Origin of the sequence: Streptomyces sp. NPDC046197, from assembly GCF_040646295.1 — a bacterium.
Taxonomy (GTDB): Bacteria; Actinomycetota; Actinomycetes; order Streptomycetales; family Streptomycetaceae; genus Streptomyces.
Genome location: NZ_JBEYZY010000008.1, coordinates 183,453 through 291,796, shown reverse-complemented (window position 1 = coordinate 291,796; position 108,344 = coordinate 183,453). Strand labels below are relative to the sequence as shown.

The following is a 108,344-nucleotide window of genomic DNA, read 5'->3' as shown; positions in this document are numbered from 1 at the left end:
GGAGGGGGGGGCGGTGTGTCGGGTGGCGGGGGGCCGGGCGGGGCCCCGGCGGCCCCCCGCCCCGCCGCGGGCGACGCCGGGAGACGTCGGCCGCGGCGCGCCTGTGGTGGTCAGCCGTCGATGCGGTGCGTGGTCCAGAACGAGGTCAGGTCCGTGGTCGTGGCGGCCTGGGCGGCCGCCTTGAACTCGGCCGTGGTGGAGACTCCGTACCAGTGCGAAGTGGCGTAGTCCTTCAGCAGTTTGGCCATCGCGGTGTCACCGAGGACACGGCGCAGGTCGTGCAGGGCGCACTTGCCGTAGCCGTAGACGACGGTGGAGTACCGGGAGGAGTGGGCGTCCCAGTAGGCCATGGAATTGGTGATCCTCTCCGCCGTCGAGGCCCAGGAGACGCTGTTCCAGCAGTCGCTGCCGGTCCTGTTCAGGGCCAGGTCGGTGGCGTAGTCGGCGAACGCCTCGTCGAGCCACGGGCTGTTGTACTCGTCGTCGCCGACGATCCCGTACCACCACTGGTGGCCGATCTCGTGGGTGAGCGCGGTGGTGCTGACCAGGTCGAGGACGAACCCCGGGTACTCCATGCCGCCGAACCAGAAGTTGTTGTCGATCACCGCGTCCAACTCGCCGTACGGGTAGGCGCCGAATCGCGACGCATGGGTGTCCACGGCGTTCTTGGCGGTGGTGAGCATCGACTGCGCGTCGGCCGTGCCGATGCCCGAGACGGAGTAGACGTTCACCGCGGTGCCGCCGGGCGAGGTGCCGGAGATCTTGGTGAAGGGGCCGGCTGCCCAGGCGAAGTCGCGGACCTTGGCCGCGTTGGCGGTGGTGATGGTGCGTCCGCTGGAGCCGGGGGTGTCGGTCGATGTGCCGGTGGCCGGCACCAGGAGGGCGCTGGGGTGGTCGAGGGTCACCTTGAAGTCGGCGGCCAGTGAGTAGAACGACTCGCCGTTGTCGGTGTACGGATCCAGGTGCCGGCCGGCCCCGTCCTCGACCGCGAGGACGGGCAGGGCGTTGCCGATGAAGCTGTAGGCCCCGTCGTGGCCGAACCGGTCGGCGCCGCTGGGTACGGTGATGCCCAGGTCGAAGCCGACCGTGGCGCTCTGGCCCTGCGTCAGGGGCGTCGGCAGGGCGATCTCGAGGGCGGTGCAGTCGACCGAGAGGGCGCCCGCGGTGCCGCCGGAGACGTTGCTGACCGTGATCGGCATGGCGGAGCAGCTGCCGTGGTAGTTGTCCCACAGCCTGAGGTACACCTCGCCGAGCGCGGTGGCGGAGGCGTTGGTGAAGGCCACGCTCTCGTGGCCGGTCCAGACGGTGCCGTTGGTGTTGCTGCTGAGGCTGACGGTGTACGAGGGTGCGGCCGGTGTGCGTGTGGAGTCGCCCGGCGGGGTCGTGCCGCCGGAGGTGTCGAGGGCGACGTCGTCGAGCACAAAGCTCGTCTGGAGGCTGGAGTCCTCGGTGCCGGTGAAGGCCACGGTCACGGTCTGGCCCGCGAACGCCGAGACGTCGAACGACTTCTGTACGTAGCCGGTGTTCTTGTCCAGGTTGGAGTACGTCGCCAGCGTCGTACTGCCGATCTTCGCCGTCAGCCTGTCGTAGGCGGTGGACGAGGTGGTCTCCGCGGTGTCGATGTGCAGCCAGAAGGTGAGCGTGGCGCGGCTGCACCCGGCCGGGACGGTGACGCTCTGCGAGAGGGTGTCGGTATGCGTCCGGCCGGTACCGTCGAGCCAGGCGAACGCGCTGCCGCCGTGGGCGGTCTGGCCGGCGCGAGTGGTGATGACGCCGGTCGACGACTGACTCCAGGGCGAGGTGCCGCCTTCGAAGCCACCGTTGGCGACCACCTGTGCCGGGGTGCAGGTGACGGCCGAGGGGGCCGCGTACGGAACGGCTGCGGCCGGGTTGCCGGGGAGTGACACGGCGGCCGACGCGGCGACGGCGAGTAAGCCTGCGGCGAGGGCCTTGTGGGGGGTCGGTCTCACACGAAACTCCTTTGCGACGGCCGCGGTTACGGCCTGCTCGATGGCCGTCCGGCCGGTCGGGGTGCGCCGGAGGACGGCCGCGGGCTGCGCGTTTCGGTTGCGTGATCGCTGGGGTCGGATCCCGCTGCGTTCCCCTGGGGTCGGGGCGACGACTGACGGAAGAGTGACAGACCTGACAAGAACATGCCATTAGGTGGGTGGAAACCGTGCCCGATCCCGGCCGACCGCGCGGACCCTCACCGAGGCCGGCGACCGCGCCGCGTGCGCCGTGTCTCCAGCAGCAGAGGCAGGAAGGAGACGACGACGATCGCGGCGACCAGCGGCAGCAGGTAGTCGTCGACGCTCGGAACGGACGCGCCGAGCGTGTATCCCGCCAGGACGAGACTCTGGGACCACAGCAGGCCGCCGACCGCCTGCCAGAGGGTGAAGGTGCGCACGGGCACTCCCAGCGCACCGGCCGCCGGGTGCAGCACCGTCCGCACGATCGGGATGAAGCGGCCGATCACGATCGCCTTGCCGTAGCCGTAGCGGGCCAGCAGCCGCTCCGCGTGCGCCGACCCCCGTTCGAGGCGCTCCAGGCGCCGGTGCGAGGCACGGGCCAGGAGCGCCCGTCCGCCGTGCCGCCCGACCGCGAAACCCACCTGCCCCCCGGCCACGGCGCCGACGGCCGCGCAGACCATCACCTGCCACAACTCCAGCCTCGCCGGCTCCTGACCGCTGCCGGCGCACAGCACACCCGCCGGGAACAGCAGCGCGTCACCGGGCAGGAAGAAACCCACCACCAGCAGGCCCGACTCCGCGAAGATCACCAGCAGGACACCCAACGCGCCGAAGGCGGCCAGCACCGAGGCGCCGCTCGCCGGATTGACGGCGATCACCGTCTGGGTCCGCACCCGCCGGCAGCTGAGCCGACTTCAGTCATGAGGGCGCGGCCAGCGCGCCAGGCTGTCGAGCACCGGAGCGCTCTGCGTCGCCTCCTCCGGGGATTCGAAGATCTCGTAGGCCTCGTGCAGACCGCAGATCCTGAAGACCTTGAGCAGCCGGGGGGAGGGGCAGGCGATGCGCAGGGAGCCCTCGTGGTCGCGGATGCGTTTGGTGATCGCCACGACCGTGCCCAGCCCCATCGAGTCCAGGAAGGGAACGAAGCACAGGTCGAGCACGTAGTGGCGGTGCCCCTCACCGAGCAGCGCGATCACCGCTTCCCGGATCCTGGGAGAGGTGTGGATGTCCACCTCGCCGTCGACCTCGAGGACGGTCCAGCCGTTCACCACGTAGTAGCTGACGGCCATGCGGTCATTGCGGATGATGTTCGTTCGCATTGCCATCCTCTTCATGTCCTAGGACGGGCGAGGAACCCCGTCGTCTCGCCGGCCGTCGCTCGCGGATGGTCTCTGACTCCATACAAGCCGACTGCGCGCTGATCGCAAGCCGGAGCGTGACCGCAGCGCCGCGCGCCGCCCGGCCGTGGTGGGCGACGCGGTGACCGACCGGCCGCGCGGCGGGGCGTTCGCCGCTGTACGTAGGATCGAAGAGCCTGCTTCCCCATCGACGAGGAGCCCAACTACCATGGCCGACCAGCGTGTTGTCGTTGTCACCGGTGGTGGCACCGGCATCGGCTCCGCCACCGCCCGCCTGCTGCGTGCCGACGGACACCACGTGGTCGTCGGCGGACGACGCCCCGAGCCGCTGCGGCGTGTGGCCGACGAAACCGGTGCCCTGGCCCACCCCGTCGACATCACGGAGCCGACCGCCGTCGAGGACCTGGTCGAGACCACGGTGCGCCGCCACGGCAGGCTGGACGGACTGGTCCTGAATGCCGGCATCGGGCGCAGCGGCGCCGTGGGAGACCTGTCGGACGAGACGTGGGACACCGTGATGCGGACCAACGTGACCGGCCCCTTCATGCTGCTGCGCGCCGCTCTTCCGCACCTGCTCAGGACACGGGGATCGGTCGTCGCGGTCGCCTCCGTCTCGGCCCTGCGCAACGGCGCGGGCAATGCCGCGTACGCCGCCTCCAAGGCGGCACTGCTCCAGCTGTGCCGCTCACTGGCCGTCGACTACGGGCGTCAGGGGCTGCGCGCCAACACCGTGTGCCCCAGCTGGGTGCGTACGGAGATGGCCGACCGCCGCATGGCTCGCTTCGCCGAGGAGTCGGGGCTGGGCAGCGGAGTGGACAAGGCCTACGAAGAGGCGACGCAGCTCGTCCCCGCGGGACGCCCCGGCGACCCGTCCGAGGTCGCCGAGGCGATCGTCTGGCTGCTCTCGCCCGCCGCGTCCTTCGTCAACGGGGCGGTCCTCACGGTGGACGGCGGTGTCACGGCACTCGACCCGGGGACGGTGGCGTTCGACTTCGCCCTCAGCCCTCGCGACGGCAACCGGTGAGCGGCTAGAAGTTGATCATGTGGCCGGCGAGTCCGTGGACCGCCTCCTTGACCGCCTCGCCGAGCGTCGGGTGGGCGTGCACGTTGCGGGCGACCTCGTGCACGGTCAGGTCCCACTGCTGGGCCAGGGTCAGCTCGGGCAGCAGTTCGGTGACGTCGGGGCCGATGAGGTGGCCGCCGACGAGCTCGCCGTACTTCGCGTCGCTGATCAGCTTCACGAAGCCGGTGCTGTCGCCGAGCCCGTGCGCCTTGCCGTTCGCGGTGAAGGGGAACTTGGCGACCTTGACGTCGTAGCCCAGCTCACGGGCCTGGGCCTCGGTGTAGCCGAAGCTGGCGATCTGCGGCTGGCAGTAGGTGGCGCGCGGGATCATCACGTACTCCAGCTCCATGGTCTCCGCGTCCGCGATGGTCTCGGCGGCGACCACGCCCATCGCCTCGGCGGCGTGTGCGAGCATCAGCTTCGAGGTCACGTCCCCGATGGCGTAGATGTGCGGCACGGAGGTGCGGCAGCGGCCGTCGACGTCGATGGCACCGCGCTCGTCGACGCGGACGCCGGTGTTCTCCAGGCCGTAGCCGGTGACGTTCGGGGCGAAACCGAGTGCCTGGAGCACCTTGTCGGCCTCCAGGACCCGCTGCGAGCCGTCCCCGCCGGTGACGGTGACGCGCACCTGCGGTCCGGACTCGTCGATCGCGTCGACCCGGGTGGAGGCGAACACGTCGATGCCCAGCCTGCGGTACTGCTTGGCGAGCTCGGCGGACACCTCGGCGTCCTCCAGGGGCGCGATTCGGTCGAGGAACTCCACCACGGTGACCTTCACACCGTAGTTGTGCAGGATGTAGGCGAACTCGATGCCGATCGCGCCGGCGCCCGCGATGAGGATCGACTGCGGCAGGTCCTCCGCGAGGATCTGCTCCTCGTAGGTGACCACCCGGGAGGTGCGGCGGGTGCCGGGCAGCAGCTTCGGGGTGGCCCCGGTGGCGATCACGCAGTGGTCGAAGCCGATGGTGCGGTCGGAACCGTCGTAGCCCGCGACCTGGATCGTGTGCGGGTCGAGGAAGGTGCCGCGGCCGTCGACTTCCGTGATCTTGTTCTTCTTCATCAGGTAGTGGACGCCCTTGACCCGGCCGTCGGCGACCCTGCGGCTGCGCCGGAAGGCCTCGCCGTAGTCGAAGGTGATCTGTCCGTCCACCTTGATGCCGAAGGTCTTCGCCTCGCGGGTGACGATGTGGGCCAGTTCGGCGTTGCGCAGCAGGGCCTTGGTGGGAATGCAGCCCACGTTCAGGCAGACGCCGCCCCAGTACTTCTCCTCCACCACGGCGACGCGTCTGCCCAGCTGAGCGGCTCGGATCGCGGCGACGTAACCGCCGGGGCCCGCGCCGAGTACCACGACGTCGAAGTGCTCGTCCGGCTCGTCCTGCTCGTCCATGGGGAGGTCCTTCGCGTTGAGGCAGGGGACGCGAGGTCAATGCGGCGCCGCGGTCGGTCGGCCGTGATGGTGACCGACCCTCAGTCTTTCCCGGCCGCCGGGAGCCTGCAACGCGCGGGGCCGCCAGGGCCGGTCCGGCCTGCTCCGCCGACAGGCCCTAGCGCTGCACGGACCGGTGCGCGACGGAGGGATGACGGACCCGGTGGCCGGACCGCGGCGACTCCCGGGCCCCGGTGACCGGCTCACGGCGCACCACGACCAGGGCGGCGTCGTCGCCGAAGGTGCCGTCGCAGTACCTGACGATGTCCTTGCGCAGATGATCGATGATCGCGCCCGGGCTGTCCGTGTCCGGCCAGGCGGAGAGGCGGTCCAGGAGGGGGTAGAAACTGCCGTCGTCGGCGCGTGCCTCGGAGACGCCGTCGGTGTAGAGCACCAGCGTGTCCCCCGGCTCGAACGGGAAGGTGTCGACGGCTCCCTGCGGGGCCTGCGGCAGACAGATGCCGAGGGGAGTCGCGTACTGCCGGGGCGACAGGGCGGTCGCCTGCCCGGCGTGCAGCCGGATCGGTGGTGGATGCCCGCAGTTGAGGATGCGCAGCTCGGGCACGTCGGCGGGGATGTCGACCAGGAGGGCCGTGACGAAGGACTCCTCCGAGTCGGTACCCGCCCTGTCGGGCTGGGACAGGCTCCAGCACACGACCGCGCGCAGTTCGGCGCCCAGCTCGGTCAGCGTCGGCTCGCGGTAGGCCGCGCTGCGGAATGCTCCCAGTACCAAGGCCGAGTCCTCGATGGCGGGCAGGCCCTTGCCGCGGACGTCTCCGACCAGCAGACGGGTGCCGTGCCGGGTGGGTACGGCCGCGAAGAGGTCGCCGCCGATGCGGGCCTGGTCCGTGGCGGCCCGGTAGGCGCTGGCGATGCGCAGGGTACCGATGTGCTCGGGCAGGGGGCGCAGGACGACCTGCTGCGCGGCTTCGGCCACCGACCGTACCTGCTGCAGTTCCGCGCTGTGCCGTTCACGCAGCCGGCAGAAGAGCACGGTGAAGGCGGAGATCACGATCAGGGCGATGAGCTGGGACTCGTGGTTGGACGTGAAGAGGCTGTTACGGATCACGGAGATCGCCAGGAGCGCCGACACCGCGAGGCCGCCGATGAGCGCGGTGAGCCTGGAGCCGCCGAAGGAGGCGGTGAGCGCGGGCGCGACCACGAGCAACGGCCCGAGGTGAATGGTCTGTGGTGCAAAGATGTCGGCGACCGTGATCGCCAGGATCAGCACCACCGGGATCACCACGAGCGCCCGGTTGGACTGCCGTGACCAACCGACACCTTTGCCGGAGTGGCGTCGCATACTTACTGGATACACCCAGGCGTCGGCCCGCGCGTACTCCGTCGGCGGCGAAGGCCTCCCCGGCGGAGGGGTGCGGCGCCGGCCCTCCTGAGAGCTCCCCGAGGTGTGCCATGGCCCGTGCCCACCGATTCCACGTGGACCTGCAGGGTCACTCCGTCACGGTGCAGACGCCCGCCGGGCGCGAGACGGAGCTGCTCGTGGACGGAAAGGTGGTGGGCCACCGGCGGACGGCGGCGGGGCACCGCGGGACCAGGGTCGTGCTCTCGGCCGAACTGCCCGGGGACCCGCCCGAGCCCTTCACCGTGGTGTGCGACGCCGCCGGGGGCAAGGGCGGGACCGGCTCGTACGTGCTGGAGGTCGCGGGGCGCACTCACGCGATGCCTCAGACACCTGTCGAGCACCCCGCCGCGGGCCCGGCGCACTGGTTGCCGCCCCGGCTGCGGCGCATCCGCCGACTCCTCTACCGCAGCCTCCTGGCACGCACCGGCCAAGGACGGTGACCGCCGCCGCGGAGCGGCGGACCGGGGGACGGGGGACGGACGGAGACGGAGGACGGGGGCGAGGACGTTCAGCAGGCGTCGGGTGATGGCGGCGGAGCCGATGACGGACGTGGACACCACCACCACCACCACCGACGTCCTCGAGGAGCTCGACGAAACCCTCAACGCCGAAGGCGTCCTGGCGGATGTCCGCCCCGCCCTCGGGGACGGACATCCGCTGATCCGCCGTGAGTGCGGGCGGAGGTCACCCCAGGGGGGTGATGCCCCGCTTCGGTGCGGATGCTGGGATACCCGCGTGACCAGCACCGCGAGAGGCGGTGGACCCATGGATGAGGCGGCAGCCGTCCCCAGGACCCGGACCGGCACCCTGCGGCGGGCGTTGCTGCCGCTCGCCCTCGCACAGTTCATCTGCAGCTTCGCCGGCTCCAACATGAACGTCATGATCAACGACATCAGCAGGGACCTGAACACCACCGCGCACGGCGTGCAGATCGTCATCACGCTCTTCCTCCTGGTGATGGCGGCCCTGATGATCCCCGGCGGCAAGCTCGCCGACCGGTACGGCCGCAAGCGGTGTTTCACGACCGGACTCGCCGTGTACTGCGCCGGGGCCCTGCTGAGCGCCTTCTCCTGGGGGCTCGGGGCACTCATCGTCGGCAACTCGCTGCTCGAGGGCGTCGGTACGGCGCTGCTGATCCCGCCCGTCTACATCCTCACCACGCTCCTGTTCACGCAAGTGACCTCCCGGGCCCGCGCCTTCGGGGTCATCATGGCGTTCGGGGGCGTCGGCGCCGCCGCCGGACCGCTGATCGGCGGGCTCATCACCGCCTTTCTCGGCTGGCGGACGGCCTTCCTCTTCCAGGCGCTGGTGGTCGCCCTGATCGTCGTCCTCGGCCGCCGGATCGAGGACCCGCTGCCGCCCGACGCCTCCCGGTCCTTCGACACCGGCGGTGCGGTGCTCTCGGCCGTGGGCCTCACCCTCGTGGTCATGGGCATCCTCGCGGCGGACAACAACGGCTGGCTGACACTCGCCCTGCTGCTCCTGGGCGCCCTCGTCCTCGCCTGGTTCTTCCGCCACCAGCACGCCAGGGAGCGCTCGGGCCGCGAGCCGCTGCTGTCGACGAGCCTGTTCCGCAACCGCGTCTCCAACCTCGGTCTGGTCACCCAGTGCGCCCAGTGGCTGATGCTCATGGGCGTGTCCTTCACGGTGGCGGCCTACCTCCAGGTGGTGCGGGGATACGACGCGATCGAAACCGGGGTGATCTTCACCGCGGCCACGCTCGGCCTGCTCGTCTCCTCGCTGGCAGCCGAGCGGCTGGTGAAACGGCGCGCCCAACGCACGCTGATCATGGCGGGGTTCGTCGTCACCACGGCCGGGATCGTCATCCTGATCGCCCTGGTGCACGTCATCGGCAGCTCCTGGGCCTTCGTGCCCGGCCTGCTGCTGATCGGGCTGGGCCTGGGCGGGATGCTGACCCCGTCGGTCAACGTCGTGCAGTCGGCGTTCGACGAGGCGCAGCAGGGCGAGATATCGGGCCTGTCGCGCAGCGTGTCCAACCTCGGTTCGTCACTGGGCACCGCCGTGGCGGGCACCATCCTGGTCGCCGGCCTGAGCACCGGCGCCTACGCGGCCGCGCTGCTCGCGCTGGTGGTCGCGGGCTTCCTGGGCCTCATCGCCGCGGCACGCCTTCCCCGGAACCGGCCGCCGCAGAGCCGGGCCGGGTGACGTTCCGCGCCCCGTCCGTTCCTGTGGCGTTCCTCCGCTCCTGTGGCGTTCCGCGTCTCGCCCTGAGCCGTCCCGGGCCGTTCCCGGGCCGTTCCCGAGCCGTCGGCGCCGGAGGCTCAGCGTGCTGCCGCCGTGTGCCGCCGGCCCGGCGGGGTCAGCGCCAGGCGCATCACCCGGGGCCAGTCGGCCGGGGGCCGGTTCGGTGGCGTGCCCGGACGGCGGCGCGGGACCCGGACCCGCAGGGCACCCGGGTCCACCCGGCAGACCACGGGCGCGGGCAGCACGACGGACTCGCCGTCGATGCCGGCCGGGACGGTGGCCCCGTCGGCCTCGACGACCACTTCGCGCGCGGTCAGCCGGGTCACGCCCGAGTCCCTCGGGCCGCGCCGCAGCCGGGCCGGGAGCCGTACGGCCTGCCCGGAGTTGTCCACGCGTACGCACAGCACGCCCAGCTGTCCGGAGTCCAGGCGCTCCCGGAGCCCGGGGCGGGCCGAGTCGACGACGGGCCGGTAGGGGTTGTTGCTGACGAGCAGCGCCTGCAGACCCTCGGCATGCGTCTGTCCGGCCCGCATGCGCAGCCGGGGCGCGTCCGGGCCGGTGAGCAGACCGGGCAGCGCGTGCAGGGTCGTGCGCACCTTCTCGTCCCGGTAGGCGGGATCCCCGACCACGACCGCGTACGTCCCGAACGAGGCGTTGTTGACGAACACCCGGCCCGCGGCGAACCCCAGGTCGACGCGGAGTTCGACACCGTCGGTGAGCGCCTCCAGCGCGGCCGCCGGGTCGTCCCGGTCGAGGCCCAGATCCAGGGCGAAGTGATTGCGGGTACCGGCCGGAATCACCATGAACGGCACGTCGAGGCGGGCCGCGACCTCGGCGACCAGGGCCTGGGTGCCGTCCCCGCCGGCCACGGCCAGCAGATCGGCTCCCTCGTCCACCGCGCGCCGGGCCAGTTCCGCCACGTCCTGGTGCCGGTGCGGATCGAGCAGCACGACCCGGGCCCCGGCCTGCCGGGCCCTGTCCACCAGGTGGAAGCGCGCCACCTTGCCTCCCCCCGAGCGCGGGTTCATCACGATCCACGGGTGCCGCGGGGCCTCGACGGGCCTGTGCTCGCGGCCGCGCGCGGCCGCGCCGGCCCCGGGCGTCAGAGCGATCCGCGCGGCCGCCAGGGCCAGCACCCACAGGCCCAGGGACACACAGGCCGGCCACAGCATCCCGTGCGTGGCGTACAGGGCGAGGACCGCGAGCGGAGCGCACACCACCAGCAGCAGCCCCACGGCCCGGACAAGTCCGGTGTGGGCGAGCGTCCACCACAGCCCGGCGGCGGTCACGGCCACCCCCGCGAGGCCGATCAGCACCCACAGCACGCTCTTCAGCCCGGCGGCTACGAGCAGCACCAGCACGCTGCCGAGCAACGCCAGCAGCGCCAGCCGGGCCCACGTCACCGGATTCCGTACGGCGGCCGCGGGCTCCTCCTGCGGGGCGTGCTCGGCCCGCCCGGTCCGCGGGTTCCGCCCGATCCACCCGTGCCGCACGTCGAGCACCTCCCGGCCCTCTCACGCCACGAGGAAGGTGCGGCGCGACCTGCCCGGGGCACCGCACCTTCCCGCCGTCCGAACCCGGCGCAACGGACTCCCTCGGCCTATGGGGCTCCGGCGATCGTCCCGGGCTTCTCGGTCCGGACCACGCACAGCGCCCAGATGACGAACCCGGAGATCGCGATCGCCACGATGGACCACACCGGGTAGTACGGCATGGAGAGGAAGTTGGCGATGATGATGAACCCGGCGATGACGACACCGGCGACCCGCCCCCACAACGTTCCCTGGAACAGCCCCATGCTGACCACGACGGCGACCGCCCCGAGAATGAGGTGGACCCAGCCCCAGCCGGTGAGGTCGTACTGGAAGACGTAGTTGGGCGTGGCGATGAACACGTTGTCCTGAGCGATGCCCATGATGCCGCGGAAGATGTCGAGCACTCCGAGGATCACCAGCATGACAGCGCCGAACATCATCAGGCCGCTGGCCCATTGCTGCTTCGCCGACTCCGGGCGTGCCTGGGGTGTCGTGGTCATCTTCTGCCTCGTTTCGTCTCGTCCGGCATGCTCAGCGGCCGGGGGTGGAGGGGGCGGAGGTGTCGGAAGTCGTCGGGGCCGAGGTGACGGTGGAGGTGGCCTGGCCCGGGGGGACGTTGTCGGTCAGGAGGAGCTCCTTGGCCCGGCGGAACTCCTCGTCGGTGATGTCGCCACGGGCGCGCATGTCGGACAGCTTGGCGAGTTCGTCGACGTTGCTGGTCCGGCCGCCGCTGCCTGCGGTCTGCCGGATGTAGGCGTCGAACTCCTGCTGCTGCTGACGCGCCTGGGCGATCTCCCGGTGTCCCATGCCCTTGCCCCGGGCGATGACGTAGACCAGGACGCCGAGGAACGGCAACAGGATCACGAAGACCAGCCATCCCGCCTTGGCCCAGCCGCCCAGCTCGTCGTCGCGGAAGATGTCGAAGACGATCCGGAACAGCAGGATGAACCACAGGATCCACAGGAAGAACCAGAGCATGGTCCAGAAGGCGCTCAGCAGCGGATAGTCGTACGCGAGGTGCATCTGCGTGCTCATTTCACTCCTCCGTTCCGGGGCCGCACCCGGCACCGCTCTTTGCCGTCTTCAGCGTGCCCACGGCAAGGACCGGGCGCCTCACCCGAGGCGGGTGAGCGTGTGCGTGTACGCGGCGTCCGGCCATGTTCAGGACGCCACGGGGCGGGAGTCGTCGACGCCCGTGGCCGGGGCCGGTCCCGCGGCCGCCGCCAGGACGGCCAGGACGATCAGCACGACGAGCACGAGGCACAGCACCAGCACCACCACGCCGACCGTCGGGTAGTTCCACAGCAGAAGGGCCACGGCCCCCGCGGCGATGACGACGCCGGTGGTCCACGCCTGGTGGGTGTCCAGCCAGCGTCCGGCCTCGCCGGTGCGCAGGCCGGTGCGCTCCAGCGCCCGGCCGGCCGCGGTCGTACCGCGCCGGGATACTTTTCGAACCGCTCGGGCCGCGCGCCCGGGACCGTACAGATAGGCGGCCAGCGCCGTGATCACCGCGATGACCAGCAGGGTGCGCGTGCTGTCGCGAAGGAAGCGCACCACGGTGTCGTAGATCACCGAGGCGGCGTTGGTGGGCAGGGTCGTCGGCGGGACGGAATCCAGGTAGACCCGCCGGGCCACGGCCAGAGCGACCAGCAGCACCACCATCATCACGCCGACCCCGACGGCCGTGACCAGCAGCATCAACCGGTGTGACGGAGCGGTCCAGACGGTGAGTGCGGCGAGCACGAGGGTCAGCACGGGCAGCCAGGTGCCCACGATTTCCAGCAACCGCATCCCGTTCTGCGCCTTGTTCAGCTTCTCGGTCTTGAACAGCGTGATCGTCCGGTCCGGGGCGGGAATGACGGAGGCCTTCTGGAAGCCGGCGTCCACCAGTTTCTGCTTGACCTGGTCGACGACGGCCCCGATGTCCAGCTGCACGGTGTCGCCCTGAGCGCGCACCGCGCCCTTCTGCTCACCGGTGAGCACGTTCAGCATCGCGGTCTGCGCCCGCCGGTTGGAGGCCACCCATACCTGCTTGAAGGCATCGCTGGTGATGACCCGGCTGACGACGCGGTGCACGACCTCCGTGACGGCGCTGCGCAGGGGGCCCGTCAGAGTGCCGGAGGCGTCCACGACACGGGGTGGGGCGCCGGCGTTCTGGAGCGCCTTGGAGAGCGACGCGGTCACCGCCTGTACGTCGATGTTCTCCACCACGCGGTTGGTCAGCCGGTCGATCACCACGTTCTGCACGGCGGGTTCGGAGGCCAGTGGCGCGACGGTCTGCACGTACCGGTCGGTGTCGGCGATCGTGTTGTGCACCCAGGCCGACACGACGGCCAGCGGGGCGAGGACCAGGGTCAGCACCAGCAGGACCGTCGCGCCCACGCGGCGGATCCACCGGTGTTTCACCCGCGCAGCCCTGCGGAGCCGCTCGTACTCCTCGTACTCCGCGGCGCTCAGCGAGCGCCCGGTCGGGGCACCGCCGGAAGGCTTGTCCGCGTCGCCGCCGGACGACGGAACGGAGGCATCGGTCGGGGCCATGGGATCTCCTTGGTCGTCGCGACCGGCCGCGCGGCGCGGCGTGCGGGTGGGTGTTGTACCTCGGCGGTGCCGGCCGTCAGGTGCCGCTCGGGCTCTTTGGCCGGGCCCCGCGCAGGGCCGACCGCCAGGCGAAGGCGACACCCAGCTCCACCAGGCCGAGCAGCACGAGCCACAGGCCGAGCAGCCGGGTCAGCACCACCGCCGACTGGGTCGGCAGGGCCAGGACCACGATTCCCGCGACGATGCCGAGCGCCGCGGCGGCGAAGACGAATCCGCGGTGGGCCAGGTCCTTCACGGCGATGGCCGTGTAGGCCGTGAGCATGCCGGTCAGGAGCCAGACGATCCCCACGATCAGCGACAGCGCGGCGATGGTCTGCAACGGGTGCCGCAGGCACAGGACGCCGGCCAGGACGAAGAGCACCGCGACGAGCAGCCGCGGGAGCCGCTCGCCCTGGCTCTCCCGGGCGAACGCGGCGACGAACCGGAAGGCGCCCGCCACGAGCAGGTACAGGCCGATGACGACCGCGAGGACGTGCAGGCTCTCGTGCGGCCAGACCAGCACGATGATCCCCGGCACCAGCGTCGCCAGCGCAGAGCACAGGATCCAGGTCCACGAGCCGCCGAGCCCCGCCGACACGTCGGCGGGGTCGCCCGCCGGTCCGGAGCCCGTCCCGCCGGGCATGTGCTCGGGCCCGGTGTGCGGTGCCGAACCACGCGATACGGTCATGGCTCCTCCTCGCGGGATCGATGCAGGTCCGCTGCCGGACCGCCGACGGGACGGTGTGCGGGGACCGCCAGGCCAGGGTCGCGCGCCGGCGCCGCCGCCGGGTCACCCATGGCGGGTGATCCAATCGGCCCCCTGCCGGGGTGAGGTGGATCCGGACCGGTGGGCCCGTCCCGGACAGCGGAACGGAAGAGAGAACAGATGCGCGATCGAGCAGCTCCCCGGACCCGTGAGGCCGCCGGCAGGAGGCGTCCGCGACGGCAGGGCGGGCGGCCGCGCTCCAGCAGGTGGGGGCCCACCGTGGTGCTCCTGCGTGCCGTGATCGTCACGGCCGGACTCGTGGCCGCCTACTACCTGCTGCCCCTGGGCGACAACAGCACGGTCGGCGCGTCGCTGTTCCTCGTGGGCGGACTGCTGGCCGTCCTGCTGGTGTTCGTGTGGGAGGTCAGGGTCATCACGCGCTCGCCCTACCCCCGGCTCAAGGCGGTGGAGGCCCTGGCCGCCACGCTGCCGTTGTTCCTGCTGCTCTTCTCCAGCGCCTACTTCCTCCTCGGGCGGTCCGACCCCAGCGCCTTCACCGAGCCGCTGACCAGGACGGACGCCCTCTACTTCACCCTCACCACGTTCACCACCGTCGGGTACGGCGACATCACCGCCCGCTCCGAGACGGGGCGCGTGCTGACCATGCTCCAGATGACGGGAGGTCTGCTGCTCGTGGGTGTCGCCGCCCGGATACTGACCAGCGCCGTCCAGGCGGGACTGCAGCAGCGGAACCGTGAGCCGCCGGAGGGGCACTAGGGGGTGTCGTTCGGCGCCGGTGCCGGAAACCGACGGGCGAAGCGGGGCAGTTCGGCCTGGTGGGCGGTCAGTTGCGGCTCGGCCGACCGGAGTTGAGAGGGTCGCATGAATCCCGGCCGGGCGCAGGCCTCACTCCGGGAGCCGGCGCATCTCCACGACCTTCAGGCCGAGCGACTGGCAGCGGGCCAGCAGCCCGTACAGATGGGCCTCGTCCATCACGGGACCGAACAGGATCGTCTGGCCCGAGATCACCACGTGCTCAAGCTCCGGGAAGGCTTTTGCCAGCGTCTCCGACATGTGCCCGTCGACGCGGATCTCATAGCGCATGGGCTGCTCTCCCGCGGGTGGCCTGGGACGGGCGAACCACGCCCCTCTGTGTGATGGTCCGCCCCGGCACGGCGCCGGGCCTCACCCGGCGCAGGTGATACGGCCCGCGACCGCCGCGGACGGGCACCGCCCGGACCGGCATCAGTGCGTCACCGCGAGCTTGAAGGCGAGGATCAGCACACCGATCACCAGATTGACCGCGGCGGCCCCGGCCACGAGTCCCCAGGAGGCACCGGCACGCCGTGCCGCGGCCGCCGACCAGCCCACCATCCCGGCCACGGCCACACCGAGCGCCAGCCACGCCGCACCCTGCGGGTCCATGCCCAGCAGCGGGCTGACCGCCAGCGCGACGGCCGGGGGCACGGCCGCCTTGACGATCGGCCACTCGTCGCGGCACACGTGCAGCACCACCCGGCGGTCCAGGTGCCGCTGCGCCAGGTGCGCCCCGAACAGGTGGGCGTGCACGTGCGTCAGCCAGAACGCCACACCGGTGAGCAACAGCAGCATCACCAGTTGCACGCGGGGGAACGAGCCGAGCGCCCCGGCGCCGGCCACGACGGAGGCGGCGAGCATCGATCCGTACACGCCGCCGGTGTAGTCGGTATGGGCCCGCCGCTCGGCGACACGCGCCCGTGCCCGCGCGTCGTGACCAGTCCTGAATCGGGTCCTGAACATGGCCGATTCCCGGGCGGCTCACTGTGCCCGCTCGGACGTGTCGGCCGTCGCGCCGGACGTCGGCCGTGTCCGGCCGCTCGCCCGGCCCGTCGGCAGGTCTCCCGTGACCAGGAAACTGGCAAGGGTGATTCCGCCGGTGGCCAGGATCGCCGACCTTAGGCCCGCCAGCTGCGCCGACGCGTAGGAGTCCGTCACGGCGGCGGCCTCGGACGGGGGCAGACCGGCCCGCTCGGCCGCCGTGTGCACCTGCTCGGTGGTGACGAAGTTGATTCCGGCCTCGAGTGCGACGCCGGTCTGGTGACGTGCCGCGTCCGACAGGCGCGGGTCCTGTGCGACGTGAGCGGCGAAGGCGTGGGCCAGGGCACCGATGAGCACTGACCCGATGAGCGCGGTGCCCAGCGACGATCCCAGGTTCTGGGCCGTGAACTGCAGCCCGCCGACCTCGCTGCGTTCCTCCTCGCCGGCGCTGGACTGCACGACGTTGCCCAGTTGGGAGGCGAGCAGCCCCATCCCCACGCCCAGCAGGGCCATCGCCGCGGCGAACTGTGCGTCGTCGATGACCGGCTTGATGGTGGCCAGCAGCCACACGACGGCAGCCGCCAGGCACGCCAGGGCGAGCCGGACCACGCGGCGCGGCCCCGCCACCCGGCCGAGGCGGGAGGCACATGCGGAGGCCAGCAGCATGGTGACGGAGACGGGCAGCAGACGCAGTCCCGTCTGGAAGGCGTCGAAGCCCTGCACCACCTGCAGATACAGCGGGATGGTGAAGAACAGTCCCAGCAGAATGAGGTTCTGGCTCAGCAGCGCCAGCAGACCTGAGCGCAGTGCGGGCCTGTTCAGCAGGGACAGGTGCACCAGCGGATCCGCGTCGTGCGCGGCGCGCCGCCGCTCCCAGTCGCGAAACCCGAGCAGGACCACGATCCCCGCGGTGACGACGAACAGCGTCGGCGCGAAGCCGAAGACGGTGAACGGGGGGTTCCGGGGCTGCACCCACCCCCAGGTCGTGCTCTGCAACACGCCGAGCACGCAGAGCCCGAGGCCGGCCGCCGAGAGCGCGGCGCCGACGCCGTCCAGGCGGGGGCGCGGGCCGGCGCGCGGCGACTCGGCGACCATCCGATGGCAGCAGAGCACGGCCACGACCACCACGACCTCACCGGCGAACACGAGCCGCCAGGTGAGATAGGTCGTCACCCAGCCGCCCAGCAGCGGGCCGACCGCGATCCCCGCACCGGCGAGGCCGCCGATCACGCCGTACGCGACGGCCCGGTCCGCCCCGCGGTACGACTCCGCGACGAGCGCGGCCATGGCCGGCAGCACCATGGCGGCACCGAGTCCCTCGATCACCGACCAGCCGAGCGTCAGCACCCACAGCGTGGGCGCCGCGGCGGTCAGGGCCGATCCCGTGCCGTAGACGACCAGTCCGAGCACGAACATGCGGCGCCGCCCGAGGATGTCCCCGCACTTGCCGCCGATGATCATGAAGGCCGCCATGACCAGGGCGTACAGCGTGATGACGGCCTGAATGGCCGTGACCTCCGTGTCGAAGTCCTCCACCAGCCGGCTGATGGACACGTTCATGACGGAGGTGTCCAGCACCATCAGGAACTGGGCCGTGCCGAGGACGATCAGAGCCCGCCAGTGTTTCACGACTCCATGGCATCCGAGAAGTGCCGCGGACGCCTCACCCGCCGGGGGCGAGGCGCCGGGGCCCGCGCACCGGCGGTGGCATCCCCGATGTCCTCACAGGAGCTGCAGCTCGCGTGCCCGGCGCACCGCGTCGTTGCGGCGGTTCACGCCGAGCTTGCGGTACACGCTCTTGAGGTGTGTCTTCACCGTGTTCACCGACACGAACAGGTCCGCGGCGATCTCCTCGGTCGACATCATCTGTGCGAGCCGCCGCAGCACATCGCGCTCGCGGCCGCTGAGCTCCTCGACGACCGGCGCCGGGGGCTCGGCGAGGCGGGACGGCCTTCCGGCCCCCGGCCCCGGGCGGTCCACGAGCCAGCCCGCGGCCGGCTCACGGGCCGGGTCCGCGGCCAGCAGGCGGCGGATCCAGGGGCCGGCCTCCAGGAAGGGTCGGCGCAAACGCTCCCGCCGGGCGTCGAGGAGTGCCTGGACGACCAGTCGGCGCGCGGTGGCGTGGTCGCCCACCTGGTCGGCGGCCTGTGCCCGTACCAGCAGGGCGCGGACCGTCACCGCGGGGCCGCTGTGCTCCGTGGCGGGAAGCCGGTCGAGGATCTCCAGTGCCGCGTCCGGGTGCCCGGCCGCGAGCTGGGCGCGGGCGGCGGCGACCGCACAGGCCGCGTCGTGGCCCGCCGCGAACTCCACCACCTTCACGGCGGTTTCCGCGTGGCCCTCCGCCAGGTGCACGGCGGAGGCGACGAGCGCCGCGTGGTCCTCGGCCCACGGGGACGCCTCGACGGCGCGGATGGCCGACTCCGCGGTCTCCAGGGCGGCGCCCGCCTCGCCCCGGGCCAGCTGCAACAGCGCCCTCACGATGATCCGGCCCGCCGCCGTGACCGGATCCTGCGGGACGGGCTCCGCGGCCACCGCCTGGTCCAGGAGGGCCCCGGCCTGGTGCAGCTCGTCACGGTCGACGGCCACCCCGGCCAGCACCACGCGCCCGAGGCCCGAACCCGAGGGTTCGGGCAGGCTGAAGCGTTCCGCGTCGGTGAGCGCGGCCAGCGCCTTGCGCTCCGCCCGCTGCGGCCAGCCGTTCAGGTAGTCGATCAGTGCCAGCCGGCTCAGCGACTCCTCACGGGGCAGTGCCGTCGAGGCCCCGCCGGAACTCGCGGCCGCCGCGGACAGCGCCTCTCGCGCGTCGTCGAAACGCCCCGCCCACAGGCGGGCCGACCCCAGGTGTGTCTGGAGCAGGGCGTCGAGTTCGGGATGCCGGTCCAGGAACTCGGCCGGAATGTCCGGCCGCAGCTCCATTGCCGTCTCCGCCGCCGCCTCGGCAAGCCCCGGCGAACCCGTCAGCCGGGCCGTGAGGGCGTCCAGCAGCGCGCAGCTCAGCCGGCCCGCCGCCCTGCCCTCCCCGTCCCGGTCCAGCTCCTGCCGCGCCTGCTCCAGATGGGCCAGGGCGCGTTCCACATCGCGGTCGGAGAGCCGGCGTGCGGCACGCACGAGGTCGGCCTCGGGGCCGGTGGTGTCGGGCGCCATCCGGGAGAACAGGTCGTCCAGGTCGTCGGAGCGCAGGCCGGTGAAGAACTGCCCGATCGCCAGGTCGTCGACGAGCGCACGGGCGGTGAACTCCCAGTCGCCCGCCGCGGCGCCGTGGGCGAGCGTCTCGGGCAGGCGCCCGCACTGGCGCAGCCATGCGGCGGCCCTGCGGTGCAACTCGGTGTCCAGACCCGGGAACCGCACCCGCAGATGAGCCCCGAGGATCTCCGCGAACAGCGGGTGGAGGCGGTACCAGGAGTGGCCGAGGTGTTCGACGAACGCGTTGGCACGGTGCAGCTCGGCCAGGATGGGTTCGGCGTCGCTGCGCCCGGCGAGCGCGTTCGCCAGGTCGGGAGAGAACCGGTCCAGGACGCTGACGCGCAGCAGCAGGTCCTGCGTCTCGGGCGCCTGCCTCTTGAGCACCTCGGCCAGCAGGAAGTCGGCGACCGCACTCTGCCCGGCCTCGAACTCCTTGAGGTACGTCTCCGGATCGCTGCTCTGCTGCGCGGCCAGGGCACACAGCCTGAGGCCCGCCGCCCAGCCCCGGGTGCGCTCCACCAGTGCGCGGGCGGCGTCGTCGGTCAGCCGCAGGCCGTGCAGGTCCAGCAGAGTCGCCGCCTCCCGCGGGGTGAAGGCGAGTTCCGCGTCCCGGATCTCGGTGAGGGTGCCGTTCGCGCGGTACCGGTGCAGGGGGAGCATCGGCTCGGTACGGGTGACGAGGATCAGCCGCATGCCCCCGCCGGCGTGGTGCAGGACGAACTCCAGTTGGTCCGCGATCTCCGGAGCGGTCACGCGGTCGTACTCGTCGAGGACCACGATCACGGGCCGCTCGCGCCCGTCGAGTTCCGCGGCGAGCCGGGTCAGCAGGGCGTGGTCCACCCGGCCGGCGTCCGCGGGGCAGCCGAAGTCCCTGGTCTCCTGCACACCGCACACCCGCAGTGCCTGCAGGAGGTACGCCCAGAAGACGCCGGGCGCCTGGTCCGAGGCGTCGCAGGTGAGCCAGGCCACCGGCCGTCCCAGGCGGGCGGCCCAGTCGGCGACCAGCAGGGTCTTGCCCGCGCCGGCAGCGCCGTTGACCATCGTCAACGGTGTGTCCAGTGCCTGCCGCAGGTGCTCGACCAGGCGGTCCCGGCGCAGGAACGTGGCCGGCCGCAGGGGCACGGCGAACCGGGTACGCAGGAACGGGTCACCCAGCGGATCAAGTCCCGGAGTCGTCGCCCCCGGACTGTTCTCACCACGTTCGGTCACCGCGCTCACCACCACTGTCCGTCAGGCCATGAGCAGTGCTGCCTCGCTCAGGATCTCAGGATTCGGGCACGCCCGCGCGTTGCACGGGACGGCGCCGTCCCGGGCGGCGGGGCTCAGTGGCGGGAGCCCGGGTCGGAGGCGGAGCGCTCGTGCCGCGGATCGCCGTGGTCGGGCGAGCCGCCCATCATCCGCAGCATCGCCGGTCCGCCGGTGCGCAGGAAGCGGACGACCAGCAGCGCGGCCAGCAGCAGGAAGGCGATGTTGAGCCAGGTCGTGTAGTTCCAGGCGATCCCCGCCTCGGGGATCTCGGCTCCGGCCTGGTCGGGGACCAGGCCGAGGCCCCCGAAGAGCAACTCGACGACGTAGCCGGCGACCACGGCCGAGACGAAGAACGTCGCCGGCAGGAACGCGGCCATCCGTCCCCCGTAGTACTTCCGGTAGATGTTGACGATCGGCAGGATCAGCAGATCCGCGTAAATGAACGCGATCACGCCGCCGAAGCTGATGCCGCCCTTCCACAGCACCACGGCCAGCGGCACGTTGCCGATCGAGCAGACGAAGGTCGCGATCGCCACCAGCGGACCGACCAGCGGACCGATCAGCTTCGCCACCGTCGGATCACCGGCCGCGAAGAACGTGTGCCAGAAGTCGTCCGGCACCCAGGCGGCGATCGCGCCCGCGATGAGCAGACCGGCGACCAGGTCCCGCAGGATGGCCGCCCACTCCATGACGAAGATGTGCGACACGGCGGTGACGCCCTCACCGGAGAACAGGCGACGGGCGAAACGTCCCTGCCTGCGCACCGACATGTCCATCGCCGCATGCCCCTCCATCGAACCGGCCAGCCCCCGCTCGGCCTGCTCCCGGGCCTCGCGCAGCAGCCGCTCGCGCAGCAGGAGGCGGAACAGCAGCGCGAGGACGACGATCATGACCGGTCCGCCCACGAACTCCGCCGCGGTGAACTGCCAGCCCATCAGCAGGGCCAGGATCACCCCCAGTTCGATCACCAGGTTGGTGGAGGCGATCTCGAAGGCCATCGCCGCCGTGAAGTCGGCGCCCTTGCGGAACAGGGACCGGGCCAGCGCGACGGCGGCGTACGAACAGGACGACGAGGCCGCGCCGAGTCCCGCCGCCACCGCGAGCGTCCGCGGCCGGTCGTCCCCGAGCAGCCGGGCGACCGTCGACCGCCGCACCACCGCCTGGACGACGGCGGACAGCGCGAAGCCGAGGATCAGCGCCCAGGTGACCTCCCAGGTCATCGACCCGGCGATGGCCAGCGCGTGCCCGATCGCCCCCATCGTCCGCACCCTTCGCCGTCCACCCGCGTCCCGAGGGGAGTATCCCCCAGGGGGCCGCGCATGCCGGGCCCACCGCGCGGGCCGGCACGGGGGCAAAAGGCACCCTTGCACAGTGCAAGGCCGGGTACCCGGGCGCCGACGGCGGCCGCGGGCCGCTCGCACGGCCAGACGTCCCGAACGGCAGCAGCGGTCCCGGAAGGCGGTTTCCCGATGGCGCGCGCATCCCCCCTCGACTCCTCCACCATGGACGTGGCCGGCCCTGAGGCGGCGCTGCGCGAGGCCGTGGACGCCGAGGTCCGCTTCGACGCGGGCAGCACGGGCGCCTACGCCACGGACGGCTCCAACTACCGCTCTTCGACGGCGTCCTCGACCCCGACGGCGGCAGCGTCACCCCCGGCGCGGACGGCGCGCCCGGACTCGGCCTGACCCTCAACACCGAACGCGCACAGAACTACCGGGTGGCCTGACCGCAGGAGCAGCAGCATGAGCACCACACCCTTCCCGCCGCACGCGCTGCGCGACTACGCGCTGCTGGCCGACGGAGAGCGCGGCGCCCTGATCGGCCCGGACGGCGCCGTCAACTGGCTGTGCGCACCCACCTGGCACGACGACGCGGTGTTCGCCTCCCTCATCGGCGGCCACGGCGTCTACGCCGTCACCCCGCGCGGCAGCTACGTCCCCGGCGGCTACTACGAGGACGGCACCCTGGTCCGGCGCAGCCGATGGGCGACCACCGAGGGCGTCGTCGAGTGCCGCGAGGCCCTCGCCTTCCCCGGCGAGCCGGGCCGCCTGGTCCTGCTGCGGCAACTGGTCGCCGTCGACGGACCGGCCCACGTCCGGGTCGTGCTGGATCCGCATGCCGACTACGGCCGCGCCCCGCTGACCTCCGTACACCGAGGCGACGACGGCGTATGGCACCTGCACTCCGGCCGGCACCGTCTGCGCTGGCAGGGCGCCCCGTTCGCCACCGCCCGCACGGAGGGCCTGACCGCCGATCTGCTGCTCGAACCCGGCGAGCGCCACGACCTGGTCCTGGAGTGCTCCGACTCCCCGCTGCCCCGTACCGCCCCGCGGGCCCAGGAAGCCTGGGCCGGGACCGAACGCGCCTGGCGGGCGGCGGTGCCCCGGCTGGAGCACACCATCGCCGGCCGCGACACCCGCAGCGCCTACGCGCTGCTGCGCGGCCTGACCACGCGCGGCGGCGGCATGGTCGCCGCGGCCACCACCAGCCTCCCCGAACGCGCGGAGGCGGGCCGCAACTACGACTACCGGTACGTGTGGATCCGCGACCAGAGCTACGCCGGGCAGGCCGCGGCCGCCGCCGGCGCGACGGAGCTCCTGGACGCCGCCGTCCGCTTCGTCCGCGAACGGCTGCTGGCCGACGGCCCCCGGCTCGCCCCCGCCTACACCGTCCACGGCACGGCCGTACCCGGGCAGCGAGAGCTCGACCTGCCCGGATATCCCGGCGGCTTCAGCCGCATCGGCAACCACGTCTGCAAGCAGTTCCAACTGGACTGTTTCGGCGAGGCGCTGCTGCTGTTCGCCGCCGCCGAGCGCGCGGACCGCCTGGACGCCGACGCCTTCAAGGCCGCCGACCTCGCGGTGCGGGCCATCGCCGAGCGGTGGCGGGAGCCCGACGCGGGCATCTGGGAGCTGGACCCCCGGCCGTGGACCCACAGTCGGCTGATCTGCGTCGCCGGGCTGCGTGCCCTGGCCGACGCGGCACCGCGCCACCCCCTCGCCGAGACCTGCACCGTGCTCGCCGACACCGTGCTCGCAGAGACCTCGGCCACCTGTGTGCACGCCGACGGCCACTGGCGGCGCACCCCCGAGGACCCCACGGTCGACGCCGCGCTGCTGATGCCCGCCCTGCGCGGTGCCGTGCCCGTCGACGACGTACGCACCCGCGCGACCCTCGCGGCCTGCCGCGAGCAACTGGCCCAGGACCACTTCATCTACCGCTTCCGCCACGACGAACGGCCCCTGGAGGAGGCCGAGGGGGCCTTTCTGCTCTGCGGATTCGTCATGGCCCTCGCCGAACACCAGCAGGGCCGCCTCGTCGAGGCGCACCGCTGGTTCGAACGCAACCGCGGCGCCTGCGGCGCGTCCGGCCTGTACGCGGAGGAGTTCGACATCGCCCAGCGTCAGCTGCGCGGCAACCTCCCGCAGGCCTTCGTGCACGCCCTTCTGCTGGAGACCGGTGCCCGCCTCGCCCGAGATCCCGAGCCCGGCGGCGCGCGCCGCCGGGATAGGAGCTGACTCATGACCCAGACCGTCGTCATCACCGGTGCCAGTGCGGGCATCGGCCGCGCCACCGCCCGCCTCTTCGCCCGGCGTGGCGCGAACGTCGTCCTGATCGCGCGCGGCCGGGCCGGCCTGGACGCCGCCGCCAAGGAGGTCGAGTCGCTCGGCGGCCGGCCCCTGGTGCGGGTGGCCGACGTGGCCGACCGACAGCAGATGGAGGCCGCCGCATCCGCCGCCGAGGCGGAGTTCGGTCCCCTCGACGTGTGGATCAACTGCGCGTTCAGCACCGTGTTCGCCCCCTTCGAGGAGATCACGCCCGAGGAGTACGAGCGGGCCACCGAGGTGACCTACCTCGGTTTCGTCAACGGCACCCGGGCCGCGCTGCGGCGCATGCTGCCCCGGGACCGCGGCACGATCGTGCAGGTGGGTTCGGCGCTGGGGGAGAGGGCCGTGCCCCTGCAGTCGGTCTACTGCGGAGCCAAGCACGCCATCAACGGCTTCACCTCCTCGCTGCGCACCGAGCTGCTGCACCGCGGCAGCAACGTGCACGTCACCATCGCCCAGATGCCGGCCGTGAACACCCCACAGTTCTCCTGGGTCCGCTCCCGTCTGCCCGCCACCCCAGTCCGGTGCCGCCCATCTACCAGCCCGAGGTCGCCGCCCGGGGCGTCGTGCATGCCGCCGACCACTCGCGCCGCAAGCAGTACTACGTCGGTGCCACCACCGTGGCCACCGTCTGGGCCAACCGCCTGGCCCCGGCCCTGCTCGACCGGTATCTGGCCCGTACCGGGTTCGACTCCCAGCAGACCGACCGGCGGCCACCGACCGGCAGGAGCAACCTCTTCGACCCCGTGGACCGGCCGGAGGGCAGCGACCGCGGTGCCCACGGCGTCTTCGACGACTCCTCGCACGGCCGGTCCTTCGAGGCCGCCCTGGCCCGGCACCCCGCCGCGGCCGCCTGCGCGCTCGCCCTCGGGGCCGCCGCCACGGCGAAGGCCGCGCTGGGCCGGCGCGGCCGCGCCCGCACCGCATGAGGAGAACGAACGGCACGGCGGCCCGGACGGTCGTACGGCGTGAGCCCCGCCCGGCTCCGTGCACCGGTCAGGAGGAAGCCGAGGAGAAAGGCGAAGAGAAAGCCGAAGAGAAAGGCGAAGAGAAAGGCGAGGGGGCAGCCGAGGGGGAAGGCGAGGAGGAAAGGGACAGCATGGTACAGCGAGAGTCGGATCCCGCCTGCGGCGCACGGGCCACGCGTCATGAACGGGAGTGCGAGGCCGAGGAGTTGATCGTCGCCGTGATGACCGCGTCCCGGCTGTTCGTGGCGATCTCCGCCCGCGCCCTCGCCTCCACCGCCGAGTCGCTCACGCTGCCGCAGCTCCGGGCGCTGGTCGTGCTCGACACCCGCGGCCCGGTCAAGCTCGCCGCCCTGGCGGCCGCGCTCGGCGTCAACCCGTCCACCGCGCTGCGCATGGTGGAACGCCTCGAAGTGCTCGACCTCGTCGACCGCAGAACCAACCCCGCCAGCCGCCGCGAGGTGGTCCTCAGTCTGACGTCGGCCGGACACGCGCTGGTGACGAGGGTGCTCGCGCACCGCCGCGCGGAGATCCGCAGGCTGGTGCAGCGGTTGCCACAGGCGGAACGCGCGGCGCTGGTGCCCGCCCTGCGCGCGCTGACGGCGGCGGCCGGCGAGATGGCGGTCGAGGCGTACGAGGACACGCGCGCGGCCCGAGGCGTCGTCGACGACCCGCTCGTCCCGGCCCCGCCGTCCGACACGCAGCCCCCGCCCCCCTCTTGACGCTCCCTCAGGGCGCGGGCCGTCACGGCGGGTTGGCCGCCGCCCGGCAGGCACCGGTTGCGGCGCCGCCCGGCGCGCCGACCGCGGTCAGGGCGCTGACACAGCCCCGCAGGTCGTTGTGCACACCCAGGGTGCACGCCTTGGTGACGGCGTCGGAGACTTCGACGCCCGTCTGCTGAACCATCTTCGTGCAGGCCGGGATGTCCGCGTGGGCGGCGGGGGCGGCGAGCGCCACGCCGCCGAGTGCGAGGGTCAGACCGGTGAGGAAACCGGTGGGACGGGCCGACATGAGCATGGAAGGCACCTGCTCTCCGGGGCTGGTCGGGGACGGGCGGATGCACGGCGCCGGGCAGCGGACCCGGCCGTGTACGGCTGTGAACCGGGCCCCCGCACCCGTGGCCCGCGGGACCGCCCTCCTGCGTCCGACGCTAGAGCAGCCCGCCGCCGCGCGCACTCCGGCCAGGCACGCCCAGCGGCCCTCACGCCTCGTGCGCGCCCAGCCGCCCTCACGCCTCCTGCGCGGCGATGCCCTGCTCGGCGTACGCCACCGCACCGGCGTGCCCGAACAGCCCCGGCAGCCCGCCCGTGTGCACGAACACCGTCTTCTCGCCCGGCCGGATGTCACCGTCGGCGACGGCTGCGACCAGGCCGGCCAGGGCCCTGCCCGTGTACGTGGGGTCCAGGATCAGGCCCTCGGTCCGGGCCGCGAGGGTGAGGGCCGACGCCACCGGCTCGGTCAGCGTGCCGTAACCGGCGCCGATCCGGTCCGAGCGGACCCGCAGATCCTGCGGTGCGACCGGGGCCGACGCCGACGGGCCCGCGAACCGGCAGACCGCCGCCGCCGGTTCGGCGAGCGCCCCGACGTCGACGCCCAGCACCGTCCGCGGCCCCAGGGCCGCGACCAGTCCGGCCATCGTCCCCCCGGAGCCGAGCGCGACGACCGTGTGGCGGACCTCCGGCACCTGGTGGCGCAGCTCCTCGCCGCACCGCACGTAGCCCCGCGCCCCGAGAGCACTGGAGCCGCCGAAGGGGACGAGCGCCGGCCGTGCGCCTCTTGAGCGCAGCCGCTCGCAGACCTCGGCCGCCGCCCGGTCGAGCCCCTGCTGGTCCACGTCACCGGCCCAGGCGAGCCGGGCGCCCAGCAGCCCGTCCAGGGCGATGTTCCCGGAATGCGCCGCGCCGGGCGCTCCGCGCAGCACCAGCACCACGTCCAGGCCCAGGCGCGCACCCGCGGCCGCGGTCAGGCGGGCGTGGTTGCTCTGTGCGGCACCCGTGGTCACCAGGGTGTCCGCGCCCTCGGCCAGCGCCGCGCCCACGGTCCACTCCAGCTTCCGGATCTTGTTGCCACCGCCGCCGAGCCCGGTCAGGTCGTCGCGCTTGATCCACGGGTCCTCCGGCCGGAGCCCGATCGCGATGGCCAGCCGGGGAGCGGGCTCCGCGGGGGTGGGGAAGGTGCCGAGTTCCACCGGGGGATGGGTCATGTCCTGCCTCCTCGTCCGGATGCGGTCGGTGCTTCGGAAGTCGATCACGGGGTCCGCCGGGAAAGCGAGCGCCGTCCGCCCTTGCCGGGAGGAAACCGATCGGTTTACTGTGTGCGGGACGAGTAAACCGATCGGTTTCCCACCGCCCGTGCGCCGGGCGTCCGGCATCCGGCATCCCCTACCTGGAGAACACCATGACCGCCATCGAAGGCTCCGTCGCCCTGGTCACCGGCGGCAGCCGCGGCATCGGCCGCGCACTGGTCGCCGCCCTCTACGAGCGGGGCGCCAAGAAGGTCTACGCCACCGCGCGCGACCCGCGGACCGTCACACATCCCGACGCCGTACCCCTGGCCCTGGAAGTGAGCGATCCGGCCTCCGTCGCGGCCGCCGCCGAGCAGGCGCAGGACGTCACGATCGTCATCAACAACGCGGGGCAGGCGCTGGTCGCCAACTTCCTGGACTCGCCCGTCGAGGACGTCCGCCGTGAGTTCGAGACCAACTTCTACGGCCCGTTGAACGTGACCCGTGCCTTCGTGCCGGTCATCGAACGCAACGGCGGCGGCCACATCCTCAACGTGCACTCGGTGCTGTCGTGGATCGGCATCCGGGGCTCCTACAGCGCCTCCAAGGCCGCGCTGTGGTCGCAGACCAACTCGCTGCGCCTGGACCTCAGGCCGCGCGGCATACAGGTCACCGGCCTGCACGTCGGCTACGTCGACACGGACATGACCGCGAACGTCGACGCGCCCAAGTCCACCCCCGACAGCGTGGCCGCCCAGGCCCTGGACGGCATCGAGTCCGACGCCTACGAGGTGCTCGCCGACGACCTGACGCGCCAGGTCAAGGCCGGGCTCTCCGCCGACCTCGCGGTGCTCTACCCGGACCTCGCGGCCTGATCAGACGGGCAGCAGGCGGGAGACGAGGGCGCCGAGCTGACGGGCGTTGCGGCACTCGTACATGCCGACCAGGCCGGCGTAGGCGGGCGCGGCGGAATCGCCCGTGCCCCACTGGGCCCGGGGCTCGGGGTTCAGCCAGTACAGCCGGCGGGCCCGCCGGGCGATCGCACGGACCGCCGCGAGATTCGGATCGCTCATGTTGGTCCGGGCGTCGCCGAGGACGAACACGGTCGTGCGCGGACCCACCGCGTCGCCGTACCGCTCGTCGAACTCGCCCAGCGCGACGCCGTAGTCGCTGCTGCCGTGCCAGCCGGTCAGCCGCGCCTGCTCCTGGATGCGGGCGCCCAGGCCCCCGGGGTCGGCCGTGCCGTGCCCGAGCAGCCCGGTCACCTCGTCGACGCGGTTGACGAAGGCGAACACGCGGACCTTGCTGAACTGGTCGTGCAGCGCCTGCACCAGCAGCATCGTGAAGTCGGAGAAGCCCGAGACGGAGCCGGAGACGTCGCACAGCAGCACCAGTTCGGGCCGCGTGGGGCGGCGCCGGCGCAGCACCGGCCGCATCGGCACGCCACCCGTCGACAGCGAGCCGCGCAGGGTACGGCGCAGGTCGATCGTTCCCCGGGCGGCACGGCGGCGGCGCGCGGCGAGACGGGTCGCCAGCTTCCGGGCCAGCGGCTGCACGGTGCGGCGCAGTTCGGCGAGCCGGTCGCGCCCCGCGTACAGGAAGTCCACCCGGTCCGCGCTCGGCGCCACCGCACGCCGGGCGATCTCGTCCCGCCCGCGCCGTTCGGCGACCCGGCGCCGCGCCTCCGCGCCCACCTGCCGCCGGAACACCTCGATACGGCGCCGGATCTCGTCATCGAGCAGCCGGTCGGTGAAGGGGGCGTCATCGCCGTGCGCACGGACGCCGGCACGGACGCGCGCCAGCAGCGTCTGCGGACGGATCCGCTCCAGCGTCTGGTACGCCGACCAGCCGTCCGCCTCCGGTGAACTCCCGTATCCGCCGAAGCCGTCGACCGCCTCGGCGGCCAGCTGCTCCAGCAGCGCCAGGTCGCCCGCCGCGAGGGCGTCGGCGAGCCGGTCCCGCAGGTCCTCCCGGTCCGCGGCCCCGCCCCGCGGCGCGCCCACCCCGCGCGGGAAGTACAGGTCGAAGACCGGGTCGAACACCGCCCGTTGGCCGTTTCCGTGCAGCAGTGTGGCGGCCAGCCCCTCACGCAGCAGCTCACGGTCCGTCAGGCCCAGCTCCTCGATCGCCCGCCCCGCGTCCACGGTCTCACCGGTGCCGATCCGGATGCCGTGCGCACGAAGCGCCCCGACCAGCCCCGTCAGCCGCTCCGCCACACCGTCTCCGGCAGGCGCGGGGGCGTTCACACGGCGTCCAGGTCGAGCTTGGCGGCCGCCTTCGACACGTCGTCCTGGTGCTTGAGGAGCACGCCGAGGGTGTCGCGGACCACGGTCTCGTCCAGGGCGCTCGCACCGAGCGCGAGGAGTGTGCGGGCCCAGTCGACGGTCTCGGCCACCGACGGCGCCTTGCGCAGGTCCATCGCCCGCAGCGTGCCGACCACCCGCACCACCGACCTGGCCAGCGCCTCGTCCAGCCCCGGCACCTTGAGCCGTACGATCCGGCGCTCCAGCTCCTCGTCCGGGAAACCGATGTGCAGGAACAGGCAGCGGCGGCGCAGCGCCTCCGACAGCTCGCGGGTGGCGTTGGAGGTCAGCACCACGAAGGGGCGGCGCGTCGCGGTCACGGTGCCCAGCTCCGGCACCGTGACCTGGAAGTCGCTCAGCACTTCGAGGAGCAGGCCCTCGATCTCGACGTCGGCCTTGTCGGTCTCGTCGATCAGCAGCACCTTGGGGTCGTCACCGCGGATCGCCGTCAGCAGCGGACGCGCGAGCAGGAACTCCTCGCTGAAGATGTCCATGCGCGTCTCGTCCCACGTCTCGTCCCGGCCCGCGCTGATGCGCAGCAGCTGCTTGGCGTGGTTCCACTCGTACAGTGCCCGGGACTCGTCGACGCCTTCGTAGCACTGCAGGCGGACCAGGCGTGCCCCCGCGACCTGGGCCACGGCCTTGGCCAGCTCCGTCTTGCCGACCCCCGCAGGGCCCTCGACCAGGAGCGGCTTGCCGAGGCGGTCGGCGAGGAAGACGGTCGTGGCGACCGCGGGCGAGGCCAGGTAGCCGGTCTCGGCGAGGCGGGCGGCGACATCGTCGACGGACGTGAACAACAGGGCCTCCAGCACGGTACGGGCACAACGGCGTCCGGGTACCTATCTAAGCGCTTGTTCAGCTCGCCTGTCACGGGCTTCACCGCGGTCCAGCTCCGCGGCCGCCGTCCACCGGGCCGGTACACCGATCGGTTTCCTCCCGGTCCCCGGCGCGGTAACCTCCCCGTATGGCCACCACCGACAAGGCGTCTCCCCGGGACCGGCTGCTCGACGCGGCCGCCGACCTCTTCTACCGCGATGGCGTGTCCATCGGCGTCGAGGCGCTGTGCCGGACCGCCGGGGTCTCCAAGCGGTCCATGTACCAGCTCTTCGACAGCAAGGACGAGGTCCTCGCGGCGAGCCTGGAGCGCCGGCTCCCGGGCTACGAGGCCCGGCTCATCCCCGGCCCGCAGGACGCCGGCACGCCCCGTGAGCGCATCCTGTACGTCTTCGAGCGGCTGGCGAAGGCCTCCGTGGAGCCCGGATACCGCGGCTGTCCCTATCTCGCCGCACTGGTGGAGCTGAAGGACCCCCAGCACGCGGCGAGCAGGGTCGCCCAGGGAGCCAAGGAGCGGCTGAAGGACGTCTTCGGCGAGCAGGCACGGCTGGGCGGGGCGAGCGATCCCGAACTGCTCGCCCGCCGGCTGATGCTGGTCTTCGACGGGGCCAGTGCCCGCAGCGGAGCCGGTGTCGAAACGCTCGACGACGGGCTGGCCACCGCCACCGCGGCCACCCTGCTGGACGCGGCGGGCGTGAGCTGACCGGCCCGCGGCGCGGGGCGGAGCCGAGGGCGCCCCGGACGGATCACCACAACGAGCCGCTCCGGGAGCCACCCGGTGGAATGGACGCGTGACCGCGCCCCCGGACGACTGCCTCGCGCGCAACGAATGGATCTGCGGTGCCTATCTGAGCACGCGTCGCCAGATCCTCCTGGACGCGGTGCTCCAGCATCTCCGGCTGACCGCCCTGTCGGTGCTCATCGCCCTCGTCATCGCCGTCCCGCTGGCCGTGCTGGCCCGCCGCTGGGGCTGGGCGGCGGGCCCGGTCCTGGGCGTCACGACGATCCTGTACACGATCCCGTCCCTGGCGATGTTCTCCCTGCTCCTGCCCGTGTACGGCCTCTCGGCGACCCTGGTGGTCGCCGGGCTCGTGCTGTACTCGCTCACCCTGCTGGTGCGCAACATCCTCGCCGGACTGCGCGCGGTCCCCGAGGAGACCCGGCAGGCGGCGCGCGGCATGGGCTACGGCCCGATCCGGCTGCTGCTCACCGTCGAACTGCCACTCGCCCTGCCCGCCGCGACGGCCGGACTGCGGATCGCCACGGTCTCGGCGGTCTCCCTGGTGACGGTGGGCGCGATCGTCGGTTTCGGTGGGCTCGGCAATCTCATCTACGCCGGGATGAACACCTACTTCAAGGCGCAGGTGCTGACCGCCTCCGTGCTGTGCGTGCTCATCGCCGTCGCCGCCGACCTGCTGCTGCTCGGCGTGCAGCGCCTGATCACACCCTGGACCCGGGACCGCCGGGCATGAAGACCCTCGCCGACGCCTGGAACTGGCTCACGGACCCCGCTCACTGGGCGGGCGACGACGGCATCGGGCACCGCCTCGTGCAGCACTTGGTCCTGACGGTCGTCTGCCTGGTTGTCAGCTGCCTGGTCGCCCTGCCGGTCGCGGTCGTCCTCGGCCACCTGGGCAAGGGCGGTGCTCTCGCCGTCAACATCTCCAACATCGGCCGGGCGGTGCCCACCTTCGCCGTACTGGTGCTGCTGCTCCTGACCCCCGTCGGACAGTGGGGCGAGGGGCCGACGGTGGTCGCGCTGGTGCTGTTCGCCGTGCCACCGCTGCTCACCAACGCATACGTCGGCATGCGGGAGGTCGACCGGAGCGTCGTGCAAGCGGCCCGGGGCATGGGGATGACGGGGTGGCAGACGATGTTTCGCGTGGAGCTTCCCCTTTCGCTCCCGATGCTGCTGAACGGGGTACGGATCGCCGCCGTGCAACTCGTCGCGACCGCCACCATCGCGGCGCTGGCCGGCGGGGGAGGACTGGGCCGGATCATCACCGCGGGCTTCAACCTGGCCAGCACACCGCAGGTGGTGGCCGGGGCCGTCCTCGTCGCCGCGTTCGCGCTGCTCGTCGAGGCCGTCTTCGAGACCGCGGAACGACTTGCCCCGGCCTGGACCAGAGGGCCCAGGTGAGACGCCGGTCCCGCGAGCGGCCGGGCCGGGGCCGGTGGCGGATCGTGGCGCCGGCGGTCCTGGTCCTCCTCACGGGCTGCTCCACCGGGCCGTCCCTGGAGAACCACGGTCGGGTCACCGCGCCACCGGGCGACAGCCGGCACCTGACGGTCGGCTCCGCCGGATTCACCGAGAGCGACCTGCTCGCCCAGATGTACGCGCTGCTGCTGAACCAGGCCGGGTACCAGACCTCGCTGATCACGGTCGCCAACCGCGAACTGTACGCACCGGCCCTCGAATCGGGCCAGATCGACGTGGTGCCCGAGTACGCGGCAACGCTCGCCGACTGGCTGAACGCCAAGACCCACGGCGCCGACGCACCCCCGGTCGGCTCCCCCGACCTCGGCGCCACGATGAGCGCGCTGCGCCGGCTGGCCACGCCCCGCGGTCTGACCGTCCTGGACCCCGGCCGGGCCGTGGACCAGAACGCCTTCGCGGTGCGTGCCTCCTACGCCCGGCAGCACGGCCTGAAGACCCTCGGCGACCTGGGCGCCTCGGGGCTGAAGGTGCGGCTCGCGGCGGGTGACGAATGCGTGCAGCGGCCGTACTGCGAACCGGGGCTGAGGAAGACGTACGGCATCGACATCACCGGCATCGACCCCAAGGGCGTCGGCACCACCCAGGCCAAGCAGGCGGTGCAGAGCGGCCGGGACCAGATGGTGCTGACCACGACCACGGACGCCACCCTCGGCGACTTCGGCCTCGTCCTGCTCGCCGACGACCGGCATCTGCAGAACGCCGACTACATCGTCCCGGTGGTCAACCGCGCCCGGGCGGGCGGCGCGGGCGCCACCAAGGCCCTCGGCCGGCTCAACACCGTACTGACCACGGCCGACCTGGCGTCCCTGAACCAGCAGGTGGACAGCTGGCGCCGGCTGCCCGCGGACGTGGCCAGGTCCTACCTCAGGCGGAAGGGGCTGCTGAAGTGACCGGGCACCGCAGCCACCGCCGTACGCCGGCGGCCGTTCGCTACGCGTCCGCCACGGAGTCGAAGCGCACCTGACCCCGCGCGACGCCGCGCGCGTCCGCGTCCACCGACCGCCGCAGCGCCTCGTGCAGCTTCGCCGGGGTCAGCACACCGAGGAAGCGCGAGCCGTCCAGAACGGCGACCCACCCCGCGTCGTGCTGGAGCATCACGCCGAACGCCTGCTTCAGGGGCGCGCCCACGGCCACCCAGGCACCCATCCGGTGCGCCAGGTCGCCGACGGAGCCGCCCGCGGCGAGTTCGTCGAGGCCGACCCAGCCGTGCAGGTCGCCGGAGGCGTCGAGCACAACGGCCCAGCGGGCACCCCGGGCGCGCATCCGCCCGGCGGCGAGATCGGCGGGCTCCTCCGGACGGGCGACCGGCGGCTGCTCCAGGTCGTCGGGCTCGATCGGGGTCACCGACAGCCTCTTCAGCCCGCGGTCGGCGCCGACGAACTCGGCGACGTACGGCGTGGCCGGGGTGCCGAGCACCGCCCCGGGCGTGTCGAACTGCTCGATGCGCCCCTGCCCGTAGACGGCGATACGGTCGCCCAGCCGCACCGCCTCCTCGATGTCGTGCGTGACCAGCAGCACCGTCTTGCGGACGGCGGCCTGCATCCGCAGGAACTCGTCCTGCAACTGCACGCGCACCACCGGGTCGACCGCGCCGAACGGCTCGTCCATCAGCAGCACCGGCGGGTCCGCGGCCAGCGCCCGCGCCACCCCCACCCGCTGCCGCTGGCCGCCCGACAACTGGTGCGGATAGCGCGGTCCGTAGACCGCCGGGTCCAGGCCCACCAGGTCGAGGAGTTCGGCCGCCCGCGCCCGGGCCCTGGCCTTCTTCCAGCCGATCAGGGCGGGCACGGTGGCCGTGTTGTCGAGCACCGTGCGGTGCGGGAAGAGGCCCGCCTGCTGGATGACGTAACCGATCCGGCGGCGCAGCCGCACCGGGTCGAGCCTCGCGATGTCCTCACCGTCCACGAGGATCCGCCCGGACGTCGGCTCGATGAGCCGGTTGACCATCATCATGGTGGTGGTCTTGCCGCAGCCCGAGGGGCCGACGAGGGTGGCCAGCTCGCCCTCGGCCACCTCGAAGCTGAGGCCGTCCACGGCCGTCGTACCGTCCGGATACCGCTTGGTGACCTGCTCGAACCGGATCATGTCCTCACGCTAGCCGCGCGGATCCCGTCCCGCGTGTTGCCAGCACCACCTCCAGGGTCCGCGGCCCGTGCACCCCCTCCACCCGGTCGAGTTCGATGTCGCTGGTCGCGGAGGGACCGGAGATCCAGGTCAGCGGACGGGTCGGGTCGAGGCGGGCAAGGGCCTCGGGGACGGAGGAGACGACCTGGTCGGGGACCCGGACGACGCAGATGTGGTGGTCGGGGACGAGCGTGATCCGGCGCCGGCCCTGGTCCGGGGCGCCGTCGAGGACGATCGTGCCGGTCTCGGCCACGGCCACCGTGCACCCCGTGACCACACTGTCGACCCGGTCCAGCTCATGCGGTGTGCTGTCCGGGACGTCGGGGACCCGCGCGACCTCGCAGTCCGCCAGCCAGCCCGCGTCGAGTCCGGGCGGGACCAGGACGGACGCCGAGCCCCGTCCGGCGAGCAGCCGGGCGATCACGCCGGGCAGCTCCTCGCCGTCGCACCGGTGCACGACCGCCCGGTAGTCCGCGAGGTTCTCGGCCAGCAGATCGACCGTCCGTGCGGCAGTCCGCTCGCCGTGCTGCCGCAGGTAGTTCCGCTCGACGGCCTGCTCGTACGGCGTGTCGTCCGGTGGCACGTCCGCCAGCGCACGCCGTACCCGGCCCAGGATCCGGTCCCTGCTGCTCACTTCGCGGCTCCCTCGCCGTCGGTCCGGCCGTGCGTGCGCTGCCACCAGTCCCGGAACGGCTCCGCCGGTACCGCGGGCAGGTCCCGCGTGCCGCTCCACGCCCGGCCGGGGCCCGGCAGGGTCCGCGGGTGGAAGCGGCGGGTGCCCGATACCAGGCGCTGGCCGGTGCGGAGCACCCGCGGGTGTGTGAACGCCCACCGCGCCGCCCGCATGGCCGCCCGCTCGGCCGCGTGCCCCCTGGCGGGCCTCAGCACCACCTTGTTGCCCCGGCGGGTCACCGGGCCGCCCTCGGCCACCCGCTCCCGCAGGTGCACCAGTACCTCGGGGATGTCGATGGCGACCGGGCACACCTCGTAGCAGGCGCCGCACAAGGACGACGCGTACGGCAGCGAGGCGTCGATCTCGCTCGCGGTGCCGCGCAGCTGGGGGCTGAGGATCGCGCCGATCGGGCCCGGATAGACCGAGCCGTACGCGTGCCCCCCGGCCCGCTCGTACACCGGGCAGACGTTGAGGCAGGCCGAGCAGCGGATGCAGCGCAGTGCCTGGCGGCCGACCTCGTCGGCGAGCGTGTCGGTGCGGCCGTTGTCCAGCAGCACCAGATGGAAGGTGCGGGGCCCGTCCCCGGCGGTGGTGCCGGTCCACATCGACGTGTACGGGTTCATGCGCTCGGCCGTCGAGGAACGGGGGAGCGTCTGCAGGAACACCTCCAGGTCCCGCCAGGTCGGGACGATCTTCTCGATGCCGACGACCGAGATCAGCGTCTCGGGCAGGGTCAGGCACATCCGCCCGTTGCCCTCGGACTCCACGACCACCAGCGTGCCGGTCTCGGCGACCATGAAGTTGGCGCCCGAGATGCCGACCCTGGCGCGCAGGAACTTCTCCCGCAGGTGCAGCCTGGCCGCCTCGGCGAGTTCGGCCGGTGTGTCGGTGAGACCGTCCGGGGCCGGCCGGCCCCAGCGCTTCATCTCGGAGCGGAAGATGTCCCGGATCTCGCCGCGGTTGCGGTGGATCGCGGGGACCAGGATGTGCGAGGGCCGGTCCTGGCCCAACTGGACGATCAGCTCGGCGAGATCGGTCTCGTAGGCGCGGATGCCCTCCGCCTCCAGCGCCTCGTTGAGCCCGATCTCCTGCGTGGCCATCGACTTGACCTTGACGACCTCCCTCTCCCCGGTCTGCCTGACCAGGCCGGCCACGATCCGGTTGGCCTCCTCTGCGTCGGCCGCCCAGTGCACGGTGCCGCCCGCCGCCGTGACCGCACCCTCCAACTGCACCAGATAGCGGTCCAGATGACGGAGCGTGTGGTCCTTGATCCGCCGGCCGGCCTCCCGCAGGGCCGCCCAGTCGGGCAGTTCGGCGACGGCCTGCGCCCGCTTGGCGCGGATCGTGTGCGTGGCATGGCGCAGGTTGCCGCGCAGGGTCTGGTCGTGCACCGCGTCGCGGGCCGCCTCCGGGAAGGCCGGCATCCCTACGAACGTACCGCTCATGCCGCCGGCTCCTTCTCCGTGCTCGCCAGGATCTCCGCGATGTGCACCGGCCGCATCCCCGAGTCCAGGCGGGCCATCGTGCCGCCGATGTGCATCAGACAGGAGTTGTCGGCCGCGCACAGCACCGGAGCACCCGTCGACTCGGCGTTGCGCACCTTGTCGGCGCCCATCGCCGCCGAGACGTCGGGGTTCTTCACCGCGAAGGTGCCGCCGAAGCCGCAGCACTCGTCTGCCCCCGGCAGCTCGACCAGCTCCAGCCCCCGCACGGCCCGCAGCAGCCGCAGGGGACGGTCGCCCAGACCCAGGCCGCGCAGTCCGTGGCAGGTCGGGTGGTACGTCACCCGGTGCGGGTAGTACGCCCCGACGTCCGTCACCCCGAGCACATCCACCACGAACTCCGTCAGCTCGTACGTCTTGGGGACCACGGGGGCCAGGGCGAGCGCGAGAGCGTCCCCGCGTCCCTCGGCGCGGGCCCGCTCGCCCATCCGCGGATACAGGTCCCGCACCATCGCCCCGCATGATCCGGACGGCGTCACAATGGCCTCATAGCCACCGAATACATCGGAGAAATGACGGGCGAGCGGCTCCGCCTCATGCCGGTAGCCGGTGTTGTAGTGGGCCTGCCCGCAGCAGGTCTGGGCCATCGGGAAGTCCACCTCAACGCCCAGTCTGGTCAGCAGTTTCACCACGGCGCGCCCGGTGTCCGGATAGAGCGTGTCATTGATGCAGGTCAGGAACAGGGCGACACGCATCGCGGCTCCTTGTGCTCGGTCATCGGATGAGTACTGCGGCATCCCCTGGGCGTTCAGCCTAGTGGGGGACCAGCCGGAGGGGCCGTTCCCGGAGAGGGGGAGATGCGGCCGCACGCCGGGACCTCGGTGCTCCACGTCGTCGACTTCTCCCCGCCCGCCCGACCAGTCCGGTGTGCGGTGGGACGACGGTAATGTGAAGGCCCTCCCGCCGCCCCTCTTTCACCTGGAGGTCTCCGCCCGATGACCCAGTCGGTGGGTATCAAGGACGTCGCCCGCGCCGCCGGTGTCTCGGTGGGCACCGTCTCGAACGTCATCAACCGTCCGGAGACCGTCGCCACCGAGACCCGCGCCCGAGTACTGTCCGCGATCGACCGGCTCGGCTACGTCCGCAGCGAGTCGGCGCGCCAGCTGCGGGCGGGCCGCAGCCGGATCATGGGGCTGCTCGTCCTCGACATGGGCAACCCCTTCTTCGTCGACGTCGCCCGCGGCGCCGAGCGGACGGCCCGTGCTGCCGGGCTCGGTGTGATGGTCTGCAACAGCGCCCAGAGTCCCAGCGAGGAGGCCGAGCACCTGTCCCTCTTCGCCGAGCAGCGGGTGCGGGGCGTCCTGCTCACCCCGGCCGACGCGACCGGACGCAACATCGCGCTGTTCCGCCGCCACGGCATCCCCTTCGTCCTGGTCGACCGGGTTGCCGAGGGCACCACCGAGTGCTCGGTGTCCGTGGACGACGTGACCGGCGGCGCCCTCGCCGTGCGGCACCTGGTGGACGCAGACCACCGCTCGATCGCGTACGTCAGTGGCCCGCCCGGCCTCCACCAGGTCCGCGACCGCCGTACCGGCGCCCTCAACGCGCTCGCCGAGGCCGGTCTCGGCCCCGGCGCCCTGCGCGAGCTGCCCACCGAGCGCCCCGATGTGGCGGCGGGGCGGGACGCCGGGGTCCGCCTCCTCGGCCTCGCCGACCGGCCCACGGCCGTCTTCTGCGCCAACGACCTGCTCGCCCTCGGCGTTCTGCAGGCCATGTACGCGGCCGGGGTCGGCGTCCCCGACGACCTCGCCATCGTCGGTTACGGCGACATCGAGTTCGCGGCCGCCGCGGCCGTCCCGCTCACCTCGGTGCGCCAGCCCGCCGTCACCATGGGCGCCCTCGCCGCCGAGCTGCTGCTGGAGGAGACGGACGCGCAGCGGTTGTCCGGGCCGCACCGGCACCGGCGGGTGGTGCTCCAGCCGGAGCTGGTGGTGCGCGGCTCCAGCCTGCCCGCCCACTGAACCCCGATTCAGTAAGATTTCATGATCCCAGGGGTCGGACGGCGGACGGACTTGTGCTGAACTGGGACGCGGCCGTAATCCGTCCGTCCCGGGAGATGCGTTGACCGTCACCTACCGCCAGCCAGGCGTCGCCCTCACCGACCGCCACTTCACGGTGCCCCTCGACCACGACCGCCCCGGTGGGGAGACGATCGAGCTCTACGCCCGTGAGGTGGTCGCCGTCGACAAGGCGCACCAGGACCTGCCGTGGCTGATCTACCTCCAGGGCGGCCCGGGCTTCGGGGCGAACCGTTTCATCGGCCGGCAGGCCTGGCTCGACCGCGCGCTGCAGGACCACCGGGTCCTGCTGCTGGACCAGCGCGGCACCGGCCACTCCACGCCCGCCAACCGCCAGACGCTGCCGCTGCGCGGCGGCCCCGCCGAACAGGCCGCGTACCTGACCCACTTCCGCGCGGACGCGATCGTCCGCGACTGCGAGGCGATCCGCGGCGAGGTCACCGGCGGCGCACCCTGGACGGTGCTCGGCCAGAGCTTCGGCGGCTTCTGCACGGTGAACTACCTGTCCACCCACCCCGAAGGCCTGACCGCCGCCGTGATCACCGGCGGCCTGCCCTCCCTCGACGCGCACGCCGACGACGTCTACCGGGCCGCCTATCCGCGCATCGAGCGCAAGGTCACCGCCCACTACGCGCGCTACCCGCAGGACGTCGAACGCGCCCGCCGCATCGCCGACCACCTCCTCACCCACGACGTGGTGCTGCCGAACGGCTACCGCCTCACCGTCGAGGCCTTCCAGTTCCTCGGCCTCATGCTCGGCGGCGGGGACGGCAGCCACCGCCTGCACCACCTTCTGGAAGGCGCCTTCGTCCGCACCCCGCAGGGCCCTGCCCTGTCCGACGCCTTCCAGGAGCACGTCCAGGGCCTGCTGTCGTTCGCGGGTCACCCCCTGTACGCCCTCGTCCACGAGTCGATCTACGGCCAGGACGCCCGCCCCACCGCCTGGTCGGCCGAGCGGGTGCGCGCCGAGTTCCCCCAGTTCGACGCCGCCAAGGCGCTCGCCGGGGACGGCCCGGTGCTGTTCACCGGAGAGTCCGTGCACCCGTGGATGTTCGACTGCGACCCGGCGCTGCGCCCGCTGCGCGAGACCGCCGACCTGCTGGCCGCCCGCACCGACTGGCGGCCCCTGTACGACCCCGCCCGGCTCTCCGTCAACGAGGTGCCGGTCGCGGCGGCCGTCTACCACGACGACATGTACGTCGACACCGCCCACTCCCTCCGGACCGCGCGCGCGATCCGTGGCCTGCGCACCTGGGTCACCGACGAGTTCGAGCACGACGGTGTGCGGGCCGGCGGCCCCAGGGTGCTGGACCGCCTGCTGGCTCTGGCCCGTGACGAGGTGTGACACCCGGCCCCCCTCCGTCCTGGGGAGGTGACCCGCGGCGGGCCGACGTGTTTTGATCGAACGGCTTTCGCACACTGCGCAGACCGAACGGGGACGGCATGGGGGACGGTACGAACGACGTCGACCGGCTGGCCGGACGATTCGAGGAGCACCGCGGGCACCTGCGTGCCGTGGCCTACCGCATGCTGGGTTCGCTGCCCGAGGCCGAGGACGCGGTACAGGAGACCTGGCTCAAGCTGGGGCGCACCGACGCGAGCGCCATCACCAACCTCGGCGGCTGGCTGACCACCGTCGTCGGCAGGGTGTGCCTCGACATGCTGCGCTCGCGCAGCGCCCGCCGCGAGCAGCCGATCGACGACACCTATGTACCGGACCCGGTGATCCGGCCGCTGCCGCACGTCGACCCGGAGCAGGAGGTGCTCCGGGCGGACTCGGTCGGCCTCGCGCTCCTGGTGGTGCTGGAGACGCTGGAGCCGGCCGAGCGCCTCGCGTTCGTGCTGCACGACATGTTCGCGGTGCCCTTCGACGACATCGCGCCGATCGTGGAGCGCAGCTCGGCCGCGACACGGCAACTGGCCAGCCGGGCGCGGCGCCGGGTCCAGGGCGCCACGCCCTCGGCGGACCCCGATCCCGGCCGGCACCGCGCGGTGCTGGAGGCCTTCATGGCCGCCTCCCGGGCCGGCGACTTCGACGCGCTCCTCACCCTGCTCCACCCGGACGTGGTGCTGCGCGCCGACTCCGGTGCGCTGGTCCGGGGCGCGGCCGCGTCCAAGGTGGTCCACGGGGCCAAGCAGGTCGCCGAACAGGCGCTGCTCTTCCGGCAGTTGGCGCCGCTCGCCCGGCTCGCCCTGGTCAACGGCTCGCCCGGGCTGGTCACGGCGCCGGAGGGGCAGCTGCTGTCGGTGATGGCCGTCGACGTCCGCGACGGCCGGATCACCGGCATGTACATCCTGTCCGACCCCGAGCGGCTCGCCCGCCTCGGCTTCGCCGCTCAGGAGGCCTGAACCCGGCCGTCCGGCCGGTGGGTCAGGCGGCCACCGCCAGCGGGCCGCGCACGCGGTGCGGGTGGATCACCCGTCCGTCGGGCAGGAGTTCACCGGTGTCGTCGAAGACGATGGTGCCGTTGCACAGCAGACTCCAGCCCTGCTCGGGGTGGGCCGACACGGTCACGGCCGTGTGGTGGTCCGGGCCGTCGGCGGTGGGGCACGGTGGCTGGTGGCTGCACATGGCGTCTCTCCTCGATGCGTCGGGCTCCTGCCTCTGCCGGCTGCTCTCCCCAGTGGTAGCCGAGCTTGTTGTCCGTTGTATGAGGAGACCCCCACAACGCAGGAAATTCATCGGTGAGTTCGGCTCGCCCGGCGAGTCGGCCACCGGGTCGTATGCGGGGGACGTGAGCGGCCGGCGCCGGGTGGCTGAGCCGCCGATGCCGCATGGCTGAGCCGCCAAGGCCGGGCGCGTCAGCCGCCAACGCCGTTGGCCGGGCCGGAAATTCGATTGCTGCCGCCGATCACCGCTGGCAGGGGTCGGCACCATGCCGGCCTACTCCGCGCAACGCGGCTCGCCGTCCGGAACGCGTCGGACGGCTCGCGCTGATCCCCCCGAGCGGCATGGCCGTCGGCATCAACGTCCCCGCGGACGTACGGCCGGCAACGGGGCGGCTGCGCGAGGACGAGCCGTGGTTCCCGGCGGGGTTCGCGGCCCTGGAGGAGATCGTGGCGGGCCGGGCTGTTCCCGCACGCCGAACCGACCGTGCGGCCGGGGGCGGGGCACTTCCCGCGGCTCGACGACCCGGCCCGCTTCGCGGCGGCCGTCGCCGCCTTCCTTGCCTGACCGGCCGGTGCGGGGGACCGTCCGTGGGTTTGTAGGGTAAACGTCATGCCAGATGAGACTGCCGGCCGCACGGACCTGCGCGGCGACTGCGCGCGCTGCTTCGGACTGTGCTGTGTGGCGCTGCCCTTCGCCAGGTCCGCGGACTTCGCGCACGACAAGCCCGCCGGGAAGCCCTGCCCGAATCTGGGCGCCGACCACCGGTGCGGCATCCACGCGCAGTTGCGGCACAAGGGCTTCACCGGCTGTACGGTCTACGACTGCTTCGGCGCCGGGCAGAAGGTCTCGCAGGTCACCTTCGGCGGCCAGGACTGGCGCACCGGATCCCCGGAGCACACCCGGCGCACGTTCGAGGTCTTCCCGGTGGTCCGGCAGCTCCACGAACTGCTCTGGTACCTCACCGAGGCGCTCACCCTGCCCGCCGCGCGGCCGGTCCACGCCGACCTGCGCCGGGCCCTGGAGGAGACCGAGCGGCTGACGCTCGGCTCGCCCGGGGAGCTGGCCGTGCTGGATGTCGGCGCGCACCGGCAGCGGGTCAACACGCTCCTGCTGCGCACGAGCGAGCTGGCGCGGGCCGGAGTGCGCGGCAGGAAGAAGGACCGGCGGGGCGCCGACCTGATCGGGGCCCGGCTCCGGGGCGCCGACCTGCGCGGGGCCAGTCTGCGCGGTGCCTATCTGATCGCGGCCGACCTCACCGGCGCCGACCTGCGCGGCGCGGACCTGATCGGCGCCGACCTGCGCGACGCCGACCTCGCGGACGCCGATCTGACCGGCGCGTTCTTCCTGACCCAGCCGCAGCTCAACGCCGCGCGGGGCACTGCCGGCACCCGACTGCCGGGATCAGTCGCCCGCCCGGTGCACTGGACGGCGCGGGGCTGAGACACCGCCGTCGTCCGGGACCGTCAGCGGCGCGGGGGGAGCGACGGCCGGGCGGCGTTTTAGGCGCAACCGCAGCCCCTCACAGGCCCATGCGCACGGTTCCGCGCCTTCCACCGTGCCGACGCGGCGGGGGACCAGGCCGTGCGCCGCGTCTACCAGCGCGCCCTCGCCGCCCAGGAGCAGCAGATCCTGGCGGCCCTCGCCGCCGACCCGGAGTTCGGGCCGCTCACCGCTCAGCGCCCGGAGGCCGGGGTCGCCGTCCGCGGCTGGCTCGCCTTCACCACCGCCGTCTGTCTGGAGTGGCTCCGCGGCTCGGACCTGGCGCGGGAACAGGTGCGAGACCTCTGCGCCCGGGCCCTTCCGGGTGTCCTCGCGCCCTGAGCGCCGCCCGGTCGGGTCACCGGGATTCTCCTCGCGACGGCGCCCGGTTGGCGTGCGCGCCGATCTCCGATAAGTTAGGCGAGCCTTACCTAAGGAGGTTTCGGATGGGTGACAGCCGGACGTGGGCGGCCGGGCCCGGGGCGGCCGAGCGGGCGCGGTCGTTGCTCGCCACCGCATGGTCGTGCGCGGTGATCGCGCAGGGCGCGCGGGAGGAACTCGTCGGCGCGCACGCGGTCGCCGAGGACGGTCGCGTACTCCTGCACGTGCCAGACGACAGTGCCCTGCTCGCCGCCGCGATCTTCGCGCCGCGCGGTGAGCCGTCCGCGGTGCTGGAGTTCGCCGACGTGGCGCCCGTCCCCATGCGGCACCGGATCCGGGCCCGGCTCTGGCTCGCCGGGCGGCTCGTCCCCGCCACGGAGCACCTGGCGTTCCACCCCGCCCGCGTGGTGCTGCGCCGGCCGTCCGGCGCGGTCGTGGTCGACCCCGGGGAGCTCGCCGCCGCGGCGCCCGACCCGCTGGCCGCGGCCGAGGCCCGGCTGCTCACCCATCTGGCCGACGCCCATCCCGACGCGGTGGAACGGCTCACCCGGCTCGTGGGCCCCGACGGCCTGTACGGCGCGGTGCGCGTCCGGCCGCTCGCCGTCGACCGGCACGGCCTGACCCTGCGCATCGAACGCGCCCGCACCCACGGCGACGTCCGCCTGCCGTTCCACGCGCCCGCCGACAGCGTCGCCCAGCTCACCGAACGCATGCACGTGCTGCTCGTCCGGGCGAGCGCCGCCTCCTGCCGCCGCGCCCTACAGCGGCAGCGCGCAGACGGCGACGGGTGAGGCGAACGGCTCGCCCGCGAGCCGCAGCGCGCCGCTGGTGCGCTCCACGTGGAAGACGGTGACCGTGCTCGACTTCTGATTCGCCGCGAACAGCAGCCCGCCGTCCGGCGAGAAGGCGATCTGCCGCGGGAAGTCACCCTCGACCGGCACCGTGTCCAGCAGCCTGAGCCGTGCCCCGCCGGCCTCGACGGCGTAGCGCGCGAGGCTGTTGTGCCCCCGGTTGGCGAGGTAGGCGTATCCGCCGTCGGCCGTCACCAGGATCTGCGCCGGGTAGTTGACGCCCCCGCCCGAGCCCGTGGACTGCGGGCTGCCGACGGTCAGCCTTCCGGTCGGCGGGTCGTAGGCGCAGACCGCCACGGTGTCGTCCACCTCGTTGGCCAGATAGGCGTACCGGCCGCCGGGGTGGAAGGTCAGATGGCGGGGGCCCGCGCCGGGCCTCGTGTGCGCCTGGGCCACCTCGGTGAGCGTGCCCGTGCGGGTGTCCAGACGGTACGTGTAGACCGTGTCGGTACCGAGGTCGACCGCGAGGACGTGACCGCCGTCCGGGCTGGTGACGACCTGATGGGCGTGCGGGCCCTGCTGGCCCGGGCCGGGCGGCGGGCTGGAATGAGTGACGAGGTCCGTGCGCTCGCCGAGCGCGCCGGAGGCATCGACCGGATGCACCGCCACGCTTCCGGACTGGTAGTTCGCGCTGAGCAGCCAGCGGCCGGTGGGGTGCACGGAGAGGTGACAGGGCCCCGCCCCGCCCGTACTGCGCATGCCCAGCGTCTTCCGGTCGGCCAGGCGTACGGCGGTCACACCGCCCTCCGGCCGCTCGTCGACCGCGTACAGCGTGCGGCCGTCCGGGTGCAGCGCGAGATACGACGGGTCGCCGATCCCGCCGATCGCGCCGCGGCCGGTGACGGCGCCCGTCAGGGGGTCGTACACGGCCGTCCCGATGCCCGTGCCACCACCTTCGACGGAGGTGTAGGTGCCGAGGTACAGCGGACGCGGGCCGGGCGGCCGGGCCGCCGGCCGCCTGCCGCTCGCCGACGCCCGGGCAGTGGCCGGGGCGCGCGAGCCGGGTTCGCCGCCGGGCGACGCGGGTGCCGGAACCGCCGCCACTGCGGCCACTCCCGTCAGGGCCCCGACGAACCGGCGCCGGCTCCAGCCGCCCCGCGACGCTTCCGCACCACTGCCCATGCCCGCACCCCAGGTCGTCGACTGCCTCGGCCGTGACAGCCACCTTGGCGTGGACCACCGGACAAGGGCAAGTGCGGCAACATGCGTTGCGCGAGGTGCAACGCCCCGGGGGGCCTACCAGTCCCCGTCCTCCACCGGCTTCCCCGGCGCGTCCTTCAGGGGCGTCACCTGCCCGGACGCCGGCTCCTGCCACGGCTCGTGGTCGTCGCCCAGCCAGTCGCCGACGGGCCGCACCGCCGACAGGGTGTCGGACGGCACGAGATCCTCCGCGTCCTCGTCGTAGTAGTCGAACCAGGGAAGTCCCGCCCTCGTGTACGCCGCGCGGTCCACGGGCGACGGCGGCGGAGCCTCACCCGTGATGCGCCGCCACTCCGGTGGCGTCACCAGGTGCACGAACACCCGCCCGGCGGGTTTCCCGGCCCAGTCGCCCAGCGGCCGCTCGTCCCGGTACACCTCCTGGCGCATCGAGCCACCCACGCCCAGCCCCATCGCTGCGGCCGACCGCCGGCGGGCCGGGGCGGCCGCCGGAACCGCCCCGGGTGCCCCGCCGGGCGCCGGGGCCGCGCCGGGGGCGGGCGGTGCCGCCATCGGCATGGCGGCTCCGTAGCCCCCGGCCGCCGAGCGGGTCCGCCACGCCGACCGGCGTCGCTCCTCCTCGCGCCACCGGGCCAGCTCCACGTCGTTCAGCGGGAACGACTGCAACTGGACGCCGCCCCAGACCTCCTCGCCCGTGACCTGCCCCTCGACCGTCGCGCCGAGTCCCAGCGGCACCGCGACGAACTGGCGGACTGTGCCCTTGCCGGAGTTGATGCCGTCGAGCCAGGGCTGGCGCGGCAGCACCACGTAGTTCTGCGGATGGCGCCAATCGCGGTGGAGCCGGTCGCTCCAGGGCCTGCCCGACACCGCGCACACCTTGCCCACGCCGACCTGCAGGGCGGCGGGCTCCGTGGTCCCCGCGAAGCTCAGCCACATGGCCTCGCGCAGATACACCGGCAGCATCACGCCGCCGCGGGCCCGCCACTGCTCGGGCACCGTGTCCGGGTAGTCGGCGACCCGTCGGACGGGGAACTCTCCCAGTCCCGGCGGCAGCGGATGCGTGCCCGTCTCGGGCAGCCGCAGGGTGCGCACGAACCGCACCGCGACACCGCCCGGCAGCCGCAGTGTGTTCCCGTCGATCCGCACCGTCGTATCGGTCATGCGCACCATCCCTCCGTCGTGTGGCAGCGCCCCGCACGAGCGGCGCCCGCCCCGCCCCGGTGACGTCGTCCCGGGCCGCCGCCCGGCGACCGGGGCGACGACCTCCGTCACAGAGAACGCCGCGCGGCGTCCTGGCGGTTCCGGCGCATCCCCTCCGGCACCCCCAGCCGCTCCCGCAGCCGGGTCAGCCGCGATATGCGCTCGCGCCGCTCCCGGGTCTGGCGGTCCAGCTCCTCCAGGAGCCTGCGCGAGCGGTGCTCGGTGTCCATCTCGTCGATGATGCGGTTGACCTCGGTCAGCACCGCGCCGTACAGCTGCCAGTGGCGCGCGTCCCGCTCGACCTCCTCCAGCAGCAGCTGGGCCAGCTTGTCGCGGGTGGCCGCCGCCTGCCGCAGTTCGGCCGCGAGCCGGGACTCCGCCGACTCGGCGCTGACGCTGACGTCGGTCGTGACCAGCACCGCGAAGCTGACCACGGCGTCACCGAGCTCGGACAGCAGCTGCTCCACAACGGCGCCGGTCTGCGGCGAGAACAGCGGCTCGGGATCCCGCGCCTTCGCCAGGTCGGTGAAGGTGCGCGCGAGCACCCGCAGCACCACCGTGCAGATCTCCACGGTGTCCAGTCCGGTGCGCAGCACGACCCGGTGCAGCAGCCCCTCGCGTACCCGCGGGTTCAGCCGGAGGCTGTCCTCGGCCTGCCGGAGGGCCGCGTCCACGTCGGCGATCTCGTGGTCCAGGCGGCGCGCCTCGTGCAGGCGTGCCGCAGCGTCCTCGACGGTGATGCGGCCGGCCACCTCCTCGCCCATCCGCAGCATCAGCTGCCGCACCCGGCGTGCCAGGTCCTCGATCGACTCGCCCGCCTCTTCGGTCCACACCGGGGGAGGGAGCAGCAGATTGCAGCCGAGCCCGACGAACGCGCCGATCAGGGTCTCCACGATCCGTGCCCAGGCCGAACTGCTCACGGACGTGACCCCGAGGATCAGCATCGCGCTGATCGCGACCTCGGGAACGAACTCGTCGACGCGCACCAGGTGCCCGACGGCCAGCGCGACCAGGATCACCAGGGCCAGGCTCCACCAGGTCAGACCGACCAGCAGGGAGAAGGCGATGGCGACGAGGACGCCGGCCACCACGGAGTTCACCCGGCGGATGCCCGTGGTCAGCGTGGCGTAGAGCGTGACCTGGACGACGAGCAGGGCGGTCAGGGGGGCGGTCAGCGGCGCGGGCTCCGGACTCAGGTGCAGCGCGATCACGTAGGCGACCGTCGCCGCCGCCGTGGACCGGAACGCCTGGACGACCACGGGGTCCCGGTACCGCTTCACCAGCCGCACGAGGAGGGAGCTCCACTCACGTACATCTTGCATCTCTTGCGCTGTTCCCCTTCCCCCCGCGTCACGAACGTTCCCCCCGTGCATCGAACGCTCGCCCGTGCCTCGAACGTCCTCGGGCCGGGGCCGGAACCGGGGCCTGCGCGTCAGGCGTCCAGCTTGTCGAGGAAGGCGGCCAGGTTGCCCGTGGTGCGGGCGATCTGCTCCTCCAGTGTGAGACTCTCCTCGAAGCGGACCCCGGAGTCGGGCACCTTCTTGCCGCGCACATACAGGGAACAGGCCAGGTCGGTGCACATGTACAGGCCCACCGAGTTGCCCTCGCGGCCGGCCACGCCCGCTTTGCGGGCCGTCATCAGGGACACGCCTCCTCCCCGATGGGTTGTCAGGCACAGCGAGCACATGCTGCGGTGCAGGAAGCCACGCTGCGACGAGGGGAAGCGCAACGCCACCCCGGCCAGCCGGCCTCCCCGCTCGGTGACGAGGTAGCTGCGGTCCGGGGCGCCGGGATCCCGCCAGCCGAGGAAGTCCAGGTCGTCCCAGGGGCGTTCGCCGAGATCGCGGGGGAGTGGCAGCCTCTTCGACTCTCCCTTCGAGCAGTTGACGAACGAGTTGCGGATGTCCTGCTCGGTGAGTGATCTCATGACAGCCTCCTGGGAGTCGCGTCAAGCGGGTGGTCGTGAACCTAGGGGTACTAGGTTCGTGGCTAGGGTAGGCAGGCCACTGGAGGTGGTCCAAATGGATTTCGACGGTGTACGTGCACGGCCGGCGCGGACCACGCTGATCCTGTCGTGGCGGTCTCCCCGGGTGGATCCACCCTGAAATCCTCATCACGTCTTAATTTATTACGTAGACTAAGCGTCCTGAGAAGTCGCGCCAGGTTGCCTGCGGGGGTATGTTGCAGGTCGGGCAGGGCCGAAGGGAGCCACATGGCGGGGCGGAACGGGCGCACGGTGCGCGATCTCAGGCGGGGCAACCGCACGGCCGTGCTGCAACGGCTGTACTTCGACGGTCCGCTCAGCCGCTTCGAACTCGGCCCGGCGACCGGCCTGAGCTCCGGCTCGGTCAGCAACGTCGTCGCCGACCTGGTCGCGGACGGGCTGGTGGAGGAGGCGGGCAGTGTCGACTCCGACGGCGGCCGGCCGCGCACGCTGCTGCGCGTCGCCCCGGGCAGTGGCCACATGATCGGCGTCGACGTCGGAGAGACCCGGGTGCGCGTCGAGCTGTTCGACCTCACCCTCACCGAACTGGCGCGCACCGAGCGGCCGCTGGAGGCGCAGCGCTACGACGTCGAGGTCATCACGGGGCACATCCGGGACGGGATCTCCGAGGTTCTGGCCGCGGCGGGGCCGGCGCCGCAGCGGCTCCTCGGCGTCGGCATCGGCGTCCCCGGCATCGTGGAGCACACACCGGACCGCGGCGCCGTCGTGCACGGCCAGACCATCGGCTGGGACGCGGTGCCGCTCGAGGCGCTGCTTCGCGCGGGCTCCCAACTGCCCGACTTCGTGCCGTACTTCATCGACAACGGGGCCAAGACGCTGGGCCAGGCCGAGATGTGGTTCGGCGCCGGACGCGGCGCCGGGAACGCCGTGGTCGTGCTCTTCGGCTCCGGCGTCGGCGCCTGCCTCGTCACGCCCGAGGTCGAGCACGGCCGGGCGGTGGAGTGGGGACACCTGACGGTACGGGTCCGGGGCCGCCGGTGCCGGTGCGGTGCGCTCGGCTGCCTGGAGGCGTACGCCGGGGCGGAGTCGCTGCTGGCCCGCTGGCGCGAGGAGGGCGGGCGGCCGCCGCGCGACACCGACGAGGAGACCGCGCTGACCGCCATGCTGGCCTCCGCCTATCCGCCCGAGGGCACCGCCGCAGACCCCGTGGCGCTCGCCGTGCTGGAGGAGACCGCCGAGTACCTGGGCGCCGGCCTGTCCGACCTGATCAACCTCTTCCAGCCCGAGCGGATCCTCATCGGCGGCTGGGCCGGCCTCCAGCTCGGTGCCCGCTTCCTGCCCGCCGTACGCCGGCACGCCACGGCGTACGCGCTGCGCCACCCGGCGCAGAAGGTGACCATCGACCTGGGCCGGCTCGGGCCGGACGCGGTCACCGTCGGCGCCGCGATCCTCCCGCTCGCCGACTTCTTCGCCCGCGGCGGCCGCCGTACGGATCCGGTTCCCGAGACCCACCTTCCGGCCTGGCAGACGGCGTTGGAGGAGCGGAGGTCCTAGTAGGGCGCCGCGGCTTCCCCGCTACGCGGGCATCGCCCCCCCGGGTCGCACCCCGGCGTGTCGTGGCGGGGATCATGGATGCGTCACCCCCTACCGGGCCGTTCGAAGGAGCCTTCCGTGAGCCACGACATCGCCGGCGTCCGCGCGCAGTTCCCCGCTCTGAAGGCCGGATGGGCGCTCTTCGACGGGCCCGGCGGCAGCCAGACGCCGCAGCCGGTGATCGACGCCATCGCCGAGGCGCTGGCCGCCCCGCTGGCCAACCGCGGCCGCGAGACCGCGGGCGAGCACAACGCCGAGGCCTGCGTCGTCGCCGCCCGGCAGGCCATGGCGGACCTGCTGGGCGCCGAACCGTCCGGCATCGTCTTCGGGCGCAGCGCCACCCAGCTGACGTACGACTTCTCCCGCACCCTGGCCAGGACCTGGGCGCCGGGCGACGAGGTCGTCGTGACGCGGCTGGACCACGACGCCAACATCCGGCCCTGGGTGCAGGCCGCGCAGGCCGTCGGAGCCGTCGTGCGGTGGGCCGACTTCGACCCGGCCACCGGTGAGCTGACCGTGGAGGACATCCGGGCCCAGCTGTCCGACCGCACCCGGCTGGTCGCGGTCACCGCCGCGTCCAACCTGATCGGCACGCGTCCCGACGTGCCCGCGATCGCCGACCTCGCCCACAGCAGGGGTGCGCTGCTCTACGTCGACGGTGTGCACCACACCGCGCACGGCCCGGTCGACCTCGCACGCCTGGGCGCGGACTTCTTCGTGTGCTCCCCGTACAAGTTCCTCGGCCCGCACCTCGGCGTCGTGGCGAGCCGCCCCGGTCTCCTGGACACCCTGCACCCCGACAAGCTGCTGCCGTCGACGGACGCCGTGCCCGAGCGTTTCGAACTGGGCACGCTGCCCTACGAACTGCTGGCCGGCACCCGCGCCGCCGTGGACTTCCTCGCCCGGCTCGACCCGGACGCGCGCGGCACCCGGCGGGAACGGCTGCTCGTCTCCCTGGCCTCGCTGGAACGCCATGAGGACGGCCTGCGCCGCCGCATCGAGGCGGGGCTGGCCGCCTTCCCGGAGATCACCGTGCACTCGCGGGCGGCCCGGCGCACCCCCACCCTGCTGCTGACCATCGACGGCCGCAGCACCGCCGACGCCTATCACCACCTGGCCGAACGCGCCATCGCCGCACCGGCGGGCTCCTTCTACGCCGTGGAGGCCTCCCGTCACCTCGGGCTGGGCGACACCGGAGGGCTGCGCGTGGGCCTGGCTCCCTACAGCTGTGAGGAGGACGTCGAACGGCTGCTGGAGGGCCTGGCGGACTTCCTGCGGGCGCCGCGGTAGAGCGGCCGCCGCGGTGCGGAGCCTGCCCCGCGGGCGGTGGGCCCGGCGGGCGGTGGGCCCCGCGGGCGTCGGCTGCCGGCCCGCCGCCGCGGCGTCAGGGCTTGCGGGCCACGCCGCCGTAGATGTCCGTGGGGTCGGGCTCGACGCCCGGCTCCGGACGCCACAGCGGGCAGGACACGATGCCCGGCTCCAGCAGTTCCAGGCCCCCGTAGTAGGCGGCCAGTTGCTCCGGGCTGCGCAGTACGTAGGGGACCGCGCCGGTGTCGTCGTAGCCCTGCTGGGCCTGCTTGAGGGCCTGGTCGGTATCGGTACTGTCGTAGTGCACGAAGTAGCTGCCGGAGGGCAGGGCGGCCTGGAGGCGGCGGACGATCGACTTGGCCTCCTCGTAGTCCTGGACGTGACCGAGGATGCCCATCAGCATCAGGGCGACCGGCCGGCCGAAGTCCAGGATCCCGGACGCCCGCTCGATGATCTTCTCGGGCTCGTGCAGGTCCGCGTCGATGTACTCGGTGATCCCCTCGCGGGTGCTCGTGAGGAGCGCCTGGGCGTGGCGGAGCACCAGCGGGTCGTTGTCGACGTAGACGATGCGCGCCTCGGGGGCGATGCGCTGGGCGACCTGGTGGGTGTTGTCGTAGGTCGGCAGCCCGGTGCCGATGTCGAGGAACTGGCGGATGCCGAGTTCGCCGGCCACCAGGGTCACGGCACGGATCAGGTACTGCCGCGAGGCGCGGGCCATCGTCTCGATGTTCGGCGCGACCTCGCGGTAGGCGTCGCCCGCGATCCGGTCGACCTCGTAGTTGTCCCTGCCGCCCATCCAGTAGTTCCAGATGCGGGCCGAGTGCGGCACCCTGGTGTCGATCTTGGACAGCGCGTCCTGGTCGGGGGCGCTGGACTGGCCGTCTGCCATGGGGTGTCTCCTGCCGTGCGTCACGCGGTCTGGGTCAAACCTATCGCCAACGTCCTTCTGCCAGGCCCGAGTTCGGTATGTCCGCGGGATGCGGAGGGAGCCGGCCCACCATGCGGCGGCCGGCCTCCTCCCTGCCCGGCTCAGGCGATCAGGAAGTCCGCCAGTCCGGCCTTGGCGCCCTCCAGGAACGAGATCATCTCGGCCCGGGTGTAGACCAGTGCGGGCCCTTCGGGGTCCGTGGACTGGCGGAAGGCGACGCTGCCGTCGGGCAGGCGCTTGGCCTCGACGCAGGAGCCGCCGTTGGTGCCGCTCCAGGGCTTGTGCCAGCCCTCGGTGCCGAGTTCGGCGGCGGGCATGCCGTTGTGGACGGTGTGGTTCGATGCCTTGGATCCCATGGGTCACAACTCCTTACGCAGTTCAGCCAGGATGTCCCCGGTTCGTGCGACCGGTTCCGCCTGGACGGACATCCGGTCCAGTACTTCGAGATAGGTGACGACGTCCTCCGGGCGGTCGTAGTAGACCGACCCGGCGAGGTTCTCGGTGTAGACGACGTCGGGCAGTTCGGAGAACCCGAAGCGGAAGTGGTGGAAGGGGCCGTAGGCGCCCGGGTGGGCGCCCACGGAGTAGCGCATGACCTGGATGCGGACCTTCGGAAGTTCCAGGACCTCGAGGAGCCGGTCCATCTGGGCCCGCATCACCTCGACGCCGCCGACGGGGCGGCGCAGCACCGTCTCGTCCAGGATGGCCCAGACGACCGGGGCGTCCGGCTTGGCGATCAGGTCCTGACGCTTGAGGCGCAGGGCCACCCGGCGGGCCGTCTCCTCCGTCGACTCGTTGGGAAAGCCGATCCGCATGAGCGCGGTGGCGTACTCGGACGTCTGCAACAGGCCGGGGACGTAGTGGGGTTCGTACAGACGGATGACGCTGGCTTCGCTCTCCAGGCTCACGTAGGCGCGGAACCAGTCGGGCAGCACGTCGCGGAACTTGTACCACCACCCGGGCCGGTTGGCCTCCCTGGCCAGGGTGACGAAGTCGTCGATCTCCGCCTGCGGGACCCCGTAGGCGCGCAGCAACTCCTTGACGTACGGGATGCGCAGGCCGACCTCGGCCTTCTCGATCCGGCGGACCGTCAAGGGGGTGACCTCGATGGCCCGGGCGGCTTCCTCGAAGGAGACTCCGGCCCGTTCCCGCAGCTGTCGCAGGCGCTTGCCGAGAACCATTCGCAGGACGGTGGGTGCACTGCCGCCAGAGCGGTTCTCACTCACGTCCTGCCTCCCGGAGTGGCCGTCACAGCGTGCAGTGTGCCACGGCGTCGACGACACAGACAGGGTGGTGCGGCTCCTTCTGAAATTATCAGGACGCAGGTTGCGAGGTGAGTGTGCCGGAGACCATAGTGATCCGGGGAGCTGCCGTACCGCCGCCGCGTCGGCGGTCAACTGGGCACGGTGGCAACGGAACTGATGTTCCGACAGGTGCGGCCCGTCCGCACCGGACCGCGAGGCGAGACCGGGATGGCCACCGTGACCGACGGACAGTCGAGGAGCCCGAGAAAGGGCCCAGCCGTGGGCGAAAGCGACTTAGCGGCTGCGGGCGAGAGGGCCTTGGCGGTTGCGCTCGCCCGGCCGGTCCCAACGGAGTCGGCCCCCTTCCGGGGCGGAGCAATGGATCACTCGGATCCGGCTCTCGTCCGGGGCGGAGCCACCCATCGCCCGGAGCCTGCGCCGGTCGCTCGTCGTCGCCGAAGCGTTTCGCCGGTGCCGCATGCCCCCGCCGTGCCCGCATCCGGACACTCCCGACATCCCTTGGTGCGGTGCCGCGCGGGACGATCGGCCGCCGGAGCCGCCGGCCGCGCGTCCACCACCGTGCCGCACACGAAGGAGGACCGATGACGGCATCCAGGGCCCAGCGCCGCGGGCCGTCGCGCTCACTCGCGGACAGCGGGGACGGGCGGGAGGGCCATGGGGCGAGCCTTCGTGCCGGACCCGAGGAGGTGCCGGTGGGCGAACCCCTGCGCCTGTGCTCCACCGTGCCCGCGCATCCCTCCTGGGGGTCCGCCGTGCGCCTGCTGCTCACCCGGCACCTTGCCGGAACGCGGCTGCCGGCCGGCCAACTGGACGACGCCGTCCTGGCGGTGGGAGAGCTGTTCGCCAACGCGGTCAAGCACGCGAGTACCGACCCCCGGGACACGGTCACCGTCACCCTGGAGTCGAGCGCCCGCACCCTGCGCGTGACAGTCGCCGACCACTCGCCCGCACTGCCGCAGCCGTGCGCGGTGGACGAGGTGGCCGAGTCGGGACGCGGGCCGGCCATCGTGGCCGCGCCGGCCGACGACTGGGGCATCGCACCGCCCGAGCCCGGCAGCCCGGGCAAGAGAGTGTGGTTCGTCCTGCACCGGCGAGGGGCGGCGCCATGAGGGACACCACGAGGCGCCCGGACCGGAACCCGGAGGGTTCCGCGTCGGAGGAGGACGTGTTCCCCGCGACGGGTTCCGTCTCCGGGGGCCGGGGGCCCGCGGCGAGGGGGGCTGTGTCCGCTGCTCGTGGGTCCGGCGCGCGGGGTTCCGTGTCTGCGGTCCGTGGGTCGGGGGCGGGTGGCGGTTCCGTGTCTGCGGTCCGTGGGTCGGGGGCGGGTGGCGGTTCCGTGTCTGCGGTCCGTGGGTCCGGGGCGAGCGGCGATTGCGTGTCCGCGTCCCACGAGTACGGGGCGACCGGTTCCGTCTCCCCGGTCGGTGCGTCACGAGAGACGGAGGCTCCGCCCGCGGTCGGCGTGTCCCCCGTCGTGGATCGTGCGTCTGCGTCTGCATCCGGCGGGTCCGGGGCCGACGCGGCGGCGGCCGGCTCCGGGGAGGTGCCGCTGTCGCCCGCGCTCGCCTCCGCCGTGGCGGCCGAATTGGTACGGAGGGCCGAGGCGGACCGGGAGCTGACGCGGCAGGCCGCGGCCGGTCCCACGCCGCAGCGTCGGCGCCGTGTCGTCGAGTGCCGTCGGGACAACGCCGAGGCGCTCGCGGCAATCGTCCGCCGGCACGGGTGGCCGAGCGCCGATGTGGTGGGCGCGGCCGCGTCGACGGCGGCGTTGATGATCCTGCTGCACGCTCCCGACCTCGACTTCCGGCTGCGCTGCCGGGACCTGATCGCCCAGGCCACGGCCGACGGCCACTGCCCCGCGGTCCACCTGGCGTACATCGCCGACCACTGCGCCGTGGAACTGGGCGAACCGCAGTTCTACGGGACGCGGGTCAACCCCGTGACGCTGCGCCCGTACCCGGTGCGGCGGCCGCAGAGCGTGGACGAGCGCCGCCGGGACGTAGGACTCGGTCCCCTGGAGGAGCAGATGCGGGCGCTGCGGCTCCATGGCTGAGGCGGGTTTCGCCGGTCAGCGTGGAGGTACTCGCGCGTCGCTCCGACGACCGGAAGGGAGTACGCCGTGGTCGACCATCGCGACGAGGCGCCCGGCGAGAATGGCGCGCCCGTGCCCCGGGACATGCCGGATCAGCAGTCCGGCGCCGGTGAGGACCCCTGGGAGGTGACACCCGAAGGCGAAGGGGCCGAGGCCGAGGAGGAGGATCACGGGAGCGCCGGACCCGCGGACGACGTCCCCGACACCGATGTGGCGGGCACGGGCCGGAAGGGTGCCGCGCACTCGGGCGCCGTGCACCCGGAACACCCCGTGCCGGACGAACCGTCCGACTGACCCCGCCCCAGGCCCCTGCCCCTGGACCCCACACCCCGACCCCTGCCCCGTCGCCTGGTCCCTCCCGCGTCAGGTGGCGGGGCGTGGGGACGCTCGCGGCGCCGTGACCATCCCGGCGCCGCGAGCGCCGTGACACCCTTTTCCCGCTTTCCCGCTTTCCCGCTTTCCCGCTTTCCCGCTTTCCCGCACCGCTCCCCAGCGGCCGTCGGTTCCGCCGTGTACGTACGGGGCGGGTCAGCCGACCTTGCGGCCCCGCATCGGTTCCGTGGCCGCCCCGTCGCCCTGTTGCAGGCCCTGCAGGAACTCCTGCAGCACCTCGGTCGCCGTCCGCTCGGGTCGCCATCCCAGTTCGGTGTGGGCGCGGGTGCAGTCCATCAGGGGGAGGCGGAGCACGGCGTCGAAGAGGTGCGGAGAGGCGGGGAGCAGATGCAGGCCCCAGGCGGCGGCGATCGCCGAGCGGGCCGCGGTGCGCGGCAGGCGCACGGGGCGGGCGCCGAGCAGTTCGCCCAGCATCTGCGCGTCGATCGGCGGCTCGGCGGCCAGGTTGAAGGCGCCCCGGACCCGGTGCCGCAGGGCCAGCTGGTAGGCCCGGGCGGCGTCGTCCGTGTGCAGGGCCTGCACCCGCAGCCCGGGAATGTCCGGCAGGAACGGCAGCAGCTCGGGCCGGGCCAGTGGACCCGGAAGGAAGCGGCCGGCGAAGATCCGGCGCTGCTCGCCCGCCGACTCCCGCTTGAACAGGAAGGCCGGACGCATACGGACCACCCTGGTACTCGGGTGATCACGTTCGAAGGTGTCCAGAGCGCGCTCCAGATAGGCCTTCTCCCGGCAGTACGCGGCGTCGGGCCACCCGTGGGTCGGCCACGACTCGTCCACCGCGCGGTCCTTCGGCCCCGGAGAGTAGGCACCGACCGACGACGCGTGCACGAGCAGCGGGACCCGGGCGGCGGCCACCGCCTCGAAGACCCGGATGCCGCCCAGTACGTTGGTGCGCCAGGTCGTCGCCGGGTCGTGTGTCGGCTGGAACGCCCACGCCAGATGGATCACGGCGTCGGCGCCCGCGAACTCCCCGGCCAGACCGGCCTGTTCGGACGCGACGTCGACCGCCGACCACTCCGTCTTCGGCGGCGACCACTGGGGGATCCGGCGGGCCAGACCCCGTACCGACCCGACCTCCGGGTCCTCGGCGAGAAGTCGCACCACGCTCGTGCCGACATTGCCGGTGGCGCCCGTGACGACGATCCTGCTGCCCGACGCGTTGCTCACCCTCGGCTCCTCTCGGCGACGGCGGACACTGCCGCCCTCGAGTACCCGATCCCCGGCGATGCACGCGACGGCCGCCCGGCAGGCCTGACGTGCGGGTGGGCGGCGCATGACCTCGGAGGTAATCGACCCGTCCGGCTCCGCCCGGAACCATTCGAGGCGTACCCGGGAAGCCCGCCACCACCGGAATCCGAAAGGACCCGCCATGCCGTACTTCACCAGCCCCGCCGACGGCACCCGCCTGCACTACGTCGACTACGGGCCGTCCGAGGGACCCGTGGTGGTCTTCGTGAACAGTGCCTATCTCGGCACCGAGATGTGGGAGTTCCAGATGCTGCCGCTGGCCGAGGAGGGCTACCGCTGCGTCGGGCTGGACCGGCGGGGGCACGGGCGGTCCGAGGACGTCTGGCACGGATACGACCTCGACACCCTCGCCGACGACCTGCACGGGCTGCTGGACCACCTGGACCTGCACTCGGTGAGCCTCGTGGGCCACTCGATGGGCAGCGTCGAGATCGTGCGCTGCCTGACCAGGCACGGTGCCGCCCGCGTCGCCCGGATCGCCCTCGTCGCCGGTATCGCGCCGAGTGTGGTCCGCTCGCCCGACAACCCGGGCGGCGCGGACCCTGCCGTCGTACGGGCCGGCAACGAGGCCTCCCGCCGTGACCGGGCGGCCTTCTTCGAGCGCGGGGTCGACGCCTTTTTCGCCCTCGACCGGCCCGGCAACGACGTCTCCCCGGCCTATGTGCGCTACCTCGTCGGCCGGTGCCTGGGCGCCACCGCTCGCGCCACCGCGGCCGTCCAGGAGCTGGTCGCGGCCGTGGATGTCGCCCCTGAGCTGCCCAAGCTCGACCTGCCGGTCCTCGTCCTGCACGGCACGCACGACACCTCGGCCCCCCTGGACGTCACGGGCCGCCGCGCCGCCCGGCTGTTGCCCGACGCCGACCTGAAGATCTACGACAACGCGGGCCACGGCCTGTTCATCACCCACGCCGAACAACTCAATGCGGACCTCCGCGAGTTCATGACAGCGCGCTGACACCCTGGCCACGGCCCCCGCTTCCAGGGAATGATCAGCAACCATGAGCGAGATCATCCTCATGTCCGACGCCCGGGTCGCCGCCGTTCCGGTGGAAGAGTGCGGTGAACCACTCGTCGACGTGCGCGGCGCACTGCGGGTCGACGACCGCAAGCACAAGGACTCCCATGGCGCCGAGGTCCTGCTGCGCCAGGGAGTCCTGGACCGCCTCCTCGCCGCGCAGGCCCTGCTCCCCGAAGGCCTGCACCTGCTGTTCGTGGAGGGCTACCGGCCACCGCCCCTGCAACGGTTCTACTTCGAGCGGTACGCGGACGAACTGCGCGCCCGGAATCCGCGGTGGCCCTCCGACCGGGTGCGGGCGGCCGCCAGCCGGTATGTGTCGCCGCCCGAGATCGCCCCGCACTCCGCCGGGGCGGCAGTCGACCTCACCCTCACCGGCCCCGACGGCCGCGAACTCGACCTGGGCACCGCGATGAACGCGAGTCCCGAGCAGAGCGACGGGGCCTGCTACACCGGCGCCCGGAACATCTCCGACGAGGCCCGGGCCAACCGCGAGGCGCTGGGCGCGGCACTGACCGCGGCCGGCCTGGTCAACTACCCCACCGAGTGGTGGCACTGGTCGTACGGAGACCGCTACTGGGCCCTGGCCGCGGGCGCGCCCGCGGCCCTCTACGGCCCCAAGCAGCTCGACACCCCCCAGCCCTAGGCGCGCCCGCGAGCGCCCTCGAAGTCGGCCCGGGCCAGGCCGGACATGAGAAAGCCCCGACCGGACGGGGGAATCTCGGTCGGGGCCGTCGGGGCCGTCGGGGCCGTCGGGGCCGTCGGGGCCGTCGGGGCCGTCGGGGCGGTCGGCGTGGGCGCGTATGGCGGTCGCCTCTCGGCGAGACGCTCCACAGGGCTTAAGCCGAACGGTGTTCCGGTGTCTGCCACGTTTTGTGGTGATCCGTGTCACTCTCGCGCGATGCCCGGTACGGCCTCCGCCCAGAGGTTCTCGGCCTGGAGCAGCATCGAGCCGAGCACCGCGGTGCGTGCCGCCTCCCGCCCCGCGTGCTCCCGCAGCCGGGCCTGGAGCTGCGCGTGCAGGTCCCGCCTCGTCTCCTCGGCTTCGTCGTCGGCCGGGCGCCGGGCCCTCCGACCGTCGAGCAGGCGCCCGGCCTCCGCATGGCAGGCCTCGGCGATCAACGACAGCAGACGCGCGTACGGGCGCAGTACCGCCGGGTCCGGCGGGGCGGGCGCGCGGCGGTCGTCGGCCGCGACCGCGAGTGTCCGGGTGAGGGTCCGGACATGGCCGGTGATCCGGCTCCAGCGTTCGTCCTCCTCCTCGGACGGCACGTCCGAGGGGACCCGGCGCAGGGCACGCAGGGGGCGATCCGTCAGGCGCAGACTCTCCCGGCTCCAGGCCCGGGCGGCCCGCAGGGTTTCCAGGCGGTGCTCCAGCCGGTCGGCGCCGTGCGACCAGTCGGCCGGCGCCTCCCGGTCCCCGTCCTCCCGGCCCAGACCGGCCGCGATGGCGTCCAGCACCTCACCCGCCTCCCGGGCGAGCGCCGCGAGGTTGTGCCGGACGTCGCGCAGATGGACCGGCGGCAGGACGAAGGCGTTGACGGCGACACCGATCACCGCGCCGAGCGCCGCCTGGCCCAGCCGGTGCCCCACCGCCGAGGCCGAGACACTGCCCGAAGCCAGTACGAACACCGCCGTGGTCGCTCCGTAGACCCCCTGGTCGCCGAAGCGGGGCCAGTTCGCCAGCAGCATCAGAACCGGAACGCACAGGGCGAGCGCCCCCGTGGTGTCACCGGTGACCGCCTGTGCCGCCGAGCCGAACAACGCCCCGGCGCAGATGGCGGTGAACTGCTGCGCCGCCTGCATCAGTGAGCTGTACACCGTCGCCTGGACCAGGACCAGCGCCACCCAGGGCGCCATCAGGGCCATCGGGTCGTCCAGCCAGACTCTCGCCACACACCAGGCCAGCAGTGCGGCGGCCGCGGCCTTGAGCGACTGCACGACCATGTCCCGCTCCCGGCCCGGGCCACGCCAGGCCTTCCGGGCCGCCCGGGCGACCGCGCGTGCCTCCGCGCACACCAGCCCGACCGGCCGGGCGCCGGCCGAGCGGCCCATGGCTGCCACGTCCTTTCGCAGAGCCTCCGTCCCTCGTGTCATGCCGTGCGGGTATCCCCAGGCCGGCCGGTCCTAAGCGGCGGGTGACCGAAGGCACGGGCCGGCGGCGTGCGAATCGTCCCGGTCGGCAGGTGACGCCGTCAGCCCAGCGGGCCGTCCGCCAGGGACGCCAGCAGCTGCGCGGGATCGTCGTAGATCACCTGTGCGCCGGCCTGCTCGAGGTCGGCGCGGGGGATCCCGCCGCACAGGAGGCCCACGCAGGTCACCCCGGCCCGGCTGCCGGCCCGCATGTCCCAGACCGTGTCGCCCACGAACACCGCACGCCCCGAAGGCACCCCGGCCAGCTCCAGCGCGTGCTCGACGGGCTCCGGCGACGGCTTTCCCGACTCCACGTCGTCGGCGCTCGCCGTCGCGGTGATGGCGTCGTCCGCGTCGATCGCGCGGCGCAGCGCGCTCAGCTCCGGGCCGCTCGCCGAGGTGGCGAGCACCACCTTCCAGCCGTCGCGGTGCAGGCGCCGCAGCAGCCGGCCGGCGTCCTGCAGGGCGGGCAGATGATCGAAGTACTGGGCGTACAGCACCTTGTGGGCGGTGCTGAGAGCGGCGTCCTGCTCCTCGTCGCGGTCCTCGCCGAGCAGGTGCGCGATCAGATCGGTCGAGCGGAGCCCCACGGAGCGGTGGATGGCGTGCATGGGCACCCGGTGACCGGCCTGGCGGAAGGCCTCCCACCAGGTGGTGACGTGGAGGTGATTGGTGTCCACGAGCGTTCCGTCGACGTCGAACAGCGCGGCACGGTCCATCCGTAGGTCCTTTCTCTCGTCTCGCACGGGTACCACGCCGGGCTCACGCCACCCGTGACGGCGTGCGGCGCTCCCGGGTCCAGGCCAGCAGCTCCGCCCGGGACCAGGTGGTCACCACGCGCTCGGGCGGCACCCCGCACTCCTCGGCCCGCGCGCAGCCGAGGATCTGCCAGTCCAGCTGGCCGGGGGCATGCGCGTCGGTGTCGACGGAGAACAGCACGCCGGCCTCGACGGCCCGGCGCAGCAGCCGACGCGGCGGATCCAGCCGCTCCGGGCGGCTGTTGATCTCCAGTGCCGTACCGGTCTCGGCGCAGGCGGCGAACACCTCGTCCGCGTCGAACTCCGACTCCGGCCGCCCCCGCCCGGTCACCAGCCGTCCGGTGCAGTGCCCGAGGACGTCGGAGTGCGGATCGCGTACGGCGGCCACCATGCGGCGGGTCATCGAGCGGGCGTCCATCCGCAGCTTGGAGTGCACCGACACGACCACGACGTCGAGTTGCTCCAGCAGGTCCGGCTCCTGGTCCAGGGAGCCGTCGTCGAGGATGTCGCACTCGATGCCGGTGAGCAGCCGGAACGGGGACCAGATCGCGTTGAGCTCCGCCACCACCCGCACCTGCTCGCGCAGCCGCTCGGCGGACAGCCCGCGGGCCACCGTCAGCCGCGGCGAGTGGTCCGTCAGCGCGGCCCACTCGTGCCCGAGGCGCGCGGCGGTCCGGCCCATCTCCTCGATGGGGCTGCCTCCGTCGGACCAGTCGGAGTGCAGGTGGCAGTCCCCGCGCAGCAGCGACCGCAGCCGCCCGCCGGCCTGTGCCGGCCGTTCCCGCTCCGCCTCCGCCTGCAGTTTCCGCAGATAGCCGGGCACCTGCCCGGCCAGCGCCTCGCGGACCACCTGCGCGGTCTTCGGGCCGACGCCCTTGAGCGTCTCGAGCGTTCCGTCGGACGCCCGCTCGGCCACCTCCGACGCGGGCAGCCGGGACAGCACCCCGGCGGCCGTACGGAAGGCGCGCACACGGTAGGTCGGTGCCAGGGACCGCTCCAGCAGGAAGGCGATCCGGTCCAGTGCCTCGACGGGGTCCATCGCCACCTCCACCACTCCGAGTTCCCCCGCACTTCCGGACCGCACCAGGGCGGTCCTGGCCGACCGGGACGGCGGACCCACCGGTTTGCCGTTCCCGCCCCCGGGTACTGCGATGCCTCGTCCGCGAGGGTCCCGCGATGATTCCGCGAGGAGTCCCCGAGGAGTCCCCGAGGATTACGTGAGGAACCGCCCAGCAGGAGGCCTGCGATGTCCGCCCCCACGCCGTTCGCACCCGAGGTGGCCCTGATCACCGGCGCCGACTCCGGCATCGGCCGCGCCACCGCCGTCCGCCTGGCCGAAGCGGGGATGGACATCGGCATCACCTGGCACAGCGACGAGAAGGGCGCCGAGGAGACCGCCGAGGAGGTTCGCGGCCAGGGCCGCCGGGCCGCGGTCGCGCAGATGGACCTCACCGTGCTGCCCGCGGCCGCCGACGCGGTCGACGAGCTGTGCCGGGAGCTCGGCCGCATCGACGTCCTGGTCAACAACGCGGGTACGGGCACCATGACGCCCTTCCTCGACCTCGGCCTCGACGACGTGCGCCAGGTCCTCGACGTCGACCTGGTCGGCCCCTTCCTGTGCGGGCAGAAGGCCGCCCGGCAGATGATCCGGCAGGGCCACGGCGGCCGGATCGTCAACGTGACCTCCGTGCACGAGCACCAGCCGCGGGTGGGCGCGGCCCCGTACTGCGCGGCCAAGGGCGGTCTGGGCCTGCTCACCCAGGTCATGGCCCTGGAGCTGGCCGAGCACGGCATCACCGTCAACGCGGTGGCACCCGGCGAGATCGCCACCCCGATGACCGGCCAGGAGGACACGGACGTGCACACCGAGCAGCGCCACGGCGTCCCGCTGGGCCGCCCGGGTGACGCCCGGGAGGTCGCCGCCGTGATCGCCTTCCTCGCCGGTCCCGAGGCCTCCTACGTCACCGGGGCGTCCTGGGTCGTGGACGGCGGCATGCTCCGGATGGGCCCGCAGGCCGGGTCGCACCTGACCAGCGACGACTGGCGGCGTCCCTGAGCGAGCCGTGGTGAGACTGCGTACCAGTTCCTGCGACCGGCCCGGCTTCACCCCGGTCCGCCGCGGCCGGGGCTCCTGCTACGAGGACATCGACGGCGAGCCGCTCACCGGCCCCACACCGCCCGCATCCGTGCCCCGACCGAGCAGGCCAAGCACGAGCACGTGCGCCAGGTGGCCCGCGCCCTGCCCGAGCCGCGCGCCCGGGTCGCCCTCGAACTGACCGGCCGGGGCCTGAGCCGGGCCCGGGTCACCGCCTGCGCGGTGCGTCTGCTGGACCTGGGCTTCTTCCGCATCGGCGCGCCGACCTCAACGAGGCACCGCGGCGGCTGTCCGGCACCGACATCACCGCCAAGGACTTCCGCACCTGGCACGCCACGGTCCTCGCCGTCGTGGGGGTCGCCGTCCCCACCAGGCAGGCCTAGGCGACGGCCGCGGCACGGCGTCGGCAGGTGGCCCGGGCGGTCCGCGAGGTCAGTCACCACCTGGGGCAGCACGCCGGCGGTGTGCCGGTCCTTCTGCATCGACCCGAAGGTCTTCGAACTGTTCGAGGCTGGGCAGACGATCGCCCCCGCGCTCACCCGGCTGGGTGAACACGGGGATTTCGGCCGTCCGGCCACGCAGGGGGCCGTGGAGGCGGCGGTGCTCGAACTGCTGGACGGATGACGTGCAGGGCGTCGCGGGGGATTCGCCGACACGCGTGGCGATTTACCCTTTATGACATGACCGAAGTCGCGAGTCCCCGCATCTCCCAGCCGCGGATCCTGGTGCACGGAGTGCAGCCGGGCCGGCCACCCTTCCGTGTCGTGGAGATCGACGGTCAGGTGGTCGGGGAGGCGAAGACTGTCACGGACGTCCTGCTGGCAGCGGCAGCGTTCGGCATCGTGGTCCACGACCTGGACGACCCGGACGTGGTCCGCTGGGTCGGCGGCGACAAGTTCACCTGGACGCTGCACTAGGGACTGTCTGCGGTTGTGATCAGTGGGCTTTCAGGAGGCTGCGGATCCAAATGGTCGCTGCGCGGAGATGGAGTCCGGCGAGGTAGCTCTCGGGCGACTTGTCGTGGCGGGTGGCGATGCCTCGCCAGTCCTTCATCTTGTTGATGGCCCGCTCGACCGTGTTGCGGTCGCGGTAGAGGCCCGGGGCATGGGTGACGGGCCTGCCGCCCCGGCTGCCCTTCTTCCTGCGGTTGGCGGCCTGGTCCTTCTTCTCCGGGATGACCGCCTTGATGCGGCGTTTGCGCAGGTGAGCGCGGTTTGCGCGGGAGGAGTAGGCCTTGTCGCCGGCCACTGCTGCGGGCCGGGTGCGGGGACGGCCGACCGGCAGGCGAACCCGCACCTTGTTCAGCACCGGAATGAACTGAGGGCTGTCGGCGGCCTGTCCGGCGGTCAGAAGGATCGCCATCGGCCGACAGCGCCGGTCGGCGGCCAGGTGAATCTTGCTCGTCAGCCCGCCGCGGGAACGGCCGAGCAGGGCGGCCTTCAGCCTAGCCTGCCGCCTGCGGCGGATGCCCCGTCGCTCGGCTTGAAGAGGGCCGTTTCCACCGTCCCGTCCGCCTTGTTCCTCGCGCGTTCCCCCTTTGAGGAGGCCGCTTCCCCGAGTGCGGCCAGGGTGTCCTCGCTGACCCGCATGCCGGCTGCGTCGTGATGAGCCCGGGCCGTGGTGGAGTCCACGCTGACCAGGGACATGTCGATCTCGTCCCTGCGGGCGGCCTCGGCGATCGCCTCTTCCAGCAGGGCCTGGAACACGCCCGCATCCCGCCATCGCATGAAGCGGTTGTAGACCGTCTGCCAGGCGCCGAACCGCTCGGGCATCTCCCGCCACTGACTGCCGGTGCGGAACCCCCAGATCACCCCCTCGAACTGCTCACGCAGCCGCTCGGGGTACGGTCCGAACCTGCCGACCGGCAGGAACGGTCCGATGAACTCCCACTCCTCGTCCGTGAGTTGCGCACGTGTCACACCGAAGTCCTACCGCACCGGCACCCCAGCCAGGACCCAAAGCCCAGTTTTGATCACAACCGCAGACAGTCCCTAGTGCCCCAACAGGCAATGTTCGCCCCGTCGCGACGCCGCCCTTTCACGGGTAAACATGCCTGCCGGGGCACTGGGCTCGCGCCCCGCCCGTCGCTGCCGGTCACCGGGCCGACCGTCGGCACACGGCCGCCTCAGCCGACCGTCCACTTCTGGTTGGCGCCGCCGGTGCAGGTCCAGATCTGCAGCCGGGTGCCGTTGGCCGAGTTGTTGCCGGTGACGTCCAGGCACTTGTCGGCCTGCGGATTCACGATGTCGTCGGCCGAGGAGACCACCCACTTCTGGTTCGGGCCACCGGTGCAGTCCCACAGCTGGACGGTCGAGCCGTCGGCGGTGCCGTTGCCTGTCACGTCGAGGCACTTGCCCAGTGCGCGCAGCGTGCCGTCCGCGCCGGCCGTCCACTGCTGGGCCGCGGTGCCGTTGCAGTCGTAGAGCTGCACCGGGGTGCCGTTGGCGGAGTTCGCGCCGGCCGCGTCCACGCACTTGCCGGCCAGGCCCCGGATCGCGCCGCCGGTGGGGGTGTTGCTCGTGGTCACCGACACCGAGTCGACCACCAGCTGCTGAGGGAACCGGGTGGAACCGTCGGGGTCCCCCGGCCAGTAGCCGCCCACCGCCAGGTTCAGGATGAGGAAGAAGGGCTTGTTGAACACCCAGGTCTTCCCGCCCAGGTCGGCCGGCGTGCGGCGCTGGTAGACGTTGCCGTCGACCGACCAGGTGATCGAGTCGGGCGCCCAGTCCACCGCGAACGTGTGGAAGGCGTCCGCGAAAGCCTGCCCGTTGGGCAGTGTGTAGGGGGCGCCTATGCCGCCGGAGCCGGAGTAGCCGGGGCCGTGGATGGTGCCGTGCACGGTCGAGGGCTCGTAGCCGACGTTCTCCATGACGTCGATCTCGCCCGAGTCCGGCCAGTTGACCGGCGTGCCGAGCATCCAGAAGGCCGGCCACATGCCCTGCCCGCGCGGAATCTTCATGCGGGCCTCGACATGGCCGTACTGCGCGGCGAACTTCCCGGAGGTGTTCAGCCGGGCCGAGGTGTACTGACAGGTGCCGTACCAGCACTGGTAGTTGTCCGGGTTCTCGCGGCGGGCGGTGATCACCAGGTGGCCCTGGCCGTCCAGGGCGGCGTTCTTGTTGCCCGACGTGTAGTACTGCCGTTCGTGGTTGTTGACGTTGTCGCCGGTCTCCGTCTGCCACTTGGCGGAGTCGGCGGCCGCGCCCGCGGGCCCGTCGAAGGTGTCGGAGAACTCCGAGAACTGCGAGGCCGTCACCGCCGCGACGGATGCGCTCGGCGTGTCCGCCCGCGCGGGGCCGATCGCGGCCGAGCCGGCCAGCACGGCGGACAGGGCCGCGACGAGACATCTGCGGAGCAGGCGTGGAGAAGCCACGACTCTCCCTTCCCGCGGCGGCCCGGGGCGCGGGCGCGCCGCACCGTTGTGGGGGGTGAAGGCGATGCCTCTTGATTTAAGGAGTGAACTAAGGCCTCGTCAAGAGTTTGGTACGGACCAGCCGCCCGTTCATGCCCGCTGCTTGCGCGCGTGCACCGCGCGGAAGAGCCGGCGCCCCAGGAGCAAGTAACCGACCAGCGCGCCAGAGGTGTTGAGGATGACGTCGTCGATGTCGAAGGCACGGCCGGTGATCAGGGCGCCCTGGGCGAACTCCACCAGAAGCATGACGGTCGCGGTCAGCAGCAGCACGCGCAGCGCCCCGCGCGCCCGCGGCGCCACGATCGGCACCAGCACCCCGAACGGAACACCGAGCAGCAGGTTCCCCCCGATCTGCTTGACCGCGTCCCGCAGCCCCGGCTCCTGAAGATAGGCCCGTAGCGAGCGGCCCGGATGAAGGTTGGTGTGGGCGATGGACGCCGAGGCCGGCGACGGCTCCAGCGTCAGCCGGGCCAGCACGACGGCGAAAGCCACCATGAAGACGAAGGCGCACAGCATCGCGAGCACGCGCAGCGGCCAGGCGAGCGGCCGGCGTTCTCCGGGGGACGGCCGGCGCGCGCCGGAAGCCGGCCGTCGTGCGCTTTCGGTCCGGGGTTTGCGGGGGCGGAATCTCCTGCGCGGGCGGAAGACGGTGTGCGAGCGCAGCGCCATGCGGGCCATGGGGTTCTCCATTCGTCAACCTGACTGAGTGCCAAGGCGGTTACCCGCGAACCGGCCGAGGATGCCGCGGCCCGGGGCCGGGCGGGCGCGGCCCGGGCGGTTTCCATTGCTGCTGTCGGGGCAACCGGGCTGTGACCCGCGCGCCGTCGCCCTCCCCGTCCCCGGGGCGGTGCTTGGATGCCGGGAAGCGGTGCACGGGGCGTGCGCCGGACATCAGAGAACCAGCCCGCGGAGGTGGCGTTGTGAACCGGCATACGGCGCTTCTCGCCGTGGGCGAGTTCCTGGCCTGGTGGGGCGCGCTCCTCGTGCTGTGGCTGGTCCTCATCAGCCCGGTGTACCCCCTCGAACTGGCCGTCGGCGCGGGCGCCGCAGGGGTGGGGGCGCTCGTGGCGCGGGCCGGACGGCGGGCGGTGGCGGGACGGTGAACGGCTGGATCCTGGCGGCGACGGTGGTGCTGGCCGGCGGCCTCGGAGCGGCCCTGTGGGGAGTCGCCACCGGTCCGCTGTCGCGCAGGGTCGTCGCCCAGAACCTGTCCACCGCCGTCGCCTGCCCCGGAGTCCTGCTGCTCGCCCAGGGCTACAGCCGCACGTCCTACGTCGATGTGGCGCTGGTCCTCGCCCTCCTCGGCCCGGTCGGCACCCTCGTCTTCGCCCGCCTGCTCGCCGGCGAACTCGCCGACGACCGGCCCAGCGCCTGGGGTCTGACCTGGGCGGCCGCCGCGCTCGGCGCGGTGGTGGTGCTGGTGCTGTGCGCCGTCACCGGACCCGGCCGGGCGATGGTGAAACTGCTGGTGATCGGAACGCTGCTGATCGGGGGCAACCTCATCGGCTCCCGAGCGCTGTCCGGCGGCTTCGCGGGGGTCCGCCGTGGCTGACGTGGTCATCGTCGTCGCGCTGCTGCTCGTGGCCGCCTCCGCGACCGCGGCCGTCGCCAACCGTGACCCCGCTCGCCAGGCCCTCGTACTCTCCCTCCTCGGCGTGTCCCTCGCGGTGCTGTTCACCGTGCTCCAGGCCCCGGACGTCGGGCTCTCGCAGCTGGCCGTGGGTTCGGCCCTGACACCGCTGCTCATCATGCTCTCGGTCCGCAAGGTCAGACGGCGGGCCGCCCGCACCCGGGACGGCGAGCGGTGACCCCGCGCACGAGGCTGTGGCTGGTGGCCGTGGGCGGCGCGGGGCTCGCCGCGCTGCTGGTCGCCGCCTGCCTGCAACTTCCCCCCTTCGGCGGCTCGCGGCACCCCTACGGCGACCGCGCCGTGCACGCCTCGCTGTCCCGGCACATCGCCAACACCATCGCATCCGTCAACTTCGACCAGCGCGCCTACGACACGCTGGGCGAGATGACGATCCTCTTCACGGCCGTCCTCGGCTGCGTCGTCCTGCTGCGACAGACCCGCGACGAACACCGCGCCCGGCCCGAACCCGCCCAGGTCGCCCGGCCCGTACGCCGCTACGCCCTGATCGTGCTGCCCGTCGCCCTGCTCAGCGGCCTCTACGTGGTCGCGCACGGGCAGCTCAGCCCCGGTGGCGGCTTCCAGGGCGGAGTCGTCGCCGCCACCGCACTGCACCTGATGTACGTGGGTGCGGACTACCGCGCCCTGGAACGCATCCGCCCGGTCGCCCTGTACGAGGTCGGCGACGCGCTGTCCGCCTCGTCCTACCTCGTGCTGGGCCTCGCGGGCCTTCTGGCGGGCACCGCCTTCCTGGCCAACACGTTCCTGCCGTACGGCACGTTCAACACGCTGTCCTCCGGCGGCACCGTCCCCCTGCTGAACGCGGCCATCGGCATGGAGGTCGCCTGCGCGGTCGTCGTACTGCTCGCCCGCTTCCTGGACCAGGCCGTCGAGATCGAGGAGGAGAGCGGGGAGTGAGAGCGCCGTGACCGCCGTCATGCACGTCTTTCCGTACCTGGTCGCCGTGTGGGTGTTCCTGACGGGCTGTTACGGCCTGGCCACCAGCAGGAACCTGATCCACGCCGTCGGCTGTCTGGCGGTGTGCCAGTCCTCCACGTACGTCCTGCTGCTGGCCGTCGGATACCGCGAGGGCGGCACCGCACCCGTCTTCTCCGACATCGCACCCGGCTCGCGGCCCCTTGTCGACCCCGTGGTGCAGGCGCTCGCCCTCACCGACGTCGTCGTCGGCGCCACCGTCACCGCCCTGCTGCTCGCGCTGGTCATTCAGGTGGCCAAGCGGCACGGCACGGTCGATCCGGACGAGCTGAGGGAGCTGCGCGGCTGATGCACCACCTGCTGCCGCTGCTGGTCGTCATCCCGCTGCTCGGGGCTTCGCTCCTTGTCGCCGGAGGCCGCCGGATGCCCCGCGCCGTCGCCGAGACGGTCGGCTGCGCGGTGTCCGGCGGCACCGCCGCGCTGGCCGTCGTCCTGCTGCTCAACTCCTCGCCGCCGCTCGTGGAATGGGTCGGCGGCTGGCTCCCGCAGGGCGGCGAGAGCGTCGGCATCGTCCTGACCGGGGACGGGGCCGGCCTCGGCATGGCTGCCCTCGCCTCGCTGCTGACGCTGTCGGCGCTGGCGTACTCCTGGCGCTACTTCGACGAGCCGCCCCGCGGCCACGCGGGGTCCTTCCCGGCCCTCATGCTGCTCTTCCAGGGCGGCATGTGCGGCTTCGCGATCGCGGGCGACCTGTTCAACCTGTTCGTGTTCTTCGAGCTGATGAGCGTCGTCGCCTACGCGCTGACCGGATACCGCATCGACGAGGCCAAGGCGGTACAGGGCGCGCTCACCTTCGGCGTCGTCAACTCCCTGGGCGCGTACGGCCTGCTCCTGGGCATCGGCCTGCTCTACGCCCGCACCGGCGAGCTGGCCATGGCGAAGATCGGGCGGGGGCTGGACACGGCGGCCGTCCCCGGCGGGCCCGACGCACTCGTCCTGGCCGGATTCGTCCTCGTCATGACCGGCCTGCTGGTGAAGGCGGCCGCGGTGCCCTTCCAGTTCTGGCTGCCGGACGCGCACGCCGTCGCCCCCACGCCCGTATGCATGCTGCTGTCCGGCGTCATGGTGGAACTCGGCGTGTACGGCGTCTGGCGCGTGTACGGGACCGTCTTCTCCGGGCCGGGCGGGATCCCGGCGGCCGACTTCACGCGGGCCATGGTGGTGCTCGGCGTGCTGACGGCGGCGGCGGGCGCGGTCATGTGCTGGTTCCAGCGGCACATCAAGCGGCTGCTCGCCTTCTCGACCATCGCCCACACGGGCCTGTTCGTGGTCGGCATCGGTGTCCTCAGGCCCGAGGCCGACGACGGCATCGCCCTCTACGTCCTCGGGCACGCGGGTGTGAAGGCCGCCCTGTTCGCCTGCGCCGGCATCCTGCTGGACCGCTACGGCAGCGTCGACGAGCTCGTCCTGCACGGCCGGGGCCGGCGGCTGCCGGGCGTCGCCGTCATGTTCGCCGTCGGCGGTCTCGCCCTGGCCGGACTGCCGCCGTTCGGAACGGGCCTGGGCAAGGCGGTCGCCGAGGAGGCCGTGGGTGGCCCGCTGACCGTGCTGTACGTCGCCGCGTCGGCCGTGACCGGGGGAGCGGTGCTGAGGGTCGCCGCCCGGGTGTTCCTCGGGCTCGGCCCCAGGCCCGAGGAACACCGGGAGTACGAGACGACGGGCTCCGGCGAGGAGCCGGAGACCGGGCACCGGATCACCCGGGTGCCCGACACCATGATGTGGGTGCCCGCGCTGCTGCTCGCCGCGGCGTTCGCCGTCGGCGTGGTGCCCGGCTTCGCCCGTCTGGTGGCGCACGCCGTCAACGAGGCCGGATCCGGGGGCGTCGTCACCTCCGTGCACTGGACGCCGGTCGGTGTCCTCCTGGGTCTGCTGTCGGCCGTCCTGGCCGTGGGGCTGGCGGGCGCGGCCGTCACCCGCCCGGCGCTGCTGACCGCACCCGGCTGGGTCCGGCCGCTCAGACGCCTGCAGTCCGGGCACGTCGGCGACTACGTCGCCTGGATGCTGCTGGGCACGGCACTGATCGGGGCGCTCGCCCTGCCGGGCGTGCTGGGCGCCTGATCAGGAGCCGTAGACGACATGCACCTCCTTGAAACCGAGGGACTTCAGCAGGCCTTCGAGCATGCCGGTGGTGTTGGTCTCGGCGCGCGCGGTCAGCCCGCTGTCCCTGGCCGCGTCGGCGATGTGCCGCACCGCGAGCTGCTGCACGGCGTGCTCGCTGTCGGGGTTGTCCGAGAACAGGTCGCCCAGACGGTCGAGCAGGCCGCGCTGCTTGGAGACGGCGTAGGAGTGGTCGGCGTCGAGGGCCGGCCTGCCCAGCCGCGCGTGCGGCAGCCGGAGCGTGGCCGAGGTGCGCTCGCCGTTGACCGTCACATCCTTGCCACCGACCCTGCCGAGGTCGACGTAGGCGTCCACGCTCCCCGCCCCGACGTACAGGGTGCGGGTGCCACGGATCGCGTCGGGCAGGTACTTGGAGTCCTTCTCCAGGTCCACGACGACCTGGAAGTCGCCGGACGCGGCCTCGTACCGGCTGAGGTCCTGGATGGACCTCAGCAGCGCGGGGCCCGTCCGGTCGTGCGTCTCGGTGCCGAACAGGTCCTTGATACCGGGGAGTACGGCCAGCCGGATGCCGGCGAACAGCACCGCCAGCACCACCACGAGGGCGCTCACCGCCTTCGCCCAGCCGGGCATGCGCCGGGGCAGTCGCCCGAGGGAAGTCGTCATGCGACGGTTCCTCCTTCCTCTCTTGGCCTCTCTTGGCGCATGCCCGCCAAAGCCCTTGCCAGACAGCCCCGTTGGCCGACGATGCCCTCCGCGCGACGGCCGCCCTCCGGCGCCGCAGGGCGCCGCGTGTTCCGGTCCGTCGTGGCGCGTCCGTGGCGGCGTGCCGGGAAGGGACCGGGCCTGGTCAGTAGCATGAGCCCGGCAGGCGGAGTGATCATGCGAGGAGCGGATCGTGCGAGACATCGCCGTGTTCAGCGGTAGCGCCCACCCCGAGCTGGCGGCGGAGGTCTGTGCGCACCTGGGCGTGCCACTGAGCCCCACCCGGGTGAGCCGGTTCGCCAACGACTGCCTGGAGGTGCAGCTTCAGGCCAACTGCCGTGAGCGGGACGTCTTCCTGATCCAGCCGCTGGTCAAACCGGTGCAGGAGCATCTCGTCGAGCTGCTGCTGATGTGCGATGCGGCCCGTGGTGCCTCCGCCGGGCGGATCACCGTCGTCATGCCGCACTACTCCTACGCCCGCTCCGACAAGAAGGACGCCCCGCGCATCTCGCTCGGCGGACGTCTCGTGGCGGACCTGCTGGTGGCCGCGGGCGCGGGCCGGGTCCTTGCCATGACCCTGCACGCGCCGCAGGTGCACGGCTTCTTCTCGGTGCCCGTCGACCACCTGCACGCCCTGCGTGAGCTCGCCGCGCACTTCCGGCAGTACGACCTGTCGCGCACCACCGTGGTCTCCCCGGACCTCGGCAACGCCAAGGAGGCGGCCGCGTTCGCCCGGATGATCGGGGCGCAGGTGGCCGCCGGGGCCAAGCAGCGGTACGCCGACGACCGGGTGACCATCAGCTCCGTGATCGGTGATGTGTCCGGGCGTGATGTCATCGTGCTGGACGACGAGATCGCCAAGGGCAGCACGGTCCTCGAGCTCCTGGACCGGTTGCGGGAGTCGGAGCCGCGCTCGATCCGCATCGCCTGCACCCACGGGCTGTTCGCCGAGGGCGCGCTCAAGCGGTTGGCCGAGCAGCCCGACGTCCTGGAGATCGTGTGCACCAACACCGTGCCGGTGCCGGTCGAGGAGCACTACCGGGACACCGGGGACACCGGGGACACCGGGGACACCGGGAACACCGGGAACACCGCGGACCGCTCGGACCCCGCGGACAAGGCCAGGCTGCGGGTGCTGTCCATCGCCCCGGCGCTCGCCGAGGCGGTGCGGCGCATCCACAACGGCGAGTCCGTCAGCGCCCTGTTCGACGCGCCGCGGAGCAAGCCGGCCCGGGGCGGTGAGTGACAGGGGGGCCGTGCGGGAGCGTCACACGGAGCCGGACGTGGCCTCGGGCTGGCCCAGGGCCGCGTCCAGCGTGGGGCGCGGCGGCAGCAGCCGGGCCAGGCCGGTGGCCTTGAGGATGCGCAGGGTGAGCGGATGCGCGCACACCAGCTGCAGCTCTCCGTCCCGGTCGAGCACCCTGCTCCGGGCCCGGTACAGCAGGCGCAGTCCGGAGCAGTCGAAGAAGTCGACCTGGCTGAGGTCGATTACCAGCCGGGCGCCGCGCCGCGCCGTCACCCGGTCCAGATACGGGGCGATCTGGGTCGCCGCGGCGATGTCGATCTCGCCGCGGAACTCCAGCACCGTGTGTCCGCGGTCCCGGTGGATGCGCAGATGCCGGGTGAGGGGCGCGGGTTCTTGCTGCACGACGACATCGCCTCCAACCGGGCGCTGATGCGGCGGGGTTCGGGCCCACCGGGGAGCAAAACCCTTCCCCGCCCTGCAAGTTACCCTCGTTGGAGTGAATTCCAGCATGTTCGGTTGACATATGTCTTCGATTTACGGCCGAGTCTTCCTGTGACTTGCGGGAACAGGCCCCCGAAGAGGCCTGCCACCCTCGGCCCCCGGCCGTCGCCTTCCGGCCTTCCCGGCGGCCGAGGCCACCGACTCCCGGCCTTCCCGGCGGCCGAGGCCACCGACTCCGGACCTTCCGGGCCTCCCCGGTCTCAGTCGACCAGAAGCACCAGCTTGCCCGCGGTGCGGCCGGTCTCCCCGAGCGCGTGTGCCTTGGCGGCCTCGGCCAGCGGGAAGGTCCCGGCGATCGTGGCGCGCAGCTTCCCCGCCTCGACCAGCTCCGCGATCGCCCTCATGCCGTGCTGGTCGGCGTCGACGAGCATCCGGATCGCCCGCACGCCGAGCCGCTCGGCCTCCTCGTGGAACTCCTCGGAGCCCACCGGCAGGATCGAGACCACGAGCCCACCCGGACGCAGCACCCGCAGCGAGCGGACGGAGGTGTCGCCGCCGATCGTGTCCAGCACGACGTCCACGTCCCGCACGGCCTCGGCGAAGTCGGTCGTGCGGTAGTCGATCACCTCGTCGACGCCGATCTCGCGCAGGAAGTCGTGCTTGCCCGCGCTCGCGGTGCCGATCACATGCGCCCCGCGTGCCTTGGCGATCTGCACCGCCACATGGCCGACCCCGCCGGCCGCAGCGTGGATCAGCACCCGCTGCCCCGCTCGCACCTGCGCCCGCTCCACCAGCGCCTGCCACGCGGTCAGGGACACCAGCGGCAGCGCACCCGCCTGTTCGTGGTCGATCCCGGCGGGCTTCAGCGTGAAGGCGCGGGCCGGACCGGTGACGTACTCGGCGTGCGACCCGTGGCCGAACGGGTAGGGCAGCATGCCGAAGACCTCGTCACCGGGCTTGAACAGGGCCACGCCGACACCCGTCGCCTCGACGACGCCGGAGACGTCCCAGCCGAGGACGAAGGGCGGCTCGCCCAGGAAGCCGCCGGTCGCCCGGTGCTTCCAGTCGGTCGGGTTCACCCCGGCGGCGCGCACCCGCACCAGCACCTCGTTCGGCCGCGGCGCGGGCCGCTCCAACCGTACTTCCTCAAGGACCTCGGGACCGCCGAGGACGTCCTGACTGATCGCGCGCATCGTGTTCTCATCGCTCATGGTCACTCAGGCTGCCCGGGCCCGCCCGGCAGGGAAATGGCATGATTGCCAACCTTCGATAGGATCGTGCCATGCGGAAGACGGAACGGGTCGTGGTCCTGGCCCTCGACGGCGCCTACCCCTTCGAACTGGGCATCCCCAGCCGGATCCTCGGCGCGGCCGACGGCCGGTACGAGGTGCTCACCTGCACGGTCGACGGCCAACCGGTGCGAACCAACGCGGACTTCTCCGTCACCGTCGACCACGGTGCGGACATCCTGGCCACCGCGGACACCGTGGTGATCACTTCCGTGCCGCCCGCGCGCCTCCCCGACGAGCTGTCGGGCGAGGTCGCCGCCGCGCTCGCGCGGATCCCCGCCGCCGCGCGGGTGGTCTCCATCTGCACCGGCGCCTTCGTCCTCGCCGCGGCGGGCCTGCTCGACGGTCGCAGGGCCACCACCCACTGGCAGGTCGCCGACCGCTTCCGGCGCACGTTTCCGCGCGTCACCCTCGACCCGGACGTGCTCTTCGTCGAGGACGGCCGCTTCCTCACCTCGGCGGGCGCCGCCTCCGGCGTGGACATCTGTCTGCACCTCGTGCGCTCGGACCACGGCAGCGAACTGGCCAACACGGTCGCCCGCCGCTGCGTCGTCCCGCCGTTCCGGGACGGCGGCCAGGCCCAGTACATCGAGCAGCCCGTGCCCGAGCAGGGCGCCGCGAGCACCGCCGCGACCCGCGCCTGGGTCCTGGAGCGCCTCGGCGAACCGCTCACGCTGGCCGACCTCGCCGGGCACGCCCGGATGAGCCTGCGCACCTTCGCCCGCCGCTTCAACGACGAGGTGGGCCTCAGCCCCGGACGCTGGCTCATCCAGCAGCGCGTGGCCCGGGCCCGCCATCTGCTGGAGTCCAGCGACCTGTCGGTCGACCAGATCGCCGGCCAGGTCGGCTTCGCCACCGGCGCCTCCCTGCGCCAGCACCTGCACTCCGCGATCGGCGTCTCACCGCAGGCCTACCGGCGTACGTTCCAGGCGGCGCGCCAGGCGCACTGACCGCGGCGCGGAGCTCCGCACCCGGGGCACCGACCCCGGCACAGGACTCACCGGCGTGCCGTGTGGCGGGCCCGCTACGCCCGGCTGCCCGCCGACACCCACCCGCACATCGCCGCCACGGCCCGTCATCTGGTCGCGGACATGCGGCACAGCGCCTACCCGGCGGCCCTGGACCTGCTGCTGAACCCGACGGCGGCGCGCCTGCGGGAGATCGGCTCGGGTGGGAGGTCCTGACGGTCACACTGGAGGACGTCCGGCCGTCATGACCGTACGACTGTGTTCCGTACGAAGACTTTCAGGAGGCTGTCCGACGATGACCCCACCCCCCGCACGTCCCGCGAGGCAGCGCAAGCTGGACACCCTGCACCGGCTGGAGCACGACGTCGACGCCTGGGTGGCGACGGCCGGTGACCGGGGCGCGGCCCCGTACCTCGTGCCGCTGTCGTTCCTCTGGGACGGCGCCACCCTGCTGGTGGCCACCCCGGCCGCGAGTACCACCGGCCGCAACCTCCTGGCGACCGGCAGGGCGCGGATCGGCATCGGGCCGACCCGGGACGTGGTCCTGGTGGAGGGTACCGTCGTGGCCGTGCCGCCCGCCGAGCTGCCGGAGGAGGACGCCGAGGTCTTCGCCGGCAAGACCGGTTTCGACCCGCGCCGGCTCGCCACCCCCTACCTGTACTTCCGCATCCTCCCGCAGCGCGTGCAGGCCTGGCGTGAGGCCGACGAGCTGGAGGGGCGTGAACTCATGCGGGACGGACGGTGGTTGGTGGCCGACTGAATCCGCGGGGCCGGGATATCCGCAAGGTACGGGGCGGCGGGGCACGACACCGCCGCCGGATCTCTCGGAGGAGACATGCCACTGGTGACCGCGGGTGTCGTGGTGCTCGACTGCGCCGAGCCCGAGAAACTCGCCGTGTTCTACAAGGAGTTCCTCCAGGCGGAGGAGATCGGGGCGACCGCCAATCTGGTGGAGATCAGGGGCGCCGACGGGATGCGCATGGCCTTTCGCCGCGACGCGAACGCGACCCCGCCGAGCTGGCCGCGCCCCGAGAACTCCCTCCAGGCCCATCTGGACTTCCTGGTGGAGGACTTGGACGCGGCCGAGCGACGGGTCGTCGAACTCGGCGGGCGCCTGCTGGAGGCGAAGGACGCGCCCGGCCCGTACGAGGAGCGCGGCTGCTCCGACCCGGCCGGCCACTCCTTCACCCTCCGCCGCGCCCGCCCGGCCGGCCCCAAACGGGGCTGAGACACGGGCCGTACCGCTCACGTCGTGCGGACGGCTTGGCGTCGAACCGGCGCCTCAGCCCGTTGCGGGTTGAGGCGGCGTCGGTTCACGGGGCTCGGCCCCGGGCGGGACGGGGGGCGTCAGTCCCGGCCGCCCCTGTCCTTGGTGGGCCACACTCCGGTGGAGCGTTCGATGGCCTTGGCGCCCGCGCGGTCCACGGCGCTGCGCACGACGGCGAAGATGGCGCCCTGAACCGCTGCGGCCAGCAGGATCTCGCCCCAGCGACGGTTCTCGTCGAGCGCGTCGGGGGCGTCGTCCTCGTGCCGGATGGCCTTCCACGTGGCGCGGAACGCCATCCCGGCCAGCGCCCCACCGGCCCAGCCCAGCACGAACCCGACGGGCTGGTAGGCGAGCGAGAGCTTGTTCTTCTTCTTGGCCACTTGGTTCTCCTTCGCGTATGTGTGCGGTCGAGTCGGGAGAGCGGGGCGCTGGTCAGGGCCGGCCCCGCGCGGGCACCTCCTCACCGGCCCGTACGGGACCGGGCGGTGTTCCCTCGCCGAAGGGACGGCCGCCGAGTTCCTCGCGGTGATGCGGTGTCAGCCAGCCGGACAGGTCCGGCCCCAGGGGCACGATGCCGGTCGGGTTGATGCCGGTGTGCACCTGGTAGTAGTGCCGCTTGATGTGGTCGAAGTCCACGGTGTCCCCGAATCCGGGCGTCTGGAACAGGTCACGCGCGTACGCCCACAGCACCGGGTTCTCCGTCAGCTTCCAGCGGTTGCACTTGAAGTGTCCGTGATAGACGGGGTCGAAACGGACCAGAGTGGTGAACAGCCGGATGTCCGCCTCGGTGATCGTGTCACCGACGAGATAACGCTGACCGGCCAGGCGCGAAGCGAGCGCCTCCAGCCGGCGGAACACGTCCGCGTACGCGGCCTCGTAGTCCTCCTGGGTGGAGGCGAACCCGGCCCGGTACACGCCGTTGTTCACGTCCCGGTACACCTCCGCCATCACCGCGTCGATCTCGTCGCGCCGGGCCGGCGGGTACAGGTCGGGGGCTCCGGGCCGGTGCAGCCCGGTCCACTCGGTGGCGAGGTCGAGGGTGATCTGCTGGTAGTCGTTGGTGACCAGCCTGCCGCTGGGCACGTCGACGATCGCGGGCACGCTGACGCCGCCCGGGTAGTCCGACTCCCGGCGGTCGTAGGCCTCGCTCAGGAAGCGGATGCCCAGTACGGGGTCGCGGCCGTCGGCGTCGAGGGTGAAACGCCAGCTGCGGTCGTCCTGCAGGGGATCGACGATCGCCAGCGACAGCGCCTCCTCCAGGCCGAGCAGCCGCCGGGACACCACCGCGCGGCTCGCCCATGGACAGGCACGGCTGGCCACCAGACGGTAGCGACCGGCCTCCACCGGCCAGCCGTCCCGGCCGTCCGCGGTGATCCGGTCCGCGAAGTGGCTCCTGGACCGTTTGAAGGGCTTGTGCCCGTAGGCGCTGTTGCCCTCGCGCCCCTCGCTCATGTGTCCTCCCTGCCCCTGTTCTGCCCCAGTTCGTACCTGTTGCCCCGGTGATTCTGTCTTGGGGCACGCCTTCCCCGAATTCCCCGGACGGCACGGTGTGAGCCGCGACGGCGCGGGCATTCGGCGAACGTGAGCGGTACACCCACGGAGCACACGACGGACGGCGGTACGCAGCGGGACACGGAAGGGACCGCGCGGGCGACGGCAGGAGGGACGGCAGGAGGGACGGCAGGGCGGGGATCGGACCACCGGACACGCGTCACGGTGCTGGTGGCGCTCACGGCGAACCTGGTGATCGCCGTCGCCAAGGCCGTCGGGGGCCTCCTCGCGCACTCGCCCGCGCTGCTGTCGGAGGCGGCCCACTCGGTCGCCGACAGCCTGAACGAGGTCTTCCTGCTGGCCGCGCTGCGTCGCAGCCGGCGCCCGGCGGACCGGCGCCACCCCTTCGGTTACGGCAAGGAGCGGTTCTTCTGGTCGCTGCTCGCCGCCGTCGGGATCTTCGTCATGGGTGGCTGCTTCTCCGTCTTCCAGGGGTTCGAGGCCCTGCGCGGCGGTGCCGGGGAGAAGTTCGGCGGCTATGTGGCGGGCCTGATCGTGCTCGGCGTCGCCCTCCTCGCCGAGGGCGTGTCCCTGCTACGGGCGCTCCACCAGGTGCGCCGGCAGGGCGGCGGCCTGCGCGACCCGGCCCTGCGCACGGTCGTCGCCGAGGACGGCACCGCGGTGCTCGGCGTGACCCTCGCCCTGATCGGCATGGCGCTGCACATGGTCACCGGACAGGTCGTGTGGGAGGCCTCCGCGTCGCTGGCGATCGGCGTGCTGCTCGGCTACGTCGCCTACCGGCTGGGCCGCGACGCGCGCGACCAGCTGATCGGGGAGGCGGCCGACCCGGCACTGAGCGGCCGGATCAGGAGCCTTCTGCAGGCGCAGCCCGAGATCGACAGCGTGGAGGCGCTGTTCACGATGAAGATGGGCCTCGACTCCGTGCTGGTCGCCGCCCGCATCGACCTGGCGCCCGGCCTGGACAGCGAGTGGGTCGAGGAGGTCGCCATGCGCATCAAGGGCTCGATCGCCCGCACCGTGCCCGAGGCGGACCAGATCTTCCTGGACGTGACCGACCGGCCGGCCGGGAACGAAGGCGAAAGCCCCGCCGCGACGGGGGAACGCGGCGGGGCCTAGCCGTCGCGTGCCCGGCGGTCGCCGGTTCATGCCTCCTGGGCCCGGACAATTTTTCGGGCCATTTTCCGGACCACTTTCCGGGTTGTTGTCCGGGCCGGCCCGGACCGGCCGGAGAAGCCCGGACCGGGCCGGAGAGGCGGGAACCGGAAGGGATCGATCAGTGCCCGTCGGCCGGTTCCAGCACGAAGACCGGGATCTCCCGCGAGGTCTTCTCCTGGTACTCGGCGTACGGCGGGTAGGCGGCCACGGCTCGCTCCCACCACTCGGCCTTTTCCGCTCCGGTGACCTCGCGGGCCGTCATGTCCTGCTTGGCCGGCCCGTCCTGGAGCTCGGCCCGGGGGTCGGCCTTGAGGTTGAAGTACCAGACCGGGTGCCTGGGCGCGCCGCCCTGGGAAGCCACCACGGCGTAGCGTCCGTCGTGCTCCACGCGCATCAGCGGCGTCTTGCGGATCCTGCCGCTCTTCGCGCCCCGGGTGGTCAGCACGATGACAGGCATCCCCGTGTCCATCAGTGTCGTGCCCTTGGTGCCGCCGGAGCTCTCGTACAACTCGACCTGCTCGCGCACCCACTGGGTCGGGCTGGGCTCGTACTCACCCTGGAGGGGCATGTCGTCCGTCCTCTCGTCGCATGCTGTGACTGATCCGGCACTGCCATTCAACATCGGTCCCGGCCCGTTTCATCCCTGCCGCGTGCACCGGACGGCGGTGCCGGGCGGCCGGACACCGCCTCACGCCGGTGGCACCAGCATCCGCACCGCCAGCACCGTGGTCACACCGCTCGACACGAGTGCCGTGACCAGCCTGCCCCGACGGCCCGTCAGGACTCGTCCGAGCAGCGCGCCGCCCCCGGCGATCAGCAGCTGCCAGCTCGCGGAAGCGGCGAAGGCGGCCAGGACGAACACCCCCTGATCCAGCGGCCGGCCGGCGACCGCACCGCCGGAGCCGAGCACCAGCGCCGCGAAGTAGATCACGGTGGTGGGGTTGAGCAGAGTGATCCCGAGCAGCCCCAGGTACGCCCGGACCGGGTTCGGCGGGGCCGGGTCGGACCGGCTGGCGAGCCGGCGCTCGCGGTACTGCCGCAGGGCGGTCGTGGCGCCCCGCACGGCCAGCGCGGCCAGCACCAGGGCCGAAGCCCAGCGCAGCGGCTCGAGCACCGGCCGCAGCGCGGCGGTCAGGGCGAAGCCCCCGAGCGTGGCCAGCAGGGCGTACACGCCGTCGGCGGTGGCGACGCCGAGCGCGGCGCAGCCGCCGGTCCGCAGGGACGTACGGGCGCTCAGGGAGACGAGGTAGGTCGCGACGGCGCCGACGGGCACGGCGATGCCGTACCCCGCGACGAGTCCCGCGACGAGCGGCGCGGTCACGACCGCGCCGGACCGGGCCTCCACGGGCGGCCGGGCTGCTGCTGCCGTTTTGCCAAGGAGGCGGCGGCGGACACCAGCGGCAGGGACACGTCGATCGTGGGCATGGCCGGATCATGCGCCCCGCAGCGCGCCGGAGGCAACCGGATTACGATGCGGAAGAGGCGCTTCCAAGCCAGATCCCGCAGGTCGCCGATCTGGCCGAACTTCGCGTCGCCCTATAGGTGCCTCGGGCATCTAATGAAGATCGGCAAGCCGAACTCTTCGCCTGCGAGGTCTTCCATGACGGAACTGTCGCAACCCGTCGCCTTCCCCCAGTCGCGCACCTGCCCCTTCCACCCGCCCGCCGGGTACGACCCGCTGCGCGCCACCCGGCCGCTCGCCCGCATCGCCCTGTTCGACGGGCGCCCGGCCTGGCTCGTCACGGGACACACCCTCGCCCGGGACCTGCTCACGGACCCCCGCCTGTCCACCGACCGCACCCGTGACGGCTTCCCCGTGACCACGCCCCGCTTCGCCGCCGTCCGCGACCGCAGGACCGCGCTCCTGGGCGTCGACGACCCCGTGCACCGCACCCAGCGGCGGATGATGATCCCCCGCTTCACGCTCAGGCGCGCGACCGAACTCAGGCCGCGGATCCAGCAGATCGTCGACCGGCTGCTGGACACGATGATCGCCCAGGGGCCGCCCGCCGAGCTGGTGAGCGCCTTCGCGCTGCCCGTGGCCTCCATGGTGATCTGCGCACTGCTCGGCGTCCCGTACGCCGACCACGAGTTCTTCGAGGAGCAGACCCGACGGCTGCTGCGCGGCCCGACGGCCGCCGACACCCAGGACGCGCGGGACCGGCTGGAGGAGTACCTCGGCGCCCTGATCGACACCAAGCACCAGAAGCCCGGCGACGGCCTGCTGGACGAGCTGGTCCAGCAGCAGGGGCGCGACGGCACCCCCGACCGCGCCGAACTGCTCGCCCTGGCGATCATCCTGCTGGTCGCGGGCCACGAGACCACCGCGAACATGATCTCGCTGGGCACCTACACCCTGCTCGAGCACCCCGATCGGCTGGCCGAGCTGCGCGCCGACCCCGCCCTGCTGCCCGCCGCGGTCGAGGAGCTGCTGCGGATGCTGTCCATCGCGGACGGACTGCTGCGGCAGGCCACCGAGGACATCGAGGTGGCCGGAGTGACGATCCGGGCCGGTGACGCCGTGGTCTTCTCGACCTCCGTCATCAACCGCGACGCGGACGTCTACCCGGCGCCGGACACCCTGGACTGGCACCGCCCGGCCCGCCACCATGTCGCCTTCGGCTTCGGCATCCACCAGTGCCTCGGCCAGAACCTCGCCCGCACCGAGCTGGAGATCGCCCTGAGCGCGCTCTTCGACCGGCTGCCCACGCTCCGCCTGGCCGCCCCGGCGGACGAGATCCCGTTCAAACCCGGCGACACGATCCAGGGGATGCTGGAACTCCCCGTGACCTGGTAAGAGGCTGCCGCCATGCGCATCCACATCGACAAGGACCGCTGCATCGGAGCCGGCCAGTGCGCCCTGACCGCCCCGGGCGTGTTCACCCAGGACGACGACGGCTTCAGCACCCAGCTGCCCGGCCGGGAGGACGGCGGCGGCGACCCGATGGTGCGGGAAGCCGCCCGGGCCTGTCCGGTCGGCGCCATCACGGTGTCGGAACCGGCCGAGTGAGGCCGGGTTCCGGGACGTCCAGCATCCCGCCGGAGTCGGCGCAGCCGCTCCGGGGCGGCGACCACCTCGTAGGAGACGATCCGCCCGCCCTCGCAGGGACGCGAGGCCGCGGGGCCGGGCAGCCGCGGGTCCGGACGGGGGGAGTGGCCGGGCGGAGGAGTGGCCGTTCTGGGGGTGCGAGGGGGTTCGAGCCGGTCGGCCCGGCCTCAGGCCCGGCCTCGGTCGGCCCCGAGCAGGAGCCGGGCCGCCTCGCGGGCCTCGCGGGCCGGTTCGCTGCTCGCGGACATGCCCGCGGTGACCATCGCCCCCTCGGCCAGCAGGTACAGCTGCCCGGTCAGCGCGGCAGGCCGGCCCGCCTCCGTCACCAGCCCGGCGAGGTACTCCCGGAACGCCTGCTTGTGCGCCCGGACCTGAGCCGCCACGCGCGCCGAGGTGGCGCCGAGCTCGCCGTAGGAGTTGACAGGCGCAGCCGCGGAAGTCGTCCTCGGCGAACCACCGCTCCAGCCAGTCGAACACGGCCAGGATCCGCTGCACGGGGTCCTCCTGAGGCGACGCCGACGGCCGGTGGTGGCGGTCGTACGGCAACGAGCTGTGGGAGTTCGACGAGCACGGCCTGATGACCCGGCGCGAGGCGAGCATCAACGACGTGCCGATCGAGGAGCGGGAGCGGCGCATCCTCGGACCGCGCCCCGAGGCGGAACACGGGCGGTCCTTCCCACTGCGGTGAGGCCGGCGGCCGTTCAGTAGGGTTCCCGGGTGACCGAACAGGCCGAGAATCCCTTCCTCTACGTCGTCGTATGCGGCGCCGGTGTCGCAGACGACGTGAGCAAGTTGATCACCGCCGCGCAGGAACGGGACTGGGAGGTCGGTGTCATCGCCACTCCGGTCGCGATGGGCGGCTTCTTCGACACCGCCGCCGTCGAGGCGCAGACCGGCCGCCCCGTCCGCTCCGCCTGGCGCGCCCCTGGCGACCCGCGCCCCTTCCCGGCACCCGACGCGGTGGTCGTCGCGCCCGCCACCTTCAACACCGTCAACAAGTGGGCCGCGGGCCTCGCCGACACGCTCGCCGTGGCCACCCTGTGCGAGGCCTGTGGCCTCGGCGTCCCGGTCGCCGCCCTGCCGTGCGTCGCCGATGCGCTGGCCGCCCACCCCGCCTACCGGGAGAGCCTCATACGACTGCGCGGGATGGGCGTCCGGTTCGGGGAACCGTACTCCGGCGAGACCGAAGAGGGCGGTCTCCGTCCGGAGTTCGGCTGGGAACGGGCGCTGGACCTGCTGGACGGGCGTTAGTGCGGCGCACGGGCGTGGCACACGGACCCGCATAGGCTCTTCCTGGTAGCACCGCCGAAGGCAGGAGGAGCAACGATGCAGTACGTGAAGCTCGGTTCCACGGGCCTGGACGTGTCGCGGATCTGTCTGGGCTGCATGACCTACGGTGTGCCCGACCGCGGAGTGCACGAGTGGACCCTCGACGAGGACGCGGCACGCCCGCTGATCCGGCGGGCACTGGAGGCGGGGATCACCTTCTTCGACACCGCCAACGTGTACTCCGACGGCACCAGCGAGGAGATCGTCGGCCGGGCGCTGCGCGACTTCGCCCGCCGGGACGAGATCGTGCTCGCGACGAAGGTGCACGGCCGCATGCGGCCCGGACCCAACGGCGGCGGGCTGTCCCGCAAGGCGATCATGACCGAGATCGACCACAGCCTGAGCCGCCTCGGCACCGACTACGTCGACCTCTACCAGATCCACCGCTGGGACCCCGGCACGCCGGTCGAGGAAACCATGGAGGCGCTGCACGACCTGGTGAAGGCGGGCAAGGTGCGCTACATCGGGGCGAGCTCGATGTACGCCTGGCAGTTCTCCAAGGCCCAGTACACGGCACAACTGCACGGCTGGACCCGCTTCGTCTCCATGCAGAACCACTACAACCTCCTCTACCGCGAGGAGGAGCGGGAGATGCTGCCCCTGTGCGAGGACCAGGGAGTCGGTGTGCTGCCCTGGAGCCCGTTGGCCCGCGGCCGCCTCACCCGGGACTGGGGCACCACCACCGAGCGCAGCGAGCGCGACAACTTCGGCAGCCGGCTCTACCCGGAGGGCGACCGCGCCATCGTCGAGACCGTCACCCGGATCGCCAACGAGCGGGGCGTGCCGCGCGCCCAGGTCGCCCTCGCCTGGCTGCTGCACCAGGAGGCGGTGACGGCGCCCGTCGTCGGCGCGGCCAGGCCGCAGCACATCGAGGACGCCGTGGCCGCCGTCGACCTGCAGCTGAGCGACAAGGAGATCGACGCGCTGGAGGAGCCCTACACCCCGCACCCGGTCAGCGGCCACTGAGCCCGGGCGTGTTCCCGGGAACGTTACGGAATGCCACCCTGTGCCTACCGTGCAGCCCACGGCGCCGTATTGAGCGAGGTCTGAAAAGGTACGGGAGGGCCCGAATCCGCCACCGCAATTGACATACCGATCCAGGCGTAATGGCTTAGGCCCTTCTTATTGACGGATGGTCAATTGGTCGCTCTCGCCCGTGCAAAGCGCGAAAGTGCCGGATGTCTTGTTCCACTCCGCTGACCTGTGCAAAGGTGTGTGTTGTCGGCGCGCAGACCATGGGTGCCCGCTGTGCGCAGCAGGCCGCTCCCCGCCGCCACGCTTCACAAGGGCTTTGGCAGGCGGACGTTCGCGATGCCGCCACCTACCCCCTGGTATGGACTGTTTCCGCGTTGCGTCTGGAGGAATACGGCCGTGAATGCCCCGGGCCTGTCGAATTCTCCGAAGCCGCCTCGCCCGTTCGAGACCACGGACGAGCAGCTGAGCGCCGAGCTCAGGAAGTGGACGGGCGCCACGCCCGCACTCCACCCCGTCGGCGAACTGCTGGACCGGCACTGGGAAGCGGCGTTCGCCTACGCACGGCTGTGCACCGACGGCCCGCGCCCCGCGGGCATGCTCACCACCGCCGCGTTCACGCGCCTGTTCGGCGACTCCCTGCGGCAGTCCGGACCCGGGGCGGCATGGCGGCCGCAGCTGCTGGTGACCGTGCGGCGCATCGCGGCCGAGTGGGGCGCCGACCACCGGCGGGAGATGCTGCACCCGGATCTCGTCTCCGCGGCCGCCGACGGTGACCGCATTGCCGCACGGCTGCTGCCGCCGACCGGCCGGCGCCTGCTGTCCCGCGCGTTCCAGCGACTGCCCCAGACGGGCCGCGCCCTGCTGTGGCACACCGAGGTCGAGGCCGAGCCCCTCGTGACACCGGCCGGGCTGCTCGGCCTGGACGAGGAGGCCGCGCGTGTCGAACTCCGGCGGGCCCGCGAGCGGCTGCGCGAGGAATTGCTCCAGGCCCACCGCGAACTCGCCCCCGAACAGGACTGCCTGCGCTACTTCCGGCTGCTGGACGTGACCTACCGGCGAGGCGGCGTCCACGTCGATCCCGATCTCGACCAGCACCTGGCCGGGTGCGCCCACTGCCGGTACACCGCAGACCAGTTGGGCCAGTTCAACACCGACCTCGGCACCGCACTGGCCGAAGGGATGCTCGGGTGGGGCGCGCGGGCCTACCGGGAGCTCTGCCTGGGCGGCGTGGAGGCGGCCGCACCCGCGACCGACGCGGAGCCGGTGGAGACCGAGCCGGCTCCGGCCCCCACCATCGGCGAGCTCTTCGCGCCCTCGCCGCCCGCCGCGCCGATCGGCGGTGAGTCCTTCACCTCCGCACGGTCCGCCGCGCCCACCGGGGGAGAGGCATTCGCGTCCGCCTGGTCGGACGTGCCGACCGGCGAGGAGATATTCACTTCGGCACGGTCCGGCGCGCCTGCCGGGGAAGAGACATTCGCTTCGGCATGGTCCGGCGCGCCCACCGGGGGAGAGACGTCGGCGTCCGGATGGTCCGCCGCTCCCGCCGGTGGGGAGCCCTTCGCGTCGGTTCCGCTCGCCGAGCCGGTCGGCGGTGAGTCCTTCACCCCCACTCCCTCCGGTGAGGCTTTCGTGCCCGGCCCGCGCGGCGCAGCCGCCGTGGACGAGCAGTTCACCGTCGGCGCCCCCGCCGCGCTCGCCGGGGCGACGGCATCGAGGGTGACGCAGGCCCCGGCGCCCGGGCGGCGCACCGCCGCCCGCAGGTCGGCTCAGCAGGCGGCCCGGCGGGCCGCCCGCCGCAACCTCACCCTCGCCGTGGCAACGGTGAGCGCACTGGTCGTCCTGCCGCTCGTCCTGTGGTCCGCCCTCGGCTCCGGCGACGGCCCCGCCCCGAGTCCCGACGGCCATCCCTCCGGCACACCCGGCTCAGCCTCCGGCACCTCCACCTCCCACCCCTCCCGGGTCGGGGCCGGCAAGGCGGGCCAGGGCACCCTGCGCGGGCGGCTGCACAACGTCGCGTCCGGGCTCTGTGTCGGCATCGTCGGGAAGAAGGCGGTCAAGGGCGCGGAAACCGAGCTCGCGACCTGCTCCTCGACGCCCGGCCAGCAATGGGTGTACGAGACGGACGGCCTGCTCCGCAGCGCCGCCGCTCCCGACCTGTGTCTGGACTCCCACCTCGGCTACTCGGTCCAGCTCGCCCCCTGCACCGGCGCCGCCCAGCCGGGCGGCGCGAACGTCCGCTACGACTTCACGCTCCAGGGCACCCTCGTTCCGCGCTTCGACCAGAACCTGGCGCTGACTCCGGCGGCCACCGACGGCGCCGGCGCCCTCGTACTGAAGAACCGGGCGAAGAGCGACGTCCAGCGCTGGACGATCGACACCTCACAGCCCGACCTCCGGATGGAGATGGTCAACTGGGGTGCGGGCAACGGCACTTCGACGCACCCGGAGCCGCCCGCCCCCGGCCCCTCCCGGTCCGGGCAGCCGTCGGCCCCGGCGACACCCTCTGCCGACGCGACACCGCCCGGCGCGCAGCCGACGTATGCCGCCCCGTACCCCACCGATGCCTGTCCGCCCTACGGCTACCCGTGCTCGTCCGACCCGCGCAGCGGCTGGCGCAGCGGCCATGGATACGGCTCCGGGTACGGCCGTCGCGGCCGCTGAGCGGCATCAGTCGTGCGGCATCAGCCGAGGCATTGTTTGCGGCATCAGCCGAGCGGCATCAGTGGTGCGCCGGTGGCGGAGGGGGCGGCAGCGTGGTGAGGTCCGGTGCGGGCTCCGGCCACACCAGGAGCACGGGGCGCGGCGCGTGGTCCACGGCGAACCGCGCCGCCGGACCCAGGCTCCGCGGGCCCAGCCGGTCGCGGTCGCCGTCACGGGCCAGCACCAGCAGGTCGGCGCTCTCGGCGGCCGCGACCACCTCACGCTCGACGGGTCCGGTGCGCTCCATACGGCTGCACGGACGCCCCAGCCGCGCGGCGGCCGCGCCGAGCAGTTCGGCCGCCGAGGTGCCCGAGAGGTCCGTCAGCCGGTCACCGGGATCGCTGCCCCAGCCTTCGGCCGGGTGGTGCTCCCGGGGGTGCCCCCGGCCGAGCAGCCCGGCGAACGCGCCGTGCGCCACGTCTGGCACCTCCGGCCCGCTCACGTGCAGCAGCACCACCTCCGACGCGTGTGGCGCGTACGTGCGTACGGCGTCGACACAGGCGGGCCAGGTGCCCTCGACGAGCCAGACGATCACGCGCACGGCGGCCTCCCTCTCCCTCCCTCATCCTTCTTCGAGTCTCACAGCACCTGCAGCGAACCCCACAGTGCCACCACGGCCGGGACGAGGGCGGCCGGTACGGCCAGCAGACCCAGCCGGGTGAACTCCTTCAGGTCCACGCCGTGTTCGTGCTGGTGTACGATCCGCCGCCACAGCAGGGTCGCCAGCGACCCGGCGTAGGTGAGGTTGGGGCCGATGTTCACGCCGAGCAGTACGGCCAGGACGGCACCCGGCCCGGCCGGAGCGGTCAGCGGAAGCAGCACCAGCACCGCGGGCAGGTTGTTGATCAGGTTGGCCAGGACCGCGGCCGACGCGGCGATCCCCAGCAGCGCGGGCAGCCCGGTGCCGGTGGGCAGGACGTGCCCCAGCACGTCGGCGAGCCCGTTGTCGACGACGGCGCGGACGACGATGCCGAGCGCCGGCACGAAGGCCAGAAAGGCCGGTGCGGCGGCCCGCACCAGGCTCAGCGGGGCGGCCCGCCGCCGCACGACGGCGCGACCGGCCAGGACGAGCGCCCCCGCCAGCGCGGCCCACACCGGTTCGATGCCCAGCGTCGAGGCCACCACGAACCCCGCCAGCGTGCAGGCCACGGTGACCAGGGCGAACAACGGCAGTTCGGGCGGCTCGGCGGAAGCGGACTGCGGTGCCGAGGCCGCCAGGTCATGCGCGAAGAAACGGCGGAAGACCAGGTACTCGGCACCGATCGCAACCAGCCACGGCAGTGCCATCAGCCCGGCGAACCCGGTGAAACTCAGCCCGCTCGCCGCGAACGCCAGCAGGTTGGTGAGGTTGGAGACCGGCAGCAGCAGCGACGCCGTGTTCGACAGGTGCGTGCACGCGTACACGTGCGGCCTGGGCCGTACGCCGGTCCGCGCAGCGGTGGCGAACACGACCGGCGTCAGCAGCACGACGGTGGCGTCAAGGCTGAGGACGGCGGTGATCGCCGAGGCCAGCGCGAACACCGCCGTCAGCAGCCGCACCGGCCGGCCCGCCGCCCTGCGGGCCATCCACGCCCCGCATGCCTGGAACAGCCCCTCGACGTCGCAGAAGTGGGCGAGCACCAGCACCGCGGCCAGAAACCCGACCACCGGGCCCAGCCGCTCCGCCTCCTGCCGCGCGTGGTCAAGCGGGATCGCGCCGCTCGCGATCACGATCCCGGCGGCCGGTACGGCCATGACGGCCTCCGGCCATCCGAAGGGCCGGACGACGGCCCAGGCCAGCACGGCGACGAGCAGGACGACGGAGAGGGACTCGGCCAGCGGGGTGTTCAGGACTCGGTCCTCCGGACGCGATCAGGTGGTGCACGCCCCAGCAAAGCAAACCGGTGCGGGAGCTCTACGAGGACCGTGTGCCCGCAGTGCCGAGGAACTCCCCCCACCCGCCCGTCGGGGCCTGCCCGGGGGCCAGCGTGCGCAGCTTGCGCAGCACGGCCGGATCCTGCGCGTCCAGCCACTGCACCAGCTGCCGGCGGAGGGCAGCGGTGTTCGCGGTGGGGGCGGGGCGGGGATCGCGATGCGTCCCCGGTGGTTCAGGCTCCGGTGCCGGGGCTGAAGACCGTCAGGAACACCGAGGAGGCGTTGCCGCCCACCGGCACCTGGCCGGCCGTCCACGTCACCGTGAGGTGCGCGCGCTCGTCGGGTGGTGTGACGATCAGGGCCGAGGGTGTGGCCGTCCTCGCCCCGCTGACCTCGGGGTTGGAGAACGTCAGGCCCGCCCAGGCACTGCGGCCCGGCTTGAGCGTCACTGTCGTGGGTGTGCCCGCCGAGCGCTTCGGGTCCGGGCCGAGCTGCTTGCCCGAGGCGTCCACAAACGCGGCCCCGGGATAGCCGCGCACCGTGCAGGTACGGCCGGAGGTGTTGGTCAGGACGACGGGGAAGTTCTCCTGCCCCGCCCCCGGATTGTTGCGGCCCACCGACGCCTTCAGCTCGGAGGTGTGGCAGCGGGTGCTCTTGGCCGCGGTGGTGGTGCCGGTGCCGGTCGTGCTGCCCGCGGAGGAGCCCCTTGCCGTGCCGCTCGGCGCGGCGCCGCCGCCGGACTCGGCGTCACCGGTGGGCATCCCGCCGGAGGAGGTGTCACCGGAGGCGGGCGCGGCGGTGCCCGACACCTTCTGTGGAGTGTTCGCCGTGCCGTCGCCGTTGCCGCAGGCGGTCAGCAGACCCAGCACGGCGACCGCGCTCGCGAGCAGGGCCGCCCGCTGGAGGGACTGGGACGTGTGCGCCATGTTCCACACTCCTGGAGGTCACCGCACGCGATCGGCGCGTGCGTCCGGCGCCTCGTGCGCCGTCATCAGTGTCCGATGCACGGGCCGGGCGAAAGGTTCGCGGGCCGCCCGCCTTTTCCTCGTACGTCTTCCGGCTCTCCGCACGGGACAGCCCACCGCAGGCAGTACTGCCCCGCAGCAGTCCACCGCACGCGGTGCCGCCCCGCACGTGGTGGTGCCCCGCACGTGCGCCCGTCCGTACGTCGGTCAGGTGACCCGCAGGGAGCGGAGTATGCGGTCGGTCGCGTCGTCGCCGCCGTGCTGACGCACTTGCACGTACACCTGGGGCTGCTGGGCGCCGTTGGCCGCAACGAGCGCGGTCTCCGTCAGCCGGCCGCCGCCGGAGCACGCGCTCCAGGCCCGGATCCGCCCGTGCCACTGGGCGCTCGTGTAGGCGCGGCTGCCGTCGTAACGGCAGCCGGCGTGGGCGAGGGACGCGACCCGGGCCGTGACGTCGCCCTGCTCGCTCAGCCCGACGAACACCCCACTGACGTCCGCGCCGAGGTCCTGCCACCGGGCCAGGTCCCCGGCGACGGCCAGCCCCGGCTCGTGCCCCGGGCGAAGCCCCAGTGCCCTGGGATCCCAGCCGGAGTCCCGCAGTTGGCGTGCCCAGCCACCCGGCACGTCGACCACGACCCGGCCGGTCGCGTCCGTGACCCGGACATCGGGCGCCGTAGACGGCCCGTTCACCAGGACCAGGGCCACACCGGCGGCGGCGACCAGGCCCGCGGCGGCGCTCAGGAGCGCGGCCTTCCCGCGCCGTCGAGGCCCCGCGGCGGGCGGCCGGCACACCGTCAGCCGCTCCAGTTCGTCCGCGAACGCCTCCGCCGTCGGCCAGCGCCGCTCGCGGTCCGGTTCCAGCGCACGCATCAGGGCCCGCCTGACCCCGGGATCCAGGCCGGGGCTCAACCGGTCCGGCCGTACGACCTGTCCGGGCGCGGCGGGAACCGTGCCGGTGACGAGCTCGTATCCGACCGCGCCCAGGCTGTACACATCGGCGCGGGCGTCGATGCCCGCCCCCGGTTCGGCCTGCTCCGGCGGCTGGTACCCGGCCGAACCGGCCGCCAGGGTGAGCCCCGACGCCTGCGCCAGGCTCTTGGCCAGGCCGAGGTCGGCGAGCAGCACCCGCCGGGTGCCGTCCGGCGCGGTGCGCAGCAGCACGTTGCTGGGCTTGACGTCCCGGTGCACGATGCCCGCCTCGTGCAGGGCGTGCGCCGACCGGGCGGCCAGCGCGGTCAGCCGCAGCGCCTCGGGCACGGGCAGCGGCCCCTGCTCCGCCAGGTCGGCGAGGGTGCCCCCGTCGGCGTACTCCATGACGAAGTACGGCCTGCCGTCGGGCAGTTCACCGATGTCGTAGACCTGCACCACGCGGGGCGAGTCGGCCTTGCGCAGCAGGCGCGCCTCGGACAGGAACCTCTCCCGGACGTCGAGACGGTGCGACCAGTTCTCGGCGAGGACCTTGACGGCCACCGGGGCGTCGAGCACATCGTCCTGGGCGAGCCACACCGTGCCGAAGGCGCCGGTGCCCAGGCGCCGTTCGAGGCGGTAGCGCCCGATCCGCGAGAGGGACTGCATGCGACTATCAGGCCTGGCCTGAGATCGACTCCAAGGGGGACCTCCGGTGCTGAACACGGCGCTGACCGAAGACCTCGCCCGGCGCGCCGCCGCCGGCGACGGGGCGGCGCTGGAGGAGCTGCTTCAGGAGGTACGGCCGGAGGTGCTCCGGCGCTGCGGGCGCTTCCTGCCCTGCCGCGAGGACGCGGAGGAGGCCGCCCAGGACGTGCTCCTGCAGATCGCGCGGAAGATCTCCACCTTCGAGGGCCGCAGCCGCTTCGGCACCTGGCTCCACACCGTGGTGGCCAACTGCTCCCGGCAGAAGTACCGGGAGCTCAAGCGCCGTGCCGCGGAGCAGCCCGCCACGATCGAGCCCTCGCAGTACGTCGACCCGCGCACCACCAGCGTCATCGCCGGATCCCGAATCGACCTCCTGGAGGCGCTGGACCGGCTGGAGCGGGAGCACCCGCACCTGGTCGCCCCGCTGGTGTACCGGGACATCTGCCAGCTGGAGTACGCCGAGGTCGCCGAGCGGGTCGGCATCCCGCTCGGCACCCTGAAGTCGCGGCTGCACGAGGCGCGCCGCCAGGTCAGGCCCTGGCTGGCCGGCCCCTCCTGAGACGCCGCGGCAGCCTCACTCCTCGTAGGTGAGGCTCAGCTCCGCCCAGATCGTCTTGCCCTCGGTGGTGTGCCTGCTGCCCCAGTGGCGGGTGAGCTGCGCGACCAGCAGCAGACCGCGGCCGCCCTCGTCCCAGGTCTTGGCCCGGCGCAGGTGCGGAGCGGTGTGGCTGGTGTCGGACACCTCGCAGATCAGGTGCGCCTCGTCGTGGATGAGCCGCAGCCGGATGGGCGGGATGCCGTACCGGATCGCGTTGGTGACCAGTTCGCTCACCACCAACTCGGTGGGAAACGCGGCCTCGTCCAGGCCCCACGCCTCGAGCCGCTCCACGACCTGCTTGCGGATCGGGGCGACCAGCGACGGGTCGGCGGGGATGTCCCAGGTGGCCACCTGGGACGGCGCCAGGCCCCGGGTGCGGGCCAGCAGCAGGGCCACGTCGTCCGAGGCGCCGCCCGGCGGCAGCAGGGTGTGCAGGACGCGGTCGCAGCCCTCGTCGAGCGAGCCGGTCAGGTCGGCCAGCGCCTCGCACAGCAGCCTGTTGCTCGCGTCGGCGTCCCGCTCACGGCTCTCCAGCAGCCCGTCGGTGTAGAACGACAGGACGGTGCCCTCGCGCAGGTCGAGTTCGGCGCTCTCGAACGGCAGTCCGCCCCGGCCGAGCGACGGTCCGGACGGCAGCGTCACGCGGTGGGGCCGGCCGTCGGGCGGGCACAGCACAGGCGACGGGTGCCCGGCGCTGGCCAGCGTGCAGCGCCGGGAGACCGGGTCGTACACCGCGTACAGACAGGTCGCGCCGAACTCGCCGGGGTGGTCTTCGCCGCCCGCCTCCGCGGACATCCGGGTGACCAGGTCGTCGAGGTGGGTGAGCAGTTCGTCCGGCGCCAGGTCGATGTCGGCGAGGGTGCGCACGGCGGTGCGCAGCCGGCCCATGCTGGCCGAGGCCTGCAGCCCGTGCCCGAGGACGTCCCCGACGACCATGGCGACCCGCATCCCGGACAGCGGGATCACGTCGAACCAGTCGCCGCCCACGCCGGCCCGCGCCGGGAGATAGCGCGAGGCCGCGTCCACCGCGGCCGTGCGCGGCAGGGTGCGGGGCAGCAGGCTGTGCTGCAGGGCCAGAGCGGTCTCGCGCTCGCGGGAGTAGCGCCGGGCGTTGTCGATGCAGACGGCGGCGCGAGCCGTGACCTCCTCGGCCAGCAGCACGTCGTCGGGGGTGAAGGGCCCCGGCTGCCGGAACCGGGTGAAGACGGCGACCCCGAGGGTCACGCCCCGGGCCAGGATGGGCACCGACATCGTGGCGTGGATGCCGTACTGGGCTATCCGCCTGCTGCGCGTCGGATCCCAGGACAGCCACTTCTCCAGATCGCCCGTCTCCTTGGACACCACGATCGACTGCCCGGCCAGCAGGGAGGCGCCCTGGGGCGAGCTGCCGGGGAAGGCCTCCAGCTGCCCCGGCATGGTCACGGCCTCGGGGCTGCCCGGGGTGACCGACCGGTGGGCGGCGCGGCGCAGGCCGAGCGGCAGGCGCAGCGGGCCGATGTGGCCTTCGCCGCCGAGCTCCGGCGGGTCCAGCAGGTCGACGCTGACGAAGTCGGCGAGCGCCGGGACGCAGACGTCGGCGAGCTCCTGAGCGGTCCGTGCGACGTCGAGGGTGGTGCCGATCCGCACGCTCGCCTCGTTGACCAGCTGCAGCCGTTCCCGGGCCCGGTACTGCTCGGCGAAGTCGTGGACGGCGACGCACACGCCCCGCACCCGGCCCTCGTCGTCGGTGACCGGGGACATGCGGGCCAGCCAGACGTTGCTCCGGCTGTCGCCGCCGATCGGCACGTAGGTGCGCACGTCGTGGCCGCGGCCCGTGCTGAGCACCCGGTGCATGTGCCGTTCGATGTCCTCGCTCTGCGGGCGACCGCCGATCTCGGACATGCGCAGACCCCGCAGGCGCTCCCCGGGCACCCCGATCACCTCGGCCATGGCGGCGTTGATCCCGTGCAGGCGCAGCCGGTCGTCGTAGATGGCGACGGCGCAGGGGGACTGGGTCAGCCCGACCCGGGTCAGCGGGTCGTCCGGCCGTGGCGGACCGCCGCCGTCCAGCGGCGTGACCACAAGCCAGTCGCCGCCCTCCTCGGGTCGCCTGTGGTGGACCAGGACCCAGACGGACACGGTGCGGCCGTCGTGGTGGCGCAGGGTGAGCGTGCCGTTCCAGCGGCGCTCCTCGGGAAGGGTGGTGCGCGGGCCGCCGACCAGCAGATCCGCGGCGGGGCGCCCCACGACCTCCTCCGGTGACCAGCCGAGCAGCCGGCGCGCGCCCTCGTTCCACTCGACGAGGACACCGTGCTCGTCGACGACGGCCCGTGCCGTGGCGGCATCGTCGAACGGATACACCGGGCTCATCGTCGCCACTCCATCGCGCACACTCACGGTAAACAGGCGCGTCACTTGAGTTCCAGCCTAGTGCGTCCCGGCCCGGCGTAAACGGCAACCCCCTGCCGGAGCCGTCGAACCGCCCGAAAGGGGCGATGCGCCCGCCGGCCGACCGCCGATCACCTCTGTGACCGAAGTGCGCGTCGCACTCTTGACGGTCGCGTGTGCCATACCGTCAGAATCTGTTTGTTCGCGGTCAGTTGTGAGTACTTCTGGGCCCCGCTGAGGAGTGTAGGGAGAGCCGCATGACGGTGACGCGCAGATCGGTATTGATCGCCGGCACGGCAGCCCCGGCGGCCGGTGCGCTGATGGGTGCCCCGGCCGCCGAGGCCGCGGGGACCGCGGACGCCGGGAGGCAGGCGCCCGGGCGCAGCACCGTCGCCCTGCGCGACGGCTGGCGCTTCGCGCTGGTGAACCCGGGTGGCATCACCGATCCCAGCGGCGCCTACGCGGACGCCGCCGAACCGGGCTACGACGACTCGGACTGGCGCCGGGTCGCCGTGCCGCACGACTGGAGCGTCGAGCAGACCCCCACCACCGACCACGGGACCACCAGTGGCACCGGCTTCTTCCCCGGCGGCCTGGGCTGGTACCGCCTCGCCTTCACGCTGCCGCCCGCATGTGCCGGAAAGCGGATCTCGGTCGAGTTCGACGGCGTCTACATGGACTCGTACGTCTACTGCAACGGCACCGAGGCCGGCCGGCACCCCTACGGCTACACCGGTTTCGCGTTCGACCTCACCGACCTGCTGCACACCGACGGCACCACCGAGAACGTCCTCGCGGTCAAGGTCCACAACCAGCTTCCCAGCAGCCGCTGGTACTCCGGCAGCGGCATCTACCGTGAGGCCCGCCTGGTGATCACCGAGCCGGTGCACGTGGCGCGCTGGGGCACCTGCGTCACCACGCCCGACGTCACGGCCGAGCGGGCCGTGGTCCGGGTGCAGACCTCCGTCGTCAACGAGTCGGGGGCGACGGCCCAGGTGGAGATCGCGTCGACGGTGGTCGACCCCGACGGCCGGACCGTGGCCCGTACGGCCTCCACCGTCACCGTCACCGTCGACGGCCGGCAGACACAGACCCATGAACTGACCGTGACACGACCGAAGTTGTGGGACTTCGCCGCTCCGCACCGCTACCGGCTCAGGACCGAGCTGCGCGTCGGCGGCCGGACCACCGACACCTGCACCACCATCTTCGGCGTCCGCACCTACCGCTTCGACCTGGACTCGCTCGCGCGTGGCGGTGGCGTCCTCGGCGGGGCGGTGCAAGACCGACGACCACCTGGAGCGGGAAGACCAGTTCGCCGAACACGTCGCGGTGCAGGGCGTTCCAGTCGCCCTCGCCGTAGCGCAGCAGGATCTGCGCCGAGCGGTCCTGCCCGGCCGCGTGGCACCGGGCAAGCCACTCGTCGAGCCGGTCCGGCCAGGGCGCCGGGACCTGGCCGCGCTGTACGACGAGCCGGAGCTGTTCCGGACCACCGTCGACATGGCGCGCCACCGCTTCGGCTCCGGCGAGTACTGCTACTTCACCCACGACCTGCCCGCACCGGTCGCCGCCCTGCGCGCCGCGCTGTACCCGCGCCTGCTGCCCAGGCGACCCGGCGGACGGCCCCGTCGGTGGTGAGGGTCATGACCGGTGTCCTTCGTGTCGGTGGTCTGCTCGAGTCCCGGTCCTCAAGGCCGGTTCCCTTCGAGTCTCGCGCTGTACGGGCGGCGTCCCCGGCGGGAATCGGACCTGGAGTTCGATTCCTGCGGTACCGCATGGAATGGCCCTGACCTGGGGCTATTTACGAGTCAGTACCCGAGCGGTACCGTGAGGGGCATGCCAGCTCTCAATGTCGAGTTCAGTGACCGCGAGCTTGAGGACCTGCGGCAGATCGCCAAGGAACGCGGTACGTCGATGAAGGCACTCGTGCGCGAGGCGGCGGCGGCCGACATAGCCCGGCACCGCGCTCTGCAGGAGGGCGCCGAGGCCTTCCGCCGCTTCTTCACCGCGCACGCCGACGAATTCGCGGCGGCCTTCCCCGAGGACGAGCCGCCCAGCAGGGGCGAGGGGCGGGCCGCCTGACCGATGACCCCAGTCATCCACATCGACGTGCCCTGGTTGCTGCAGCGGCATGAGGAAGTCCTGCCGGACCAGCCCACGATCAACGACTTCTCGGCCCTGGTGGCCGCCGTCGCCCGCCATCGCGTCGACCCGCCCCGCCTGGGCGTGGACTCCGACCCGGCATGGCGGGCCGCCGCGCTGCTGCACACCCTGGCCGTGCTCAAGCCGCTGCCGTCGGCGAACGCCCGCTTCGCCTGCGCGACGGCCGTGGCGTACATGTTCGTCAGCGGTGTCGGCATCGACCCGCCCTACGGTGCCCTCGTCGACCTCGCGCGCTCTTTGACGTCCGGCAAGTCCGACGTCTACGGCGCCGCCGACCGGCTGCGTTCCTGGCAGATCTGAAGCCCGTCCGCGTCGGCCGCGAAGAATGCCGTGCGTCCCGTCCCATATGGGTTCAAGCTGGTCATAGATCTGCACAAGCTGGTCATGGATCTACATACAGCCGGTTGCGCCGCTCAGGGCCGGGCCGCTGGGGCAGGTGGGGGCGATCACCGTGGCACACCGCACCACTGGTGCGCGATCACGGTGGACGCAGGGCAAGGGAGAGAACGATGCGGGTTGGAGTGCTGACCGGAGGCGGTGACTGCCCCGGTCTCAATGCGGTGATCCGCAGTGTCGTACGCAAAGGCGTGCAGGAATACGCCTGGGAGTTCGTCGGGATCGTGGACGGGTGGGGCGGTGCGGTCAAGGACGTCACCAGGCCCCTGGACGTCCGGGCGGTGCGCGGGATCCTGCCCCTCGGTGGCACGATTCTCGGCTCCTCCCGCACCAACCCCCTCCGGCTGGAGAAGGGCATCGAGCGCGTCAAGAACACCCTGGCCGCCCACGGGATCGAGGCCCTCGTCGTCATCGGCGGCGAGGACACCCTCGGCGTCGCGCACACGCTGTCCGAGACCGGGATCGACCTGGTCGGCGTGCCCAAGACCATCGACAACGACGTGGGCGGCACCGACTACACCTTCGGCTTCGACACCGCCGTGGGCATCGCGACCGAGGCCATCGACCGCCTCCACACCACCGCGGAGTCGCACAAACGCACGCTCGTCGTCGAGGTGATGGGGCGGCACTCCGGCTGGATCGCTCTGCACGCGGGCGTCGCCGGGGGCGCGAACGCCATCCTCATCCCGGAAGTGGAGTTCGATCTCGACCGCGTGTGCGCCTGGGTGGAGAGACGCTTCGAGATCAACTACGCGCCGATCGTCGTCGTGGCGGAGGGCGCGGTGCCCAAGGCCGGGCAGATGGTCCTCAAGGACGAGTCGCGCGACGAGTTCGGGCACGTGCGGCTGTCCGGGATCGGCGACTGGCTGGCCCGGGAGATCGAGGGCCGCACCAAGAAGGAGGCCCGCACGACGGTGCTCGGTCACGTCCAGCGCGGCGGTACCCCCAGTGCCTACGACCGATGGCTCGCCACCCGCTTCGGTCTGCACGCCGTGGAGGCGGTCAAGGACGGTGACTTCGGCACGATGGTGGCCCTGCGCGGCACGGACATCGTCCGCATACCGCTCGCGGATGCGAGGACGAACAAACGCGTACCCGCGGAGCTGTATGCCGAGTTCGACGTGTTCTTCGGCACCTGAGTGCCTGAGTGCCTGAGTGCCTGAGTGCCTGAGTGCCTCAGCGCCTTAGCCCCTGGGCCACTGAGCACCCGGCACAGGGTCACGTGTGCGGTACGACGACCACCGGGCAGTGGGCGTGATGCAGGACCGCGTGGGCCACCGGGCCCAGCCGCCGCTCGGCCGTCCGCGGGCTCGAACGGCGGCCGAGGACGAGCAGGTCGGCTCGCTGCGAGGCGCGCACCAGCGCGTCGGCCGGGTGGAGGAGCACGACATCCGGCAGCACCGCGACCGACGGATACCTCTCCCGCCAGCCCTGGAGCACATCGGACAGCCGTTGGACCTCCTCGTCCTCCCACGCCCCTCGGTCCTCTTCCGGCACTCCGAGCACGGGCCCGGGCCAGGCCCCGCACAGCGCCCAAGCGTGCACCGCACGCAGCCGGGCACCCCGGAGCCGGGCGGCGCTGAACGCGAAGCCCAGAGGTGCCTCGGCCGCGCGTCCCACGTCCACACCCACGGACACCTCCGCGACATGGTGTGCGGCGGTGGGCCCGGTGCGCACGACGGCGACGGGACAGGAGGCGGTGCTCGCGGTGGCCAGCGCCGTCGAGCCGACCGCGAGACCGTCGAACCCGCCGTCCCCGCGCGCGCCGACGACGAGGAGCTCGGCCGTCCGGGAGGCCGAGAGCAGGACGGCCGCGGCGGAACCGGAGACCTCCACGCTGTTCATCGCCAGGCCGGGATACCCCGCGGCCAGCTCGACCTCGGCCCGTTGCAGCACTTCCTCCCCCGTCAGGCGCCATGACAGGGTGAGCGGCAGCTCGGTGACGTCACGGTCCAGGGCCGGCGCGACGTTCACGAGACGCAAGGGGAGACGTCGACGGAACGCCTCCTGTGCGCCCCACTCGCCCGCGACAAGGCTGTCCGGGGAACCATCGATGCCGACCACGACGGAGCGGGTCATCCTGTTCTCCTTCGCCGTGGGCAGCGGCCGGTGCGGTGTGAACGGTTCGCAGGCCGGACGACCATTGTCGGTTCGCAACCGTGGCGACACCACCGGAGGCCGCCCGCAGACGGACGGAACGACGACGGGCGTTCCGACGTGAGGCGTGCCGGCGGCGGGCGGCACGAGTGTGCGTGGGGCGCCGGTGTATGCGCGTGCTTCACCCGGGCGCGGGGGAGCACGAAAGCCGAGGCAAGGAATCCTGTGGTGCCGACTTTCTGAATTTCTGTCAACGCTGCGGATGTGGCCCATGCGCCTTGTTGGCCGTCACCGAGTTGTGCAAGGGTGAGCCACCCATGTGCGGTTCAATGGCCGGTTCTCCGTGGGAAGTTGGAGGGGCGAGTCGTTTGCCTGCCGGGTGAATTCGCGCCACTTCGCGCCGCATGAAAAAACAGGTACGCACCAAAGGAATCCGCTCCGTGCTCACCCCCCACCCCCCGCGTCCTCCCTACCCGCCGCCCGGCGGGATTCCGGGAGAATCCGATGAGTTGCTCGCCGGCCGGCTGAGAGGCAGTACGGACGGCGAGGTCGCCCAGTCCGTCGCACTGCTGATCGCGCGGCACTGGCAGCCGGTCCACGACTACGCGGTGATCTGCTCGCCTCCGCGGCGCAGATCGCCGCCATGGCCACCGCGGCCGCCTTCCACCACGTCTTCGACCGCCTGAAGCTGGGCGAACCGGGCGTGGCGCTGCGCCCGCGGCTCCTGGTGACCGTGCGGGACACCGTCCGGCAGTGGGCGGCCGCGGACGGCATGTCCGGTGTTCTCCCGGAGCTGCGCAAACCCGCCGGTGGCCGGGGCATGCGAGCTGCGGTGTCCATGACACCGGAAAATCGCAGGCTCGCCCAGTGGTCTTTCGAGGCTCTTCCCGCAGCCGCCCGTTGTCTGCTGTGGCACACCGAGGCGGAGGCCGAGTCCCTGTCCGTTCCGGCCGATCTGCTCGGCCTGGACGCCGACATCGCGGCGGCGGCTTGCGAAGAGGCGCGGGAGAAATTCCGCCAGGGTTGTGTCCGCGCCCACCGGGAACTCGCGCCGACCGACGACTGCCGCTTCTACAACCGGCTTCTGGACGTTCCCATTCGGCGCGGCGGCGCCCTGCTGCCCGATGTCCGGAATCATCTGGCGCAGTGCCGTTACTGCCGGGACGCAGCCGAACAACTGAGCCATTTCGAAAGCGGGCTGGGCTTGTTGCTGGCCGAGGCCGTGCTCGGCTGGGGAGCCCGCCGCTACCTGGACTCACGCCCGGGCCGCGGGCAGCACGGCACGCGACAGAGCGGATCCGCCCGGCACGGCGGCGGAGGTTCGTCGGGCACCGGCCGCCACCGGCTGCTGTCCCGGATTCCGGCGCCCGGCCGCCGGGTCCCCGGCGGGCCCCGGTCCTCCCGGGCGTTGCGCACGGGCCTCGGGCTGGCGTCGGCCGGGCTGCTCGCGACCGTGCTCGGCGTCAGCCTGTGGTCGCACGACGGCGGCGCCGCCCCGGCCACGACCAACGGGGTGACCGGCGGACACGGGACGGCACCCGGTACCGACTTCCATGCCCCGCCCGCCGGGTCCGCGTCGGCCGGGACGGCCGGGCCGTCCACGGCGGCCCGGCGGACGCGGCTGCGCAACACCGCCGCCGGCCTGTGCCTCGACATCCGGGGCGAGCCGAAGGCCGGGGCCGCCGCCCGGCTGGCGGCGTGCTCCGCTACGTGGACGCAGCAGTGGTCGCTGGAGAACGACGGGCTGCTGCGCAGCGTCGCCGATCCCGGCCTGTGCCTGGACTCCCACGCGGACGCCGGTGTCGTCATCATCGGCACCTGTGCCGACGCGGGCACCGGGCGGGCGCCGGACGTGCGCTACGACCTCACGGTGCGGGGGGAGTTGCTGCCCCGCTGGGACGAGGGGCTCGCCCTCACCTCCACCAGCGGGAAGCCGGACGCCGACATCGTCGTCAAGGTCCGTGACGGCTCCACCGCCCAGCGCTGGCTGGCCGAACCCGTACCGGCCGGGTCCCGTTCGCTGTCGATCGCCGGGACGGGCGTGCCGTTCAGCCGGCCCGGCGAGCTGCCGGACACCACCACATGAGCGGCCGTGGCCGCCGCCCGGTGTGCCGGCGGCGGCCCCACAGCTACCGGACGGGGTCAGGCAGGGTCCTCGACGAGGTCGCCGGCCCCGACGGTGGCCGGGGTGGCGTGACCCGACAGGGCGAGTGTGAGGTCGAACTCCGCGAGCAGACAGCGGATCACGTGCTCCACGCCCGCCTGGCCGTCGAGGCCGAGCCCGTACACGTACGGTCGGCCCAGCAGCACCGCACGCGCGCCCAGCGCGAGGGCCTTGAAGACGTCGTCGCCGGTGCGGACACCGCTGTCGAACAGGACCGTCAGCCGGTCGCCGACCGCCTCCGCGACCCGGGGCAGTGCGTCGGCCGCCGCCACGGACCCGGCCATCTGGCGGCCGCCGTGGTTGGACACGACGACACCGTCCACCCCGGCGTCCTCGGCCATACGGGCGTCGTCCGGGTGCAGGACGCCCTTCAGCACGATCGGCCCGTCCCAGTTCTCCCGCAGAAATGCCAGGTCCGGCCAGGTCTTGGACGGATCGGCGAACATGCCCACGAAGTGCGTCACCGCCGCGTTGGGGTCCTCCTGCACGGGCTTGGCCAGGCCCGCGCGGAAGGCCGGGTCGGAGAAGTAGTTGGCGGTGCCCACCCCGTGCAGGAAGGGCAGATACGCCTGGTCGAGATCGCGTGGCCGCCAGCCCAGCAGCGGGGTGTCCAGCGTGACGACCAGCACTGTGAACCCGCAGGCCTTCGCCCGGTTCAAAAAGCTCCGCGTCACCTCGCGGTCCTTGGCCCAGTACAACTGGAACCAGCGCTCGGCGTTCCCCATGGCCTGTGCGACCTGCTCCATGGGAGTACTGGAGGCCGACGACAGGACGTACGGCACACCCTGCGCGGCGGCGGCCCGGGCGGCCGCGGTCTCGGCGTCCGGGTGCATGATCGACAGTACGCCGACCGGCGCCAGCGCCAGCGGGGCGGGCAGGGGACGGCCCAGCACCGCGACCGACAGGTCGCGCTCGTGGACGTCCCGCAGCATGCGCGGCACGATCCGGCGCCGGGCGAGGGCCGCCCGGTTCGCGCGGGCGGTACTGCCGTCGCCCGCGCTGCCCGCCACGTAGCCGACCGGGCCCGGCCCGAGCCGCTGCTCGGTCAGCTCCTCCAGCCGGGTCAGATCGGTGGGCAGGCGGGGCACCGAGCCCGTCATCCCGTTCAGATAGATCTCGTACTGGAAGTCCGCCCAGTGCTTGGCCATCCGTTCCTCCCGCCTGAGGTGCCGAGCCCGCGTCGGCCCCGACGATACTGGCGCTTCTCCCGGAGCCGGGCGGTCGGGGCGGACCTGCTCCGCAGAGACGGACCTGCTCCGCAGGCTACCGACCGGCCCGCCCGAGGACGGACCCGCCTCACCGCTCAGCTCCCGGCCGCGGCCTCGTCGAGGACCCGGGCCAGCTCGCGCGGCCGGGAGAACATCGGCCAGTGACCCGTGTCCATCTCCACCAGCTTCCAGTTCCCGCCGGTGAGCAGTTCGGCCACGGCGGGCAGCGGCTCGCGCCCGTCCAGCACGCACTTCACGTACGTCGCCGGCAACTCGCCGAGCGGGCGCTCGAGCACGGCCGGCTCGGTGAGCGTGGCACCCGGGTGCGGTGTGCCCTCGGTGACGATGCGGTCGATCTGCTCGTCGGTCAGTCCCTGCCCGGCATAGGCGGCCGGCGGAAGGGGCGGCCAGACACCGCCGTGGGCGTCGAGGCCCTGCCGGACGTGCTCACTGGAGAAGCCCGCGAGGAACGACTCCCCGTCCCGCGGGACGTTGGAGTCGACGAACACCACATGCCGGAGCCGGCCGCCGATCCGCTCGGCCGCCTGACCGACCGGGATGCCCGAGTAGCTGTGCCCGACCAGGACGACGTCCCGCAGATCGTGGCGCTCGACGTGGTCGACGATGTCCTGGACGTGGGTCTGCTGTCCGGCCCGCACGTCCTTCTTCTCGGCCAGCCCGGACAGCGTGAGGGCATGCACCCCGTGCCCGGCCTTCTCGAGACCGGGCACCACCTCGTCCCACGCCCACGCGCCGAGCCACGCGCCTGCCACCAATACGAAGTCAGTCATGACTGCCAAGGTAGCGGGAGGGTCCGACAACGGCCCTCGCCCACCGGTCGATTCACGCGCGCCACCGCCCGCACCGGCGCTCCGTCCGCCGCCGGCAGCCGGAGCGGGAAGAGGAACACCTCGACGTCACCGGCCCCGATCAGCCGTTCCAGGCCGGTGAGGTTCTCCGCGACGACGCCGCCGCTCCCGCACAGCACCCGGTGGGCGGGCAGCCCGCACCCGGTGACGGGCTCACCGGGTGCGGGCGTGGGGTCGACACTCAGCGCGTCGACCGCCACCGTGCGGATCCCCGCCTCGACGAGGGCCTCGGCGGCCTGCGGGGTGAGCCAGGGGTGGGCGAGGTAACGGGTGCTGCCCCAGTGGGCCGACCAGCCGGTGGCGAGCAGCAGGATGCCGCACGGGGCCAGCCGGAGGTGACTCAGAGCGGGCGCCAGCAGGCCGGGTGTGATCGGTGTGCGGGCGGGCAGCCCGCGCACGTCGGCCACCACCGCGCGTCCCGCGAACCGGTCCAGGGGCAGCTCGTCGAGGCGGGGCCAGTCGTCGTCGACGTGGTAGGGGGCGTCGACATGTGTGCCGGACTGCGAACCCAGGTGCAGCCGCAGCACGTTCACCCCGTCTGCCGGCACCCGCAGGGCGGGAGCGACCGTGACCTCCGGGTCACCGGGATACACGGGCATCCCGGTGACCACGGGCACCGACAGGTCGAACCAGCCCGGCATCAGCGGGCCTCGGCGGCCGCCACCGGGGCGTCGGCGTCGGACCGGGCGCCGGGACCGGTGATCGGCGGCACCGGCACGTCGGCGGTGCGGGCCAGGCGCGCACCTTCGGGCCCGTAGGCCGCCCGGGGCTCGGGGAACAGCCGCAGCAGCGCCAGGAACAGCACCGCGGCCACCGCCAGCGACAGCGGCAGGCTGATGTCCACGCCGTTCGCCAGGCCGCCGAGCGGGCCCACGAACTGCCCCGGGATGTTGGTGAACAGCACTCCGACGACCGCGGACACCCACCAGGCGGTCATGCCGCGCCAGTTCCAGCCGTGCGCGAACCAGTACCGTCCGCCGCGCTGACGGCGGTTGAAGACCTGCAGCGCGTCAGGGTCGTACCAGCCGCGCCGGGTGTAGAAGCCGAGCATCATCACGACCATCCACGGCGTGGTGCAGGTGATGATCATGGTGGCGAAGGTCGAGATCGACTGCACCAGGTCCAGGCCGAACCGGCCGATGAAGATGAACGCGATGGACAGCACGCCGACCAGCAGCGTCGCCTGCACCCGGGACAGCCTGGGGAACACCGACGAGAAGTCGAGCCCGGTGCCGTACAGCGAGGTCGTGCCGGTCGACATGCCGCCGATCAGCGCCAGCAGACACACCGGCAGGAAGAACCAGCTCGGCGAGATCGCCAGCAGCCCGCCCACGAAGTCGGGGGCCGCCGGGTCGACGTACTTCGGGGCCTTGGCGGCGATGATGCTCGCGGTCGCCAGACCGAAGACGAACGGCAGCAGCGTCGCGATCTGCGACAGGAACGCGGCGCCGACCACCTTGCGGCGCGGGGTGCCGGCGGGGATGTAGCGCGACCAGTCGCCGAGGAACGCGCCGAAGGACACCGGGTTGGACAGGACGATCAGCGCCGCGCCGATGAACGACGGCCAGAACATCGACCGGGTCGCCGCGTCCGCCGAGGCGGTGAACACACCGGCGTACGAGGGGTCGAAGTCACCGGCGAAGGCGACGACGCCGAGCAGGAACAGCACGCTCGCCGAGGTCACCGCGATCTTGTTCACGAACAGCATGAAGCGGAATCCGTACACGCACACCGCCAGCACCAGACCCGCGAACAGCGCGTAGGCGACGACGTACGAGAGTGTGCTGCGCTCCAGGCCGAAGAGCCGGTGCGCACCGCCCACCAGTGCGTCGCCGGAGCTCCACACCGAGATGGAGAAGAACGCGATCGCCGTCAGCAGGGACAGGAACGAGCCGACGACACGGCCGTGCACGCCGAGGTGCGCCGACGACGACACGGCGTTGTTCGTGCCGTTGACCGGGCCGAAGACCGCCATCGGGCACAGGATCAGCGCGCCCGTGACGACGCCCAGGACGGTGGCCGCGAGGCCCTGCCAGAAGGACAGGCCGAACAGGATGGGAAAGGCGCCGAGGACACAGGTGGAGAAGGTGTTCGCGCCGCCGAAGGCGACCCGGAACAGGTCCAGCGGTGTCGCGCTGCGGTCGGCGTCCGGGATGCGTTCGACGCCGTAGGGCTCGACCTCGGTGAGCGAGGGAGCGGCGGGTGAGGGGGTGGGGGAAGAAGCGGGGGAAGGGGTGGACTGCGAGGACAAGGGGGGCTCCAGCGGGGAACGGCGGTGGAGCGCGCGTGGCGCGACGGCTGGACGGCCGGTCGCCGCCGTGCGGGGTGTGCGGCGGGGACGCATGCCGTCCTCGGGGGTCTGCCGACGTTATGGCGCCGCGCCGGACCACTACCAGAGGACGGTTCATCCCTCTTCGGCGCCACCGGTGGACGAATCGTCCATCCCGGCTTCACTCCTCGTCGTCGTGGTCGTCGTGGTCGTCGTGGTCGTCGTGGTCGTCGTGGTCGTCGTGCGTGTCCTGTGTGCCCTGCGTGTTGTGCGTGTCGTGCTTTTCGCGTGCGCTGCGGGGCTCGGTGTCCGGCCCCTGGGCCCTGACCCGCTGGACGTGCTCCAGGGAGTCCCGCAGTTCGGTGAGCCAGTCGTCGGTGTGGCGCTGGACCAGGCGCACGCACCAGGCGAGGGCGTCGCTGCGGCTGCGGGCGACACCGCCGGCGATGAGGGTGTCGAGGACCTGGCGCTCGGGCTGGCGCAGCCGGGTCATGACGGGCGAGGCCACCTGCGTGTACATGACCCGCTCGCCGGCGCACTCCACGCCCCAGGAGACCTTCCTGCCGAACCGGTGCTCGGCCTCGCGTGCCACCGCGATCCGGGCCTCCCTGGTCCGCTCCCGAAACTCCTGGACCCGCCCCTGGACGGCGGCCTCCCGCTCCGTGGCCGGGGCGCCCTCGGCCAGCCGCGGTGCCGGGATGCGGCCGATGACGGTGATCTCCTCGCGGTCGACCGTCACGTCGACCAGCTCCTCGTACAGGTCGTCCGGCAGGCGGCCGGCGAACCAGCCGCGCAGCTTCTGTCGTTGCTCAGTTGTAATCATGTAATGACCATTACTCGGACTCCACATGAACACAAGGGCCTGCGGAGGAGTCAGCCCAGAGCGGAACCGGAATGTTTCAGGACGATTAACGAGCGTAGGGAATCAAGCCATCCGGCCGGATTCAGTGATCGAGAACCCCGCAGTTTGGGGGTTGGAACGTTCGAATTCCGTGACTTCACGCCACTGTTTCAACACGCAAGGTTACTGAAACCCATGGGGTCGATGTGAGATTCGGCAGCGGACTCGGCAGACTCCCGCACGCTGGTCCGGCATCGACCGAGCCGGACCGGTCATCTCTCATCGAACTGAGCGGAAGGAAGCACACAATGCGGAACACCGCGCGCTGGGCAGCGACCATCGGACTGACGGCCACCGCCGTCTGCGGACCCCTCACCGGGTCCGCCCTCGCAGCCCCGGCCGCCCCCGCCTCGCTCTACGCCCCGTCGGCGCTCGTGCTCACGGTGGGCCACGGCACCACCGCGGCCGTTGCCACCCCGGAGCGTGCCGTCACGCTGAACTGTGCACCGGGGCCGTCCGGCACGCACCCCGCCGCCCCCGAGGCCTGCGCGGAACTGCGCTCCGTCGGCGGTGACTTCAGCGCCCTGAAGCCGCAGAGCGACGTCATGTGCACCAAGATCTGGAACCCCGTGGTGGTCACGGTCGACGGTGTCTGGCAGGGCAAGCGCGTCTCCTACGAGCGCACCTTTGCCAACGATTGCGTGAAGAACGCCTCTTCGACGAGCGTCTTCGCGTTCTGAGGGACCGGGGTCGCGCGGTCCGTGTGAACATCTGAAGGGCTCGTAACTGGGGAGTGCGAGCCCATGTCGCAAGGACCCCTGCGATCTCGCACCAGGGGCCGACCGGGCGGAGTGGGGCCGCCC

At 72.7% G+C, this 108,344-nt stretch carries 103 protein-coding genes and 10 pseudogenes; 55 read left to right on the top strand and 58 right to left on the bottom strand.

Annotated elements, in window-relative coordinates:
* Nucleotides 1–110: 110 nt before the first annotated feature.
* The 3 genes from AB0A61_RS14755 to AB0A61_RS14745 form a co-directional block, all read right to left on the bottom strand.
* On the bottom strand, nucleotides 111–1,970 hold the full coding sequence (locus tag AB0A61_RS14755) for a M1 family aminopeptidase (protein ID WP_361291525.1): 1,860 nt from the start codon (nucleotides 1,968–1,970) through the stop codon (nucleotides 111–113).
* Between the two features lie 236 nt (nucleotides 1,971–2,206).
* On the bottom strand, nucleotides 2,207–2,848 hold the full coding sequence (locus AB0A61_RS14750) for a DedA family protein (protein WP_361291566.1): 642 nt from the start codon (nucleotides 2,846–2,848) through the stop codon (nucleotides 2,207–2,209).
* Nucleotides 2,849–2,884: 36 nt separating this feature from the next.
* A complete protein-coding gene (locus AB0A61_RS14745; protein WP_361291564.1) occupies nucleotides 2,885–3,259 on the bottom strand; it encodes an STAS domain-containing protein in 375 nt (124 codons plus the stop codon).
* A gap of 277 nt (nucleotides 3,260–3,536) precedes the next feature.
* Between AB0A61_RS14745 and AB0A61_RS14740 the strand changes: the two genes are divergently transcribed.
* Nucleotides 3,537–4,352, top strand: a complete 816-nt coding sequence (locus AB0A61_RS14740) for an SDR family oxidoreductase (protein ID WP_361291523.1) — start codon at nucleotides 3,537–3,539, stop codon at nucleotides 4,350–4,352.
* 4 nt (nucleotides 4,353–4,356) lie between these two features.
* Here AB0A61_RS14740 and lpdA read toward each other — a convergent pair whose 3' ends face one another.
* A complete protein-coding gene (lpdA, locus tag AB0A61_RS14735) occupies nucleotides 4,357–5,778 on the bottom strand; it encodes a dihydrolipoyl dehydrogenase (RefSeq protein WP_361291521.1) in 1,422 nt (473 codons plus the stop codon).
* Between the two features lie 157 nt (nucleotides 5,779–5,935).
* Nucleotides 5,936–7,120, bottom strand: a complete 1,185-nt coding sequence (locus tag AB0A61_RS14730) for a PP2C family protein-serine/threonine phosphatase (RefSeq protein ID WP_361291519.1) — start codon at nucleotides 7,118–7,120, stop codon at nucleotides 5,936–5,938.
* Between the two features lie 110 nt (nucleotides 7,121–7,230).
* On the opposite strand from AB0A61_RS14730, the gene AB0A61_RS14725 reads away from it, so the two are divergent.
* Both AB0A61_RS14725 and AB0A61_RS14720 read left to right on the top strand, forming a co-directional pair.
* On the top strand, nucleotides 7,231–7,620 hold the full coding sequence (locus AB0A61_RS14725; RefSeq protein WP_361291517.1) for a hypothetical protein: 390 nt from the start codon (nucleotides 7,231–7,233) through the stop codon (nucleotides 7,618–7,620).
* Between the two features lie 325 nt (nucleotides 7,621–7,945).
* Nucleotides 7,946–9,346 carry an MFS transporter gene (locus tag AB0A61_RS14720; RefSeq protein ID WP_361291515.1) on the top strand — a complete coding sequence of 467 codons (1,401 nt, stop codon included), beginning with the start codon at nucleotides 7,946–7,948 and terminating at the stop codon, nucleotides 9,344–9,346.
* Nucleotides 9,347–9,462: 116 nt separating this feature from the next.
* Here the strand turns inward: AB0A61_RS14720 and AB0A61_RS14715 are convergent, their stop codons facing one another.
* The 5 genes from AB0A61_RS14715 to AB0A61_RS14695 all read right to left on the bottom strand — a co-directional run bounded on the left by AB0A61_RS14715 (nucleotide 9,463) and on the right by AB0A61_RS14695 (nucleotide 14,185).
* Nucleotides 9,463–10,788 carry a diacylglycerol kinase family protein gene (locus tag AB0A61_RS14715; RefSeq protein WP_361291562.1) on the bottom strand — a complete coding sequence of 442 codons (1,326 nt, stop codon included), beginning with the start codon at nucleotides 10,786–10,788 and terminating at the stop codon, nucleotides 9,463–9,465.
* Between the two features lie 197 nt (nucleotides 10,789–10,985).
* Nucleotides 10,986–11,420, bottom strand: coding sequence for a hypothetical protein (locus AB0A61_RS14710; RefSeq protein WP_361291513.1), 435 nt, complete (start codon nucleotides 11,418–11,420; stop codon nucleotides 10,986–10,988).
* A 31-nt stretch (nucleotides 11,421–11,451) separates the two neighbouring features.
* The gene (locus AB0A61_RS14705) at nucleotides 11,452–11,955 is read right to left on the bottom strand and encodes an SHOCT domain-containing protein (protein ID WP_361291511.1); all 504 of its coding nucleotides are present in this window, start codon (nucleotides 11,953–11,955) and stop codon (nucleotides 11,452–11,454) included.
* A 126-nt stretch (nucleotides 11,956–12,081) separates the two neighbouring features.
* Nucleotides 12,082–13,458: a hypothetical protein gene (locus AB0A61_RS14700; protein ID WP_361291510.1), complete on the bottom strand. Its 1,377-nt coding sequence runs from the start codon at nucleotides 13,456–13,458 to the stop codon at nucleotides 12,082–12,084.
* A 76-nt stretch (nucleotides 13,459–13,534) separates the two neighbouring features.
* Nucleotides 13,535–14,185 (bottom strand): DUF308 domain-containing protein, encoded by a 651-nt coding sequence (locus AB0A61_RS14695; RefSeq protein WP_361291508.1) that lies wholly within the window; start codon nucleotides 14,183–14,185, stop codon nucleotides 13,535–13,537.
* A 297-nt stretch (nucleotides 14,186–14,482) separates the two neighbouring features.
* On the opposite strand from AB0A61_RS14695, the gene AB0A61_RS14690 reads away from it, so the two are divergent.
* On the top strand, nucleotides 14,483–14,980 hold the full coding sequence (locus AB0A61_RS14690; protein ID WP_361291506.1) for a potassium channel family protein: 498 nt from the start codon (nucleotides 14,483–14,485) through the stop codon (nucleotides 14,978–14,980).
* 129 nt (nucleotides 14,981–15,109) lie between these two features.
* Here the strand turns inward: AB0A61_RS14690 and AB0A61_RS14685 are convergent, their stop codons facing one another.
* From AB0A61_RS14685 to AB0A61_RS14665, 5 genes are all read right to left on the bottom strand, one after another.
* Nucleotides 15,110–15,307 carry a hypothetical protein gene (locus AB0A61_RS14685; RefSeq protein WP_361291504.1) on the bottom strand — a complete coding sequence of 66 codons (198 nt, stop codon included), beginning with the start codon at nucleotides 15,305–15,307 and terminating at the stop codon, nucleotides 15,110–15,112.
* A gap of 141 nt (nucleotides 15,308–15,448) precedes the next feature.
* Nucleotides 15,449–15,982 (bottom strand): hypothetical protein, encoded by a 534-nt coding sequence (locus AB0A61_RS14680; protein ID WP_361291502.1) that lies wholly within the window; start codon nucleotides 15,980–15,982, stop codon nucleotides 15,449–15,451.
* 18 nt (nucleotides 15,983–16,000) lie between these two features.
* Nucleotides 16,001–17,629 carry an MFS transporter gene (locus AB0A61_RS14675; RefSeq protein WP_361291500.1) on the bottom strand — a complete coding sequence of 543 codons (1,629 nt, stop codon included), beginning with the start codon at nucleotides 17,627–17,629 and terminating at the stop codon, nucleotides 16,001–16,003.
* A 93-nt stretch (nucleotides 17,630–17,722) separates the two neighbouring features.
* Nucleotides 17,723–20,392, bottom strand: coding sequence for a LuxR C-terminal-related transcriptional regulator (locus tag AB0A61_RS14670; protein ID WP_361291498.1), 2,670 nt, complete (start codon nucleotides 20,390–20,392; stop codon nucleotides 17,723–17,725).
* A 113-nt stretch (nucleotides 20,393–20,505) separates the two neighbouring features.
* Entirely contained in the window at nucleotides 20,506–21,690 is a 1,185-nt protein-coding gene (locus AB0A61_RS14665) for a permease (RefSeq protein WP_361291496.1), read from the bottom strand.
* Between the two features lie 210 nt (nucleotides 21,691–21,900).
* Here AB0A61_RS14665 and AB0A61_RS14660 point away from each other — a divergent pair, with 210 nt between their 5' ends.
* The 4 genes and pseudogenes from AB0A61_RS14660 to AB0A61_RS14645 all read left to right on the top strand — a co-directional run bounded on the left by AB0A61_RS14660 (nucleotide 21,901) and on the right by AB0A61_RS14645 (nucleotide 25,726).
* Entirely contained in the window at nucleotides 21,901–22,116 is a 216-nt protein-coding gene (locus AB0A61_RS14660; protein ID WP_361291494.1) for a hypothetical protein, read from the top strand.
* Between the two features lie 57 nt (nucleotides 22,117–22,173).
* A complete protein-coding gene (locus tag AB0A61_RS14655) occupies nucleotides 22,174–23,949 on the top strand; it encodes a glycoside hydrolase family 15 protein (protein WP_361291491.1) in 1,776 nt (591 codons plus the stop codon).
* Nucleotides 23,950–23,952: 3 nt separating this feature from the next.
* A pseudogene (locus AB0A61_RS14650) lies at nucleotides 23,953–24,968 on the top strand (SDR family oxidoreductase).
* Nucleotides 24,969–25,138: 170 nt separating this feature from the next.
* Nucleotides 25,139–25,726 carry a MarR family transcriptional regulator gene (locus AB0A61_RS14645; protein WP_361291488.1) on the top strand — a complete coding sequence of 196 codons (588 nt, stop codon included), beginning with the start codon at nucleotides 25,139–25,141 and terminating at the stop codon, nucleotides 25,724–25,726.
* 22 nt (nucleotides 25,727–25,748) lie between these two features.
* Here the strand turns inward: AB0A61_RS14645 and AB0A61_RS14640 are convergent, their stop codons facing one another.
* Together AB0A61_RS14640 and AB0A61_RS14635 are read right to left on the bottom strand one after the other, a co-directional pair.
* A complete protein-coding gene (locus AB0A61_RS14640) occupies nucleotides 25,749–26,021 on the bottom strand; it encodes a hypothetical protein (RefSeq protein ID WP_361291485.1) in 273 nt (90 codons plus the stop codon).
* A gap of 211 nt (nucleotides 26,022–26,232) precedes the next feature.
* On the bottom strand, nucleotides 26,233–27,207 hold the full coding sequence (locus AB0A61_RS14635; protein WP_361291482.1) for a pyridoxal-phosphate dependent enzyme: 975 nt from the start codon (nucleotides 27,205–27,207) through the stop codon (nucleotides 26,233–26,235).
* 194 nt (nucleotides 27,208–27,401) lie between these two features.
* Here AB0A61_RS14635 and AB0A61_RS14630 point away from each other — a divergent pair, with 194 nt between their 5' ends.
* Complete coding sequence (locus AB0A61_RS14630) at nucleotides 27,402–28,103, top strand: SDR family oxidoreductase (RefSeq protein ID WP_361291479.1); 702 nt, start codon at nucleotides 27,402–27,404, stop codon at nucleotides 28,101–28,103.
* Here the strand turns inward: AB0A61_RS14630 and AB0A61_RS14625 are convergent, their stop codons facing one another.
* On the bottom strand, nucleotides 28,104–29,444 hold the full coding sequence (locus AB0A61_RS14625) for a VWA domain-containing protein (RefSeq protein WP_361291476.1): 1,341 nt from the start codon (nucleotides 29,442–29,444) through the stop codon (nucleotides 28,104–28,106). It lies immediately after the preceding gene.
* Between the two features lie 26 nt (nucleotides 29,445–29,470).
* Nucleotides 29,471–30,328, bottom strand: coding sequence for a MoxR family ATPase (locus AB0A61_RS14620; RefSeq protein WP_361291473.1), 858 nt, complete (start codon nucleotides 30,326–30,328; stop codon nucleotides 29,471–29,473).
* A 167-nt stretch (nucleotides 30,329–30,495) separates the two neighbouring features.
* Between AB0A61_RS14620 and AB0A61_RS14615 the strand changes: the two genes are divergently transcribed.
* From AB0A61_RS14615 to AB0A61_RS14600, 4 genes are all read left to right on the top strand, one after another.
* A complete protein-coding gene (locus tag AB0A61_RS14615; RefSeq protein WP_361291470.1) occupies nucleotides 30,496–31,068 on the top strand; it encodes a TetR/AcrR family transcriptional regulator in 573 nt (190 codons plus the stop codon).
* 88 nt (nucleotides 31,069–31,156) lie between these two features.
* Nucleotides 31,157–31,837 (top strand): ABC transporter permease, encoded by a 681-nt coding sequence (locus AB0A61_RS14610; protein ID WP_361291467.1) that lies wholly within the window; start codon nucleotides 31,157–31,159, stop codon nucleotides 31,835–31,837.
* A complete protein-coding gene (locus AB0A61_RS14605) occupies nucleotides 31,834–32,505 on the top strand; it encodes an ABC transporter permease subunit (protein WP_361291464.1) in 672 nt (223 codons plus the stop codon). The genes AB0A61_RS14610 and AB0A61_RS14605 overlap by 4 nt, the downstream gene beginning before the upstream one ends.
* Before the next feature lie 41 nt (nucleotides 32,506–32,546).
* Nucleotides 32,547–33,473 carry an ABC transporter substrate-binding protein gene (locus AB0A61_RS14600; protein ID WP_361291560.1) on the top strand — a complete coding sequence of 309 codons (927 nt, stop codon included), beginning with the start codon at nucleotides 32,547–32,549 and terminating at the stop codon, nucleotides 33,471–33,473.
* 40 nt (nucleotides 33,474–33,513) lie between these two features.
* Here the strand turns inward: AB0A61_RS14600 and AB0A61_RS14595 are convergent, their stop codons facing one another.
* Genes AB0A61_RS14595 through AB0A61_RS14580 form a run of 4 tightly spaced genes read right to left on the bottom strand, consistent with a single transcriptional unit; the run spans nucleotide 33,514 to nucleotide 37,577 of the window.
* Nucleotides 33,514–34,668, bottom strand: a complete 1,155-nt coding sequence (locus AB0A61_RS14595) for a betaine/proline/choline family ABC transporter ATP-binding protein (RefSeq protein ID WP_361291461.1) — start codon at nucleotides 34,666–34,668, stop codon at nucleotides 33,514–33,516.
* A 4-nt stretch (nucleotides 34,669–34,672) separates the two neighbouring features.
* On the bottom strand, nucleotides 34,673–35,341 hold the full coding sequence (locus AB0A61_RS14590; protein WP_361291458.1) for an LUD domain-containing protein: 669 nt from the start codon (nucleotides 35,339–35,341) through the stop codon (nucleotides 34,673–34,675).
* Nucleotides 35,338–36,825 carry a lactate utilization protein B gene (locus AB0A61_RS14585; protein ID WP_361291455.1) on the bottom strand — a complete coding sequence of 496 codons (1,488 nt, stop codon included), beginning with the start codon at nucleotides 36,823–36,825 and terminating at the stop codon, nucleotides 35,338–35,340. Before AB0A61_RS14585 ends, AB0A61_RS14590 begins: the two co-directional genes overlap by 4 nt.
* Nucleotides 36,822–37,577: a (Fe-S)-binding protein gene (locus tag AB0A61_RS14580; RefSeq protein ID WP_361291452.1), complete on the bottom strand. Its 756-nt coding sequence runs from the start codon at nucleotides 37,575–37,577 to the stop codon at nucleotides 36,822–36,824. The genes AB0A61_RS14585 and AB0A61_RS14580 overlap by 4 nt, the downstream gene beginning before the upstream one ends.
* Before the next feature lie 240 nt (nucleotides 37,578–37,817).
* Here AB0A61_RS14580 and AB0A61_RS14575 point away from each other — a divergent pair, with 240 nt between their 5' ends.
* The 3 genes from AB0A61_RS14575 (at nucleotide 37,818) to sigJ (ending at nucleotide 41,249) form a co-directional block, all read left to right on the top strand.
* Complete coding sequence (locus AB0A61_RS14575) at nucleotides 37,818–38,843, top strand: LacI family DNA-binding transcriptional regulator (RefSeq protein ID WP_361291449.1); 1,026 nt, start codon at nucleotides 37,818–37,820, stop codon at nucleotides 38,841–38,843.
* A gap of 100 nt (nucleotides 38,844–38,943) precedes the next feature.
* The gene (locus AB0A61_RS14570; protein ID WP_361291446.1) at nucleotides 38,944–40,245 is read left to right on the top strand and encodes an alpha/beta fold hydrolase; all 1,302 of its coding nucleotides are present in this window, start codon (nucleotides 38,944–38,946) and stop codon (nucleotides 40,243–40,245) included.
* Nucleotides 40,246–40,343: 98 nt separating this feature from the next.
* A complete protein-coding gene (gene sigJ, locus AB0A61_RS14565; RefSeq protein ID WP_361291443.1) occupies nucleotides 40,344–41,249 on the top strand; it encodes an RNA polymerase sigma factor SigJ in 906 nt (301 codons plus the stop codon).
* Between the two features lie 22 nt (nucleotides 41,250–41,271).
* Here the strand turns inward: sigJ and AB0A61_RS14560 are convergent, their stop codons facing one another.
* Nucleotides 41,272–41,472, bottom strand: a complete 201-nt coding sequence (locus AB0A61_RS14560) for a DUF5999 family protein (protein ID WP_361291440.1) — start codon at nucleotides 41,470–41,472, stop codon at nucleotides 41,272–41,274.
* A 648-nt stretch (nucleotides 41,473–42,120) separates the two neighbouring features.
* Here AB0A61_RS14560 and AB0A61_RS14555 point away from each other — a divergent pair.
* From AB0A61_RS14555 to AB0A61_RS14545, 3 genes and pseudogenes are all read left to right on the top strand, one after another.
* The gene (locus AB0A61_RS14555; protein WP_361291437.1) at nucleotides 42,121–42,951 is read left to right on the top strand and encodes a pentapeptide repeat-containing protein; all 831 of its coding nucleotides are present in this window, start codon (nucleotides 42,121–42,123) and stop codon (nucleotides 42,949–42,951) included.
* A 99-nt stretch (nucleotides 42,952–43,050) separates the two neighbouring features.
* Nucleotides 43,051–43,332, top strand: a pseudogene (locus AB0A61_RS14550) (TetR/AcrR family transcriptional regulator); the annotation flags it as partial.
* A gap of 104 nt (nucleotides 43,333–43,436) precedes the next feature.
* A complete protein-coding gene (locus tag AB0A61_RS14545) occupies nucleotides 43,437–44,162 on the top strand; it encodes a DUF2470 domain-containing protein (RefSeq protein WP_361291434.1) in 726 nt (241 codons plus the stop codon).
* Here the strand turns inward: AB0A61_RS14545 and AB0A61_RS14540 are convergent.
* The 4 genes from AB0A61_RS14540 to AB0A61_RS14525 form a co-directional block, all read right to left on the bottom strand.
* Entirely contained in the window at nucleotides 44,130–45,344 is a 1,215-nt protein-coding gene (locus AB0A61_RS14540) for a lactonase family protein (RefSeq protein ID WP_361291431.1), read from the bottom strand. The genes AB0A61_RS14545 and AB0A61_RS14540 overlap by 33 nt on opposite strands.
* Before the next feature lie 114 nt (nucleotides 45,345–45,458).
* Nucleotides 45,459–46,541 carry a hypothetical protein gene (locus AB0A61_RS14535; protein WP_361291428.1) on the bottom strand — a complete coding sequence of 361 codons (1,083 nt, stop codon included), beginning with the start codon at nucleotides 46,539–46,541 and terminating at the stop codon, nucleotides 45,459–45,461.
* 107 nt (nucleotides 46,542–46,648) lie between these two features.
* Nucleotides 46,649–47,902: an FUSC family protein gene (locus tag AB0A61_RS14530; RefSeq protein WP_361291425.1), complete on the bottom strand. Its 1,254-nt coding sequence runs from the start codon at nucleotides 47,900–47,902 to the stop codon at nucleotides 46,649–46,651.
* A 110-nt stretch (nucleotides 47,903–48,012) separates the two neighbouring features.
* Entirely contained in the window at nucleotides 48,013–48,507 is a 495-nt protein-coding gene (locus tag AB0A61_RS14525; protein ID WP_361291422.1) for an FBP domain-containing protein, read from the bottom strand.
* Between the two features lie 285 nt (nucleotides 48,508–48,792).
* On the opposite strand from AB0A61_RS14525, the gene AB0A61_RS14520 reads away from it, so the two are divergent.
* The gene (locus tag AB0A61_RS14520; RefSeq protein ID WP_361291419.1) at nucleotides 48,793–50,079 is read left to right on the top strand and encodes an ROK family transcriptional regulator; all 1,287 of its coding nucleotides are present in this window, start codon (nucleotides 48,793–48,795) and stop codon (nucleotides 50,077–50,079) included.
* 117 nt (nucleotides 50,080–50,196) lie between these two features.
* The gene (locus tag AB0A61_RS14515) at nucleotides 50,197–51,408 is read left to right on the top strand and encodes a cysteine desulfurase-like protein (protein ID WP_361291416.1); all 1,212 of its coding nucleotides are present in this window, start codon (nucleotides 50,197–50,199) and stop codon (nucleotides 51,406–51,408) included.
* Nucleotides 51,409–51,502: 94 nt separating this feature from the next.
* Here AB0A61_RS14515 and AB0A61_RS14510 read toward each other — a convergent pair whose 3' ends face one another.
* The 3 genes from AB0A61_RS14510 to AB0A61_RS14500 form a co-directional block, all read right to left on the bottom strand.
* Entirely contained in the window at nucleotides 51,503–52,315 is an 813-nt protein-coding gene (locus tag AB0A61_RS14510; RefSeq protein ID WP_361291413.1) for an SAM-dependent methyltransferase, read from the bottom strand.
* Nucleotides 52,316–52,455: 140 nt separating this feature from the next.
* On the bottom strand, nucleotides 52,456–52,710 hold the full coding sequence (locus AB0A61_RS14505; RefSeq protein WP_361291410.1) for a DUF397 domain-containing protein: 255 nt from the start codon (nucleotides 52,708–52,710) through the stop codon (nucleotides 52,456–52,458).
* Between the two features lie 3 nt (nucleotides 52,711–52,713).
* Complete coding sequence (locus AB0A61_RS14500; RefSeq protein WP_361291407.1) at nucleotides 52,714–53,535, bottom strand: helix-turn-helix transcriptional regulator; 822 nt, start codon at nucleotides 53,533–53,535, stop codon at nucleotides 52,714–52,716.
* A 665-nt stretch (nucleotides 53,536–54,200) separates the two neighbouring features.
* On the opposite strand from AB0A61_RS14500, the gene AB0A61_RS14495 reads away from it, so the two are divergent.
* The 3 genes from AB0A61_RS14495 (at nucleotide 54,201) to AB0A61_RS14485 (ending at nucleotide 56,005) form a co-directional block, all read left to right on the top strand.
* Nucleotides 54,201–54,728 carry an ATP-binding protein gene (locus tag AB0A61_RS14495; protein ID WP_361291404.1) on the top strand — a complete coding sequence of 176 codons (528 nt, stop codon included), beginning with the start codon at nucleotides 54,201–54,203 and terminating at the stop codon, nucleotides 54,726–54,728.
* A gap of 434 nt (nucleotides 54,729–55,162) precedes the next feature.
* Nucleotides 55,163–55,672, top strand: coding sequence for a DUF6624 domain-containing protein (locus AB0A61_RS14490; RefSeq protein ID WP_361291401.1), 510 nt, complete (start codon nucleotides 55,163–55,165; stop codon nucleotides 55,670–55,672).
* 66 nt (nucleotides 55,673–55,738) lie between these two features.
* Nucleotides 55,739–56,005: a hypothetical protein gene (locus tag AB0A61_RS14485; RefSeq protein WP_361291398.1), complete on the top strand. Its 267-nt coding sequence runs from the start codon at nucleotides 55,739–55,741 to the stop codon at nucleotides 56,003–56,005.
* Nucleotides 56,006–56,239: 234 nt separating this feature from the next.
* Here AB0A61_RS14485 and AB0A61_RS14480 read toward each other — a convergent pair whose 3' ends face one another.
* Nucleotides 56,240–57,268, bottom strand: coding sequence for an SDR family oxidoreductase (locus tag AB0A61_RS14480; protein ID WP_361291395.1), 1,029 nt, complete (start codon nucleotides 57,266–57,268; stop codon nucleotides 56,240–56,242).
* Nucleotides 57,269–57,470: 202 nt separating this feature from the next.
* Between AB0A61_RS14480 and AB0A61_RS14475 the strand changes: the two genes are divergently transcribed.
* Complete coding sequence (locus AB0A61_RS14475) at nucleotides 57,471–58,304, top strand: alpha/beta hydrolase (protein WP_361291392.1); 834 nt, start codon at nucleotides 57,471–57,473, stop codon at nucleotides 58,302–58,304.
* 43 nt (nucleotides 58,305–58,347) lie between these two features.
* Complete coding sequence (locus AB0A61_RS14470; RefSeq protein ID WP_361291389.1) at nucleotides 58,348–59,010, top strand: M15 family metallopeptidase; 663 nt, start codon at nucleotides 58,348–58,350, stop codon at nucleotides 59,008–59,010.
* A 242-nt stretch (nucleotides 59,011–59,252) separates the two neighbouring features.
* Here the strand turns inward: AB0A61_RS14470 and AB0A61_RS14465 are convergent, their stop codons facing one another.
* From AB0A61_RS14465 to AB0A61_RS14455, 3 genes are all read right to left on the bottom strand, one after another.
* Nucleotides 59,253–60,419 (bottom strand): aromatic acid exporter family protein, encoded by a 1,167-nt coding sequence (locus AB0A61_RS14465; RefSeq protein ID WP_361291386.1) that lies wholly within the window; start codon nucleotides 60,417–60,419, stop codon nucleotides 59,253–59,255.
* 140 nt (nucleotides 60,420–60,559) lie between these two features.
* A complete protein-coding gene (locus tag AB0A61_RS14460; protein WP_361291383.1) occupies nucleotides 60,560–61,216 on the bottom strand; it encodes an HAD family hydrolase in 657 nt (218 codons plus the stop codon).
* Between the two features lie 43 nt (nucleotides 61,217–61,259).
* Nucleotides 61,260–62,294, bottom strand: a complete 1,035-nt coding sequence (locus tag AB0A61_RS14455; RefSeq protein ID WP_361291558.1) for a PHP domain-containing protein — start codon at nucleotides 62,292–62,294, stop codon at nucleotides 61,260–61,262.
* 207 nt (nucleotides 62,295–62,501) lie between these two features.
* Here AB0A61_RS14455 and AB0A61_RS14450 point away from each other — a divergent pair, with 207 nt between their 5' ends.
* The 3 genes from AB0A61_RS14450 (at nucleotide 62,502) to AB0A61_RS14440 (ending at nucleotide 64,267) form a co-directional block, all read left to right on the top strand.
* On the top strand, nucleotides 62,502–63,311 hold the full coding sequence (locus tag AB0A61_RS14450; protein WP_361291380.1) for an SDR family oxidoreductase: 810 nt from the start codon (nucleotides 62,502–62,504) through the stop codon (nucleotides 63,309–63,311).
* Nucleotides 63,312–63,812: 501 nt separating this feature from the next.
* The gene (locus AB0A61_RS14445; protein WP_361291377.1) at nucleotides 63,813–63,974 is read left to right on the top strand and encodes a hypothetical protein; all 162 of its coding nucleotides are present in this window, start codon (nucleotides 63,813–63,815) and stop codon (nucleotides 63,972–63,974) included.
* 56 nt (nucleotides 63,975–64,030) lie between these two features.
* Nucleotides 64,031–64,267: a hypothetical protein gene (locus tag AB0A61_RS14440; protein WP_361291374.1), complete on the top strand. Its 237-nt coding sequence runs from the start codon at nucleotides 64,031–64,033 to the stop codon at nucleotides 64,265–64,267.
* Between the two features lie 19 nt (nucleotides 64,268–64,286).
* On the opposite strand, the pseudogene AB0A61_RS14435 reads toward AB0A61_RS14440, so the two are convergent.
* The 3 genes and pseudogenes from AB0A61_RS14435 to AB0A61_RS14425 form a co-directional block, all read right to left on the bottom strand.
* Nucleotides 64,287–65,269 (bottom strand): annotated as a pseudogene (locus tag AB0A61_RS14435) (IS5 family transposase).
* 206 nt (nucleotides 65,270–65,475) lie between these two features.
* On the bottom strand, nucleotides 65,476–66,723 hold the full coding sequence (locus AB0A61_RS14430) for a family 16 glycosylhydrolase (protein WP_361291371.1): 1,248 nt from the start codon (nucleotides 66,721–66,723) through the stop codon (nucleotides 65,476–65,478).
* Between the two features lie 129 nt (nucleotides 66,724–66,852).
* Nucleotides 66,853–67,431 carry a VanZ family protein gene (locus AB0A61_RS14425; protein ID WP_361291556.1) on the bottom strand — a complete coding sequence of 193 codons (579 nt, stop codon included), beginning with the start codon at nucleotides 67,429–67,431 and terminating at the stop codon, nucleotides 66,853–66,855.
* 251 nt (nucleotides 67,432–67,682) lie between these two features.
* On the opposite strand from AB0A61_RS14425, the gene AB0A61_RS14420 reads away from it, so the two are divergent.
* The 6 genes from AB0A61_RS14420 to AB0A61_RS14395 are packed head-to-tail and all read left to right on the top strand — an operon-like array spanning nucleotide 67,683 to nucleotide 71,443.
* Entirely contained in the window at nucleotides 67,683–67,865 is a 183-nt protein-coding gene (locus AB0A61_RS14420) for a hypothetical protein (protein ID WP_361291368.1), read from the top strand.
* A complete protein-coding gene (locus tag AB0A61_RS14415) occupies nucleotides 67,862–68,314 on the top strand; it encodes a monovalent cation/H+ antiporter complex subunit F (protein ID WP_361291365.1) in 453 nt (150 codons plus the stop codon). The genes AB0A61_RS14420 and AB0A61_RS14415 overlap by 4 nt, the downstream gene beginning before the upstream one ends.
* Entirely contained in the window at nucleotides 68,307–68,570 is a 264-nt protein-coding gene (locus AB0A61_RS14410; protein ID WP_361291362.1) for a hydrogenase subunit MbhD domain-containing protein, read from the top strand. Before AB0A61_RS14415 ends, AB0A61_RS14410 begins: the two co-directional genes overlap by 8 nt.
* Nucleotides 68,567–69,307, top strand: a complete 741-nt coding sequence (locus AB0A61_RS14405) for an MnhB domain-containing protein (RefSeq protein ID WP_361291359.1) — start codon at nucleotides 68,567–68,569, stop codon at nucleotides 69,305–69,307. Before AB0A61_RS14410 ends, AB0A61_RS14405 begins: the two co-directional genes overlap by 4 nt.
* Nucleotides 69,308–69,326: 19 nt before the next feature.
* Complete coding sequence (locus AB0A61_RS14400; RefSeq protein ID WP_361291554.1) at nucleotides 69,327–69,674, top strand: sodium:proton antiporter; 348 nt, start codon at nucleotides 69,327–69,329, stop codon at nucleotides 69,672–69,674.
* Nucleotides 69,674–71,443, top strand: a complete 1,770-nt coding sequence (locus AB0A61_RS14395; protein WP_361291356.1) for a proton-conducting transporter membrane subunit — start codon at nucleotides 69,674–69,676, stop codon at nucleotides 71,441–71,443. Before AB0A61_RS14400 ends, AB0A61_RS14395 begins: the two co-directional genes overlap by 1 nt.
* Here AB0A61_RS14395 and AB0A61_RS14390 read toward each other — a convergent pair whose 3' ends face one another.
* Nucleotides 71,444–72,106, bottom strand: a complete 663-nt coding sequence (locus tag AB0A61_RS14390; RefSeq protein ID WP_361291353.1) for a DUF4230 domain-containing protein — start codon at nucleotides 72,104–72,106, stop codon at nucleotides 71,444–71,446. It lies immediately after the preceding gene.
* Nucleotides 72,107–72,338: 232 nt separating this feature from the next.
* Between AB0A61_RS14390 and AB0A61_RS14385 the strand changes: the two genes are divergently transcribed.
* Entirely contained in the window at nucleotides 72,339–73,391 is a 1,053-nt protein-coding gene (locus AB0A61_RS14385) for a ribose-phosphate pyrophosphokinase (protein WP_361291350.1), read from the top strand.
* Between the two features lie 21 nt (nucleotides 73,392–73,412).
* On the opposite strand, the gene AB0A61_RS14380 is transcribed toward AB0A61_RS14385, so the two are convergent.
* Together AB0A61_RS14380 and AB0A61_RS14375 are read right to left on the bottom strand one after the other, a co-directional pair.
* Nucleotides 73,413–73,793 carry an anti-sigma factor antagonist gene (locus tag AB0A61_RS14380; protein ID WP_361291348.1) on the bottom strand — a complete coding sequence of 127 codons (381 nt, stop codon included), beginning with the start codon at nucleotides 73,791–73,793 and terminating at the stop codon, nucleotides 73,413–73,415.
* Nucleotides 73,794–74,092: 299 nt separating this feature from the next.
* Nucleotides 74,093–75,043 carry an NADP-dependent oxidoreductase gene (locus tag AB0A61_RS14375; protein WP_361291345.1) on the bottom strand — a complete coding sequence of 317 codons (951 nt, stop codon included), beginning with the start codon at nucleotides 75,041–75,043 and terminating at the stop codon, nucleotides 74,093–74,095.
* Nucleotides 75,044–75,114: 71 nt separating this feature from the next.
* Between AB0A61_RS14375 and AB0A61_RS14370 the strand changes: the two genes are divergently transcribed.
* From AB0A61_RS14370 to AB0A61_RS14355, 4 genes and pseudogenes are all read left to right on the top strand, one after another.
* Nucleotides 75,115–76,071 (top strand): helix-turn-helix domain-containing protein, encoded by a 957-nt coding sequence (locus AB0A61_RS14370; RefSeq protein ID WP_361291342.1) that lies wholly within the window; start codon nucleotides 75,115–75,117, stop codon nucleotides 76,069–76,071.
* Nucleotides 76,072–76,128: 57 nt separating this feature from the next.
* Nucleotides 76,129–76,305: pseudogene (locus AB0A61_RS14365) on the top strand (TetR/AcrR family transcriptional regulator); the annotation flags it as partial.
* A 79-nt stretch (nucleotides 76,306–76,384) separates the two neighbouring features.
* Nucleotides 76,385–76,849, top strand: coding sequence for a pyridoxamine 5'-phosphate oxidase family protein (locus tag AB0A61_RS14360; RefSeq protein WP_361291339.1), 465 nt, complete (start codon nucleotides 76,385–76,387; stop codon nucleotides 76,847–76,849).
* A gap of 75 nt (nucleotides 76,850–76,924) precedes the next feature.
* Complete coding sequence (locus AB0A61_RS14355; RefSeq protein WP_361291336.1) at nucleotides 76,925–77,317, top strand: VOC family protein; 393 nt, start codon at nucleotides 76,925–76,927, stop codon at nucleotides 77,315–77,317.
* A 119-nt stretch (nucleotides 77,318–77,436) separates the two neighbouring features.
* Here AB0A61_RS14355 and AB0A61_RS14350 read toward each other — a convergent pair whose 3' ends face one another.
* Both AB0A61_RS14350 and AB0A61_RS14345 read right to left on the bottom strand, forming a co-directional pair.
* A complete protein-coding gene (locus AB0A61_RS14350) occupies nucleotides 77,437–77,736 on the bottom strand; it encodes a DUF4235 domain-containing protein (protein ID WP_361291333.1) in 300 nt (99 codons plus the stop codon).
* A gap of 52 nt (nucleotides 77,737–77,788) precedes the next feature.
* Nucleotides 77,789–78,808, bottom strand: a complete 1,020-nt coding sequence (locus AB0A61_RS14345) for a glutathione S-transferase C-terminal domain-containing protein (protein ID WP_361291330.1) — start codon at nucleotides 78,806–78,808, stop codon at nucleotides 77,789–77,791.
* A gap of 264 nt (nucleotides 78,809–79,072) precedes the next feature.
* Between AB0A61_RS14345 and AB0A61_RS14340 the strand changes: the two genes are divergently transcribed.
* Complete coding sequence (locus AB0A61_RS14340; RefSeq protein WP_361291327.1) at nucleotides 79,073–79,984, top strand: cation diffusion facilitator family transporter; 912 nt, start codon at nucleotides 79,073–79,075, stop codon at nucleotides 79,982–79,984.
* A 157-nt stretch (nucleotides 79,985–80,141) separates the two neighbouring features.
* Here AB0A61_RS14340 and AB0A61_RS14335 read toward each other — a convergent pair whose 3' ends face one another.
* Both AB0A61_RS14335 and AB0A61_RS14330 read right to left on the bottom strand, forming a co-directional pair.
* A complete protein-coding gene (locus AB0A61_RS14335) occupies nucleotides 80,142–80,591 on the bottom strand; it encodes a nitroreductase family deazaflavin-dependent oxidoreductase (protein ID WP_361291324.1) in 450 nt (149 codons plus the stop codon).
* Between the two features lie 120 nt (nucleotides 80,592–80,711).
* Nucleotides 80,712–81,344 carry a LysE family transporter gene (locus tag AB0A61_RS14330; RefSeq protein ID WP_361291321.1) on the bottom strand — a complete coding sequence of 211 codons (633 nt, stop codon included), beginning with the start codon at nucleotides 81,342–81,344 and terminating at the stop codon, nucleotides 80,712–80,714.
* A 279-nt stretch (nucleotides 81,345–81,623) separates the two neighbouring features.
* Here AB0A61_RS14330 and AB0A61_RS14325 point away from each other — a divergent pair, with 279 nt between their 5' ends.
* Nucleotides 81,624–82,820: a cytochrome P450 gene (locus tag AB0A61_RS14325; protein WP_361291318.1), complete on the top strand. Its 1,197-nt coding sequence runs from the start codon at nucleotides 81,624–81,626 to the stop codon at nucleotides 82,818–82,820.
* Between the two features lie 12 nt (nucleotides 82,821–82,832).
* The gene (locus tag AB0A61_RS14320; RefSeq protein WP_361291316.1) at nucleotides 82,833–83,033 is read left to right on the top strand and encodes a ferredoxin; all 201 of its coding nucleotides are present in this window, start codon (nucleotides 82,833–82,835) and stop codon (nucleotides 83,031–83,033) included.
* 206 nt (nucleotides 83,034–83,239) lie between these two features.
* Here AB0A61_RS14320 and AB0A61_RS14315 read toward each other — a convergent pair.
* Nucleotides 83,240–83,576, bottom strand: a pseudogene (locus AB0A61_RS14315) (TetR/AcrR family transcriptional regulator); the annotation flags it as partial.
* Between the two features lie 7 nt (nucleotides 83,577–83,583).
* On the opposite strand from AB0A61_RS14315, the pseudogene AB0A61_RS14310 reads away from it, so the two are divergent.
* The 4 genes and pseudogenes from AB0A61_RS14310 to AB0A61_RS14295 all read left to right on the top strand — a co-directional run.
* Nucleotides 83,584–83,760, top strand: a pseudogene (locus AB0A61_RS14310) (DUF1348 family protein); the annotation flags it as partial.
* Between the two features lie 29 nt (nucleotides 83,761–83,789).
* Nucleotides 83,790–84,323, top strand: coding sequence for a flavoprotein (locus tag AB0A61_RS14305; protein WP_361291313.1), 534 nt, complete (start codon nucleotides 83,790–83,792; stop codon nucleotides 84,321–84,323).
* Nucleotides 84,324–84,398: 75 nt separating this feature from the next.
* Nucleotides 84,399–85,367, top strand: a complete 969-nt coding sequence (locus AB0A61_RS14300) for an aldo/keto reductase (protein ID WP_361291310.1) — start codon at nucleotides 84,399–84,401, stop codon at nucleotides 85,365–85,367.
* Between the two features lie 405 nt (nucleotides 85,368–85,772).
* Nucleotides 85,773–88,037, top strand: coding sequence for a ricin-type beta-trefoil lectin domain protein (locus AB0A61_RS14295; RefSeq protein WP_361291308.1), 2,265 nt, complete (start codon nucleotides 85,773–85,775; stop codon nucleotides 88,035–88,037).
* A 58-nt stretch (nucleotides 88,038–88,095) separates the two neighbouring features.
* Here the strand turns inward: AB0A61_RS14295 and AB0A61_RS14290 are convergent, their stop codons facing one another.
* From AB0A61_RS14290 to AB0A61_RS14275, 4 genes are all read right to left on the bottom strand, one after another.
* Nucleotides 88,096–88,617 carry a universal stress protein gene (locus tag AB0A61_RS14290; RefSeq protein WP_361291305.1) on the bottom strand — a complete coding sequence of 174 codons (522 nt, stop codon included), beginning with the start codon at nucleotides 88,615–88,617 and terminating at the stop codon, nucleotides 88,096–88,098.
* Between the two features lie 38 nt (nucleotides 88,618–88,655).
* Nucleotides 88,656–89,906, bottom strand: coding sequence for an arsenic transporter (locus AB0A61_RS14285; protein ID WP_361291552.1), 1,251 nt, complete (start codon nucleotides 89,904–89,906; stop codon nucleotides 88,656–88,658).
* Between the two features lie 257 nt (nucleotides 89,907–90,163).
* Entirely contained in the window at nucleotides 90,164–90,856 is a 693-nt protein-coding gene (locus tag AB0A61_RS14280; protein WP_361291302.1) for a DUF4232 domain-containing protein, read from the bottom strand.
* Between the two features lie 246 nt (nucleotides 90,857–91,102).
* Nucleotides 91,103–92,470 carry a serine/threonine-protein kinase gene (locus AB0A61_RS14275; protein ID WP_361291299.1) on the bottom strand — a complete coding sequence of 456 codons (1,368 nt, stop codon included), beginning with the start codon at nucleotides 92,468–92,470 and terminating at the stop codon, nucleotides 91,103–91,105.
* A gap of 46 nt (nucleotides 92,471–92,516) precedes the next feature.
* Here AB0A61_RS14275 and AB0A61_RS14270 point away from each other — a divergent pair, with 46 nt between their 5' ends.
* Nucleotides 92,517–93,068, top strand: coding sequence for an RNA polymerase sigma factor (locus AB0A61_RS14270; RefSeq protein ID WP_361291296.1), 552 nt, complete (start codon nucleotides 92,517–92,519; stop codon nucleotides 93,066–93,068).
* 15 nt (nucleotides 93,069–93,083) lie between these two features.
* On the opposite strand, the gene AB0A61_RS14265 is transcribed toward AB0A61_RS14270, so the two are convergent.
* Nucleotides 93,084–95,456, bottom strand: coding sequence for a SpoIIE family protein phosphatase (locus AB0A61_RS14265; protein ID WP_361291293.1), 2,373 nt, complete (start codon nucleotides 95,454–95,456; stop codon nucleotides 93,084–93,086).
* 275 nt (nucleotides 95,457–95,731) lie between these two features.
* Between AB0A61_RS14265 and AB0A61_RS14260 the strand changes: the two are divergent.
* Nucleotides 95,732–96,715: pseudogene (locus AB0A61_RS14260) on the top strand (sugar-binding domain-containing protein); the annotation flags it as partial.
* Nucleotides 96,716–96,755: 40 nt separating this feature from the next.
* On the opposite strand, the pseudogene AB0A61_RS14255 reads toward AB0A61_RS14260, so the two are convergent.
* Nucleotides 96,756–96,923, bottom strand: a pseudogene (locus AB0A61_RS14255) (2OG-Fe(II) oxygenase); the annotation flags it as partial.
* On the opposite strand from AB0A61_RS14255, the pseudogene AB0A61_RS14250 reads away from it, so the two are divergent.
* The 4 genes and pseudogenes from AB0A61_RS14250 to AB0A61_RS14235 form a co-directional block, all read left to right on the top strand.
* A pseudogene (locus tag AB0A61_RS14250) lies at nucleotides 96,921–97,079 on the top strand (proline hydroxylase); the annotation flags it as partial. The pseudogenes AB0A61_RS14255 and AB0A61_RS14250 sit on opposite strands and share 3 nt — an antisense overlap.
* A gap of 231 nt (nucleotides 97,080–97,310) precedes the next feature.
* On the top strand, nucleotides 97,311–97,556 hold the full coding sequence (locus tag AB0A61_RS14245; protein WP_361291290.1) for a hypothetical protein: 246 nt from the start codon (nucleotides 97,311–97,313) through the stop codon (nucleotides 97,554–97,556).
* Nucleotides 97,557–97,559: 3 nt separating this feature from the next.
* Nucleotides 97,560–97,937, top strand: coding sequence for a toxin Doc (locus AB0A61_RS14240; protein WP_361291287.1), 378 nt, complete (start codon nucleotides 97,560–97,562; stop codon nucleotides 97,935–97,937).
* A gap of 209 nt (nucleotides 97,938–98,146) precedes the next feature.
* Nucleotides 98,147–99,172, top strand: a complete 1,026-nt coding sequence (locus AB0A61_RS14235) for a 6-phosphofructokinase (protein WP_361291284.1) — start codon at nucleotides 98,147–98,149, stop codon at nucleotides 99,170–99,172.
* 79 nt (nucleotides 99,173–99,251) lie between these two features.
* On the opposite strand, the gene AB0A61_RS14230 is transcribed toward AB0A61_RS14235, so the two are convergent.
* Nucleotides 99,252–100,112: a universal stress protein gene (locus AB0A61_RS14230; RefSeq protein WP_361291282.1), complete on the bottom strand. Its 861-nt coding sequence runs from the start codon at nucleotides 100,110–100,112 to the stop codon at nucleotides 99,252–99,254.
* Between the two features lie 458 nt (nucleotides 100,113–100,570).
* Between AB0A61_RS14230 and AB0A61_RS14225 the strand changes: the two are divergent.
* A pseudogene (locus tag AB0A61_RS14225) lies at nucleotides 100,571–102,216 on the top strand (RICIN domain-containing protein).
* Nucleotides 102,217–102,272: 56 nt separating this feature from the next.
* Here the strand turns inward: AB0A61_RS14225 and AB0A61_RS14220 are convergent.
* The 5 genes from AB0A61_RS14220 to AB0A61_RS14200 form a co-directional block, all read right to left on the bottom strand.
* Complete coding sequence (locus tag AB0A61_RS14220) at nucleotides 102,273–103,442, bottom strand: lactate 2-monooxygenase (protein ID WP_361291279.1); 1,170 nt, start codon at nucleotides 103,440–103,442, stop codon at nucleotides 102,273–102,275.
* Nucleotides 103,443–103,597: 155 nt separating this feature from the next.
* Nucleotides 103,598–104,293 (bottom strand): alpha/beta fold hydrolase, encoded by a 696-nt coding sequence (locus tag AB0A61_RS14215; RefSeq protein WP_361291276.1) that lies wholly within the window; start codon nucleotides 104,291–104,293, stop codon nucleotides 103,598–103,600.
* Nucleotides 104,290–105,012, bottom strand: coding sequence for a cyclase family protein (locus tag AB0A61_RS14210; RefSeq protein ID WP_361291273.1), 723 nt, complete (start codon nucleotides 105,010–105,012; stop codon nucleotides 104,290–104,292). Before AB0A61_RS14210 ends, AB0A61_RS14215 begins: the two co-directional genes overlap by 4 nt.
* A complete protein-coding gene (locus tag AB0A61_RS14205) occupies nucleotides 105,012–106,622 on the bottom strand; it encodes a cytosine permease (RefSeq protein ID WP_361291270.1) in 1,611 nt (536 codons plus the stop codon). Before AB0A61_RS14205 ends, AB0A61_RS14210 begins: the two co-directional genes overlap by 1 nt.
* A gap of 199 nt (nucleotides 106,623–106,821) precedes the next feature.
* On the bottom strand, nucleotides 106,822–107,463 hold the full coding sequence (locus AB0A61_RS14200) for a hypothetical protein (RefSeq protein WP_361291267.1): 642 nt from the start codon (nucleotides 107,461–107,463) through the stop codon (nucleotides 106,822–106,824).
* Between the two features lie 326 nt (nucleotides 107,464–107,789).
* On the opposite strand from AB0A61_RS14200, the gene AB0A61_RS14195 reads away from it, so the two are divergent.
* Nucleotides 107,790–108,221, top strand: a complete 432-nt coding sequence (locus tag AB0A61_RS14195) for a protease inhibitor (RefSeq protein WP_361291264.1) — start codon at nucleotides 107,790–107,792, stop codon at nucleotides 108,219–108,221.
* Nucleotides 108,222–108,344 lie beyond the last annotated feature (123 nt).

Bases quoted from the DNA above. Each gene is read 5' to 3' on its own strand.
- AB0A61_RS14745 (WP_361291564.1), bottom strand. From the start codon at position 3,259: ATGGCCGTCAGCTACTACGTGGTGAACGGCTGGACCGTCCTCGAGGTC.
- AB0A61_RS14740 (WP_361291523.1), top strand. From the start codon at position 3,537: ATGGCCGACCAGCGTGTTGTCGTTGTCACCGGTGGTGGCACCGGCATC.
- lpdA (WP_361291521.1), bottom strand. From the start codon at position 5,778: ATGGACGAGCAGGACGAGCCGGACGAGCACTTCGACGTCGTGGTACTC.
- AB0A61_RS14730 (WP_361291519.1), bottom strand. From the start codon at position 7,120: ATGCGACGCCACTCCGGCAAAGGTGTCGGTTGGTCACGGCAGTCCAAC.
- AB0A61_RS14725 (WP_361291517.1), top strand. From the start codon at position 7,231: ATGGCCCGTGCCCACCGATTCCACGTGGACCTGCAGGGTCACTCCGTC.
- AB0A61_RS14720 (WP_361291515.1), top strand. From the start codon at position 7,946: ATGGATGAGGCGGCAGCCGTCCCCAGGACCCGGACCGGCACCCTGCGG.
- AB0A61_RS14710 (WP_361291513.1), bottom strand. From the start codon at position 11,420: ATGACCACGACACCCCAGGCACGCCCGGAGTCGGCGAAGCAGCAATGG.
- AB0A61_RS14705 (WP_361291511.1), bottom strand. From the start codon at position 11,955: ATGAGCACGCAGATGCACCTCGCGTACGACTATCCGCTGCTGAGCGCC.
- AB0A61_RS14700 (WP_361291510.1), bottom strand. From the start codon at position 13,458: ATGGCCCCGACCGATGCCTCCGTTCCGTCGTCCGGCGGCGACGCGGAC.
- AB0A61_RS14695 (WP_361291508.1), bottom strand. From the start codon at position 14,185: ATGACCGTATCGCGTGGTTCGGCACCGCACACCGGGCCCGAGCACATG.
- AB0A61_RS14685 (WP_361291504.1), bottom strand. From the start codon at position 15,307: ATGCGCTATGAGATCCGCGTCGACGGGCACATGTCGGAGACGCTGGCA.
- AB0A61_RS14680 (WP_361291502.1), bottom strand. From the start codon at position 15,982: ATGTTCAGGACCCGATTCAGGACTGGTCACGACGCGCGGGCACGGGCG.
- AB0A61_RS14665 (WP_361291496.1), bottom strand. From the start codon at position 21,690: ATGGGGGCGATCGGGCACGCGCTGGCCATCGCCGGGTCGATGACCTGG.
- AB0A61_RS14660 (WP_361291494.1), top strand. From the start codon at position 21,901: ATGGCGCGCGCATCCCCCCTCGACTCCTCCACCATGGACGTGGCCGGC.
- AB0A61_RS14655 (WP_361291491.1), top strand. From the start codon at position 22,174: ATGAGCACCACACCCTTCCCGCCGCACGCGCTGCGCGACTACGCGCTG.
- AB0A61_RS14645 (WP_361291488.1), top strand. From the start codon at position 25,139: ATGGTACAGCGAGAGTCGGATCCCGCCTGCGGCGCACGGGCCACGCGT.
- AB0A61_RS14640 (WP_361291485.1), bottom strand. From the start codon at position 26,021: ATGCTCATGTCGGCCCGTCCCACCGGTTTCCTCACCGGTCTGACCCTC.
- AB0A61_RS14635 (WP_361291482.1), bottom strand. From the start codon at position 27,207: ATGACCCATCCCCCGGTGGAACTCGGCACCTTCCCCACCCCCGCGGAG.
- AB0A61_RS14630 (WP_361291479.1), top strand. From the start codon at position 27,402: ATGACCGCCATCGAAGGCTCCGTCGCCCTGGTCACCGGCGGCAGCCGC.
- AB0A61_RS14615 (WP_361291470.1), top strand. From the start codon at position 30,496: ATGGCCACCACCGACAAGGCGTCTCCCCGGGACCGGCTGCTCGACGCG.
- AB0A61_RS14605 (WP_361291464.1), top strand. From the start codon at position 31,834: ATGAAGACCCTCGCCGACGCCTGGAACTGGCTCACGGACCCCGCTCAC.
- AB0A61_RS14595 (WP_361291461.1), bottom strand. From the start codon at position 34,668: ATGATCCGGTTCGAGCAGGTCACCAAGCGGTATCCGGACGGTACGACG.
- AB0A61_RS14585 (WP_361291455.1), bottom strand. From the start codon at position 36,825: ATGAGCGGTACGTTCGTAGGGATGCCGGCCTTCCCGGAGGCGGCCCGC.
- AB0A61_RS14580 (WP_361291452.1), bottom strand. From the start codon at position 37,577: ATGCGTGTCGCCCTGTTCCTGACCTGCATCAATGACACGCTCTATCCG.
- AB0A61_RS14575 (WP_361291449.1), top strand. From the start codon at position 37,818: ATGACCCAGTCGGTGGGTATCAAGGACGTCGCCCGCGCCGCCGGTGTC.
- sigJ (WP_361291443.1), top strand. From the start codon at position 40,344: ATGGGGGACGGTACGAACGACGTCGACCGGCTGGCCGGACGATTCGAG.
- AB0A61_RS14560 (WP_361291440.1), bottom strand. From the start codon at position 41,472: ATGTGCAGCCACCAGCCACCGTGCCCCACCGCCGACGGCCCGGACCAC.
- AB0A61_RS14555 (WP_361291437.1), top strand. From the start codon at position 42,121: ATGCCAGATGAGACTGCCGGCCGCACGGACCTGCGCGGCGACTGCGCG.
- AB0A61_RS14545 (WP_361291434.1), top strand. From the start codon at position 43,437: ATGGGTGACAGCCGGACGTGGGCGGCCGGGCCCGGGGCGGCCGAGCGG.
- AB0A61_RS14540 (WP_361291431.1), bottom strand. From the start codon at position 45,344: ATGGGCAGTGGTGCGGAAGCGTCGCGGGGCGGCTGGAGCCGGCGCCGG.
- AB0A61_RS14535 (WP_361291428.1), bottom strand. From the start codon at position 46,541: ATGACCGATACGACGGTGCGGATCGACGGGAACACACTGCGGCTGCCG.
- AB0A61_RS14530 (WP_361291425.1), bottom strand. From the start codon at position 47,902: ATGCAAGATGTACGTGAGTGGAGCTCCCTCCTCGTGCGGCTGGTGAAG.
- AB0A61_RS14525 (WP_361291422.1), bottom strand. From the start codon at position 48,507: ATGAGATCACTCACCGAGCAGGACATCCGCAACTCGTTCGTCAACTGC.
- AB0A61_RS14520 (WP_361291419.1), top strand. From the start codon at position 48,793: ATGGCGGGGCGGAACGGGCGCACGGTGCGCGATCTCAGGCGGGGCAAC.
- AB0A61_RS14510 (WP_361291413.1), bottom strand. From the start codon at position 52,315: ATGGCAGACGGCCAGTCCAGCGCCCCCGACCAGGACGCGCTGTCCAAG.
- AB0A61_RS14505 (WP_361291410.1), bottom strand. From the start codon at position 52,710: ATGGGATCCAAGGCATCGAACCACACCGTCCACAACGGCATGCCCGCC.
- AB0A61_RS14500 (WP_361291407.1), bottom strand. From the start codon at position 53,535: ATGGTTCTCGGCAAGCGCCTGCGACAGCTGCGGGAACGGGCCGGAGTC.
- AB0A61_RS14495 (WP_361291404.1), top strand. From the start codon at position 54,201: ATGACGGCATCCAGGGCCCAGCGCCGCGGGCCGTCGCGCTCACTCGCG.
- AB0A61_RS14475 (WP_361291392.1), top strand. From the start codon at position 57,471: ATGCCGTACTTCACCAGCCCCGCCGACGGCACCCGCCTGCACTACGTC.
- AB0A61_RS14470 (WP_361291389.1), top strand. From the start codon at position 58,348: ATGAGCGAGATCATCCTCATGTCCGACGCCCGGGTCGCCGCCGTTCCG.
- AB0A61_RS14465 (WP_361291386.1), bottom strand. From the start codon at position 60,419: ATGGGCCGCTCGGCCGGCGCCCGGCCGGTCGGGCTGGTGTGCGCGGAG.
- AB0A61_RS14460 (WP_361291383.1), bottom strand. From the start codon at position 61,216: ATGGACCGTGCCGCGCTGTTCGACGTCGACGGAACGCTCGTGGACACC.
- AB0A61_RS14455 (WP_361291558.1), bottom strand. From the start codon at position 62,294: ATGGACCCCGTCGAGGCACTGGACCGGATCGCCTTCCTGCTGGAGCGG.
- AB0A61_RS14450 (WP_361291380.1), top strand. From the start codon at position 62,502: ATGTCCGCCCCCACGCCGTTCGCACCCGAGGTGGCCCTGATCACCGGC.
- AB0A61_RS14440 (WP_361291374.1), top strand. From the start codon at position 64,031: ATGACCGAAGTCGCGAGTCCCCGCATCTCCCAGCCGCGGATCCTGGTG.
- AB0A61_RS14425 (WP_361291556.1), bottom strand. From the start codon at position 67,431: ATGGCGCTGCGCTCGCACACCGTCTTCCGCCCGCGCAGGAGATTCCGC.
- AB0A61_RS14400 (WP_361291554.1), top strand. From the start codon at position 69,327: ATGCACGTCTTTCCGTACCTGGTCGCCGTGTGGGTGTTCCTGACGGGC.
- AB0A61_RS14395 (WP_361291356.1), top strand. From the start codon at position 69,674: ATGCACCACCTGCTGCCGCTGCTGGTCGTCATCCCGCTGCTCGGGGCT.
- AB0A61_RS14390 (WP_361291353.1), bottom strand. From the start codon at position 72,106: ATGACGACTTCCCTCGGGCGACTGCCCCGGCGCATGCCCGGCTGGGCG.
- AB0A61_RS14375 (WP_361291345.1), bottom strand. From the start codon at position 75,043: ATGAGCGATGAGAACACGATGCGCGCGATCAGTCAGGACGTCCTCGGC.
- AB0A61_RS14370 (WP_361291342.1), top strand. From the start codon at position 75,115: ATGCGGAAGACGGAACGGGTCGTGGTCCTGGCCCTCGACGGCGCCTAC.
- AB0A61_RS14360 (WP_361291339.1), top strand. From the start codon at position 76,385: ATGACCCCACCCCCCGCACGTCCCGCGAGGCAGCGCAAGCTGGACACC.
- AB0A61_RS14355 (WP_361291336.1), top strand. From the start codon at position 76,925: ATGCCACTGGTGACCGCGGGTGTCGTGGTGCTCGACTGCGCCGAGCCC.
- AB0A61_RS14345 (WP_361291330.1), bottom strand. From the start codon at position 78,808: ATGAGCGAGGGGCGCGAGGGCAACAGCGCCTACGGGCACAAGCCCTTC.
- AB0A61_RS14335 (WP_361291324.1), bottom strand. From the start codon at position 80,591: ATGCCCCTCCAGGGTGAGTACGAGCCCAGCCCGACCCAGTGGGTGCGC.
- AB0A61_RS14325 (WP_361291318.1), top strand. From the start codon at position 81,624: ATGACGGAACTGTCGCAACCCGTCGCCTTCCCCCAGTCGCGCACCTGC.
- AB0A61_RS14320 (WP_361291316.1), top strand. From the start codon at position 82,833: ATGCGCATCCACATCGACAAGGACCGCTGCATCGGAGCCGGCCAGTGC.
- AB0A61_RS14300 (WP_361291310.1), top strand. From the start codon at position 84,399: ATGCAGTACGTGAAGCTCGGTTCCACGGGCCTGGACGTGTCGCGGATC.
- AB0A61_RS14280 (WP_361291302.1), bottom strand. From the start codon at position 90,856: ATGGCGCACACGTCCCAGTCCCTCCAGCGGGCGGCCCTGCTCGCGAGC.
- AB0A61_RS14275 (WP_361291299.1), bottom strand. From the start codon at position 92,470: ATGCAGTCCCTCTCGCGGATCGGGCGCTACCGCCTCGAACGGCGCCTG.
- AB0A61_RS14265 (WP_361291293.1), bottom strand. From the start codon at position 95,456: ATGAGCCCGGTGTATCCGTTCGACGATGCCGCCACGGCACGGGCCGTC.
- AB0A61_RS14245 (WP_361291290.1), top strand. From the start codon at position 97,311: ATGCCAGCTCTCAATGTCGAGTTCAGTGACCGCGAGCTTGAGGACCTG.
- AB0A61_RS14240 (WP_361291287.1), top strand. From the start codon at position 97,560: ATGACCCCAGTCATCCACATCGACGTGCCCTGGTTGCTGCAGCGGCAT.
- AB0A61_RS14235 (WP_361291284.1), top strand. From the start codon at position 98,147: ATGCGGGTTGGAGTGCTGACCGGAGGCGGTGACTGCCCCGGTCTCAAT.
- AB0A61_RS14230 (WP_361291282.1), bottom strand. From the start codon at position 100,112: ATGACCCGCTCCGTCGTGGTCGGCATCGATGGTTCCCCGGACAGCCTT.
- AB0A61_RS14220 (WP_361291279.1), bottom strand. From the start codon at position 103,442: ATGGCCAAGCACTGGGCGGACTTCCAGTACGAGATCTATCTGAACGGG.
- AB0A61_RS14215 (WP_361291276.1), bottom strand. From the start codon at position 104,293: ATGACTGACTTCGTATTGGTGGCAGGCGCGTGGCTCGGCGCGTGGGCG.
- AB0A61_RS14210 (WP_361291273.1), bottom strand. From the start codon at position 105,012: ATGCCGGGCTGGTTCGACCTGTCGGTGCCCGTGGTCACCGGGATGCCC.
- AB0A61_RS14200 (WP_361291267.1), bottom strand. From the start codon at position 107,463: ATGATTACAACTGAGCAACGACAGAAGCTGCGCGGCTGGTTCGCCGGC.
- AB0A61_RS14195 (WP_361291264.1), top strand. From the start codon at position 107,790: ATGCGGAACACCGCGCGCTGGGCAGCGACCATCGGACTGACGGCCACC.